Annotated in this window: 81 protein-coding genes and 3 pseudogenes; 38 read left to right on the plus strand and 46 right to left on the minus strand. The window is 72.5% G+C overall.

The window, feature by feature from the left end; genetic code table 11:
• The first annotated feature begins 66 nt into the window (after nt 1-66).
• Nucleotides 67-504, plus strand: coding sequence for a PPOX class F420-dependent oxidoreductase (locus AB0L21_RS18285; RefSeq protein ID WP_365704352.1), 438 nt, complete (start codon nt 67-69; stop codon nt 502-504).
• 19 nt (nt 505-523) lie between these two features.
• Here the strand turns inward: AB0L21_RS18285 and AB0L21_RS18290 are convergent.
• Nucleotides 524-1,401, minus strand: a pseudogene (locus AB0L21_RS18290) (NAD(P)-dependent oxidoreductase).
• 102 nt (nt 1,402-1,503) lie between these two features.
• Here AB0L21_RS18290 and AB0L21_RS18295 point away from each other — a divergent pair.
• Nucleotides 1,504-2,094, plus strand: coding sequence for a TetR/AcrR family transcriptional regulator (locus AB0L21_RS18295; RefSeq protein ID WP_365704356.1), 591 nt, complete (start codon nt 1,504-1,506; stop codon nt 2,092-2,094).
• 392 nt (nt 2,095-2,486) lie between these two features.
• Here the strand turns inward: AB0L21_RS18295 and AB0L21_RS18300 are convergent, their stop codons facing one another.
• Together AB0L21_RS18300 and AB0L21_RS18305 are read right to left on the minus strand one after the other, a co-directional pair.
• Entirely contained in the window at nt 2,487-3,851 is a 1,365-nt protein-coding gene (locus AB0L21_RS18300; protein ID WP_365785064.1) for an MFS transporter, read from the minus strand.
• A gap of 164 nt (nt 3,852-4,015) precedes the next feature.
• Complete coding sequence (locus AB0L21_RS18305) at nt 4,016-4,681, minus strand: TetR/AcrR family transcriptional regulator (protein WP_365785066.1); 666 nt, start codon at nt 4,679-4,681, stop codon at nt 4,016-4,018.
• Nucleotides 4,682-4,845: 164 nt separating this feature from the next.
• On the opposite strand from AB0L21_RS18305, the gene AB0L21_RS18310 reads away from it, so the two are divergent.
• Both AB0L21_RS18310 and AB0L21_RS18315 read left to right on the plus strand, forming a co-directional pair.
• Nucleotides 4,846-5,730 (plus strand): shikimate dehydrogenase, encoded by an 885-nt coding sequence (locus AB0L21_RS18310; protein WP_365785068.1) that lies wholly within the window; start codon nt 4,846-4,848, stop codon nt 5,728-5,730.
• A 100-nt stretch (nt 5,731-5,830) separates the two neighbouring features.
• A complete protein-coding gene (locus tag AB0L21_RS18315; protein WP_365785070.1) occupies nt 5,831-7,621 on the plus strand; it encodes a TIM barrel protein in 1,791 nt (596 codons plus the stop codon).
• Here the strand turns inward: AB0L21_RS18315 and AB0L21_RS18320 are convergent.
• The 8 genes from AB0L21_RS18320 to tkt form a co-directional block, all read right to left on the minus strand.
• Nucleotides 7,608-9,071: a membrane-associated oxidoreductase gene (locus AB0L21_RS18320; protein WP_365704366.1), complete on the minus strand. Its 1,464-nt coding sequence runs from the start codon at nt 9,069-9,071 to the stop codon at nt 7,608-7,610. The two genes, AB0L21_RS18315 and AB0L21_RS18320, sit on opposite strands and share 14 nt — an antisense overlap.
• A gap of 125 nt (nt 9,072-9,196) precedes the next feature.
• Nucleotides 9,197-9,790, minus strand: a complete 594-nt coding sequence (locus AB0L21_RS18325) for a histidine phosphatase family protein (RefSeq protein WP_365704368.1) — start codon at nt 9,788-9,790, stop codon at nt 9,197-9,199.
• A gap of 6 nt (nt 9,791-9,796) precedes the next feature.
• On the minus strand, nt 9,797-10,675 hold the full coding sequence (gene gnd / locus AB0L21_RS18330) for a phosphogluconate dehydrogenase (NAD(+)-dependent, decarboxylating) (protein ID WP_365785072.1): 879 nt from the start codon (nt 10,673-10,675) through the stop codon (nt 9,797-9,799).
• A 2-nt stretch (nt 10,676-10,677) separates the two neighbouring features.
• Entirely contained in the window at nt 10,678-12,330 is a 1,653-nt protein-coding gene (gene pgi, locus AB0L21_RS18335) for a glucose-6-phosphate isomerase (protein WP_365785074.1), read from the minus strand.
• A 1-nt stretch (nt 12,331) separates the two neighbouring features.
• A complete protein-coding gene (opcA, locus tag AB0L21_RS18340; protein ID WP_365704374.1) occupies nt 12,332-13,258 on the minus strand; it encodes a glucose-6-phosphate dehydrogenase assembly protein OpcA in 927 nt (308 codons plus the stop codon).
• Nucleotides 13,255-14,844: a glucose-6-phosphate dehydrogenase gene (zwf, locus tag AB0L21_RS18345; RefSeq protein ID WP_365704376.1), complete on the minus strand. Its 1,590-nt coding sequence runs from the start codon at nt 14,842-14,844 to the stop codon at nt 13,255-13,257. The genes opcA and zwf overlap by 4 nt, the downstream gene beginning before the upstream one ends.
• Nucleotides 14,841-15,986 (minus strand): transaldolase, encoded by a 1,146-nt coding sequence (gene tal, locus AB0L21_RS18350; RefSeq protein WP_365785076.1) that lies wholly within the window; start codon nt 15,984-15,986, stop codon nt 14,841-14,843. Before tal ends, zwf begins: the two co-directional genes overlap by 4 nt.
• A 51-nt stretch (nt 15,987-16,037) precedes the next feature.
• Nucleotides 16,038-18,113, minus strand: a complete 2,076-nt coding sequence (gene tkt / locus AB0L21_RS18355) for a transketolase (protein ID WP_365785078.1) — start codon at nt 18,111-18,113, stop codon at nt 16,038-16,040.
• A gap of 146 nt (nt 18,114-18,259) precedes the next feature.
• Between tkt and AB0L21_RS18360 the strand changes: the two genes are divergently transcribed.
• A complete protein-coding gene (locus AB0L21_RS18360; protein ID WP_365785080.1) occupies nt 18,260-19,150 on the plus strand; it encodes an AraC family transcriptional regulator in 891 nt (296 codons plus the stop codon).
• A 212-nt stretch (nt 19,151-19,362) separates the two neighbouring features.
• Here the strand turns inward: AB0L21_RS18360 and AB0L21_RS18365 are convergent, their stop codons facing one another.
• From AB0L21_RS18365 to AB0L21_RS18375, 3 genes are all read right to left on the minus strand, one after another.
• On the minus strand, nt 19,363-20,757 hold the full coding sequence (locus AB0L21_RS18365; protein ID WP_365785082.1) for a glycoside hydrolase family 16 protein: 1,395 nt from the start codon (nt 20,755-20,757) through the stop codon (nt 19,363-19,365).
• Nucleotides 20,758-21,113: 356 nt separating this feature from the next.
• A complete protein-coding gene (locus AB0L21_RS18370) occupies nt 21,114-22,799 on the minus strand; it encodes a carbohydrate binding domain-containing protein (protein ID WP_365785084.1) in 1,686 nt (561 codons plus the stop codon).
• A gap of 196 nt (nt 22,800-22,995) precedes the next feature.
• Complete coding sequence (locus AB0L21_RS18375; RefSeq protein WP_365785086.1) at nt 22,996-24,114, minus strand: ATP-grasp domain-containing protein; 1,119 nt, start codon at nt 24,112-24,114, stop codon at nt 22,996-22,998.
• 325 nt (nt 24,115-24,439) lie between these two features.
• On the opposite strand from AB0L21_RS18375, the gene AB0L21_RS18380 reads away from it, so the two are divergent.
• Both AB0L21_RS18380 and AB0L21_RS18385 read left to right on the plus strand, forming a co-directional pair.
• Entirely contained in the window at nt 24,440-25,345 is a 906-nt protein-coding gene (locus tag AB0L21_RS18380) for a metallophosphoesterase (protein WP_365704396.1), read from the plus strand.
• Nucleotides 25,293-25,973, plus strand: a complete 681-nt coding sequence (locus AB0L21_RS18385; protein ID WP_365785088.1) for a 4'-phosphopantetheinyl transferase superfamily protein — start codon at nt 25,293-25,295, stop codon at nt 25,971-25,973. Before AB0L21_RS18380 ends, AB0L21_RS18385 begins: the two co-directional genes overlap by 53 nt.
• A 79-nt stretch (nt 25,974-26,052) precedes the next feature.
• Here AB0L21_RS18385 and AB0L21_RS18390 read toward each other — a convergent pair whose 3' ends face one another.
• The 3 genes from AB0L21_RS18390 to AB0L21_RS18400 all read right to left on the minus strand — a co-directional run bounded on the left by AB0L21_RS18390 (nt 26,053) and on the right by AB0L21_RS18400 (nt 27,821).
• Nucleotides 26,053-26,280: a hypothetical protein gene (locus AB0L21_RS18390; protein ID WP_365704400.1), complete on the minus strand. Its 228-nt coding sequence runs from the start codon at nt 26,278-26,280 to the stop codon at nt 26,053-26,055.
• A 312-nt stretch (nt 26,281-26,592) separates the two neighbouring features.
• Nucleotides 26,593-27,150: a toxin-antitoxin system, toxin component gene (locus tag AB0L21_RS18395; protein ID WP_365704402.1), complete on the minus strand. Its 558-nt coding sequence runs from the start codon at nt 27,148-27,150 to the stop codon at nt 26,593-26,595.
• Between the two features lie 14 nt (nt 27,151-27,164).
• Nucleotides 27,165-27,821: a helix-turn-helix transcriptional regulator gene (locus AB0L21_RS18400; protein ID WP_030643317.1), complete on the minus strand. Its 657-nt coding sequence runs from the start codon at nt 27,819-27,821 to the stop codon at nt 27,165-27,167.
• 241 nt (nt 27,822-28,062) lie between these two features.
• Between AB0L21_RS18400 and AB0L21_RS18405 the strand changes: the two genes are divergently transcribed.
• The 9 genes from AB0L21_RS18405 (at nt 28,063) to AB0L21_RS18445 (ending at nt 40,355) form a co-directional block, all read left to right on the plus strand.
• On the plus strand, nt 28,063-28,734 hold the full coding sequence (locus tag AB0L21_RS18405; protein ID WP_365785090.1) for a hypothetical protein: 672 nt from the start codon (nt 28,063-28,065) through the stop codon (nt 28,732-28,734).
• Nucleotides 28,735-29,034: 300 nt separating this feature from the next.
• Nucleotides 29,035-30,033, plus strand: coding sequence for a LacI family DNA-binding transcriptional regulator (locus AB0L21_RS18410; protein ID WP_365785092.1), 999 nt, complete (start codon nt 29,035-29,037; stop codon nt 30,031-30,033).
• 128 nt (nt 30,034-30,161) lie between these two features.
• On the plus strand, nt 30,162-31,514 hold the full coding sequence (locus tag AB0L21_RS18415) for an extracellular solute-binding protein (RefSeq protein WP_365785094.1): 1,353 nt from the start codon (nt 30,162-30,164) through the stop codon (nt 31,512-31,514).
• Nucleotides 31,515-31,519: 5 nt separating this feature from the next.
• Nucleotides 31,520-32,473, plus strand: a complete 954-nt coding sequence (locus tag AB0L21_RS18420) for a sugar ABC transporter permease (protein ID WP_365704410.1) — start codon at nt 31,520-31,522, stop codon at nt 32,471-32,473.
• Nucleotides 32,470-33,351, plus strand: coding sequence for a carbohydrate ABC transporter permease (locus AB0L21_RS18425; RefSeq protein ID WP_365704412.1), 882 nt, complete (start codon nt 32,470-32,472; stop codon nt 33,349-33,351). The genes AB0L21_RS18420 and AB0L21_RS18425 overlap by 4 nt, the downstream gene beginning before the upstream one ends.
• 33 nt (nt 33,352-33,384) lie before the next feature.
• On the plus strand, nt 33,385-34,992 hold the full coding sequence (locus AB0L21_RS18430) for a glycoside hydrolase family 13 protein (protein WP_365785095.1): 1,608 nt from the start codon (nt 33,385-33,387) through the stop codon (nt 34,990-34,992).
• 57 nt (nt 34,993-35,049) lie between these two features.
• Nucleotides 35,050-37,227, plus strand: coding sequence for a discoidin domain-containing protein (locus AB0L21_RS18435; protein WP_365785097.1), 2,178 nt, complete (start codon nt 35,050-35,052; stop codon nt 37,225-37,227).
• 179 nt (nt 37,228-37,406) lie between these two features.
• Entirely contained in the window at nt 37,407-39,455 is a 2,049-nt protein-coding gene (locus AB0L21_RS18440; RefSeq protein WP_365785099.1) for a phosphocholine-specific phospholipase C, read from the plus strand.
• Nucleotides 39,456-39,521: 66 nt separating this feature from the next.
• A complete protein-coding gene (locus AB0L21_RS18445) occupies nt 39,522-40,355 on the plus strand; it encodes a phospholipid scramblase-related protein (protein WP_365704420.1) in 834 nt (277 codons plus the stop codon).
• 46 nt (nt 40,356-40,401) lie between these two features.
• Here the strand turns inward: AB0L21_RS18445 and AB0L21_RS18450 are convergent, their stop codons facing one another.
• Together AB0L21_RS18450 and AB0L21_RS18455 are read right to left on the minus strand one after the other, a co-directional pair.
• Nucleotides 40,402-41,355, minus strand: coding sequence for a hypothetical protein (locus AB0L21_RS18450; RefSeq protein WP_365785101.1), 954 nt, complete (start codon nt 41,353-41,355; stop codon nt 40,402-40,404).
• A complete protein-coding gene (locus tag AB0L21_RS18455; protein ID WP_365704424.1) occupies nt 41,352-42,152 on the minus strand; it encodes a phosphatase PAP2 family protein in 801 nt (266 codons plus the stop codon). The genes AB0L21_RS18450 and AB0L21_RS18455 overlap by 4 nt, the downstream gene beginning before the upstream one ends.
• 222 nt (nt 42,153-42,374) lie before the next feature.
• Here AB0L21_RS18455 and AB0L21_RS18460 point away from each other — a divergent pair, with 222 nt between their 5' ends.
• Complete coding sequence (locus AB0L21_RS18460) at nt 42,375-42,989, plus strand: TetR/AcrR family transcriptional regulator (RefSeq protein WP_365704426.1); 615 nt, start codon at nt 42,375-42,377, stop codon at nt 42,987-42,989.
• A gap of 136 nt (nt 42,990-43,125) precedes the next feature.
• Here the strand turns inward: AB0L21_RS18460 and AB0L21_RS18465 are convergent, their stop codons facing one another.
• The gene (locus AB0L21_RS18465) at nt 43,126-44,253 is read right to left on the minus strand and encodes a DUF2510 domain-containing protein (protein WP_365785103.1); all 1,128 of its coding nucleotides are present in this window, start codon (nt 44,251-44,253) and stop codon (nt 43,126-43,128) included.
• Between the two features lie 272 nt (nt 44,254-44,525).
• On the opposite strand from AB0L21_RS18465, the gene AB0L21_RS18470 reads away from it, so the two are divergent.
• Nucleotides 44,526-47,207, plus strand: a complete 2,682-nt coding sequence (locus AB0L21_RS18470) for an AAA family ATPase (protein WP_365785105.1) — start codon at nt 44,526-44,528, stop codon at nt 47,205-47,207.
• Between the two features lie 65 nt (nt 47,208-47,272).
• Here the strand turns inward: AB0L21_RS18470 and AB0L21_RS18475 are convergent.
• From AB0L21_RS18475 to AB0L21_RS18510, 8 genes and pseudogenes are all read right to left on the minus strand, one after another.
• Nucleotides 47,273-47,606 (minus strand): annotated as a pseudogene (locus AB0L21_RS18475) (3-oxoacyl-ACP reductase); the annotation flags it as partial.
• A 75-nt stretch (nt 47,607-47,681) separates the two neighbouring features.
• Complete coding sequence (gene pcaD / locus AB0L21_RS18480; protein ID WP_365785107.1) at nt 47,682-48,803, minus strand: 3-oxoadipate enol-lactonase; 1,122 nt, start codon at nt 48,801-48,803, stop codon at nt 47,682-47,684.
• The gene (gene pcaB, locus AB0L21_RS18485; protein WP_365785109.1) at nt 48,800-50,140 is read right to left on the minus strand and encodes a 3-carboxy-cis,cis-muconate cycloisomerase; all 1,341 of its coding nucleotides are present in this window, start codon (nt 50,138-50,140) and stop codon (nt 48,800-48,802) included. The genes pcaD and pcaB overlap by 4 nt, the downstream gene beginning before the upstream one ends.
• Nucleotides 50,137-50,739 (minus strand): protocatechuate 3,4-dioxygenase subunit alpha, encoded by a 603-nt coding sequence (gene pcaG, locus AB0L21_RS18490; protein ID WP_365704436.1) that lies wholly within the window; start codon nt 50,737-50,739, stop codon nt 50,137-50,139. Before pcaG ends, pcaB begins: the two co-directional genes overlap by 4 nt.
• Before the next feature lie 6 nt (nt 50,740-50,745).
• Complete coding sequence (pcaH, locus tag AB0L21_RS18495; protein ID WP_365704438.1) at nt 50,746-51,519, minus strand: protocatechuate 3,4-dioxygenase subunit beta; 774 nt, start codon at nt 51,517-51,519, stop codon at nt 50,746-50,748.
• A gap of 101 nt (nt 51,520-51,620) precedes the next feature.
• Nucleotides 51,621-52,841 carry a thiolase family protein gene (locus AB0L21_RS18500; protein ID WP_365785111.1) on the minus strand — a complete coding sequence of 407 codons (1,221 nt, stop codon included), beginning with the start codon at nt 52,839-52,841 and terminating at the stop codon, nt 51,621-51,623.
• A complete protein-coding gene (locus AB0L21_RS18505; protein ID WP_365704442.1) occupies nt 52,838-53,482 on the minus strand; it encodes a CoA transferase subunit B in 645 nt (214 codons plus the stop codon). The genes AB0L21_RS18500 and AB0L21_RS18505 overlap by 4 nt, the downstream gene beginning before the upstream one ends.
• Nucleotides 53,482-54,303, minus strand: a complete 822-nt coding sequence (locus AB0L21_RS18510; RefSeq protein WP_365785113.1) for a CoA transferase subunit A — start codon at nt 54,301-54,303, stop codon at nt 53,482-53,484. The genes AB0L21_RS18505 and AB0L21_RS18510 overlap by 1 nt, the downstream gene beginning before the upstream one ends.
• 197 nt (nt 54,304-54,500) lie before the next feature.
• On the opposite strand from AB0L21_RS18510, the gene AB0L21_RS18515 reads away from it, so the two are divergent.
• Nucleotides 54,501-54,965, plus strand: coding sequence for a MarR family transcriptional regulator (locus AB0L21_RS18515; RefSeq protein ID WP_365785115.1), 465 nt, complete (start codon nt 54,501-54,503; stop codon nt 54,963-54,965).
• A gap of 80 nt (nt 54,966-55,045) precedes the next feature.
• Here the strand turns inward: AB0L21_RS18515 and AB0L21_RS18520 are convergent.
• Nucleotides 55,046-55,639 (minus strand): annotated as a pseudogene (locus AB0L21_RS18520) (DUF3048 domain-containing protein); the annotation flags it as partial.
• A 160-nt stretch (nt 55,640-55,799) separates the two neighbouring features.
• On the opposite strand from AB0L21_RS18520, the gene AB0L21_RS18525 reads away from it, so the two are divergent.
• A complete protein-coding gene (locus AB0L21_RS18525; protein ID WP_365785117.1) occupies nt 55,800-56,990 on the plus strand; it encodes a zinc-dependent alcohol dehydrogenase in 1,191 nt (396 codons plus the stop codon).
• A gap of 106 nt (nt 56,991-57,096) precedes the next feature.
• On the opposite strand, the gene AB0L21_RS18530 is transcribed toward AB0L21_RS18525, so the two are convergent.
• A complete protein-coding gene (locus AB0L21_RS18530; protein WP_365704450.1) occupies nt 57,097-58,173 on the minus strand; it encodes an ATP-dependent DNA ligase in 1,077 nt (358 codons plus the stop codon).
• A gap of 94 nt (nt 58,174-58,267) precedes the next feature.
• On the opposite strand from AB0L21_RS18530, the gene ligD reads away from it, so the two are divergent.
• Nucleotides 58,268-59,287 (plus strand): non-homologous end-joining DNA ligase, encoded by a 1,020-nt coding sequence (ligD, locus tag AB0L21_RS18535; RefSeq protein ID WP_365704452.1) that lies wholly within the window; start codon nt 58,268-58,270, stop codon nt 59,285-59,287.
• 90 nt (nt 59,288-59,377) lie between these two features.
• Nucleotides 59,378-60,454 carry a LacI family DNA-binding transcriptional regulator gene (locus AB0L21_RS18540; RefSeq protein ID WP_365785119.1) on the plus strand — a complete coding sequence of 359 codons (1,077 nt, stop codon included), beginning with the start codon at nt 59,378-59,380 and terminating at the stop codon, nt 60,452-60,454.
• Nucleotides 60,455-60,505: 51 nt separating this feature from the next.
• On the opposite strand, the gene AB0L21_RS18545 is transcribed toward AB0L21_RS18540, so the two are convergent.
• Nucleotides 60,506-61,294, minus strand: a complete 789-nt coding sequence (locus AB0L21_RS18545; protein WP_365785121.1) for a VOC family protein — start codon at nt 61,292-61,294, stop codon at nt 60,506-60,508.
• Between the two features lie 270 nt (nt 61,295-61,564).
• Here AB0L21_RS18545 and AB0L21_RS18550 point away from each other — a divergent pair, with 270 nt between their 5' ends.
• Nucleotides 61,565-61,810, plus strand: coding sequence for a WhiB family transcriptional regulator (locus tag AB0L21_RS18550; protein ID WP_030643251.1), 246 nt, complete (start codon nt 61,565-61,567; stop codon nt 61,808-61,810).
• A 35-nt stretch (nt 61,811-61,845) separates the two neighbouring features.
• Here the strand turns inward: AB0L21_RS18550 and AB0L21_RS18555 are convergent, their stop codons facing one another.
• The 4 genes from AB0L21_RS18555 to AB0L21_RS18570 all read right to left on the minus strand — a co-directional run bounded on the left by AB0L21_RS18555 (nt 61,846) and on the right by AB0L21_RS18570 (nt 66,344).
• Complete coding sequence (locus AB0L21_RS18555) at nt 61,846-62,820, minus strand: acyl-ACP desaturase (protein ID WP_365704458.1); 975 nt, start codon at nt 62,818-62,820, stop codon at nt 61,846-61,848.
• A gap of 228 nt (nt 62,821-63,048) precedes the next feature.
• The gene (gene ddaH / locus AB0L21_RS18560; RefSeq protein WP_365704460.1) at nt 63,049-63,825 is read right to left on the minus strand and encodes a dimethylargininase; all 777 of its coding nucleotides are present in this window, start codon (nt 63,823-63,825) and stop codon (nt 63,049-63,051) included.
• A gap of 164 nt (nt 63,826-63,989) precedes the next feature.
• Nucleotides 63,990-65,615 carry an ABC-F family ATP-binding cassette domain-containing protein gene (locus AB0L21_RS18565; protein ID WP_365704462.1) on the minus strand — a complete coding sequence of 542 codons (1,626 nt, stop codon included), beginning with the start codon at nt 65,613-65,615 and terminating at the stop codon, nt 63,990-63,992.
• A 312-nt stretch (nt 65,616-65,927) separates the two neighbouring features.
• Entirely contained in the window at nt 65,928-66,344 is a 417-nt protein-coding gene (locus AB0L21_RS18570) for an SsgA family sporulation/cell division regulator (protein WP_365704464.1), read from the minus strand.
• 276 nt (nt 66,345-66,620) lie between these two features.
• Here AB0L21_RS18570 and AB0L21_RS18575 point away from each other — a divergent pair, with 276 nt between their 5' ends.
• Both AB0L21_RS18575 and AB0L21_RS18580 read left to right on the plus strand, forming a co-directional pair.
• On the plus strand, nt 66,621-67,742 hold the full coding sequence (locus tag AB0L21_RS18575; protein ID WP_365785155.1) for an oxidoreductase: 1,122 nt from the start codon (nt 66,621-66,623) through the stop codon (nt 67,740-67,742).
• Between the two features lie 75 nt (nt 67,743-67,817).
• Nucleotides 67,818-68,156: a hypothetical protein gene (locus AB0L21_RS18580; protein ID WP_031101268.1), complete on the plus strand. Its 339-nt coding sequence runs from the start codon at nt 67,818-67,820 to the stop codon at nt 68,154-68,156.
• A gap of 43 nt (nt 68,157-68,199) precedes the next feature.
• Here AB0L21_RS18580 and AB0L21_RS18585 read toward each other — a convergent pair whose 3' ends face one another.
• Nucleotides 68,200-68,496 (minus strand): YciI family protein, encoded by a 297-nt coding sequence (locus AB0L21_RS18585; RefSeq protein ID WP_365704466.1) that lies wholly within the window; start codon nt 68,494-68,496, stop codon nt 68,200-68,202.
• Between the two features lie 59 nt (nt 68,497-68,555).
• On the opposite strand from AB0L21_RS18585, the gene AB0L21_RS18590 reads away from it, so the two are divergent.
• Nucleotides 68,556-69,299 (plus strand): endonuclease V, encoded by a 744-nt coding sequence (locus tag AB0L21_RS18590; RefSeq protein ID WP_365785123.1) that lies wholly within the window; start codon nt 68,556-68,558, stop codon nt 69,297-69,299.
• Between the two features lie 64 nt (nt 69,300-69,363).
• Here the strand turns inward: AB0L21_RS18590 and AB0L21_RS18595 are convergent, their stop codons facing one another.
• Nucleotides 69,364-70,542: a saccharopine dehydrogenase NADP-binding domain-containing protein gene (locus AB0L21_RS18595; protein WP_365785125.1), complete on the minus strand. Its 1,179-nt coding sequence runs from the start codon at nt 70,540-70,542 to the stop codon at nt 69,364-69,366.
• 370 nt (nt 70,543-70,912) lie between these two features.
• Between AB0L21_RS18595 and AB0L21_RS18600 the strand changes: the two genes are divergently transcribed.
• The 3 genes from AB0L21_RS18600 to AB0L21_RS18610 are packed head-to-tail and all read left to right on the plus strand — an operon-like array spanning nt 70,913 to nt 75,562.
• Nucleotides 70,913-72,079, plus strand: a complete 1,167-nt coding sequence (locus tag AB0L21_RS18600) for a CaiB/BaiF CoA-transferase family protein (protein WP_365785127.1) — start codon at nt 70,913-70,915, stop codon at nt 72,077-72,079.
• A gap of 41 nt (nt 72,080-72,120) precedes the next feature.
• Nucleotides 72,121-73,335, plus strand: a complete 1,215-nt coding sequence (locus tag AB0L21_RS18605; protein WP_365704474.1) for an acetyl-CoA C-acetyltransferase — start codon at nt 72,121-72,123, stop codon at nt 73,333-73,335.
• A 49-nt stretch (nt 73,336-73,384) separates the two neighbouring features.
• Nucleotides 73,385-75,562, plus strand: coding sequence for a 3-hydroxyacyl-CoA dehydrogenase NAD-binding domain-containing protein (locus AB0L21_RS18610; RefSeq protein WP_365785129.1), 2,178 nt, complete (start codon nt 73,385-73,387; stop codon nt 75,560-75,562).
• Nucleotides 75,563-75,568: 6 nt separating this feature from the next.
• Here the strand turns inward: AB0L21_RS18610 and AB0L21_RS18615 are convergent, their stop codons facing one another.
• A complete protein-coding gene (locus AB0L21_RS18615; protein ID WP_365785131.1) occupies nt 75,569-76,333 on the minus strand; it encodes a MerR family transcriptional regulator in 765 nt (254 codons plus the stop codon).
• A 221-nt stretch (nt 76,334-76,554) separates the two neighbouring features.
• Between AB0L21_RS18615 and AB0L21_RS18620 the strand changes: the two genes are divergently transcribed.
• A complete protein-coding gene (locus AB0L21_RS18620) occupies nt 76,555-78,021 on the plus strand; it encodes an amino acid permease (protein WP_365785133.1) in 1,467 nt (488 codons plus the stop codon).
• A gap of 129 nt (nt 78,022-78,150) precedes the next feature.
• The gene (locus AB0L21_RS18625; RefSeq protein WP_365785135.1) at nt 78,151-79,068 is read left to right on the plus strand and encodes a PfkB family carbohydrate kinase; all 918 of its coding nucleotides are present in this window, start codon (nt 78,151-78,153) and stop codon (nt 79,066-79,068) included.
• A 60-nt stretch (nt 79,069-79,128) separates the two neighbouring features.
• Here AB0L21_RS18625 and AB0L21_RS18630 read toward each other — a convergent pair whose 3' ends face one another.
• A complete protein-coding gene (locus tag AB0L21_RS18630) occupies nt 79,129-80,616 on the minus strand; it encodes a M1 family metallopeptidase (RefSeq protein WP_365785137.1) in 1,488 nt (495 codons plus the stop codon).
• Nucleotides 80,617-80,790: 174 nt separating this feature from the next.
• Between AB0L21_RS18630 and AB0L21_RS18635 the strand changes: the two genes are divergently transcribed.
• Nucleotides 80,791-82,737 carry a Xaa-Pro dipeptidyl-peptidase gene (locus tag AB0L21_RS18635; protein ID WP_365785139.1) on the plus strand — a complete coding sequence of 649 codons (1,947 nt, stop codon included), beginning with the start codon at nt 80,791-80,793 and terminating at the stop codon, nt 82,735-82,737.
• Between the two features lie 172 nt (nt 82,738-82,909).
• Here the strand turns inward: AB0L21_RS18635 and AB0L21_RS18640 are convergent, their stop codons facing one another.
• A complete protein-coding gene (locus AB0L21_RS18640; protein WP_365785157.1) occupies nt 82,910-83,824 on the minus strand; it encodes an FAD-dependent oxidoreductase in 915 nt (304 codons plus the stop codon).
• Between the two features lie 136 nt (nt 83,825-83,960).
• Here AB0L21_RS18640 and AB0L21_RS18645 point away from each other — a divergent pair, with 136 nt between their 5' ends.
• The gene (locus tag AB0L21_RS18645; protein ID WP_365785141.1) at nt 83,961-85,601 is read left to right on the plus strand and encodes an ABC-F family ATP-binding cassette domain-containing protein; all 1,641 of its coding nucleotides are present in this window, start codon (nt 83,961-83,963) and stop codon (nt 85,599-85,601) included.
• Between the two features lie 232 nt (nt 85,602-85,833).
• Here the strand turns inward: AB0L21_RS18645 and AB0L21_RS18650 are convergent, their stop codons facing one another.
• Both AB0L21_RS18650 and AB0L21_RS18655 read right to left on the minus strand, forming a co-directional pair.
• A complete protein-coding gene (locus tag AB0L21_RS18650) occupies nt 85,834-88,215 on the minus strand; it encodes a Tex family protein (protein ID WP_365785143.1) in 2,382 nt (793 codons plus the stop codon).
• Between the two features lie 102 nt (nt 88,216-88,317).
• On the minus strand, nt 88,318-88,449 hold the full coding sequence (locus AB0L21_RS18655; protein WP_268252792.1) for an LPFR motif small protein: 132 nt from the start codon (nt 88,447-88,449) through the stop codon (nt 88,318-88,320).
• A 158-nt stretch (nt 88,450-88,607) separates the two neighbouring features.
• Between AB0L21_RS18655 and AB0L21_RS18660 the strand changes: the two genes are divergently transcribed.
• Both AB0L21_RS18660 and AB0L21_RS18665 read left to right on the plus strand, forming a co-directional pair.
• Nucleotides 88,608-89,567 (plus strand): GlxA family transcriptional regulator, encoded by a 960-nt coding sequence (locus tag AB0L21_RS18660; RefSeq protein ID WP_365785145.1) that lies wholly within the window; start codon nt 88,608-88,610, stop codon nt 89,565-89,567.
• 36 nt (nt 89,568-89,603) lie between these two features.
• Complete coding sequence (locus AB0L21_RS18665; protein WP_365711441.1) at nt 89,604-90,239, plus strand: DJ-1/PfpI family protein; 636 nt, start codon at nt 89,604-89,606, stop codon at nt 90,237-90,239.
• Here AB0L21_RS18665 and AB0L21_RS18670 read toward each other — a convergent pair.
• Nucleotides 90,226-90,981, minus strand: coding sequence for an enoyl-CoA hydratase/isomerase family protein (locus AB0L21_RS18670; RefSeq protein ID WP_365785147.1), 756 nt, complete (start codon nt 90,979-90,981; stop codon nt 90,226-90,228). The two genes, AB0L21_RS18665 and AB0L21_RS18670, sit on opposite strands and share 14 nt — an antisense overlap.
• Before the next feature lie 212 nt (nt 90,982-91,193).
• Between AB0L21_RS18670 and AB0L21_RS18675 the strand changes: the two genes are divergently transcribed.
• Nucleotides 91,194-91,688, plus strand: a complete 495-nt coding sequence (locus AB0L21_RS18675) for an ATP-binding protein (protein WP_365711451.1) — start codon at nt 91,194-91,196, stop codon at nt 91,686-91,688.
• Nucleotides 91,689-91,744: 56 nt separating this feature from the next.
• Here AB0L21_RS18675 and idi read toward each other — a convergent pair whose 3' ends face one another.
• From idi to galE, 3 genes are all read right to left on the minus strand, one after another.
• Nucleotides 91,745-92,338 carry an isopentenyl-diphosphate Delta-isomerase gene (gene idi, locus AB0L21_RS18680; protein ID WP_365711445.1) on the minus strand — a complete coding sequence of 198 codons (594 nt, stop codon included), beginning with the start codon at nt 92,336-92,338 and terminating at the stop codon, nt 91,745-91,747.
• A gap of 176 nt (nt 92,339-92,514) precedes the next feature.
• Entirely contained in the window at nt 92,515-93,456 is a 942-nt protein-coding gene (locus AB0L21_RS18685) for a cation diffusion facilitator family transporter (protein WP_365711447.1), read from the minus strand.
• Between the two features lie 138 nt (nt 93,457-93,594).
• The gene (galE, locus tag AB0L21_RS18690) at nt 93,595-94,566 is read right to left on the minus strand and encodes a UDP-glucose 4-epimerase GalE (RefSeq protein WP_365785149.1); all 972 of its coding nucleotides are present in this window, start codon (nt 94,564-94,566) and stop codon (nt 93,595-93,597) included.
• Between the two features lie 264 nt (nt 94,567-94,830).
• Here galE and AB0L21_RS18695 point away from each other — a divergent pair, with 264 nt between their 5' ends.
• On the plus strand, nt 94,831-96,663 hold the full coding sequence (locus AB0L21_RS18695) for a DUF5941 domain-containing protein (protein ID WP_365785151.1): 1,833 nt from the start codon (nt 94,831-94,833) through the stop codon (nt 96,661-96,663).
• On the plus strand, nt 96,660-96,826 hold a 167-nt coding region (locus AB0L21_RS18700), incomplete at its 3' end, for a sugar phosphate nucleotidyltransferase (RefSeq protein WP_365785159.1). The genes AB0L21_RS18695 and AB0L21_RS18700, both read left to right, overlap by 4 nt.

Genomic DNA, 96,826 nt, shown 5'->3' on the forward strand with positions numbered 1-96,826 from the left:
GTAGACACTGTCTACCGATCGCTGCCCCGGGGAATGCACGGGGCGCCACCGTCAGTTGACCCGGGTATGACCCATGACTCCCCGCAGGACGCGCTGCTCGGCCTCCTCTCCGCAGGACACGCCGGCGTACTGGTCACCCTCAGGCGCGACGGCCGCCCCCAGCTGTCCAACGTCAGCCACGCCTACTACCCCGACGAGCGGATCATCCGGATCTCGGTCACCGACGACCGCGCCAAGACCCGCAACCTCCGCCGGGACCCGCGCGCCTCGTACCACGTCACCAGCGACGACCGCTGGGCGTACACCGTCGCCGAGGGCACCGCCGAGCTGACGCCGGCCGCCGCCGACCCGCACGACGAGACCGTCGAGGAGCTGATCCGGCTCTACCGGGACGTCCTCGGCGAGCACCCGGACTGGGACGACTACCGGGCCGCGATGGTCCGCGACCGCCGCCTGGTGGTGCGACTGCACGTCGAGCGGGCGTACGGCATCCCGAAGAGCTGACCCACGCCCGGCCGCCCGCTCACGGCGCCTCGGCGGTCCGGGCCTCGATCGCCCGCAGGACGGCGACCATGTCCTCGCCGCCGTACCCCTGCGCCACCGTCTCCTCGAACAGGGTGTGGCAGACGTCGAGGAGCGGTGAGGCGAGGTGGGCCTTGCGCGCCGCCTCGGCGATCAGCCGGTTGTTCTTCAGCACGTCCAGCGCCGCCGCCTGCACCGCGAAGTCCCGCTCACGCAGCTTGGGCGCCTTCATCCGGGACACCCCGCTGGCCATCGGGCCCGCGTCCAGGACCTCCAGGAACAGCCGGCGGTCCAGACCCTGCCGCTCGGCGAAGTGGAACGCCTCCGTCAGCCCGGTCACCTGGGTGATCAGGAAGATGTTCACCGCCAGCTTCATCAGCAGCGCACCCGGCACCGCACCGCACACGAACGCCTCCCGGCACATCGGCGCGAGCAGCGGCCGTACGGCGCCACGGCGTCCTCCTCCCCGGCCAGCATGGACACCAGCTGCCCCTGCTCCGCCGGCACCCTGGACCCGGAGACGGGTGCCTCGACATACCGGCCGCCGGCGGCGCGGACCTCGGTCTCCAGGGCGTGGGAGTACTCCGGCGAGGTCGTGCCCATGTGGACGACGGTCCGGCCCGCGACCCGCGCGGCCATGTCGGGCGTGCCCCGGCCGAGGACCGCGTCCATCGCCGCCTCGTCGGCGAGCATCAGCAGCACCACCTCCGCCCGCGCGAACACCTCGCCGGCGTCCGCGGCGACCTCGGCGCCGGCAGCGCGCAGCGGCTCCGCGCGCTGGGGGGTCCGGTTCCAGACCACCAGGGGGGTGCCGGCCGACGCCAGGCGCAGCGCCATGGGCCGGCCCATCACTCCGAGACCGATGAATCCGACGTGCATGGCAGGCCGCCCTCCGCGCCACGGGTCGACTATGACACCGGTCATAGTAGCCGCCGCTATGACGGCGGTCATAGAGTGGCGGCGGAGGAACGGAGGTCGACGATGACGCAGGCGCGGCGCGGACCGCGGGAGCGGATGGTGTTCAGCGCGGCCCAGCTCATCCGGCGGCACGGGGTCACCGCCACCGGCATGCGCGAGGTCGCCGCGCACGCGGACGCACCGCGCGGCTCCCTCCAGCACTACTTCCCGGGCGGCAAGGAACAACTGGTCAACGAGGCGGTCGCGTGGGCCGGCCGGTACGCGGGCAAGCGGGTCGCCCGCTTCGTCGCGGGACTCGACCGGCCGACGCCGAGCGGCCTGTTCGCGGCGATGGCCGCGCAGTGGGCCGACGAGTACGCGGCGGACGGCTTCGCGGCGGGATGCCCGGTCGCCGCCGCCACCGTCGACTGCGCCACCTCCGGCGACTCGACCCGCCAGGCGGCGGCCACCGCGTTCGCGACCTGGCGGGGCCCGCTCGCCGAGGCGTTGACGGACATGGGTGTCCCGCCGTCCCGCGCCGAGTCCCTGGCCACCCTCATGATCAGCACGTTGGAGGGCGCCATCCTGATGGCACGCGCCGAGCGGGACGTACGGCCCCTCACGACGGTCGTGGAGGAACTGGGCCCGCTGCTGGACGCCGCCACGGGCCCTTGATCGCCCAGCCCTCAGCCCGCGCCCGCACACCACCCGTCCGGCCTGTCGCGCCCTCGACGTATGGCCGGGGAGCCGTGTCCCCGACCGCGTAGGTGCTCGCCGGGCTGGGCCGGAGCGGCGAGCGTGACGGTAAGCAGGGGGCCGGTGGCGCGGTCCGGCCGAGCAGCTCGGGTGGCCCGCTCCGGGCGGGACGCCTCCCGCGCGGTTCGTTCGCGGAGCGGGGGGCCGTGGCGCGGTCTGGCCTGCACCCTCCGGTGTCGGGCAGGCACCCTCCGGTGTCAGGCCGGCACCCGCTCCGGGCGGGACGCCTCCTGCGCGGTTCGTTCGCGGAGCGGGGGGCCGTGGCGCGGTCTGGCCTGCACCCTCCGGTGTCAGGCAGGCACCCTCCGGTGTCAGGCCGGCACCCGCTCCGGGCGGGACGCCTCCCGCGCGGCCCGCTCGCCGAGCAGTTCCGTCGGTACCCGGTGCGTCTCGCGGGCGGTCAGCGCGGCGAGCGTCGGCGGGACGCACAGCGCCGCCGTGAACAGGGCCACCGCCGCCCAGTCGTCGCCGCCCGGACCGGCGATCTCGGCGGCGAAGGTGACCGCGAACCCGGCCACCGCGAAACCGGTCTGCGTGCCGATGGCGAGGCCGGACAGCCGGACCCGGGTCGCGAACATCTCGCCGTAGAAGGCGGGCCACACGCCGTTCGCCGCGCTGTAGACGACGCCGAAGGCCACGACACCGAGCAGCAGCGTCAGCGGATAGGAGCCCGTGGAGATCGCCCACAGACAGCCGGTCATCGCCACCGCGCTGCCCACCGCACCGATCAGGAACACCGGGCGGCGCCCGATCCGGTCCGACAGCGCCGCCCACAGCGGGATCGCGCCGAGCGCCACCAGGTTGGCCAGCGCGCCCACCCACAGCATCGCGGTACGGGACATGCCGACCGCGTCGCTCGTGGCGTACGCCAGCGCCCACACCGTGAAGACCGTGCTGACCGACGCGATGAGCGCGCCCGCGATCACCCGCAGCACGTCCGCCCAGTGCTCGCGCAGCAGCACTACGAGGGGCAGCCGGGCCACGCCTCCGTCCGCCGCCTGCCGGGCGAAGGCCGGGGTCTCGTGGAGCCGGCGCCGGATGACCCAGCCGACGGCGGCGACGGCCACGCTCAGCCAGAACGGCACCCGCCACCCCCACGACAGCAGCTGGTCCTCGGGCAGTTGGGCGACCGGGATGAAGACGAGCGTGGCGATGAGCTGGCCGCCCTGGGTACCGCTGAGGGTGAAGCTGGTGAAGAATCCGCGCCGGTCCGGCGGCGCGTGCTCCAGACTCATCGAGCCGGCGCTCGCCTGTTCGCCGGCCGCCGAGACGCCCTGGAGGACGCGGCACAGCACCAGCAGGACGGGCGCGAGCGTGCCGACCTGTGCGCGGGTGGGCAGACAGCCGATCAGGAACGTCGACAGGCCCATCAGCATCAGCGTGAACACCATGATCTTCTTGCGGCCGAGCCGGTCGCCGACGTGTCCGAGGACCAGCGCGCCGAGTGGCCGGGCCGCGTAGGCGACCCCGAAGGTGGCGAGCGAGAGCAGGGTCGCGGTGGCCGGGTCGGAGGCGTCGAAGAAGACCTTCGGGAAGATCAGGGCGGCGGCGCTGCCGTAGAGGAAGAAGTCGTAGTACTCCAGGGCGCTGCCGATCCAGGCGGCCGTGGCGGCCTTCCAGGGCTGGCCGGGCGGGGCCGCTGAGCCGGGGGCGGGAGCAGGGGTGGGGACGGACACGGCGGTGCTCCTTCGGGGAGGACTCCACCCTGCGAGGAGAGGGGGAGTGAGCGGCGGGGCGCGGGCCGGATCGCGGCAGCTAATTAACCCACTGGATAGTTAGTCGAGGTGGGTGGGATGTTGCGCCCGCGTTTCCCCCGTGTCAAGAGCCCGTGCCGCAGCCGTCAGCCGACCGCCCGCTCCGCCGTCAGATAGGCGATCACCATGTCCCCGAGCATGGTCCGGTAGTGCTCCCGCTGCGCCGGGTCCACCAGGTCCCGGCCGAACAGGGCGCCGAACGTGTGCCGGTTGGCGACCCGGAAGAAGCAGAACGAGCTGATCATCGCGTGCAGGTCGACCGCGTCCACGTCGGCCGTGAACAGCCCGGACTCCTGCCCGGCGGCGAGGATGCGGCGGATCACGTCCAGCGCCGGGGAGCCGATCCGGCCCAGCTTCTCGGAGGCCGCGATGTGCTCGGCGCCGTGGATGTTCTCGATGCTGACCAGCCGGATGAAGTCCGGGTGCCGTTCGTGGTGGTCGAAGGTCAGCTCGGCCAGCCGCCGGATCGCGGCCACCGGGTCCAGGTGGTCGACGTCCAGTTGCTGCTCGGCGTCCCGGATCACCCCGTACGCCCGCTCCAGCACGGCCGTGAACAGCTGCTCCTTGCCGCCGAAGTAGTAGTAGATCATCCGCTTCGTGGTGCGGGTGCGCGCGGCGATCTCGTCCACGCGGGCGCCGTCGTAGCCGGCGCGGGCGAACTCCTGCGTGGCCACGTCGAGGATCTCGGCCTTGGTGCGGGCGGCGTCGCGCACTCGCCCGCCGGGTCGTACCGGTTCGTCGACGCTGGTCATCGCTGTCCTTCGGGCCGTGAGGCGCCGGGGCGGCGCGCTCGTTCGCGTGCCGGTGATTGTAGAAGCAGGGCTCCGGTGCGCGGCGGGGGTCTTCCGAACCACCCGTGCGACTGATATAGCTAACGTACTAGTTCGTACATTAGCTCCGCCTCGGGAGGTCCCGCGTGGCCAAGGACTCGTATCTCGTCGGACTGATCGGGGCCGGGATCGGGCCCTCGCTCAGCCCGGCCCTGCACCACCGCGAGGCGGACCGGCAGGGCCTGCGGTACCTGTACCGGCTCCTCGACACCGACGTCCTCGGCGTGCCGCCGGAGGCGGTCGGCGACCTGGTCCGCGCCGCCCGTGACCTCGGCTTCGACGGGCTCAACATCACCCACCCGTGCAAGCAGCTCGTCCTGCCCCACCTGGACGCGCTCGACCCACGGGCCGAGGCGCTCGGCGCGGTCAACACCGTCGTCTTCGACGGCGGCCGGGCCGTCGGCCACAACACCGACGTCACCGGCTTCGCCGCCTCCTTCGCCCGGGGTCTGCCGGACGCCCCCATGGAACGGGTCGTCCAGCTCGGCGCGGGCGGCGCCGGCGCGGCCGTCGCGCACGCCGTCCTCACCCTCGGCGCCGGCCGGGTCACCGTCGTCGACGCCCTGCCCGGCCGGGCCGCCGCCCTCGCGGACTCCCTCCAGCGGCACTTCGGCCCCGGCCGGGCGGGGGCGGCGACGGCGGACCGGCTGGGGGCGTTGCTGCGCGATGCCGACGGCCTCGTGCACGCCACGCCGACCGGTATGGCCGCCCATCCCGGTCTGCCGGTGCCGGCGGAGTCGCTGAGGCCCGCGCTGTGGGTCGCCGAAGTGGTGTACCGGCCGCTGGAGACGGAGCTGGTTCGGGCCGCGCGGTCGGTCGGCTGCGCCGTGCTGGGTGGGGGCGGGATGGCCGTCTTCCAGGCCGCGGACGCGTTCCGGCTGTTCACCAGGCGGGAGCCGGACAGCGCGCGGATGCTGGCCGACATCGAGGAACTGGCCGGGGCGGAGCGCTCGGGGAGCGCTGCCGGCTGACAGCCGCGGGCCCGTCGTGGCCGGTCGCGCCCACGCGGCGGAGCCGCATGCCGAACACAGCCACGCCCCTCAGGCACCCCGCACGTCAAGGAGCAGCGTCTTGCACACCTCCATCGCCACCGTCTCCCTCAGCGGACCCCTCACCGAGAAGCTCACCGCCGCCTCCCGCGCAGGGTTCGACGGGGTGGAGATCTTCGAGAACGATCTCCTCGCCGGCCCCCTCTCGCCCGAGGAGATCCGGGCCCGCTGTGCCGACCTCGGTCTCGCCATCGATCTCTATCAGCCGATGCGGGACATCGAGGCCGTGCCGGACGAGGTCTTCGCACGCAACCTCCGCCGTGCCCGGCACAAGTTCGAGCTGATGCGGCGGCTCGGCGCCGACACCGTGCTCGTCTGCTCCAGCGTCTCCCCGGACGCCCTGGACGACGACGCCCTCGCCGCCGAGCAGCTGAGCCGGCTCGCCGGTCTGGCAAGCGAGTTCGGCATCCGGGTGGCGTACGAGGCGCTCGCCTGGGGACGGCACGTCAGCACGTACGACCACGCGTGGCGCATCGTGGAGGCCGCGGGGCATCCGGCCCTCGGCACCTGCCTGGACAGCTTCCACATCCTGTCCCGGGGCAGCGACCCCAAGGGCATCGAGGACATCCCCGGCGAGAAGATCTTCTTCCTCCAGCTGGCGGACGCCCCGCTGCTCGCCATGGACGTCCTCCAGTGGAGCCGCCACCACCGCTGCTTCCCCGGCCAGGGCGGCTTCGACCTCCCGGGGCTCCTCGCCCACGTGCTGCGCACCGGCTACTCGGGCCCGCTCTCCCTGGAGGTGTTCAACGACGTCTTCCGGCAGGCCGACGCCGGTCCCACCGCCGTCGACGCCCACCGCTCCCTGCTGCTCCTCCAGGAGGCCGTCGGCGTGGCCGAGTTGCCCGCGCCCGTCGTCCCGGCCGGCGTCGCCTTCGCCGAACTCCTCACCCCGGACGCCGAACCCGTCACCGCGCTGCTCGGCGCCCTCGGCTTCACCCGGGCCGCCCGGCACCGCGGCAAACCCGTCGACCTGTGGCAGCGCGGCGCGGCCCGCGTCCTGGTCAACACCGGCCCGGCCGCGCGCCGCGCGGGCACCCGGCTCGCCGCGATCGGCCTGGAGTCCCCGGACCCGGCCGGCGCGGCCCGCCGGGCGGAGGCCCTGCTGGCCCCGGTGCTGCCCCGGCGCCGCGCCCCCGAAGACGTGCCGCTCGACGCTGTGGCCGCACCCGACGGCACGGAACTCTTCTTCTGCGCCACCGGCCATCCCGGACTCCCCGACTGGCGCGCCGACTTCGAGAAGCTGACGGACATTCCCGAGTCGACGGCCCGCATCGACCACCTCGCGCTCGCCCAGCCCTGGCACCACTTCGACGAGGCGACCCTCTTCCACCACAGCGTCCTCGGCCTGCGCGCCCAGGAGAGCGTCGACCTCGCCGACCCCTACGGGCTCCTGCGCAGCCGTGCCGTCACCAACGCCGACGGCAGCGTCCGGATCGCTCTCGCGGTCGGCGCGGCCCCCGGTGACGACACCGTGCCCGCGGCGCACATCGCGCTCGCCGTGGACGACGTGGTGTCCGCCGCCCGCGCCTTCCGTGCGGCGGGCGGACGGCTGCTGCCGGTACCGGCCAACTACCACGACGACCTGGCCGCCCGGTACGAGTTCACCGAAGGGGAGCTGGAGACGTACCGCGACCTCGGCATCCTCTACGACCGTGAGGCGGGCGGCTGCTTCCGGCACTGCTACACCGAGACCGTCGGCCGGGTCTTCTTCGAGCTGGTCCAGCGTGATCCGGGCTACCAGGGGTACGGCGCCGTGAACGCGCCGGTGCGGCTGGCGGCCCAGCACGCGGTGCGCGGCTTCACTGGCGGCTGACCGTGCGGGTGACGCCGGCGATCACCGTCGTCGCCAGGATCCAGCCGGTGAGGACGAGGACGTAGGCGAGCACCTGATAGCCGCCGCGCGGCGCGAACGCGGAGTCCTGCCCGAAGGAGATCACCGGCAGCAGCAGGTCGAGCGTGTAGAACACCGGGTGGAACGGCGGTGCCTCGCCCGCCTTCAGCGGCCGTGGGTGGTGCAGCGCGAAGGCGACGGAACCGAGCGCGAGCAGCGACAGCAGCCAGCCGGCGGCGCGCAGCGGCCGGAAGCCGTAGCCGACGGTGACGTCCTGGACCAGGCCCCACAGCCGGCCGTACCAGGGGAGCGTGTGACGGTGCCGGCGCTGCTTGGCGAGCTGCACCAGCCGGGCCGCGTGGTCGTCGCCGACGCGCCGGTAGGCGGCCGTCAACTGCTCGTAGGCGTGCGGGATGTAGCCGTCGCGGTCCCGTTCCAGCATGGGCAGGCGGCGCTCGGCGGGTTCGTGCGGGACGAGGGAGGTGTACGACAGGTGGTTGAGGAGCACCTCGCCGGGCGCCGACTCCGGTTCCAGGAACAGGACGTCGATCTGCGCGCGGCGCAGGTTGAGGGCGCCGTCCATGGGCGGCCCCTTGCGCAGCCACAGCTCGCCGATCGTCGTGCTGCTGGCCCGCAGCGCCGAACCCCCCGGATGGGAGAGGACGGTGTACGACAGGTCGAGCCGCCCGGTGATGCGGGCGCCGCGCAGGCCCATCGAACCGCGTACCTCCGCGTACCGCACCAGCATGTCGCCGTCGACGGTGAAGGTCTCCGCCTCCAGCGCGGCGTGCCCGGGGTTGCCGAGCCGCGCCTCGCTGAGGTTGACCGACCCGGCGACGGTGGCGCCGCTCAGCCGGGTCTGCCCGTGGGTGCGCAGCCCCGGCGCCCACAGGTCGGCGCCGACCGCGGCCTGGTTGAGCTGGAGCACCGGTTCCTCCGCGTCCGGCGCGGCCACCTCGGCGCCCTCCAGGTACAGGCTGCCGGCGATCCGGGCGCCGCCCAGCCGCACGATCCCCGTGCACCGGGCGCGGGTCAGCCGTACGACACCGTCGACCTGCACGGCGTGGGCGACCAGTCCGGGCAGGACGGACTCGCTGAGGTTGAGTTCGCGCAGCCGGGCGGCGTGGCACCGCGGGGCCTCGTCGAAGTGGCAGTGCCGCAGCCGCACCGGCTGGTCGATCGTCGCGTACTGCAGATCCAGCCGGCCCGTGATCCGGGCGCCCGCCAGACTGAGCGCGGCTGTCTCGCCGTCCTGCCGCGGCCCGCCGAGGAGCAGCGCCCGCAACACCTTGGCCCGCACGGTCCGTTCGGCGCCCCAGTCACCGGCGCCGGCGGGGTCCTCGCCGGGTGACTCCCGGAAGTCCACGGCCTCCCCGCGCGGAAACGCCCGCCACACCCGTTCCTCGGCCGCCGTCAGATCGTCGATCTCCACCAGCGGGACTCTCACCCGAAGGGGAAGCGCCTGTCAATCCGCCCCGGGTGCCGGGTCGTTGAACGCGTTGTGCCCCCGGTCCGCCGCTGTCTGCGGACCGGGGGCACAGGACTGTGCGGTGCCGGCTAGGGCCGGACGTTCCACTCCGCGATCACCGGGCGGTCGTGTTCCGTCGACAGCCGGCTGACCGTGCCCGTGGCCAGCTGGAACAGCCGGCCCTCGGCGGGCGGCAGGCCCAGGCGGCGGGCGGTGAGGACGCGCAGGAAGTGGGCGTGGGCGACGAGGACGACATCGCCGGTGCCCTCGGCGAGGGCCGCGTCGACGCGGGCCAGGACCCGGTCGGCGCGGGCGCCGATCTCCTCCGGCGACTCGCCCGGGTGTCCCTCGGGGCCGGGCGGCACACCGTCGGTCCACAGGTCCCAGTCGGGCCGGGTGCGGTGGATCTCGGCGGTGGTGATGCCCTCGTAGCCGCCGTAGTCCCACTCGTGCAGGTCGGGGTCGGGTACGACCCCGGGTATGCCCGCCAGGTCGGCGGTGCGCAGGGCGCGGCTCAGCGGGCTGGCCAGCGCCAGGGCGTAGGTCCGGCCGGTGAGGAGCGGGGCGAGGGACTTGGCCTGTTCCTCGCCGTGCTCCGTGAGGGGCAGGTCGGTCCAGCTGGTGTGCTGTCCCGACAGGCTCCACTCCGTCTCACCGTGGCGGACCAGCAGGAGGTCCCCCATGGCAGGTCAGTCCTTCTTCTCGACCGCGTGGCCGCCGAACTGGTTGCGCAGGGCGGCGATCATCTTCATCTGCGGGGAGTCGTCCTGCCGGGAGGCGAACCGGGCGAACAGGGAGGCGGTGATCGCGGGGAGCGGTACGGCGTTGTCGATGGCCGCCTCGACGGTCCAGCGGCCCTCGCCGGAGTCCTCCGCGTAGCCGCGCAGCTTCTCCAGGTGCTCGTCCTCGTCCAGGGCGTTGACCGCGAGGTCCAGCAGCCAGGAGCGGATGACCGTGCCCTCCTGCCAGGAGCGGAACACCTCGCGGACGTTCTCCACCGAGTGCACCTTCTCCAGCAGCTCCCAGCCCTCGGCGTAGGCCTGCATCATGGCGTACTCGATGCCGTTGTGGACCATCTTGGAGAAGTGCCCGGCACCGACCCGCCCGGCATGGACGTAGCCGTACGGGCCCTCCGGCTTGAGCGCGTCGAAGATCGGCTGCAGCGGTTCCACGTGCTGCTTGTCGCCGCCGACCATCAGGGCGTAGCCGTTTTCCAGGCCCCACACACCGCCGGAGACACCGGCGTCGACGAAGCCGATGCCCTTGATGCCGAGGGCGGCGGCGTGCTTCTCGTCGTCCGTCCAGCGGGAGTTGCCGCCGTCGATGACCGTATCGCCGGGGGAGAGCAGGTCCCCGAGTTCGTCGATGACCATCTGGGTGGCGGTGCCGGCCGGGACCATCGCCCACACGTGGCGGGGCGCGTCGAGCTTCTCGACCAGTTCGGCGAGGCTCTTGACGTCGGAGACCTCCGGGTTGCGGTCGTAGCCGATGACGGTGTGGCCGGCGCGGCGGATCCGCTCGCGCATGTTGCCGCCCATCTTGCCGAGACCGATGAGACCGAGCTGCATGATCAGTTCTCCGATGCGTTCTTGAGAGTGCGGTAGGCGGCGACGAGGGCCGTGGTGGACGGGTCGAGACCGGGCACGTCCGCGCCTTCGGTGAGGGCCGGTTCGACGCGCTTGGCGAGGACCTTGCCCAGCTCCACGCCCCACTGGTCGAAGGAGTCGATGTTCCACACCGCGCCCTGCACGAACACCTTGTGCTCGTAGAGGGCGATCAGCTGGCCGAGCACCGACGGGGTCAGCTCGGGGGCGAGGATCGTGGTGGTGGGGTGGTCGCCGCGGAAGGTGCGGTGCGCGACCTGCTCCTCGGCCACGCCCTCCGCGCGGACCTCCTCGGCGGTCTTGCCGAAGGCGAGCGCCTGGGTCTGGGCGAAGAAGTTGGCCATCAACAGGTCGTGCTGGGCCTTGAGTTCATCACTCAGTTCGCCGATGGGGCGGGCGAAGCCGATGAAGTCGGCCGGGATGAGCTTGGTGCCCTGGTGGATCAGCTGGTAGTAGGCGTGCTGGCCGTTGGTGCCGGGCGTGCCCCAGACGACCGGGCCGGTCTGCCACTCCACCGGGTTGCCGTCGCGCTGCACCGACTTGCCGTTGGACTCCATGTCCAGCTGCTGGAGGTAGGCGGTGAACTTCGACAGGTAGTGCGAGTACGGCAGCACCGCGTGGGTCTGGGCGTCGTAGAAGTTGTCGTACCAGATGCCCAGCAGGCCCAGCAGCAGCGGCGCGTTGGCCTCGGCGGGCGCGGTGCGGAAGTGGTCGTCGACGATCCGGAAGCCGTCGAGCATCTCGCGGAAGCGGTCCGGGCCGATGGCGATCATCAGGGACAGGCCGATCGCGGAGTCGTAGGAGTACCGGCCGCCGACCCAGTCCCAGAACTCGAACATGTTGTCCGGGTCGATACCGAACTCGGTGACTTTCCCGGCGTTCGTCGACAGCGCGACGAAGTGCTTGGCGACGGCCTTCTCGTCGCCCTCGAAGGCGTTCAGCAGCCACGAGCGGGCGGAGGTCGCGTTGGTGATCGTCTCGATCGTGGTGAACGTCTTGGACGCCACGATGAACAGAGTCTCGTCCGGGTCCAGGTCGCGGGTCGCCTCGTGCAGGTCGGAGCCGTCCACGTTCGACACGAACCGGAACGTCAACTCCCGTGCGGTGTACGGGCGCAGGGCCTCGTAGGCCATCGCGGGACCGAGGTCGGAGCCGCCGATGCCGATGTTGACGACGTTCTTGATGCGCTTGCCGGTGTGGCCGGTCCACTCGCCGGAGCGGACCCGGTCGGCGAAGCCGGCCATCTTGTCGAGCACGGCGTGCACCTGCGGCACGACGTTCTCGCCGTCGACCTCGACGACCGCGTCCCGGGGGGCGCGCAGCGCGGTGTGCAGCACCGCCCGGCGCTCGGTGAGGTTGATCTTCTCGCCGCGGAACATGGCGTCCCGCAGCGCGAACACACCGGTGGCGGTGGCGAGCTCCTGGAGCAGGGCCAGGGTCTCGTCGGTGATCAGCTGCTTGCTGTAGTCGATGTGCAGGTCGCCGACCCGCACGACGTACCGCTCGGCGCGGCCGGGGTCCGCCGCGAACAGCTCGCGCAGGTGCGGCTGGCCCTGGGCGCGGTGGTCGGCCAGCGCCGTCCACTCGGGCCGGTGGGTGAGCTTGGGGTACTCGGCCATCTCAGGCGTTCTCCTTGGAGCCTTCGCCCTGGAGGGCGATGGCGTACATCTCGTCGGCGTCGAGGCGGCGCAGTTCCTCGGCGATGAGTTCGGAGGTGGGGCGGACCTTCAGGGCGAGGGTGCGCGGCGGCTGGCCCGGCAGGGTCAGCGTGGCCAGCGGGCCCTCGGGGCGGTCGACGACGATCTCGCCGTTCGCGGTGCCGAGGCGGACGGCCGTCACGAACGGGCCGGCGCTGTGCACGCGGTCCACCGGGACGCCGAGGCGGGCCTGGAGCCAGCGGGCGAGCAGCTCGGCGCTGGGGTTGTCGGCCTCGGCCTCGACGGCCGCCGACGTCACCTTCCCACGGGCCTGGTCCAGGGCCGCGGCCAGCATCGACCGCCACAGGGTCAGCCGGGTCCAGGCCAGGTCGGTGTCACCGGGGGCGTAGGTGCGGGCCCGGGTGTCCAGGACCTCCAGCGGCCGCTCCACGGCGTACAGGTCGGTGATCCGGCGCTGGGCGAGCGCGCCCAGCGGGTCCTTGGACGGGGCCTCGGGCGCGTCCACCGGCCACCACACGACCACCGGGGCGTCCGGCAGCAGCAGCGGCAGCACCACCGAGTCGGCGTGGTCGGACACCTCGCCGTAGGTGCGCAGCACCACCGTCTCGCCGGTGCCGGCCTCGGAGCCGACCCGGACCTCGGCGTCGAGCCGCGAGTGGGTGCGGTCGCGCAGGGTGCGGGCCTGCCTCCGGATGACGACCAGGGTGCGCGAGGGGTGCTCGTGCGAGGCCTCCTCGGCCGCCTTGATCGAGTCGTAGGCGTTCTCCTCGTCCGTGACGATGACCATCGTCAGGACCATGCCCACGGCGGGCGTCCCGATGGCGCGGCGGCCCTGCACCAACGCCTTGTTGATCTTGCTTGCCGTGGTGTCGGTCAGGTCGATCTTCATGGCCTGCGCCAGCTCCGTCCGTCTCGTGCGAGCATCTCGTCGGCTTCCCTCGGTCCCCAGCTGCCCGACGCGTACTGCGCCGGCCTGCCGTGCGCCGCCCAGTACTCCTCGATCGGGTCGAGGATCTTCCAGGACTCCTCCACTTCCTGGTGACGGGGGAACAGGTTGGCGTCGCCGAGCAGTACGTCCAGGATGAGCCGCTCGTACGCCTCCGGGCTCGACTCGGTGAACGACTCGCCGTAGGCGAAGTCCATCGACACGTCCCGGATCTCCATCGACGTGCCCGGCACCTTCGAGCCGAACCGCACCGTCATGCCCTCGTCGGGCTGGACGCGGATGACGATCGCGTTCTGCCCCAGCTCCTCGGTGGCGGTGGAGTCGAACGGCGAGTGCGGGGCCCGCTTGAAGACCACCGCGATCTCGGTGACCCGGCGGCCGAGCCGCTTGCCGGTGCGCAGGTAGAAGGGGACGCCCGCCCAGCGGCGGTTGTCGATGCCCAGCTTGATCGCGGCGAAGGTGTCGGTCTTCGACTTGGGGTCGATGCCGTCCTCCTGGAGGTAGCCGACGACCTTCTCGCCGCCCTGCCAGCCGGCCGCGTACTGGCCGCGCACGGTGTGCCGGCCCAGGTCCTCCGGCAGCCGCACCGACTTGAGCACCTTCAGCTTCTCGGTGAGCAGCGCCTCCGCGTCGAACGCGATCGGCTCCTCCATCGCGGTCAGCGCCATCAGCTGGAGCAGGTGGTTCTGGATGACGTCCCGGGCGGCGCCGATGCCGTCGTAGTAGCCGGCCCGGCCGCCGATGCCGATGTCCTCCGCCATCGTGATCTGCACGTGGTCGACGTACGACCGGTTCCAGATCGGCTCGTACATCTGGTTGGCGAAGCGCAGCGCCAGGATGTTCTGGACGGTCTCCTTGCCGAGGTAGTGGTCGATGCGGAACACCTGGTCCGGCTCGAACACCTCGTGCACGATCGCGTTCAGCTCGCGCGCGCTGTCCAGGTCGTGCCCGAACGGCTTCTCGATGACCGCGCGCCGCCAGGAGCCCTTCGGCGGGTTCGCCAGCCCGTGCTTCTTCAGCTGCTGCACGACCTTCGGGAAGAACTTCGGCGGCACCGACAGGTAGAAGGCGAAGTTGCCGCCGGTGCCCCGGGAGGAGTCCAGCTCGTCGACGGCGTCCTTCAGCTGCTTGAACGCGGTGTCGTCGTCGAAGTCGCCGGGGATGAACCGCATGCCCTCGGCGAGCTGCTGCCACACCTCCTCCCGGAACGGGGTGCGGGCGTGCTCCTTCACGGCGTCGTGCACGACCTCGGCGAAGTCCTGGTCGGCCCAGTCCCGGCGGGCGAACCCGACGAGGGAGAAGCCCGGCGGCAGCAGACCGCGGTTGGCCAGGTCGTACACGGCCGGCATCAGCTTCTTGCGGGACAGGTCACCGGTCACTCCGAAGATGACCAGGCCCGACGGCCCGGCGATGCGGGGGAGCCGGCGGTCGCGGGCGTCCCGCAGCGGGTTCACCCAGTCGGCGGCCGGGGCCGCCGGCACGCGCACCTCCTGCGGTGCGGACGCCTGGGCGGGTGCGTTCTCGGTCATCGGGCGTCAACTCCCTTGCTCTTCAGGGACGTCGCTACGGCGTCCAGAAGGTCCTGCCAGGCCACCTCGAACTTGGCGACACCCTCGTTCTCCAGTTGCCGGACGACCTCGTCGTAGGAGATGCCGAGCCGCTCGACGGCGGCCAGGTCGGCGCGGGCCTGCGCATAGCCGCCGGTCACCGTGTCGCCGGTGATCTCGCCGTGGTCGGCGACCGCGTTCAGCGTGGCCTCCGGCATGGTGTTGACCGTGCCCGGCGCGACCAGCTCGTCCACGTACAGGGTGTCCTTGTACGCGGGGTCCTTCACACCGGTGGACGCCCACAGCGGGCGCTGCTTGTTCGCCTTGTCCCCGGCGAGCGCCAGCCAGCGACCGGACGCGAAGACCTCCTCGTACGCCTCGTAGGCGAGGCGGGCGTTGGCGAGGGCCGCGCGGCCCTTGAGGGCGAGGGCCTCGTCGGTGCCGAGGGCGGTCAGCCGCTTGTCGATCTCGCTGTCCACGCGGGAGACGAAGAAGGACGCCACCGAGTGGATCGTGGCCAGGTCGATGCCCCGCTCGCGGGCCTTCTCCAGGCCGGCCAGGTAGGCGGCCATGACCTCGCGGTAGCGCTCAAGGGAGAAGATCAGCGTCACGTTGACGCTGATGCCGAGGCCGATGACCTCGGTGATCGCCGGCAGGCCCGCCTTCGTCGCCGGTATCTTGATCATCACGTTGGGCCGGTCGACCAGCCAGGCCAGCTGCTTGGCCTCGGCGACCGTGGCCTCGGTGTCGTGGGCGAGGCGGGGGTCGACCTCGATGGAGACCCGGCCGTCACGGCCGCCCGAGGCGTCGTACACCGGACGCAGGACGTCGGCGGCGTCCCGCACATCGGCGGTCGTCATCATCCGTACGGCCTCGTCGACCGTCACACCGCGCACGGCGAGGTCGGCCAGCTGCTCCTCGTAGCCCTCACCGGAGCCGATGGCGGCCTGGAAGATGGACGGGTTGGTGGTGACACCGACGGCGCTTCCGCTCGCCACCAGCTCGGCGAGGCTGCCCGAGGTGATCCGCTTGCGGGACAGGTCGTCCAGCCAGATCGACACGCCCTCGTCGGCGAGGCGCTTGAGGGCTCCCGGGGTCGGGATTGCTTCGGTCACTGTGCTCATCTCTCTTTTTGTGCGTCTTGTGTGCGTCGGTGTGCTTGGTGTGCGTCGGTGTCAGGCGCGCGCGGCGGCGAGCGACTCGCGGGCCGCGGCGGCGACGTTCCCGGGGGTGAAGCCGAACTCGGCGAACAGGGTCTTGGCGTCGGCGGAGGCACCGAAGTGTTCGAGCGAGACGATGCGACCGGCGTCACCGACGAACCGGTACCAGGTCAGGCCGATGCCGGCCTCGACCGCGACCCGGGCCTTCACGGCCGGCGGCAGCACCCGCTCGCGGTACTCGCGCGGCTGCTCCTCGAACCACTCCACGGACGGCATGGACACCACCCGCGTGCCGATCCCCTCGGCCTCCAGCCGCTCCCTCGCGCCCACGGCCAGCTGCACCTCGGAGCCCGTCGCGATGATGATCACCTCCGGGACCTCCGTCGAGGACTCGCGCAGCACGTAGCCGCCCTTGGCCGCGTCCGCGTTCGGCGCGTACACCGGCACGCCCTGGCGGGTGAGCGCGAGCCCGTGCGGGGCGGGGTGCGTGGCGTGCCTCTTCAGGATCTCGGCCCAGACGATCGCGGTCTCGTTGGCGTCCGCCGGGCGGACGACGTTCAGGCCCGGGATCGCGCGCAGCGAGGCCAGGTGCTCGACCGGCTGGTGGGTGGGTCCGTCCTCGCCGAGGCCGATGGAGTCGTGCGTCCACACGTACGTCACCGGCAGCTGCATGAGCGCCGACATCCGGACGGCGTTGCGCATGTAGTCGGAGAACACCAGGAAGGTGCCGCCGTAGATCCGGGTGTTGCCGTGCAGGGCGATGCCGTTCATCTCCGCGGCCATGGAGAACTCGCGGATGCCGAAGTGCACGGTACGGCCGTACGGGTCGGCCCCGGGCAGCGGGTTGCCCTTCGGCAGGAAGGAGCTGGCCTTGTCGATGGTGGTGTTGTTCGAGCCGGCCAGGTCGGCGGAGCCGCCCCACATCTCGGGGAGCACCGGGCCGAGCGCCTGGAGCACCTTCCCGGAGGCGGCGCGGGTGGCGACCGACTTGCCCTCCTCGAAGACCGGGATGCTCTCCTCCCAGCCCTCCGGCAGCTCGCCCTTGCTGACGCGGTCGAACAGCTCGGCCCGCTCGGGGTTGGCGGCGCGCCACTCGGCGATCCGCTTGTCCCAGGCCGCGTGCGCCTCGGCACCCCGGTCCAGGGCCCGCCGGGTGTGCTTCAGGACCTCGTCGGCGACCTCGAAGGTCTGCTCCGGGTCGAAGCCGAGGAGGCGCTTGGTGGCGGCGATCTCCTCCTCGCCGAGCGCGGAGCCGTGGGAGGCCTCGGTGTTCCGCGCGTTCGGGGCGGGCCAGGCGATGATCGTGCGCATCGCGATGATCGACGGCCGCTCGGTCTCGGCCTGGGCGGCCTTCAGCGCGGCGTGCAGGGCGGGGACGTCGATGTCACCCTCCGCGGTGGGCTCGACGCGCTGGGTGTGCCAGCCGTAGGCCTCGTACCGCTTCAGCACGTCCTCGGAGAAGGCGGTCGCGGTGTCGCCCTCGATGGAGATGTGGTTGTCGTCGTAGAGGAAGACCAGGTTGCCGAGCTTCTGGTGGCCGGCCAGCGAGGAGGCCTCGGCGGAGACGCCCTCCTCCAGGTCGCCGTCGGAGACGATGGCCCAGACGGTGTGGTCGAAGGGGGAGGTGCCCGCGGGGGCCTCCGGGTCGAACAGGCCGCGCTCGTAGCGGGCGGCCATCGCCATGCCGACGGCGTTGGCGACGCCCTGGCCGAGCGGGCCGGTGGTGGTCTCCACGCCCGCCGTGTGGCCGTACTCGGGGTGGCCCGGCGTCTTCGAGCCGTGCGTGCGGAAGGCCTTGAGGTCGTCCAGCTCCAGCTCGTAGCCGGCGAGGAACAGCTGCGTGTAGAGCGTCAGCGAGGTGTGGCCGGGGGAGAGGACGAACCGGTCACGGCCGGTCCACTCCGGGTCGGCCGGGTCGTGTCGCATCACCTTCTGAAAGATCGTGTACGCGGCAGGCGCCAGGCTCATCGCGGTGCCCGGGTGCCCGTTGCCCACCTTCTGCACCGCGTCGGCCGCCAGAAGTCGGGCCGTGTCCACGGCGCGCCGGTCGAGGTCGGTCCACTCGAAGCTCTCGGAAGTCTGCGTAGTCATCTTCAAGAAGTCCTCGTTCAGTGCGGGATGGCTGGCCGGACGCGTTCAAACTTAAAAGTCTGACTTTTTCGAGGAAAGGTCGGGGTGTGTCAGCCTGTGGTGAATCTGGGACAGTGATCACGCGACAGAGAGAGGAACAACCGGGCATGGCGGGCATAAGACACCAAGCTGAGGGTGACGGGATCAGAACGTTCCCCTTCCCGGCCGACCTGGCCGTCGGCGGCGTCGGCATGCAGATCGGCCCGATGGGCACCGACCACCGCTGGCACGTCGACGCCCCCCTGCACCGCGTCCACCGTATCGACTTCCACGTCGTCATGCTCTTCACCGACGGCCCGGTACGGCACATGATCGACTTCGCCGAGTACGAGGTCACGGCCGGCGACCTCCTGTGGATCCGCCCCGGACAGGTCCACCGGTTCTCCCGCGAATCCGTGTACCGCGGAACCGTCCTGACCATGCAGCCCGGCTTCCTGCCCCGCGCCACCGTCGAGGCCGCCGGCCTGTACCGCTACGACCTGCCGCCGCTGCTGCACCCCGGCCCCGCGCAGCTCGCCGCACTCCAGGCCTCCTTCGACCAGCTGCGCCGCGAGTACGAGGACACCGAGACGCTGCCGCTCAGCCTGCACACGGCCGTCCTCAGGCACAGTCTGACCGCGTGCCTGCTGCGCCTCGCCCATCTCGCCGCCAGTTCGGCCGAGAGCTCCCGGCAGCACACCGACAGCACCTTCACCCGCTTCCGGGACGCCGTCGAACAGGGCTTCCCCACCAACCACAGCGTCAGCGCCTACGCCGACGCCCTCGGTTACTCCCGCCGCACCCTGGTCCGCGCCGTCCGCGCCGCCACCGGCGAGACACCCAAGGGCTTCATCGACAAACGCGTCATCCTGGAGGCCAAGCGCCTCCTCGCCCACACCGACCTGCCGATCGGCCGCGTCGGGGTGGCCGTGGGCTTCCCCGACGCGGCGAACTTCTCCAAGTTCTTCCACCTGCACACCGGCCAGACGCCGGTGGCGTTCCGGGCGGAGTTGCGTTAGGCCCTGTCGTCAAACTCCCGTCTGCCGCGCGACGCCATGCACGCACTCTCGCCGCACCGGGCCCCGACCCAAGTACATCGTGGTGGTCGAAGGCCGCGTCGGAGCCGAGCCGCCCGGTCAGACGCGCCACCTTCGCCGCCGAGCCCGCGCTGCCGAACGCCAGGGGCTGACGTATACGTGAAGGTCAACCCCCGCGCCGCGTGCGTCCCCGGTCAGTGACCGAAGTCGAACCAGTTCACGTTCACGAAGTCGGCCGGCTGGCCGCTGGTGAAGGTGAGATAGACGTCGTGCGTGCCGGTCACCGCGCCGATGTTGGCCGGGACCGTCCGCCAGGACTGCCAGCCGCCCGTGTTCGCCACGGCGAAACTGCCGACGGGCGCGTTGGTACGACTGTCCAGGCGCACCTCGACCAGACCGCTGACCCCGCCGGCCGCACCGCTCGCGACCCGCGCGTAGAACTGTTTCGCCGCGGTCGAACCGAAGGTGACGCCCTTGTACAGCGCCCAGTCGCCGTTCGCGAGGGCCCCGATGTCCTGGCCGCCGCCGCTGTCCGTGGTGGTCTCCGTGACGACGCCGGACTGACCGTCGTAGGACTCGGCCTGGATGGGGCTGTAGGCGTCCCGGTTGCCGGTCGGCGGGGGAGTGGTGCCGCCGCCGGAGGACCGCAGGACCTGTACGTAGTCGACGACCATCGGGTGGCCCGGCTGGGTCCCGCTGTCCGGGCCGCCGCCGAACGCGGCCGGGAAACCGCCGCCCATCGCGACGTCGAGGATGATGAAGTAGCCGTGGTTCGTGGCGTTCGCCCACGTCGTCGCGTCCACCTGGCTCGCCCTCACCGTGTGGAAGTTGACGCCGTCGAGGTAGAAGCGGATCTCCTCGGGGCTGGTCGAGCGGTCCCACTCCATCGCGTAGGTGTGGAAGCCCGCCTGACAGGTGGTGCCCGTGCAGGAGGTGGAGTTGCCGATGCCGGAGGTCTCGTTGCAGGGGCCGCCCGGGCTGGTGCCGCAGTGCATCGTGGCCCATGCGGTGTTCAGGCCCTGGACGTTCTCCATGATGTCCAGTTCGCCGATGCCCGGCCAGTTCCAGTAGTTGCCGCGGAACGGCGCGCCGAGCATCCAGAACGCCGGCCAGTAGCCCTTGGCGGCGGCGCCGGTGACGTTCGGCATCTGGATCCGCGCCTGGACGCGCAGCTTTCCGCCCGCCGGGGGCTGGAAGTCGGTGCGGGTGGTCTCGATCCGGCCGGAGGTCCAGTTGCCCGCGGTGTCGCGGCGCGGGGTGATGAGCAGGTTGCCGTTGCCGTCCAGTGCCACATTGCTGGTGCTCGACGTCATCGTCTCGACCTCGCCGGTGCCCCAGTTGGCGGCCCCGCCGGGGTAGGACGTCCCGGTGTCGTACTGCCAGTCGGCCGTGTTGACGCCGGAGCCGGCCGCGCCGTTGAAGTCGTCCACGAAGACCTGCGTCCAGCCCGGGGGCGGGGTGGGCGCGGACGCGTCGGCGGGCGCGGTGGCGGCCGTGGCGAGGGCCGCGGCCAGGCCGAGCGTGGCGACGGCGGCGGTGAACGCGCGCCGCAGCGGTCGGGGTCTGGGGATGCCGGAGGATGCGGTCATGGGGAGCCTCTCGGGTACGGGTGTGTGCGGGGGTTCCGTGAGAGCGCTCCCAAGCGTGCTCGGGTGCGCGTTGTTGAGAGCGCTCTCATGGTGCCGTCAATGTGCTCCCCGCCCCCACGACCGTCAAGACTTGAAGCAAGGAAACTCCTTGCCCCACAGGGAAGTTCAGGGGGTGAAGCCGCCCGTACCGGAAGGTCGCCCTCGCCCTGATGCCGCTGCCCGGCCACGCCGCCGGCCTGGTGTGCGCGGTCAACGCCGTCGAGCGCTACACCGAGGTCCACCCGGGCCTGGCGTACCTCACATGAGAACGGAGGGCCGCTCCGCCGAGCGGCCCTCCGCGTCACCTCACCGTCGCGTCAGCCGGTGAAGCCGGCCGTGATCGAGGTGAACTGCCAGTTGCTCTGGCTGATCCCGGAGCAGTTCTCGGCCACGCCGCCGCCCGGGCAGGGCCGGTCGCGGTTGACCGACCAGAAGGCCAGCCGTGCGATGTGGTGCGAGTTCGCCCAGTCCCGGATCTGCGTCCAGATCGCGGGAGTCGTCGTCTCCTGCTGGTCGGACAGGCCGTTCATGCCGGAGATGCCGATGTGGGCGTAGGCGGTGGCGTCGTCCCAGCCGAAGGTGGACTTCAGCTTGTTCTTCAGCCCCTCCGCCGCGTTCACCGTGTTGCCGTACATGTCCGAGCCGCCGCCGAAGTCGAACGGCATGATGGTGAACACGTCGATGTTCGCGCCCAGCGCCTGGGCCTGCTCGATGAGCCGGTTGCCGTAGTACGTCGGCCCGGTGGTGGACGTGCCGAAGGTGACGATGGTCTTCAGGCCGGGGTTGTTGGCCTTGACCGTCTTCAGCGCGGTGAGGATCTTCGCCTGGACGGCCTCGTTCTCGAACTCGTCGGTGTTCTCGATGTCGAAGTCGATGGCCTTCAGGCCGTAGGCGTCGACCACCTTCTGGATCGCCCCGGCGAGCGCGCTCGCGGAGGAGCAGTTGGCGCCGAGCTTGCTGCCGGACCAGCCGCCGAACGACGGCACGATGTCACCGCCGGCGGACCGGATCTGGTTGATCGCCGACTGGTCCACGCCGCCGGTCAGCGGCCGGCTGCCGTCCCAGGCCGGGGTGCAGCCGCCGGAGTCCAGCACGAACGCCATCGTGAACCACTTGGCCCCGGTCGCGTTCATCACCGTGGTCGGGTTCGGCGGATCGCCCCAGCCCTGGTACAGATACGGCGCCGCCTGCTTGAAGCCGGTGCCGCCGCCGGTGCCCGCGTCGGTCGTCACGGTCACGGAGTTGGAGGCCGGCGAGGTGTTCCCGGCCGCGTCCCGCGCCTTCACGGTGAAGGTGTAGCTGGTGCTCGGCGACAGCCCGCTGACCGTGGCCGAGGTGCCGGAGACGCTCAGGAGCCGGCCCGCTGCGCTGTAGATGTCGTACGCCGTCACGCCCGTGTTGTCCGTGGCCGCGTTCCACTTCAGCGACACGCTCGACGACGTCTTGCCGGTGGAGGTGAGCCCGCTCGGCGCGGTCGGCGCCTGGGTGTCACCGCCGCCCCCGCCGCCCGGACCGTCCAGGCCGATGTCGTCGGCGTAGTAGGTGCCCTGGCCGTACCAGCCGTGCACATAGATGGTGGCGCTGGTCTGCGAGGCGCCGGTGGTGAAGGAGACGCTGAGCTGGCTGTACGCCGACGGGGACGAGGTCCACGTGGACGCGCCGCCGTTGACGCCCAGGTACACGTAACTGCCGCGCACCCAGCCGCTGAGGCTGTACGTCGTGTTCGGCTGCACGGCGACCGTCTGGCTGCACTGCGCGGTGTCGCTGGACGTCACCGCGCCCTGCAGCGCCTTGGCGCCGCCGTGCACGGGGGAGGAGACGACCGAGCCGAGGTTGCCGGTGCAGGTCCAGGGGGAGAGGCCGCCGGACTCGAAACCGGGGTTGGTGAGGATGTTGGCCGCGTGGGCCGTGCCGGGGAGGGCGATGGCCCCGCCGACCGCGAGGGCGGCGGAACCGAGCAGAGCGAGAAGCCGGCGTCTGGAACGCCCGAGTGTGTCGCGCACGCGATCTCCCTGTCGGGGTGGGGTGTTCGGGAGTGCAGGGGAGTGCGGAAGCGTTGCGCCAATGAATTTGGTATGGACCAATCCGCGCTGTCAAGGAGAAGAACGGAATTGGTCCATACCGGTGAGCGTGAGCGCCCCGGAAGGAACGCGGGGAACCGCGGGACAAGCCACGACGGACCGCCCGTCGGCCGGCGGCCTAAAGGGGCAGCACCTCACCCGCCGAAGCGGCCCGCACGGGCGCCGGTACCGCGGGCAGCAGGACCTCGGACTCCATCCGTTGCCGCGGAAGCGCCGCGGGAGCCAGAGGACGGGGCCCCGACACCACCGTGTAGTCCTGCCCCAGGAACGGCGGCTCGATCACCCCGGGATCCTCACCCAGCGCCAACTGCACAGCCGCCCACGGCGCGTTCACCCCACAGAGCGACAGCTGGTGCAGGCCCCCGGCGGGCCTCGTGTTGACGTCCAGCAGCACCGGCCGGTCGCCGAGCATCCGGAACTGGATGTTGGACAGGTGGTGCAGCCCGAAGCCCTCCGCGATCAGCCGGGCCGGCGCCAGCCACCGCTCGTCCAGGGTGAAGCCCCGGCGGCGGCCGTTCTTGGTGCGGCCCACCGCGAGCCGCACCCGGTTGTCCGGCCCGGTCAGGCAGTCGACGGACACCTCGGGCTGCTCCAGACGCGGCATCACCAGCCAGTCCACGGGCTCCTCGGCCTGCCGCAGCGCCTCCACGACCAGGTCCAGCTGGACGTACGGGCCCGGGAAGCCGGTCAGATGCGTGAGCGAGAAGGGGGAGCGGGTGATCATCCGGAAGCCGGCCCCGCCCGCGCCGGCGGCCGGCTTGAAGCACGCCCGGTGCCCGGCCGCCTCCAACTCCTCGACGGCGGCGACGAGTTCGGCCGCCGTGCGGACCCGGCGCCACGGCGGTACCGGTACGCCCACCGAGCGGACCGCCTCGTACGCGACGCCCTTGTCCTCGAACACGGCGACCGCCTCGGGGGTCGGCGCCAGCAGCGCCGTACCGGCCGCCGCGAACTCGGCCCGGTGCGCCACGATCGCGGCCTGGTGCAGCCGGGGCACGAACACGTCGATGCCACGCCGGGCGCACTGGTCGAGGGCGTACTCGACGTACGCGGCCGGGGACAGGCCCTCCGGTTCCAGCTCGGCGGTGTCGGCGGCGGCCAGCACGGGGGAGTCCGGGTCGCCGTGCGTGGCGTGGATCTCGACCGCGCGGTCGCTGGGATTTCTCCGCAGCTGATCCATGAAGAACACGTTCTCCGCGTACGTGCGGTTGAGCCAGACGCGTACGCGAGAGAGCATGCAGGCCGCCTTTCGGGTGTGCGGGCAGGGCGGAGCGGCCCGTGCCCGGGCAGGAGGGAGGAAGGGTCACCGAACAGCCCCGGAAGGAAGGGGGGTTGAGGGCGCTGGTGTTGGGGCGATCATACGGCTTTCCAGGGGGCCCTCGTGCAACGCGGGTGTTACGGATTCACCGGCCGTCGGGTCACGGACGCGCGGGCCGTCCGGTCACGGACGCGCGCCAGGCGGGCCGGGCCCGGAGCGCGACACGCGGCGGGGGAACCTCTTGTCCGGTGCCCGGGGCATGTGTTCTCGTTGTGCCATCGGATGATCGGAAGGGGTGTGCGCGGTGGAGTCGACGGCCGGGGCCGGACAGCTGCTGGCCATCAGTGACCTGCACATCGGTTACCCGGACAACCGCGCCCTGATCGACGGCATGCGCCCCGACAGCGACGACGACTGGCTGATCGTCGCCGGTGACGTCGCGGAGACCGTCGCCGACATCCGCTGGGCCCTCGGCACGCTCGCGAGCCGCTTCAGCAAGGTGCTGTGGGCACCCGGGAACCACGAGCTGTGGACCCATCCGAGCGACCCGGTCACCCTGCGTGGCGCCGCCCGCTACGAGCACCTGGTCGAGGTCTGCCGCGAGCTGGGCGTCGTCACCCCCGAGGACCCCTACCCCGTGTGGCACGGCGCGGGCGGCCCGGTCGCCGTCGTCCCGCTCTTCCTGCTCTACGACTACTCGTACCTGCCGGCCGGCTCCGCCACCAAGGCGGAGGGCCTGGCCTACGCGGAGAGCACGGGCATCGTCTGCAACGACGAGTTCCTGCTGCACCCCGACCCCTACCCGACCCGGGAGGCGTGGTGCCGGGCGCGGGTCGCCGAGACCGAGCGCAGGCTGGCCGAGCTGCCCGCGGACCTGCCGACCGTACTGGCCGGGCACTGGCCGCTGGACCGGCACCCCACGGAGGTCCTGTGGCACCCCGAGTTCGCCATGTGGTGCGGCACCACACTGACCGCCGACTGGCACCGCCGGTTCCGGGTCGCCACCATGGTCTACGGCCATCTGCACATCCCCCGCACCACCTGGCACGACGGAGTCCGCTTCCTGGAGGTCTCCGTGGGATACCCCCGCGAGTGGCGCAAGCGCCCGGATCCGCCGGGAAGGCTGCGCCGTGTCCTGCCGATGGAGGTCGAAGCAGGTGATCGAGGAGCTGCTCCCGGAGTCGGTCGTGGCCGTGGAGGCGCGCGCTGACGACCCGCTGTGGGACTCCCCGCTCCACCCGGCGGAGGAGGCGCTGGTCGCGCGCTCGGTGGCCAAGCGGCGCCGTGAGTTCGCGGCCGTCCGGGGCTGTGCCCGGCGCGCCATGGAGAAGCTCGGCGTGCCGCCGCAGCCCGTGCTCACCGGCGAGCGGGGTGCCCCGCGCTGGCCGGACGGGCTGCTCGGCAGCATGACCCACTGCGACGGCTACTGCGCCGCCGCCCTGGTCCGCGCCACCGACCTCGTCTCCCTGGGCATCGACGCCGAACCGCACGGGGCGCTCCCCGAGGGCGTGGGCTCCTCCGTCTTCCTGCCCGCCGAGGCCGAGCGGCTCGGCCGGCTGGCCGCGCGGTGGCCCGCCGTGCACTGGGACCGGCTGCTGTTCAGCGCCAAGGAGTCCGTCTACAAGGCGTGGTTCCCGCTCACCCGCATGTGGCTGGACTTCTCCGAGGCCGACATCGCCGTGCGGCTGGACGCCGGCGGCGAACCGTCCGGCACCCTGCACGCCGAGCTCCTCGTCCCCGGCCCCGTGATCGGCGGCCACCGGCTCCAGTCCTTCGAGGGCCGGTGGACCGTACGGCACGGCGTGGTGGCCACGTCGGTCGTCATACCGCACCCCTGACGACGGTCCCACCCGGACCCCACCGCCGCCGTCGCCCTGTCGTTCGGGCGACGGCGGCGGCACCGAGCCGTCACGACGCTCAGACGGGCCGGCACCAGTCGCGCAGGAGCCGGAAGAACTCCGCCTCGTTGCCCGCGAGTCCGGCCCGGGCCAGTGCCTGTTCCGCCTCCGCGAGCACGACGGGCGGGACGACGGCGGGCCGGTCCTCGTCCGGTGGACCGTCGAAGGCGGCGCGCACCGTATGCAGCAGACGCAGGTAGGCCTGTACGGCGGTACGCTCGCGGTCGGTCAGTACGGCGGTGGGCATCGGTCGGCTCTCCCCGAGTAGGCGTCACGGTCACGCGCCCTGCGGCGCCGTGCACCGCGTCGTACGGCGCACACTCCCAGCTTGCCGCCCACCACTGACAACGCCGCCCGGCTCCGCGCCGGTTAGCCCGCTTAGCCGAGGCGGAACCGCCCCGATCGACCCGTACTGCGCTCCGTCCGATCCGGCGAAACGTTTCTCAACTTCCCCACGTCACATCCGGCTCCGGTGCGGCGAGGGACGGCTCCCCGCGCGTACGGCGTCGAGCCCGTCCCGAGTGCCACAGGGCCGCTCGGCCGGCGAGCCCGGTCCGGTTCAGCCCTGCGGGCCCGGGTACCCCAGCGACGCCTCGATGCGGCCGGCCACCCCGTCCCGCTGCACCGGCCCGCGCAACGCCGAACCGGCCAGCCACGTACGGCACTTGCTGGCCAGCAGCAGCCCGAACGTCTCGGCGTCCCGCTCCTCGGCCACGTCGAAGCGGGTGCGGGCCGCGACGCGGTGCACCGCCGCCTGGAGGGCCTCCTGATCGGTGTCGTCGCGCAGCAGCCGGGTCGCGGCGCCGACACCGTCCATGTGGAGCCCGCAGTGGTCGGCCTGCATGTGCCACAGCTCGTGGCCCAGGATCACCAACTGGTGGTCGGGCGCGGTGCGTTCCTCCACCACGACGACGTCCCGGTCGGTCAGGTCCAGCCACAGCCCGCTGGCCGTGCCGGGCGGGAAGGCGGCCGTACGGAAGTGCACCGGGCGTCCGCGCCGACGGCTCATCGCCTCGCACAGCGCGCGGTACAGCTCACCCGGAGGCGTGGGTACGGGCAGCGTGAGCCCGCCCACCAGTTCGTTGCACAGCCGGCGCATGTCCCTGCCGATGCCCACAGTCCTCCCCCGGCTCACGACTCGGGCCGCTTGACGCTCTCCAGGAGCATGTCGAGCCACTCGGCGACCTTGTCCCGGTGCTGGTCGGTGGGCAACTGCGCGGCCCGCCAGGCGATTCCGCGCACGCCGTGGTCCTGCAGCAGCCGCTCCAGCGGATCCTCCGGGTCCTCGGCGGCGGCCCGCTCCCGGTCCGCGAGCTTCTGCAGCAGCTCCTGCTCGGTGCGCTGCAGCGCGCCCGCCAGCGCCTCGGGGTCCTCTGCGGTGAGGAAGCCGGCGTGCACCCGGAAGAAACGCTGCAGGGCGTCGCAGTGCTCCATGGTGGGCCGCCGGTCGCCGTTGATGAGGGCGCCGGCCTGCTGCCGGGACATGCCCGCGCCGTCGGCGATCTCCTGCTGGGTGTACCGGCGTCCGCCCGGCTTCAGCCGGGTGCGGCGCAGCAGGTCCAGGCGCTGCAGGAAGCGGGCCTGGACGTCCGGCTCACCCGCGGGCCGACCGCTGAGCAGAGCCTTGACCACCGGCTCCGGCACCCCGCAGGCGATGGAGAGGCGCCCGACGTCGAAGACCTCGGCGTGCGGGACGCCGAGGCGGTCGGCGAGCGCGGTGACGCGGGCGACGACGGCCGGCAGCTGGGCGGTCGCCGAGGCGCCCGGATCCTCGTAGCCATCCGTCACCGACAGAACTCCTACGTCTCTAGAGGGCTTCAGATGCGTCCGTGCTTCTCACGAGCGATCGCCGTGAACTTCCCGGAGAGTAGCGGGTGTCTCGAACTCACATCCAGGTGTCGCCACAACTGTGGCGAATTTCAGCCGTCAACCGGCACGAAATGCCACGATAGTTGACATGGCTCTTGCCTGGGCACCAGGATCGCATCGCCGCGAGAAAGGCCGCAGAGGCAAGAGGGGTGACCTCCCGATGGCACATCAGGCAGGAGGGCAGCGGCCGGCACCGCGGCCCGTCCCCGACACCTGTGAGGTCCAGGCGTACCTCCAGGACTACGGAGCGCTGCTGGAGTCACAGTCCTGCCCGTCCCTGGTCGTCGACCACCACTGGAACGTGGTCATGGCCAACAGCGCGTTCGAGACACTTTTCCACGGTGTGCGCCCCCACCCCACGGCCATGCCGGGGGAGAACTTCCTCCGGTTCGTGCTCTTCCACCCCGATGCCGGCGAGGTCCTCGGCGAGCACGAGCCCGGCTGGTGCCTGCCGATGCTGGCCCAGCTCCGGACCGCGCTGGAGACCCACGGACACGACCACGAACTCCAGGCGGTCCGCCGGGAGATCGCCCAGGACCCGATCATGGAGGCCGCCTACCGGCAGGGCCTGCCGCACTGGATACGGGCCGTCGGCGAGGCCGCCACCCGCCTCGACGGCGCCGTACGCCTCCTGCACCACCCGGACCCGCGGCGCGGGCGCACCGAGTGCCGCATCGTCGAGGAGATCCCGCAGCCGCTGCGGGATCTCGGCTACCGGCGTCTGACGATGGTCCTGCGCGACCCCCGCCGGCCCGCCGTGCCGGTGCGCCGTCCGCGCCGACCGCGGGAGGCCGCCTCGCACCTGACGGTCGTGCCGTCCGCGGAGAACTGACCCGGCACCGCGGCGTTCAGGTCACCGACAGTGCCGGGCCGGCACGCGGCCCCGTACGCGGGCCGAGCGGTGCGGCCCTCGCTTCCTGGCGGGCGCCCCGGACTCTCGGCTCCCGTCCCAGACATCTTGTGCACGGCACCGATTCCTGGCGGACGCCCCGGACTCTCGGCGCGCGCCCCAGACTTCTTGCGCACGCCACCGACTCCCGCCGCATGCCACCGACTCCTCACGCGGACCCCCGACTCCTTGCGCACGCCACCGTCGCAAGCCGCTTGCGTGATTTGCGCTACGCTTGCGTTCATGACGCGACGACTTGCGGAAGTGGCGAAGAAGGTCGGGGTCAGCGAGGCCACGGTCAGCCGGGTCCTCAACGGCAAGCCCGGAGTCTCCGAAGCCACCCGGCAGGCGGTGCTGACGGCTCTCGACGTCCTCGGCTACGAGCGCCCCACCCAGCTGCGCGGCGAGCGCGCCCGGCTCGTCGGTCTCGTCCTGCCCGAACTGCAGAACCCTATCTTCCCGGCGTTCGCCGAGGTCATCGGCGGTGCCCTCGCCCAGCTGGGGCTGACCCCGGTGCTGTGCACCCAGACCAAGGGCGGCGTGTCGGAAGCGGACTATGTCGACCTGCTGCTCCAGCAGCAGGTCTCCGGCGTCGTCTTCGCCGGCGGCCTGTACGCCCAGGCGGAAGCGCCGCACGACCACTACCGGCTGCTCGCCGAGCGCAACATCCCGGTGGTGCTGGTCAACGCGGCCATCGACCACCTCGGCTTCCCGGGCGTGTCCTGCGACGACGCCGTCGCCGTCGAGCAGGCCTGGCGGCATCTGGCCTCCCTCGGCCATGAGCGCATCGGGCTGGTCCTCGGCCCCGGCGACCACGTGCCGTCGGCCCGCAAGCTGGCCGCCGCCCGGGCGCTCGCCGGCGATCTGCCGGAGGAGTTCGTCGCGCGGGCCATCTTCTCCCTCGAGGGCGGTCACGCAGCCGCCGCACGGCTGATCGACCGGGGCGTCACCGGCATCATCTGCGCCTCCGACCCGCTGGCGCTCGGCGCGGTCCGGGCGGCGCGCCGCAAGGGGTACGACGTCCCGGGCCGGATCTCGGTCGTCGGCTACGACGACTCGGCGTTCATGAACTGCACCGAGCCCCCGCTGACCACCGTCCGCCAGCCCATCGAGGCCATGGGGCGCGCGGCCGTGGAGCTGCTGAACGCGCTGATCGGGGGCACCGCCGTACCCGCCGAGGAGCTGCTGTTCGAGCCGGAGCTGGTGGTGCGCGGCTCCACCGCGCAAGCTCCCCGCGACTGAACTCCGGGAGATCCAGCCAGCTGTCAAACAATTGCATATTCCGCGCGACATCTTGCGATCAGATGTCGGCGGTGCTTGAGTGTGCGACGCCCACCGCTCCTGCCATGAGTGCCATGAGGGGTCCACCGATGAGACACACCGGGTTCCGCCGTGCCGTCCTCGCGATCGGCGTCTGTTCCTCCCTCGCCCTCGCCGCCACCGCCTGCGGGTCCGGTGACGACGGTTCGGCGAGCGGCAAGACCCGCATCACCGTCAACTGCGAGCCGCCGAGGAGCGCCAAGCTCGACCGCTCCTTCTTCGAGGCGGACATCGCGGCCTTCGAGGAGGCCAACCCGGACATCGACGTCGTCGCGCACGACGCCTTCCCCTGCCAGGACCCGAAGACCTTCGACGCCAAGCTCGCCGGCGGCCAGATGGAGGACGTGTTCTACACGTACTTCACGGACGCGCGGCACGTCGTCGACGTCCGCCAGGCCGCCGACCTCACCCCGTACCTCAAGGAACTCAAGAACTACGACAGCATCCAGAAGCAGCTGCGGGACATCTACACCGTCGACGGGAAGGTCTACGGCATCCCGCGCACCGGATACTCCATGGGGCTGATCTACAACCGCGCGCTCTTCGAGAAGGCCGGCCTGGATCCCGACAAGCCCCCGGCGACCTGGGACGAGGTCCGCGCCGCCGCGAAGAGGATCGCCGCCCTCGGCGACGGCACCGTCGGCTACGCCGACTACAGCGCGCAGAACCAGGGCGGCTGGCACTTCACCGCCGAGCTGTACTCCCAGGGCGGCGACGTCGTCAGCGCGGACGGCAAGAAGGCCACCATCGACACCCCCGAGGGCCGCGCCGTCCTGCGGAACCTGCACGACATGCGGTGGACCGACGACTCGATGGGCAGCAAACAGCTCCTCGTCATCAACGACGCGCAGCAGCTGATGGGTTCGGGCAAGCTCGGCATGTACCTCGCCGCCCCCGACAACATCCCGATCCTCGTCAAGGAGAAGGGCGGCAACTACAAGGACCTCGCCCTGGCCCCCATGCCGGGCGGCAAGGGCACCCTCATCGGCGGCGACGGCTACATGGTCAACAAGAAGGCCACGCCCGCCCAGATCCGGGCCGGCCTGAAGTGGCTCGACCACATGTTCCTCACCCCCGGCAAGGGCTTCCTGGGCGACTACGCGCGCGCCAAGAAGCACGACGCCCCCGTCGGCCTGCCCGAGCCGCGCCTGTTCACCGGTGCCGCCGACGCCACCGACCAGCGGGTGAAGAAGGCCAACGCCAACGTCCCGGTGGAGAACTACCAGGCGTTCCTCGACGGCAACCACAAGCTCCGGCTGAAGATCGAGCCGCCGCACGCCCAGCAGATCTACTCCGTGCTCGACGGCACCGTCTCCGCCGTCCTGACCAAGAAGGACGCCGACATCGACCAGCTCCTCAAGGAGGCGTCCGGCAAGATCGACAGCATTCTGGCCCGGAGCTGACCGCCATGACGAAGACGGCCGAGCGACGGCCCGCGGCGCGGGCCGCCGTCCCCCCGGTCCCGGCGCCGCCCCCGGCAGGGGACCGGAGGCGGCGCCGCCTGACCGACCAGGTCCGCGCCTACGGCTTCCTCCTCGGCGGCCTGCTCTGCTTCGCCCTGTTCTCCTGGTACCCGGCGATCCGCGCGGTCGTCATCGCCTTCCAGAAGTACACGCCGGGCTCACCGCCCGAGTGGGTCGGCACCGCCAACTTCACCCGGGTCCTGCACGACCCCGAGTTCACGGCCGCCTGGCGCAACACCCTCACCTTCACCCTGCTGGCCCTCCTGATCGGCTTCGCGATCCCCTTCGTCCTCGCCCTCGTGCTCAACGAGCTGCGGCACGCCAAGGCCTTCTTCCGGATCGCGGTCTACCTGCCGGTGATGATCCCGCCGGTGGTCAGCGCCCTGCTGTGGAAGTGGTTCTACGACCCCGGAGCCGGTCTCGCCAACGAGACGCTGCGCTTCCTGCACCTGCCCACCTCCAACTGGTCCAACGGCACCGACACCGCGCTGGTCTCCCTGGTCGTCGTCGCGACGTGGGCCAACATGGGCGGCACCGTCCTCATCTACCTGGCCGCCCTCCAGTCCGTCCCCGGCGAGCTGTACGAGGCGGCCGAACTGGACGGCGCGAACCTCCTGCAACGCGTCCGGCACGTCACCGTCCCGCAGACCCGGTTCGTGATCCTGATGCTGATGCTCCTTCAGGTCATCGCCACCATGCAGGTTTTCACGGAACCCTTCGTCATCACCGGCGGCGGCCCCGAGAACGCCACCGTCACCGTCCTCTACCTCATCTACAAATACGCCTTCCTCTACAACGACTTCGGCGGCGCCTGCGCCCTCAGCGTGATGCTCCTGCTGCTGCTCGGCGCCTTCTCCGCGGTCTATCTGCGGCTCACCCGCTCCGAGGGGGACGCATGACCACCGGCACCCGCACCCTGATCTCCCCGGCCACCCTCGCCCGCCCGCGCGGAAAGGCCCTCTACTGGACGGTGTTCACGGCCGTCGTCGTCCTCTTCGCGCTCGCCTTCCTCTTCCCCGTGTACTGGATGGTGACCGGTGCCCTGAAGTCCCCGGACGAGGTGGCCCGGACCCCGCCGACGCTCCTTCCCGAGCACTGGCACCTCAGCGGCTACACCGACGCCTGGGACCTCATGGAACTCCCGCGGCACCTGGGGAACACGCTCGTCCAGGCGGCCGGCGCCTGGGCCTTCCAGCTGGTGTTCTGCACGGCCGCCGCCTACTCCCTGTCCAGGCTGAAGCCCGCCTTCGGCAAGGTGGTCCTCGGCGGCATCCTCGCCACGCTCATGATCCCGGCGCAAGCGCTGGTCGTCCCGAAGTACCTGACCGTCGCCGACCTGCCGCTGATCCACACCAGCCTGCTCAACGACCCCCTCGCCGTCTGGTTGCCGGCCGTCGCCAACGCCTTCAACCTCTACCTGCTCAAACGGTTCTTCGATCAGCTGCCGCGCGATGTCCTGGAGGCCGCCGAGATCGACGGCGCCGGCAAGCTCCGCATCCTGTGGTCCGTCGTCCTGCCCATGTCCCGGCCGGTGCTCGGCGTGGTGTCGATCTTCGCGCTGGTCGCCGTCTGGCAGGACTTCCTGTGGCCGCTGATGGTCTTCTCCGACACCGGCGAACAGCCGGTCAGCGTCGCCCTGGTCCAGCTGTCGCAGAACATCCAGCTCACCGTGCTCATCGCCGCGATGGTGATCGCCAGCATCCCGATGGTGGCGCTGTTCCTCGTCTTCCAGCGGCACATCATCGCCGGGATCAGCGCGGGCAGCACCAAGGGCTGACGCCGCCGCCCCGTCTACAGAAAGGCAAGCTCAGTGGGACAGCCCAGCCATGCCCGGAAGGACCCTGACTGGTGGCGCTCGGCCGTCATCTACCAGGTGTACGTCCGCAGCTTCGCGGACGGCGACGGCGACGGCACCGGCGACCTCGCGGGCGTCCGCGCCCGGCTGCCGTACCTCGCCGAACTCGGCGTGGACGCCCTGTGGTTCACGCCGTGGTACGTGTCTCCGCTGAAGGACGGCGGCTACGACGTCGCCGACTACCGGGCCATCGACCCGGCCTTCGGCACCCTCGCCGAGGCCGAGAAACTCATCGCCGAGGCCCGTGAGCTGGGCATCCGGACCATCGTCGACATCGTGCCCAACCATGTCTCCGACCAGCACCCCTGGTTCCGGGCGGCGCTCGCCGCCGGGCCGGGCAGCCCCGAGCGCGAGCTGTTCCACTTCCGGCCCGGACGCGGAGCCCACGGCGAACTCCCGCCGAACGACTGGCCGTCCCAGTTCGCCGGCTCCACCGACCCGGTGTGGACCCGGCTGCCCGACGGCGACTGGTACCTGCACCTGTTCACCCCCGAACAGCCCGACCTCAACTGGGCGCACCCCGCGGTCCGCCAGGAACACGAGGACATCCTGCGCTTCTGGTTCGAGCGGGGCGTCGCCGGCGTCCGCATCGACTCGGCCGCCCTCCTCGCCAAGGACCCCGACCTCCCCGATCTCGCCACGCACCCGGAGCCGCACCCGTTCGTCGACCGTGACGAACTCCACGACATCTACCGCTCCTGGCGCCGGGTCGCCGACGAGTACGGCGGTGTGTTCGTCGGCGAGGTCTGGCTCCCCGACCCCGAACGCTTCGCCCGCTACCTGCGCCCCGACGAACTCCACACCGCCTTCAACTTCTCCTTCCTGTCCTGCCCCTGGGACGCCGACCGGCTGCGCGCCTCCATCGACACCACCCTCGCCGAGCACGCCCCCGTCGGCGCCCCGGCCACCTGGGTACTGTGCAACCACGACGTCACCCGCACGGTCACCCGGTACGGCCGCGAGGACACCGCCTTCGACTTCGCCACCAAGGCCTTCGGCACCCCGACCGACCTGGCGCTCGGCACCCGGCGGGCACGGGCCGCCGCCCTGCTGTCACTCGCGCTGCCCGGGTCGGTGTACCTCTACCAGGGGGAGGAGCTGGGCCTGCCGGAGGCCGAGATCCCGGCCGACCGCATCCAGGACCCGATGTACTTCCGCTCGCGGGGCGTCGACCCCGGCCGCGACGGCTGCCGGGTGCCGCTGCCGTGGGCCGCCGGTCTGCCGCACGCGGGCTTCGGTTCCCGCGAGGAGCCCTGGCTGCCGCAGCCGGCCGACTGGCCCTCGTACGCGGTCGACCGGCAGCAGCGGGACCCCCACTCCCTGCTGACCCTCTACCGCGAGGCCATCGCGCTGCGCCCGGAGTTCGGCGACGGCCCCCTGACCTGGCTGGCCGCCCCCGACGGCGTGCTCGCCTTCTCCCGCGCGGACGGAGGCCTGTGCGTGGTCAACCTCGCGGCCACGCCCGCCGATCTGCCCGCGCACTCCCGGCTCCTGCTCAGCAGCGGCCCGCTGGACGAGGCGGGCCGGCTGCCGCGGGACACGGCGGCCTGGCTGCGCGCCTGAGCCGCACCCGTACGCACCTTGCTATCCCCCGCACCCCCACCACGAAGGGATCAGCACATGCACAGCAGCACCGCCGGACACCTCCGGCGCATGCCGGCCATCGGGGCGGTCGTCGCCCTCGCCGCCGGCATGCTCGTCGCCGTCGCCCCGGCCGCCCACGCGGCGGCGGGCGCCACCCTGCCCTTCACCTCCGTGGAGGCCGAGTCGGCGACCGGCAACGGCACGAAGATCGGCCCGGACTACACGCAGGGCAGCCTCGCCTCGGAGGCCTCCGGCCGGCAGGCCGTCCGGCTGTCCCCCGGGCAGCGGGTGGAGTTCACCGTGCCGCGCGCCGCCAACGCGGTGAACGTCGCCTACAGCGTGCCGGACGGTCAGTCCGGAGCTCTGAACGTGTACGTCAACGGCACCAGGCTCACCAAGACCCTGCCGGTGACCTCCAAGTACTCCTACGTCGACACCGGCTGGATCCCCGGTGCCAGGACGCACCACTTCTTCGACAACACCCGGCTGCTGCTCGGGCAGAACGTCCAGGCCGGCGACAAGGTCGCCGTCGAGGCGGCCGGCGTCCAGGTCACCGTCGACGTCGCCGACTTCGAACAGGTCGCACCGGCCGCCGGCCAGCCCGCCGGATCGGTGTCCGTCGTCTCCAAGGGCGCCGACCCCAGCGGCACCGGCGACTCCACCCAGGCCTTCCGGGACGCCATCGCCGCCGCCCAGGGCGGCACGGTGTGGATACCGCCGGGCGACTACCGCATCACCGCCTCGCTCAGCGGCGTGCAGAACGTGACCCTGCAAGGCGCCGGCAGCTGGTACTCGGTCGTGCACACCTCCCGCTTCATCGACCAGGCCGGCTCGGCGGGCAACGTCCGCATCAAGGACTTCGCGGTCATCGGCGAGGTCACCGAACGCGTCGACTCCAGCCCGGACAACTTCGTCAACGGCTCGCTGGGGCCGAACAGTTCGGTCTCCGGCATGTGGATCCAGCACCTGAAGGTCGGCCTGTGGCTCACCGGCACCAACGACAACCTGGTGGTGGAGAACAACCGCATCCTCGACACCACCGCCGACGGCCTCAACCTCAACGGCACGGCGAAGGGCGTCCGCGTCCGCAACAACTTCCTGCGCAACCAGGGCGACGACTCCCTCGCCATGTGGTCGCTGTACTCCCCGGACACCGACTCCAGCTTCGAGAACAACACGATCTCGCAGCCCAACCTCGCCAACGGCATCGCCATCTACGGCGGAACCGACATCGCCGTACGCAACAACCTGATCTCCGACACGAACGCCCTCGGCAGCGGCATCGCCATCTCCAACCAGAAGTTCCTCGACCCCTTCCACCCCCTCGCCGGCACCATCACCGTCGACGGCAACACGCTGGTGCGCACCGGCGCGATGAACCCCAACTGGAACCACCCCATGGGCGCGTTGCGCGTCGACTCCTACGACAGCGCCGTCAACGCGACCGTCAACATCACCAACACGACGATCACCGACAGCCCGTACAGCGCCTTCGAGTTCGTCTCCGGCGGCGGGCAGGGCTACCCGGTGCGGAACGTCAACGTCACCGGCGCCACCGTGCGGAACACCGGCACGGTCGTGGTCCAGGCCGAGGCGCAGGGTGCTGCGACCTTCAAGAACGTCACCGCCACCCAGGTCGGCGCGGCCGGCGTCTACAACTGCCCCTACCCGGCGAACTCCGGCTCCTTCACCCTCACCGACGGCGGCGGCAACTCCGGCTGGTCCAGCACCTGGTCCGACTGCTCCACCTGGCCGCAGCCCGGACAGGGCAACCCGGAGCCCGACCCGAACCGCAACCTCGCCAAGGGCCGCCCGGCCACCGCGACCGGCTCCCAGGACGTCTACACCCCCGGCAAGGCGGTCGACGGTGACGCGAACTCGTACTGGGAATCCGCCAACAACGCCTTCCCGCAGTCCCTCACGGTCGACCTCGGCTCGTCCTACGCCGTGCGCCGCCTGGTGCTGAAGGTGCCGCCGTCCTCGGCCTGGGGCGCCCGCACGCAGACGGTCACGGTGCTCGGCAGCACCGACGGCTCCGGCTACTCGACCGTGCTGGGCGCGCAGGGCTACCGCTTCGACCCGGCCACCGGCAACACCGCGACCGTGACCCTGCCGAGCGGCACGAACCTGCGCTACCTGCGCCTGACCGTCACCGCCAACACGGGCTGGCCGGCCGGCCAGTTCAGCGAGGTGGAGGCGTACACGACGTCCTGAGCGCCGCCGCCGCGTCACCGGGTCAGGGGGCCCCGGTGACGCGGCACCACGCGTACCGCCGGGTTTCACACGGGCGCCACCGCACCCTTCCCTGACGTTTGCTGCTCTTGGAACACTCGCTCCGCGCGGATTCCGTCATCTGGCGGGTATCGCGTACGTCAGGACGAGAGGACCCTCACATGCCCGAAGTCAACCGGCGGCGCTTCCTCGGAATCGCCGGCGCCACCACGGCGTTCACGGCGCTGTCCAGCAGCATCCAGCGCGCTGCCGCCCTGCCCGCCCACCACCGCACCGGATCGGTGGACGATGTCGAGCACATCGTCGTCCTCATGCAGGAGAACCGTTCCTTCGACCACTACTTCGGCTCGCTCCGAGGAGTCCGCGGCTTCGGCGACCCCCGTCCGGTCACCCAGAACGGCAGGTCCGTCTGGAAGCAGTCCGACGGCACGCAGGACATCCTGCCCTTCCACCCGGACGCCGACGACCTGGGCCTGGCCTTCATCCAGGACCTCCCGCACGGCTGGAACGACGGCCACAGCGCGTTCAACGGCGGACGGTACGACAAGTGGGTACCCGCCAAGTCCGCCACGACGATGGCGTACCTGACACGCGACGACATCCCCTTCCACTACGCGCTCGCCGACGCCTTCACCATCTGCGACGCCTACCACTGCTCGTTCATCGGCTCCACCGACCCGAACCGCTACTACATGTGGACGGGCTACACCGGCAACGACGGCAAGGGCGGCGGCCCGGTCCTCGGCAACGAAGAGGCCGGCTACGGCTGGACCACGTACCCCGAGCGCCTGGAGGAGGCCGGGGTCTCCTGGAAGATCTACCAGGACGTCGGCGACGGCCTCGACGCGAACGGCGGCTGGGGCTGGATCGACGACGCCTACCGCGGCAACTACGGCGACAACTCGCTGCTGTACTTCAACCAGTACCGCGACGCCAAGCCCGGCGACCCGCTGTACGACAAGGCCCGCACCGGCACCGACGCCCGCAAGGGCGAGGGCTTCTTCGACCGGCTGAAGGCGGACGTGCAGGCCGGCACGCTGCCCCAGGTTTCCTGGATCGTCGCCCCCGAGGCCTTCACCGAGCACCCCAACTGGCCCGCCAACTACGGCGCCTGGTACGTCTCCCAGGTCCTGGACGCGCTCACCTCCGACCCCGATGTGTGGGGGAAGACGGCGCTGTTCGTCACCTACGACGAGAACGACGGGTTCTTCGACCACGTCATCCCGCCCTACCCGCCGGCCTCGGCCGCCCAGGGCAGGTCGACGGTCGACCCCGCGCCGGACCTGTTCAAGGGCGACGCCGGCCATGTCGCCGGCCCCTACGGGCTCGGCCAGCGGGTGCCGATGCTGGTGGTCTCCCCGTGGAGCAAGGGCGGATACGTCTGCTCCGAGACCCTCGACCACACCTCGATCATCCGGTTCATCGAGCGTCGTTTCGGTGTCCAGGAGCCGAACATCTCGCCCTGGCGGCGGGCCATATGCGGCGACCTGACCAGCGCCTTCGACTTCTCCCGCAAGGACACCGCGCGGGTCGTGCTGCCCTCCACGGCCGGTTACCGGCCCAAGGACCACGACCGCCACCCCGACTACGTGCCCAAGCCCCCCGCGGCCGGCGCCCTGCCCAGGCAGGAGCGGGGCAGCCGGCCCACCCGCCCGCTGAAGTACGCCCCCGTGGTGGACGGTTCGGCGGACACCACGGCCGGCAAGTTCACGCTCACGTTCGCCTCGGGGGCGCACGCGGGCGCGGTCTTCCTCGTCACGTCCGACCGCCGTACCGACGGCCCCTGGACGTACACCACGGAGGCCGGCAAGACGCTCTCGGACACCTGGAACTCGGCGTACTCCGGCGGCGACTACGACCTCGCCGTGCACGGCCCCAACGGCTTCCTGCGCGTCTTCAAGGGCCGTAACAAGGTCGCCGGTCCCGAGGTCACCGCCCGGTACCACGGCGACGACGTCGAACTCACCTTCACCAACAAGGGCTCCGGCACGGCGAAGCTGAAGCTGGCCAACGGCTACGGCGGCGGCCCGGTGACGGTGACGGTCCGCCCCGGGGCGACCGTGCGGCGCACCGTCGGGCTCGCGGCCAGCAAGCGCTGGTACGACCTGACGGTGACCTCGGACTCCGACCCGGCCTTCCTGCGCGGCTTCGCCGGGCATGTGGAGAACGGGCGGCCCGGCGTCAGCGACCCGGCGATCGTCACGGGGTGAACGGGCGATGAACACCGCTCCGTGCGGACTGGTCAGGTACCGGTCACATCAGGGTAGTGTGCCCCGGTGACCACGCAATCGAACACTCCTGCAGGCTGGTACCCGGATCCGCACGGAGCGGCGCAGACGCTCCGCTACTGGGACGGCGCGCAGTGGACCGAGCACACCAACCCGGCCCAGCAGGGCGCCGGGCAGGTCCCGCCGCAGCAGGCCGCCTTCCCGCAGCAGCAGACCGGCGACGCCAAGGTGCGGCGTCAGGTGCAGCAGCAGGCCGGTGTCGCGGCCGGCGGCCCCGGCGGCGGCACCCTCTTCACCGAGCCCGTCCTGGTCGTGAACCAGAAGGCCAAGCTGATCGAGCTGACCAACGAGTACAAGGTCATGGATCAGAACGGCCGGGAGATCGGCTCGGTCACCCAGGTCGGTCAGGGCGTGCTGCGCAAGATCCTGCGCTTCGTCTCCAGCCTGGACCAGTTCCTCACCCACAAGCTGGAGATCCGCGATGCCTTCGGCCAGCCGCAGCTGCTGCTGACCCGGCCCGCGAAGATCTTCAAGTCGCGGGTGATCGTGACCCGCCCGGACGGTTCGCCGGTCGGCGAGATCGTCCAGAAGAACATGATCGGGAAGATCAACTTCGCGATGGTGGCGAACGGCCAGCAGGTCGGCGCGATCAAGGCGGAGAACTGGCGCGCGTGGAACTTCGCGATCGTCGACCACGCCGACAACGAGGTCGCCCGGATCACCAAGACCTGGGAAGGCCTCGCCAAGACGCTGTTCACGACCGCGGACAACTACGTCCTGCAGATCCACTACCAGCTGCCCGAACCCCTGCTGAGCCTCGTGGTGGCCACGGCGCTGACGGTGGACACCGCGCTCAAGCAGGACGCGCGCGGCTGGGGCTGACCGGCACGCCCGGACAGCAGGAGGCGGCACGGCGGCGGCCGGGTGGTCACAGTGCCGTGAGATGTCCCGGCTGGTCCGGCTGCCGGGGCAGGAGTACCGGTTCCGCGGTCGCCGTACCCGGCTCCAGGGCCAGCACGGCCGCCACCGGATGCTCGTCGTCCGCCTCGTGGCCGCCGGGTTCGGGGACCACCCGGGTGAGCAGCACCACGCCCCACCCGGCCAGCCCCGCGCCGGCCAGGGCCAGCAGCACCCCGGTGGCACCGCCCTGGAGGCCCTGCCCCAGCAGGCTGAGGCCGATCACCGCGGCGGCCACCGGGTTGGCGAGGGTGACCACGGCCAGCGGGGCACCGAGGCCGCCGCGATAGGCCGTCTGGGACAGCAGCAGTCCGCCGACGGCGAACGCGGCGACGAGCACGGCGACCACGATCACCTCGGTGCTCAGCACCGGGACCGAGCGGTCCGTCGCCGCGACGGTCACCGTCTGGGTGAGCGCGGAGGCGACCCCGGAGGCGAAGCCGGACGCGGTGGCGTGCCTGAGGCCCGGCCGGGCGCCGGGCCAGGACAGCAGACCGATCGCCGTGGCCGTCGTACCCGCGACCACCAGGGCCTCGGTCAGCGACAGCACCCGGGCGGGCGCCGGACCGGAGGCGGTGACCAGCAGCGCGGCGAGCCCGAGCAGCGTGAGCGCCGTACCGCGCCACTCCACCGCGCTGACCCGCCGCCCGGCCGCCCGTGCGCCCAGCGGCACGGCGGCGACCAGGGTGAGCGCGCCCAGCGGCTGTACGACGGTCAGCGGGCCGTACTTGAGGGCGACGACGTGCAGAAGCGCGGCGGCGGCGTTCAGCCCGACCGCCGACCACCAGGCGCCGGTGCCCAGCAGCCGCAGCAGGCCGGTGCCGGCGCTGCGCGAGGCGAGGCGTTCCTGGGCGACGGCGGCCAGGGCGTAGGCGACGGCCGACACCAGCGACAGGCCGAGGGCGGCCAGGGCGGCGGCGCTCATCGGCCCGCTCCCGCCAGGACGGCCTCGCGCGGACTCAGCAGGCCGGTACCGCGCCCCGCCGTACTGGCCGTGCCCCGCGGCGGAGGGACGACCGCGAGCGCGAGGCCGAGCATGGCCGTGGCGACGATCGCGTCGAGCCAGTAGTGGTTCGCCGTGCCCACGATCACCAGCAGGGTGATCAGCGGATGCAGCAGCCACAGCCCGCGCCACCGGGAGCGGGTGGCGGCCATCAGGCCGGTCGCCACCATCAGCGCCCAGCCGAAGTGCAGCGAGGGCATCGCCGCGAACTGGTTGGAGAGGTGGTCGCTGGAGGGCGGGCCGTACACGGACGGGCCGTAGACCCGGGCGGTGTCGACCAGGCCCGTCCCGGTGAGCATGCGCGGCGGGGCCAGCGGGAACGTGAACGGCAGGACGAGGGCGGCCGTGGTGAGGACCGCGAGGACCCGGCGGGCCCAGACGTAGTGCGCGGGCCGCCGCAGATACAGCCAGACCAGGAAAGCGAGCGTGGCCGGGAAGTGGACGGTCGCGTAGTAGGTGTTCGCCAGGTGGACGAGGGTGTCGCCGTGCAGCAGTGCGGACTGCACGGCGGTCTCGTCGGGGAGCTGTGCGCTGCGCTCCAGGTGCCAGACGTGCCGGGCGTTGCGGAAGGCGTCCGCGGTGTGGCCGGTGGCCAGCTGGCGGCCGAGTTTGTAGACCAGGAAGAGCCCGGCGACCAGCAGGAACTCACGTATCAGAGACGGACGGGCCGGAGTCTCCGGTTCCGCGTCCGCCTCCGCAGGCTCGGTTCGGGCATTCATCCCCCGGCCCCTTCGCTGACGGTGGTGCGTGTCGTGGTGCGGACGAGCCCCGGTCCGCACCGGAACTCATCGATACGTTGCCGTACCGATACGCCAGTGTACCGATACGTCCGAGTACCGGTACACTGGCGTATCGATTGATGTGCGCCACACTGGGAACAGGCACGGGCACCAGCCACCGCACAGGCACGGGACACAGGCACGAGTGAGGGGAAGAACCGCATGACGTCGCAGGCCGCGGACGCACCGGACACGGTCGTCGCCTCGCGCCGCTCCAAGATCACGCCGGAGCGTGAGCGGGAGTTCTTCGACGCCGTGCTGGAACAGATCCGCGAGTGCGGCTACGACTCCGTCACCATGGAGGGCATCGCCGCCAGCACCCGGTGCAGCAAGTCCACGCTCTACCGGCAGTGGAAGACCAAACCGCAGTTCGTCGCGGCTGCGCTGCGCGCCAACCGCCAGGTGCGGTTCGCCGGCATCGACACCGGATCGCTCGCCGAAGACCTGCGCCAGGCCGCGCGGGCCGCGGGCGGCTGGTCCAGCAAGGACGCCCGGCTGCTCCAGGCGCTGGGGCACGCGGTGACGGCGGACCAGGAGCTGGCGCAGGCGCTGCGCGAGGCGCTGGTGGCCCCGGAGATCGCCGCGCTGGAGGAGATCCTGGCCCGGGGCGTGGCCCGGGGCGAGGTCCGGGCGGACCACCCGGCGCTGGAGTACATCCCGGCCATGATGTTCGGCGTCCTGCGCGTGCGCCCGGTCCTCGACGGCCACTACGCCGACTCCGACTACCTCGTCCGCTTCGTGGAGGCCGCCGTGCTGCCCTCGCTCGGACTGACATGAGACCCAGGCCGCCGTTCACGGGATGACTGGACGGTGACCTGCCCGCGCCGCACCGTGGGGACGGGGGCGGCGCGCACCCCCGGCCGGGTGGGGTTCCTCTTGAGCGGAGGGGAATCCCACCCGGCCGATCCGTCTCTCAGACGTCCTGGCCGCTCCCGCCGCCGGACGAGACCTTGATCCCCTGGAGGATCTCGTCGATCACGGACAGCTTCTGCCCGACGTCCACGCCGAAGCGGACCACCACGATCCGCCGGGCGTCGTCGGGGGAGGGGAAGGCGACCGACTCGACATAGCCGTCGGAACCCTTGCTCGTGACCGCCTTCCAGCGCACCAGATAGCCCTTCTGCCCGGCCACCGTCACCGCCTCGGAGGCCAGCACCTCGTGCGAGGTGATGCTGCCGTAGGTGGTGCCGCCGTACGACTGCTTGGCGTTGGCGGCGATGTCCGCCTTCGCGACCTCCTCGGCCGTGTCGTCCTCGATGCCCAGCGCCACCGCCGGAGCCGTGTAGGCGCCGCCCGCGGTGCACGTCTGGGCCGAGTTGCCCGGGCACTTGTAGGCGTCGTCGGAGATCACCTGCGCCCCGAGGCTGATCGTCTGTCCGGTCCAGCCCTTCGGCACCGGCAGGCTGATGCCGTTGACCGGGTCCGTCACCGAGCCGCCGCCCTTGACCTTCGGCGCCTCCGACTGACCCGGGGACGGCGAGGCCCCACCGGACCCGCCCGAGCCACCGGAACCGCCGCTCCCGCCCGAGCCGCCGCCGGGGCCGCCGAACGGCCCGCTCTGGCCGCCGTCCTGCCCCTGCTGCGACCCGGCGCGGTCGCCGCCGCCACCGCCGTCCTTGGTGAGGGCGTACACGCCGACCCCGATGCTCGCCAGTACCGCGGCCGTGACCGCGACGGCTATGCCCGTGCGCAGCCGGCGCCGGGAGGGGGCGGGCGGCGGGGCGGGATACGCCGGATGTCCCGGCTGTGCCGGATAGCCCTGCTGCGCCGGATAGCCCTGGCGGTCCGGATACCCCGGGTGGGCGCCGAACCCGGCGGGAGCCGGGGGAGCCGGACCGGCCGGGTGCGCCGGGTGGGGCGGCCCGGCCGGCTGCGGTCCGCCGTCCGCCGCCGGCCGGGCCGGGGGACCCCACGCGGCGGCCGTGCCGGCGGGGCGGGTCTGGTCCGTCCAGGCCTTGCCGTCCCACCAGCGCTCGGTGGGCGGACCGTCGTTCGTCTGCCCGGGGTCGGGGTACCACCCGGGAGGAGTCACCTGCGTCATGCCCCCACCGTATGAGGCGACCGTGAAAGCGGGATGAGAGGATCCGCCGCCAAGAGGGCAAACGGGAATATTTTGCCCCGGATTTCTCGGTGACGCCCTCCGGCAGGCGTCGTTGACACCGCGTCCACTGGTCGCGCGGGCGGTCGCGTCGCCCGCCCGCCCCCTGTTTCACCCGGCCGGGCAACAGCTGCCGCGAGCGGCCACCGGAGGCCCCGCCCGACGGCTACGCTCGGGTTCTGTACGTCATTCGGGCGACCTGGGGAGGTAACGGAATGACGGAGGGACGGCCGTCGGCGGCCGGCTCGGCTCCCCTGTGGGAGCGGGACGCCGAGCTCGCCACCGTCGCGCAGGCACTCGACGTCCTGTGCGCGGACCAGTCGTCCGGGGGCAGTCTGCTGGTCATCCGGGGTGAGGCGGGGCTCGGCAAGACCGCGCTGCTGGCCGAGACCCGGCGCATCGCCGAACGCCGCGGCTGCGCCGTCTGGTCCGCACGCGGCGCCGAGACGCTGAGATCCGTCCCGTTCCACGTCGTACGGCAGCTGCTCCAGCCGGCGCTGCTGTCCTTACTGCCCGAGGAGGCCCGCGAGTACCTCGGCGACTGGTACGCCATCGCCGGTCCCGCGCTCGGCATAGCGGAACCGCGAGCCGACAACGCCGACCCGCAGTACGTCTGCGACGGACTCGTGGCCGCGGTGCGCCGGCTCTCCCGCCGCCAGTGGCCGCTGGTCCTGCTCGTCGACGACGCGCACTGGGCCGACCAGGAGACCCTGCGCTGGCTCGCCGCCTTCGCCGAACGCCTGGACGACCTGTCCGTCCTCGTCGTGGTCGCCCGCCGGCCCGGCGAGGTCAGCGGGGACAGCGCCCGCCTGCTCGACGCGGTGGCCGCCGCGGGCCGCCCCGTCCACAACCTCAACGCCCTCACCCCGGACGCCACCGCCGGACTCACCCGCGCCACCGTCGGCCGGCACGCCGACGACGCGTTCTGCCGCGAGGTCTGGGCCGTCACCGGCGGCAACCCCTACGACACCGTCGAACTCCTCGCCAAGGTGCAGGACAGCGAACTCCAGCCGGTGGAGGCGCAGGCCGGAGAGCTGCGCGCCCTCAACCGCGCCGCCCGCGGCGGCGGACTGGTCGACCGGCTCAAGGGCCTCGGCCTGGAGGCCACCCGGTTCGCCTGGGCCGCCGCCATCCTCGGCACCGGCATCACCGTCGACATGGTCGCCCAACTCGCCACCATGAACGACGAACTGGCCCGGACGTGCGCGGCACTCCTGTGCGACGCCCGCATCCTCACCGAACCCGAGCCGCCCGCCGGCACCGAACGGACCGACGGCGAGCTGGAGTTCGTCCACCCCCTCATCGCCACCGCCGTCTACAACTCCATCCCGCCCGGCGTGCGCACCGCCATGCACGGCGTCGCCGCGCAGATGATCACCGAGCGTGGACGCGGCGCCGCCGAGGCCGCCCGGCACCTGCTGAAGGTGCACCCGGACGACGACGAGGAACTGGTCGAGCAGCTGCGCGAGGCCGCCCGCGAACACCTCGCCGTCGGCGCGCCCGACGCGGCCCGCCGCTGCCTGGAACGCGCGCTGGCGGAGCCGCCCCTCCCCGAGGTGCACGCGCACGTCCTCTACGAACTGGGCTGCGCCACGCTGCTGACCAACCCCGCGGTCACCATCGACCATCTGCAGAGCGCCCTCGGCATGCCCGGCCTCGACGGCGACGACCGGGTCGACGCCGTCGTGCGCCTCTCCCAGGCGCTGCTCCACAACGACCAGCTGGAAGAGGCCGTCCGCACGGTCGAGGCAGAGGTCGCCCGGCACGAGGCGGGCCCCGTCCGGATGCGGCTGCAGGCCTTCCAGTTCATGTGGGAGGGCATCCACGGCGAGACCGTCTCCCCGGCCCGCTCCCGGCGCCTGGCCGAGCTGGCGAGCACCTGTGCCGGCCGCGACAACGCCGAACGCGCCCTGCTGATCCTGCGCGGCTTCGACGCGATGACCCACGGCGAGAGCGCCGAGGAGGTCATCGACCTGTGCGACCGCGCCCTCGTCAACGGCCGCCTCGCGCCCGGCCTCGGCTGGACCGACCCCGAGTGGGGCATGGAACTGCTGATGATGCTCGGCAGCGCCTACACGTACGCCGACCGGCTCGACCGCGCCGAGAGCCTGTTCGCCGAAGCCCGGCGCGTCTACACCACGGCCGGCTGGCACGGCGGCCACCTCTCCCTGGCCAACGCCTTCCTCGGGCTCGCCTACCGCCGACAGGGCCGGCTGCGCGACGCCGAGTCCACCCTGCGCGAGGCCCTGGTCCTCGCCGAACGCGTCGGCCGCCGCCTGCCGCTGTACTGGTCGGCCACCTGCGGGCTGGTCGACACCCTGCTGGCCCGGGGCCGGGTCGAGGAGGCCTGGTCGGTCGCCGAGCGGTACGGCTTCGCGCCGCCGTACCCGTCCACCATCGTGCTGCCCGACATCCGCTCCGTGCGCGGCCGGCTGCTGCTCGCCGTCGGACGCACCGAGGACGGCATCAACGAACTGGAGGCCGCCGAGAAGACCGCCGCCTCCCGTGGCGGCCACAACCCGGTCCTCGCGCCCTGGTCCATCGACCTCGCCAAGGCGCTCGCCGGGCAGGACCCGGACCGCGCCGCCCAGCTCGCGGCCGACGCCCGCCGGCAGGCCGAGCGGTTCGGCACGGACACCGCCATCGGCGAGGCCCTGCGGTGCGCCGCCGCCCTGGCGACGGGACAGCGGGCGGTCCAGCTCGCCGCCCGGGCCGTCACCTACCTCGAGGCCTCACCCTGCCAGTACGAGCACGCGGCGGCCCGCGTCGAGTACGGCATCGCCGCCCGCTCGGTCGCGGAACTCAACCGGGGCCTGGACCTGGCGCGGGCGTGCGGCGCGGAGGGGCTCGTGGCCCAGGCACGGGAGGTGCTGGAGACGGGGCGGGGGCTGCACTGAGACGTGCCGGAGGCGAGGCGGGGGCCGCGGTGAGCCGGGTCTCACCCGGTCTCACATGCCCGGCACTGGCCGGCCGAGCCGGCCTTGACGATCCGGGCCGGCGGATTCCCCGCAGCACCGGCAGCAGGGCGCGCGTCAGCACCACCGGCGCGAGGCAGTTCACGGCGAGCCGCAGCTCGTGCCCGCCGGGGCTCGGTTCGCCCCCGGAGCCGGGTGTTCCGCCGCCGACGCCCGCGTCGATCAGCACGTCGAGGTCAGGATGCGCCTCGGCCACCCGCGCGCCCGGCTCCCGCACCTCGGCCAGCGGGGCACCAGGACGAGGTGACCGGAGCGGACCGGCTCGAAGGCGACGTACCGGCCGAGCCCGGAGGTGGCGCCGGTGAACAGAACAGTGGACATACCGCCGGCCCAGGCACGCCCGAGCGCCGGGAAGGAGCCGCTGCCGGGAGTACGACCGGCAGGGTCACCCGCCCCTCAGCCTGCCTCCTCCTCGGCGAGGACCCGCTGGGCCGTCGCGAACGCCGAGTTGGCGGCCGGCACCCCGCAGTACACGGCGGTCTGCAGCAGCACCGCGCCGATCTCCTCGGGCGTCAGCCCGTTGCGCCGCGCCGCCCGGACGTGCATCGCCAGCTCGTCGTGGTGGCCGTGCGCGACCAGCGCGGTCAGCGTGATCATGCTGCGCTCGCGGCGGGACAGCGTCGGGTCGGTCCAGATCTCCCCCCAGGCGTAGCGGGAGATGAAGTCCTGGAAGCGGGCCGTGAACGGGGTCTGCCGGGCCTGCGCGCGGTCCACATGGGCGTCGCCCAGCACCTCCCGGCGCACCGCCGTGCCGCTCGCCGGCGGCCCGTCGAGGTGGGTGCGCAGCGCGGTCAGCATGGCCCGCGGGCACTGTGCCGGCGCCAGATGGGAGGCCCCGGGCAGCTCCACCAGCGTCGCCCCCGGCACCGCGTCGGCGATCTCCCGCAGATGGGCGGGCGGGGTCGCGGGATCCTGCCGGCCCGCCACCAGGAGCGTGGGTACGGTGATGCCGCCGAGCCGGTCGCGCAGGTCGAACGCGGCGAGCGCGTCGCAGCAGGCGGCGTACGCCTCCGGATCGGCCTCCCGGTGGTCGCGGACCAGCCCCGGCACACTGAACCCGGGCGTGAACCAGCGCGCGTCGGCGCTCTGCGCCAGCCGGTCCAGGCCCTCGCGGCGCACCCGCTCCGCCCGCTCCCGCCAGGGTGCCTCCCCGCCGAAGTGGGCGGAGGAGCACAGCACCGCCAGCGAGGACAGCCGCTCGGGGTGGTGGACGGCCAGGTGCAGGCCGACGGCGCCGCCCAGGGACACGCCCGCGTACGCGAACCGGTCGATGCCCAGGGCGTCGGCCAGCTCCAGCACCAGCGCGGCGAGGTCACCGACGGTCGCGTCCGGCCCGATCAGGTCCGCCGCCGAGCCCCCGTGTCCGGGCAGGTCCCAGCGGACCACCCGGTGCGCGGCGGCCAGTTCGGGCGCGACCTGGTCCCACAGGGCGAGGGAGGTGCCGAGCGAGGGACCGAGCAGCAGCGGGGGAGCGGAAGCCGGGCCTTCTTCCAGGTGGTTGAGGAGTTTCACGGTCAAGGTCGCTCCAGGGCGCGGTCGGTGAGGGAGCCGGCGAAGCCGGTGTAGTGGGCGGGGTCGCCGAGGTCACCGAGGTCGACGTCTTTCAATTCGGCCACCTCTGCCAGAAGTTCGGGCAGCGGGCGGTCCTCCTCATGGGCACGGCGGGCCAGTTCGGTCAGCAGCTCCTTGGCGCGCGCACGGCCGAGCACGGGTGCGAGGGCGGCGGACAGCCGCTCGGAGACGATCAGACCCCGGGTGATGCCGAGGTTCCGGCGCATCGCGGCCGGGTGCACGCGCAGTCCCTGGGCCAGCTCCGCCGCGTGGGAGGCGGCGCCGCCCACCAGCCGCAGCAGGTCGCGCAGCGGCTCCCACTCGGCGTGCCAGGCGCCGGCCGGCCGCTCGTCCTCGGCGGCGAGGCAGCCGTACAGCGTGGCCGCGAGCTGCGGGGCGCGCCGGGCGGCGGCTGCCAGGAGTGTGGCGCGCACCGGGTTCGCCTTGTGCGGCATGGCCGACGAGCCGCCGCCGCTGCCCTCGCTCACCTCGCCGATCTCGGTGCGCGACAGCGTCAGGACGTCCACGGCGAGCTTGCCCAGCGCCCCCGCCGTGAACGCCAGGCACCCCGCCAGGTCCGCGACCGGAGTGCGCAGGGTGTGCCAGGGCAACACCGGTGCGGCGAGGCCGGCTTCCCGGGCGTACGCCCGGGTCAGGGCGGTCACGTCCTGCGTGCCGTACGCCCGGAAGGCCGCCAGCGTCCCCGCGGCGCCGCCGAGTTGGGCGGGGAGCGCGTCCTTGACCTGGGTGACGCGGTCGCGCGCGTCCAGGACCAGCGAGCGCCAGCCGGCCGCCTTCAGCCCGAACGTCGTCGGTACGGCGTGCTGGGTGAGCGTCCGTCCCGGCAGCACCGTGTCCCGGTGCGCGGCGGCGAGGGGGGCCAGTGCCCGTTCGGTGCGGCCGAGGTCGGCCAGGACCGGGCCGAGGGTGCGCACGGCGACCAGCATCGTCGCCGTGTCCATGATGTCCTGGCTGGTGGCGCCCCGGTGGACGTAGGGGCCGTACTCCTCGCCGACCGCCGCGGTCAGGTCGGCGACCAGCGGGATGACCGGGTTGCCGCCGGCCGCGGTCCGCGCCGCCAGGGAGCGGATGCCGAACCGGTCCGGGACGGCCGCCTCGGTCACCGCCGCCGCGGCCGCGGCCGGGGCGAGGCCCAGCGCGGCCTGCGCCCGGGTCAGCGCGGCCTCCGCGTCGAGCAGGGCCCGCAGATACGCGTGGTCGCTCGTCTCGGACGCGGCGCCCGACAGGCCCCACTCCGGGGCGAGCAGGCCGGTGTCGGCGTAGGGAGGGGACGCAGATGTCACTCGAACTCCAGGAAGACCGTCTCGCCTTCGCCCTGAAGGCGGATGTCGAAACGGTAGGTGCCGCCCGCCTCCTCGCTCGCGATCAGCGTGTCGCGCCGGTCGCCCACCCGGGTGAGCAGCGGGTCGGCGGCCAGCGCGGCCTCGTCGCCCGGCAGGTAGATCCGGGTGAACAGGTGCACGAGCAGTCCGCGCGCGAAGACGCAGACGCTGAGGTACGGCGCGTTCCGCCCGCGTCCGCCGGGCCGGAGCGTACGGGCGTACCAGTGGCCGTTCGCGTCGGTCTGGACGCGGCCCCAGCCGGTGAACTCCACGCCGTTGCGGCCCAGATGACCACCGGTGGCCGGGTCACGCCGCTGGGAGCCGTCCACGTGGGGGACGGTGCCGTCGGGGCGGGGGCCCCACAGCTCGATCAGCGCGTCGGGCAGCGGGTCGCCCTCGCCGTCGAGGACGTACCCGTGCACGGTGACCGTGTCCGGGTGGCCGAGCGGCGCGATCTCCTCTCCGCCACGGAACGGCAGCGCGTAGCCGTAGAACGGGCCGACGGTGTGGGACGGGGTGGGCAGCACCTGCTCCGGGCGGCTCGGGTCGATGATCGTCATGGCGGGTCAGCGTCCTTCTTCCGTCCAGGTGGCGGCCGGGCCGTCCAGCACGATGTCCCAGTGGTAGCCGAGGGAGAACTCCGGCACCGACAGGCTGTGGTCGTAGGTGGCGACCAGTCGCTGCCGGGCCGCGTCGTCGGTCACGGACTGCAGGATCGGGTCGTACGGGAAGAGCGGGTCGTTCGGGAAGTACATCTGCGTCACCAGCCGCTGGGTGAACGCCGTGCCGAACACCGAGAAGTGGATGTGGGCCGGGCGCCAGGCACCCACGTGGTTGCGCCACGGGTACGGGCCCGGCTGGATGGTGGTGAAGTGGTAGCGGCCCTCGGCGTCGGTGAGGGTGCGGCCGACGCCGGTGAAGTTCGGGTCCAGTGGGGCGTCGTGCTGCTCACGCCGGTGGGCGTAGCGGCCGGCCGAGTTGGCCTGCCAGATCTCGACCAGCTGGCCGCGGACCGGGCGCCCGTGCCGGTCCAGCAGCCGCCCGGAGACGGTGATCCGCTCGCCGACGGGCTCGCCGGTGTGCTGCCGGGTGAGGTCGTTGTCGATCTCGGTGAGGTCGCGCTCACCGAACGCGGGGGAGTGCAGTTCCACCAGTTCGGGGTCCTGGCCGGTGTCGATCGCCACCAGGGGCTGCTTCGGGTGGCGCAGCACGGAGGAACGGTACGGCGCGTAGTCGCGGCGCGGGTGGTGTTCGACGGGGGCGCCGTCGGCGACACGCTTGTCGTAGGCGGCGTGCGCGGCGGCGATTTCCTGGTCGATGTCGGCTTGGGTGAGAGGCATGGGAAACCTGACGCTTCCTTGGCGCTCGAGGAGGAAGTCTTCAGTGTTCGAGGACGAGGGGAGGGCGGGGCCCTGCCGTTCGAGGACGGAGGCGGGGAGCCCTACCGTTCGAGGACGAGGGCGAGGCCCTGGCCCACGCCGATGCAGAGGGTGGCCACGCCGGTGCCGGAGCCCCGGCGGGCGAGCTGGTGGGCGACGGTCCCGGCGAGCCGGGCACCGGAGGCGCCGAGCGGATGCCCCAGCGCGACGGCCCCGCCCTGCGGGTTGAGGACCGCCGGGTCGAACTCGGGCCATTCGGCGAGGCAGCCGAGCACCTGGGCGGCGAAGGCCTCGTTCAGCTCCAGCACGGACAGCTCGTCGAAGGACGCGCCCGCCTTGGCGAGCGCCCGGTTGACGGCCTCTACGGGGGCCAGTCCGAAGTAGTGAGGGTCGGTCGCGGAGACACCGGTCGCGGCGATCCGGGCCAGCGGTTCACGGCCGGTGGCCCGCAGGCCCTCCTCGTCGGTGAGGAGGAGGGCTGCCGCGCCGTCGTTCAGGGGAGACGCGTTGCCGGCGGTCACCGTGCCCCCCTCGGCGCGGAACGACGGCTTGAGCTTCGCCATCGCGGCGAGGGAGGCGTCCGGCCGTACGCACTCGTCGGCGCCGAAGAGGACCGGCTCGCCCTTGCGCTGCGGGACCGGTACGGGCGTCAACTCGGCGTCGAACAGGCCCTGTTCGCGCGCGGCGGCGGCCTTGCGGTGGGAGGCGAGAGCGAACTCGTCCTGCTGCTCACGGGTGATCTCGTGCTTGTCGGCGATCAGCTCGGCACTCTCGCCCAGCGGGACGGTCCACTGCGGGTCCATCCTGGGGTTGACCATGCGCCAGCCGAGCGTGGTCGAGTACAGCTCGGTGTGGGCGGCCGGGAACGGCTTGTCGGACTTGGGCAGGACATACGGCGCCCGGGTCATGGACTCCACCCCGCCGGCGACGGCGATGGAGGCGTCGCCGACCGCGATGGCGCGGGCCGCCTGGACGACCGCTTCCAGGCCGGAGGCGCACAGCCGGTTGACGGTGACGCCCGGCACGGAGGTGGGCAGTCCGGCGAGCAGGGCTGCCATGCGGGCGACGTTGCGGTTCTCCTCGCCGGCGCCGTTGGCGTTGCCGAAGTAGACGTCCTGGATCCGGGCGGGGTCCAGCTCCGGGGTGCGGGCGAGGAGTTCGCGGAGGGTGTGGGCGGCCAGGTCGTCGGGGCGGATGGGGGACAGACCGCCGTTGTAGCGGCCGATCGGGGTCCGGACGGCGTCCACGATGTACACGGGGTTCTGGGTGAAAGCCGAGTTCACAGCAGATCCTCCGCGACGCTCAGTTCCGCGTCGGTCTTGGCGACGACCTCGTCGACGCTCACGCCCGGCGCGGTCTCCACCAGCGTGAGTCCCTGGTCCGTGACGTCCAGGACGGCCAGATCGGTGATGACCCGGTTCACACACGCCCGGCCCGTGAGCGGCAGCGTGCACTCCTTGAGGATCTTCGCCGAGCCGTCCTTCGTGGTGTGCGTCATCACCACGATCACCTGACGGGCGCCGTGCACCAGGTCCATCGCGCCGCCGATCCCGGTGACCAGCTTCCCCGGCACCGCCCAGTTGGCCAGGTCACCGCCGGCGGACACCTGCATCGCGCCGAGCACGGCCACGTCGATGTGCCCGCCCCGGATCATCGCGAACGACAGCGCCGAGTCGAAGAAGGACGCTCCGGGCAGGACGGTCACCGTCTCCTTGCCCGCGTTGATCAGGTCCGGGTCGACCTGGTCCTCGGTGGGATACGGGCCCGTCCCCAGGATGCCGTTCTCCGACTCCAGCACCACCTCGACCCCCTCCGGGAGGTGGTTGGGGATCAGCGTCGGCAGGCCGATGCCCAGGTTGACGTACTGCCCGTCCCGCAGCTCACGGGCCGCGCGGGCGGCCATCTCCTCGCGTGTCCAGGCCATCAGCCGCTCACCGTCCCTCGTGCCGCGGACGCGGAAACCGTGCCCTGCCGGTTCCGTCGTGCCGCGGGCGGCGAAACCGTGCGCTGCTCGATCCGCTTGTCCGCCGCCTGCTCCGGGGTGAGCGCCACGACTCGCTGCACGAAGACGCCCGGCAGGTGCACCGCGTCCGGATCGATCGCACCCGGCTCCACCAGCTCCTCCACCTCGGCGATCGTGACCCGGCCGGCCGTCGCCGCCAGCGGGTTGAAGTTCCGGGCGGACCGGTTGAACACCAGATTCCCGTGCCGGTCCCCCTTCGCCGCCCTGACCAGCGCGAAGTCGGTGCGGATGCCCCGCTCCAGCACGTACTCCACGCCGTCGAACTCCCGCACCTCCTTCGGCGGCGAGGCCAGCGTCACCCCGCCGGAGCCGTCGTAGCGCCAGGGCAGTCCGCCCTCGGCGACCTGGGTGCCGACCCCGGCCGGGGTGTAGAAGGCGGGGATGCCGGCGCCGCCCGCGCGCAGCCGCTCGGCCAGCGTGCCCTGAGGGATCAGCTCCACCTCCAGCTCACCGGCCAGGTACTGACGGGCGAACTCCTTGTTGGCGCCGATGTAGGAGCCGGTCACCCGGGCGATCCGCCCCGCCGCCAGCAGCACCGCCAGCCCGGACTCCATCGCCCCGCAGTTGTTCGACACCACGCTCAGCCCGCCGACCCCGCGCTCGTACAGCGCCTGGATCAGCACGTTCGGCACACCGCTGAGCCCGAACCCGCCGACGGCGAGCGACGCGCCGTCCGGCACATCGGCCACCGCCTCCACGGCCGTGGCGACCACCTTGTCCATCCGTGAAGCTCCGTCTCTCCCGGTTCATCAGGAGCTGATAGTCAGGGCACTGACCATTTCAGCCGAGGTGCTGCTCACGCTGCCACCGGAGACTGTGGCCGTCAAGAGCTGGAATCCGTACGACCGTCGGGGCGAGACATGGGGGTCCGGCGCCAGGTATCGTTCAGTGCACCAACGAATCGACCAGGGGAGCGCACATGGCCGCGGTGGACCTCGCCACCCATCCCGGGCACCTGGCCCGGCGGCTCCAGCAGGCGCACTACCTGCTGTGGAACACGATGGTCTCCGAGGAGATCACCTCCCCGCAGTTCGCGGTCATGAACGCCCTCGTCGCCGAGCCCGGGCTCGACCAGCGGACCGTGGGGGAGCGGGTGGGCCTGGACCGCTCCACCATCGCCGAGGTCATCAGCCGGCTCGACCGCCGCGGGCTGCTGCACAAGGTGCGCGACCCCCAGGACGGCCGGCGCTTCCTGCTCCGCCTCACCGACGAGGGCCTGCGCACCCACCGCAAACTGACCGTGCGCACCGCCCGCATGAACCAGGTCTTCCTCGCTCCGCTGTCCGCCGGGGAACAGACCGTGTTCTTCGACCTGATCCGCCGGGTCGCGGACGCGGCCGAGGAACTGCGCAACCCGGCCGAGCCGCTGGCCGCGCAGAACTGACGGCGCCGGTACCGGCCCTGCCGGTACGCCTCTTGAGGCACCGGTCGCCTCACGAGGCCGGCACGAACACCACCCGCACCCTGCCCCGCCGCGAAGTCCAGCTCGCCGCCGTCCGCCGCCGTGAACTCCGTACCGTCCGCAGCGGTCGGCCGTGACCAGAAGCCGTCGAAGGGCCGGCCGTCCCGCAGCACCTCCGCCCGCCCGGAGCCGGTCGTCTCGGTGTACGGCGTGGGATTGCCGAGCACGTCGTGGTAGCGGGAGGTGCGGACCTTCACGTGCTGCACGACCACCGTCGGCGGTGCCAGCCGGCCGCCGTCGGTTGTCTGCAGTTCCAGGTCGGACTCGCGGGCGCTGCGCACCGGTCCCACGGTCTGCGGCAGCCGTGTCGCGTACACCGCCAGCAGCCGGCTCAGGCCGCCCCCCACCTGCTCCACGTACACCACGTCCGCCGCGCCGAGCCCGGTCTGCGGGTGGGCCGCGCGGACATTGTCGATCTTCACGGCGAGCGGTGAGCCGGCCACGGCCGAACGGCTCGGTGCCGGTGTCGGGGTCTGCCGCGGGGCGCGGTCGCCGTCGCCCTGGCCGGTGCAGCCCGTCGCGAGGGCGGCCGTCAGCGCGCCGGCCAGCAGTGTCGCCGTCAGTGCGGCGCGCCGCGTGCGCGCCCTGTGTCTCATGCCCACCGTCGCCCCCCGTCCGTGTGGTCCGATTGCGCGCTCATCCGGTCATCACCGGCCATACCGGGTCACGTCGGGTTCGGCGGCGGTGGGCGGGGGGTACCCGGGTGCCATCGCAGACACGGGACGCAGCCGTACGCGACCAAGGGAGCACCACCCCATGAAGGCAGTCATCTGGCACGGCAAGCGGGACGTCCGGGTCGAGGACGCGCCCGACCCGAGGATCGAGGAGCCCACGGACGCCGTCATCCGCGTCACGTCCACCGGGCTGTGCGGCTCCGACCTGCACCTGTATGAAGTGCTCACCCCGTTCATGGCCCCGGGCGACATCCTCGGCCACGAACCCATGGGCATCGTGGAGGAGGTCGGCTCCGAGGTGTCCGGCCTGCGGCCCGGCGACCGGGTCGTGGTGCCGTTCCAGATCGCCTGCGGGCACTGCTTCATGTGCGACACCGGGCTGCCCACCCAGTGCGAGACCACGCAGGTCACCGGCGAGGGCATGGGAGCCGCCATCTTCGGCTACAGCCGCCTGTACGGCTCCGTCCCCGGCGGCCAGGCCGAGTACCTGCGCGTCCCGCAGGCGCAGTTCGGCCCGATCAAGGTGCCCGAGGGCCCGCCGGACGACCGGTTCGTCTACCTCTCCGACGTGCTGCCGACCGCCTGGCAGGCCGTCGAGTACGCGGCCGTCCCGCCCGGCGGCACCCTCGCGGTCCTCGGCCTCGGCCCGATCGGCGACATGGCCTGCCGGATCGCCAAGGCCCGGGGCGCGGAGCGGGTGTTCGGCGTGGATCTGGTGCCCGAACGACTCGCCCGCGTGCAGCGGCGCGGGGTGGAGACGTACGACCTCCGGGCCTTCGACAACGAGAAGTCGCTGGTCCACGCGATCCAGGACGAGACCGGCGGCCGGGGCCCGGACGCCGTGATCGACGCCGTCGGCACCGAGGCCCACGGCAGCGCCGCCGCCAAGCTCGCCCAGCAGGCCACCGCGCTCATGCCCCGCAAGATCAGCGCGCCGCTCGCCGAGCGTTTCAGCATCGACCGGCTGGGCGCCCTCCACATGGCGATCGACCTCGTCCGCCGCGGCGGCACGATCTCGCTCAGCGGTGTCTACGGCGGCATGGCCGACCCGATGCCGATGCTGACCCTCTTCGACAAGCAGATCCAGCTCCGCATGGGCCAGGCCAACGTCCGCCGCTGGACCGACCAGATCATGCCCTACCTGACGGACGAGGACCCGCTCGGCGTGGAGGACTTCGCCACCCACCGGCTGCCGCTGGCGGAGGCGCCGCACGCGTACGAGATGTTCCAGCGCAAGCAGGACGGTGCGGTGAAGGTCCTCATGCAGCCGTAGCCGTAGCCGTAGCCGTGGGCCTGGGCCTGGGTGTGGCCGCGGCCGTGGCCGTGGCTTGGCGCCCCGGTGGCCGGCTGGGCGCCCCGGTGCTCGTGCCCCGCCCTCCTCAGCCTCCGTCCTTCTCGCCGAGGATCTCCGCGAGGTCGTACCGCACCGGTTCCTCCAGCTGGGCGTACGTGCAGCTCTCCGGCGTACGGTCCGGACGCCAGCGGCGGAAGCGGGCCGTGTGCCGGAACCGCTGGCCGTTCTCCATGTGGTCGTACGCCACCTCGGCCACCCGCTCCGGCCGCAGCGGCACCCAGGACAGGTCCTTCTTGCCCGACCAGCGGCTCGGTGCGCCCGGCAGCCGGGCCGTCTCGTGCGCGGTCTCGTCCGCCCAGGCGGCCCATGGGTGCCCGGACACGTCGTCCATGCGCAGCGGCTCCAGCTCCTCGACCAGCTCGGCACGCTTCTTCATGGAGAACGCGGCCGACACGCCCACGTGCTGGAGGCGGCCCTGCTCGTCGTACAGCCCCAGCAGCAGCGAGCCCACCACCGGGCCGCTCTTGTGGAAGCGGTACCCGGCGACGACGACGTCCGCCGTGCGCTCGTGCTTGATCTTGAACATGGCCCGCTCGTCCTGGAGGTAGTGCGAGGTGAGCGGCTTGGCGACGACCCCGTCGAGACCGGCGCCCTCGAACTGCTCGAACCACTGCCGGGCCACCTCGATGTCAGTCGTCGACGGCGCCACGTGCAGCGGCGGGGTCGCCCCGGCCAGGGCCCGGTCCAGCAGGGCGCGGCGGTCGGTGAGGGGCACGTCGAGCAGGGCGTGGTCGTCCAGGGCGAGCAGGTCGAAGGCGACGAAGGAGGCCGGGGTCCTCTCCGCCAGCGTCCGCACCCGGGAGGCGGCCGGGTGGATCCGCTCGGTCAGCGCGTCGAAGTCCAGCCGGCCGTTCCGCGCGATGACGATCTCGCCGTCCAGCACGCACCGCTCGGGCAGCCGCTCCTTCAGCGCCTCGACCAGCTCGGGAAAATACCTGGTCAGTGGCTTTCCGGTACGGCTGCCCAGCTCGACCTCGGCACCGTCCCGGAACACGATCGACCGGAAGCCGTCCCACTTGGCCTCGTAGTGCATCCCCGGCGGGATCTTCGCCACCGACTTGGCGAGCATCGGCTTCACGGGCGGCATGACGGGCAGATCCATGACTCCGATTCTGCTCGCACACATCCGTTTCCGCTCACATACGTACGGATCTGCCCGGTATGCGAGCCGTGCGGGGTGCGCCTACCGTGGCCGCATGGGTGATGCGGTGGAACTGGAGGTGGGCGGCCGGACCGTACGGCTGTCCAGCCCGGACAAGGTGTTCTTCCCGGAGCGGGGCTTCACCAAGCTGGACCTCGCCCGGTACTACGCCGCCGTCGGCCCCGGCATCCTGCGCGCCCTGCGCAACCGCCCCACCACCCTGGAGCGCTACCCGGACGGCGTAGGCGGCGAGTGGTTCTACCAGAAGCGGGCCCCGAAGGGCATGCCCGGCTGGATCCCGACCGCCCACATCACCTTTCCCAGCGGGCGCAGCGCCGACGAGATGTGCCCGACCGAGGAGGCCGCCGTGGTGTGGGCCGCCCAGTACGGCACCCTCACCTTCCATCCCTGGCCGGTCCGCGCCACCGACGTCGACCACCCCGACGAACTCCGCGTCGACCTCGACCCGCAGCCCGGCACCGACTACGCCGACGCGGCCCGCGCAGCCCAGGAACTGCGGGCCGTGCTGGACGAGTTCGGCGGGCTGCGCGGCTGGCCGAAGACCTCCGGCGGCCGGGGTCTGCACGTCTTCGTCCCCATCGAACCGCGCTGGACCTTCACCCAGGTGCGCCGCGCGGCCATCGCGGTCGGCCGGGAGATGGAGCGCCGGATGCCGGACCGGGTGACCATCAAGTGGTGGAAGGAGGAGCGCGGGAGCCGCATCTTCCTCGACTACAACCAGACAGCCAGGGACCGCACCATCGCCTCCGCCTATTCGGTACGCCCCCGCCCGCACGCCCCCGTCTCGGCGCCGCTGCGCTGGGAGGAGGTCGGTGTCGCCGAGCCCCGCGACTTCGACCTCGCCACCATGCCGGCCCGGTTCGCCGAACTCGGTGACGTGCACGCCGACATGGACGACCACGCCTACTCCCTGGACGCGCTGCTGGAACTGGCCCGCCAGGACGAACACGACCATGGTCTGGGTGACCTGCCGTACCCGCCGGAGTACCCGAAGATGCCCGGCGAACCGAAACGGGTCCAGCCGAGCCGCGCCCGCCGCGAGCCTTCGCCCTGACACCCGCTCGGTTCCGCGCCCCGTCCGGCACCGGCCGGTCCCGCGTCCCGCGGCTATCCTGATCGGCAGCCGCTGATGAGGAGTCCCGAAGTGACCGAGGCAGTGTCGCGCCCCACGCTGGAGGCCGTGGCCGCGCGGGCCGGGGTGTCCCGGGCCACCGTGTCCCGCGTGGTCAACGGCGGCGACGGAGTCCGCGAGCCCCTGGCCGAGCGGGTCCGGCAGGCCGTGGAGGAGCTGGGCTACGTCCCCAACCAGGCGGCGCGCAGCCTCGTCACCCGGCGGCACGACGCCGTCGCGGTCGTCATCGCCGAGCCCGAGACCCGGGTCTTCGCCGACCCCTTCTTCGCCCTCCAGCTGCGCGGCATCAGCAAGGAGCTGACCGCGCACGACAACCAGCTGGTGCTGCTGCTCACCGAGGGCCGCGCCGACCACGCGCGCGTGGCCCGCTATCTCGCCGGCGGCCATGTCGACGGCGCGCTCGTCTTCTCCCTGCACCTGGACGACCCGCTGCCCGGCCTCATCCACGACGCCGGCGTGCCCACCGTGTTCGGCGGACGCCCCGACTGGGGCGAGGACGCCCGGGCGGCGGACCCGGGCGTGGTGTACGTCGACTGCGACAACCGGGGCGGGGCCCGCGCGGCCGTCCGGCATCTGCTGGACCTCGGCCGCCGGCGCGTCGCCCACATCACCGGGGCGCTGGACCAGACCTCGGCGGTGGACCGGCTCGACGGCTACCGGGACGTCATGGCCGACGTCCTGGGCGGGTACGATCCCCGGCTCGTCGTGGAGAGCGACTTCACCCCGTCCGGCGGCGAACGCGCCATGCGGGAACTCCTCGACCGCTGCCCGGACGTCGACGCCGTGTTCGCCGCCAACGACCTCACCGCGCTCGGCGCCCTGCGGGTGCTGCGCGCGAGCGGCCGGCGCGTGCCCGAGGACGTGGCCGTGGTCGGCTTCGACGACATGGTGCCGGTCACCGAACAGGCCGACCCGCCGCTGACGACGGTCCGTCAGGACATCGAGGAGATGGGCCGGCTGATGGCCCGCCTGCTGCTGCGCGGCCTGTCCGGTACCCGGGAGGCGACGGACACGACGGCCGGCGCCCAGGAGGCACCGCCGTCGGAAGTGATCCTGCCGACCACCCTGATACGCCGCGCCTCCGCCTAGCCGCGCCGCACCGCCCCAGGGGCCATCGGCTGCCGGGCGCGCCGAGGAGGCTCAGCCCTGGGGCGGTTCGCTCCTGATCACCGCGAAGCGGACCCCGTACGGGTCGGCGAGCCTGGCCATGCGGCCCACGCCCTCCACGGTCGTCGCGGGCATCCGCACCGTCCCGCCCAGGCGCTGCGCCTGTTCCACCACGGCGTCGGTGTCCTCCACCTCGAAGTACGGCAGCCAGTACGGCCCGGCCTCCGCTTCGGTGGGATCGTCGGCCAGCGGCACCATCCCGCCGAACATCGCGTCCTCACCGGCACCGTCCGGGTTGAAACAGGTGTACGTCCCGCCCGGGAACGGCGCGGAGGTCTCCAGGCCCAGCACCCGGCGGTAGAACGCGGCGGCCGCCGCGATGTCCGGCGTGTACAGCTCCACCCAGCACAGGGAGCCCGGCTCGCCCGCGAGCTCCACGCCCTTGGTCCGGCCCGGCTGCCAGATCCCGAACGGCACGCCCGCCCGGTCGGCGAGGACCGCCATGCGGCCCTGGCCCATCACGTCCATCGGCTGGAACAGCACTCTGCCGTGGGCCTCTTCGGCGGCCTTGGCGGTGGCCTGCGCGTCCTCGCTCTGGAAGTACACCGTCCAGGCCGGAGGCCCCTGGTCGGGACCGGTCTGCATACCGCCCGCGACGGTCTTCCCGCCCAGCTGGAAGAAGCCGTAACCGCCGGCGTCCGGCCCCGCCGACTGGAACCGCCAGCCGAACAGAGCGCCGTAGAAGGAGGTGGCGCCGTCGATGTCGGGACTGCCGACGTCGATCCAGTTGGGCGCGCCGTTGACGAAACGGGTGGTGAGCATCTCGGCCCTCCTCGCAAGGGGTCCCGTCCTGTGCACTGCCGAGTGTGGCACCGCCCACTGACAATCGCCGCCGGAGCGCCGCGACGGGCCGGGACCGCCCCGCTCTCACCCAGCGTGACGGTGCGCGTTCTGCGGGTTTTCCCACGGCCGGGCGCGCCGCCGTGCGCGCGCCGGGCCGCGGGGAGCATCATCGGGGCGGCCTCAGGCCCCGAGCACGCCGTTTCGCCGGCGTTGATCGAACGTTTTTCGGCCTGGGGCAGGCTCCTGGCCATGCACTACGAAACCATCACCCCGGCCGACGACACCTGGCAGGCGCAGGCGCTGTGCGCGCAGACCGGGCCGGACTTCTTCTTCCCGGAGCCGGGCAGCTCGGTGCGCGAGGCGAAGCGCATCTGCGCCATGTGCGAGCTGCGCCCGGCCTGTCTGGACTACGCGCTGGCCAACGACGAGCGGTTCGGCGTCTGGGGCGGCCTGTCGGAGAAGGAGCGCCTCGCCCTCCGCCGCACCGCCCGCTGAGCCCTCCGGGGAGCGCCCGGCCCGCGCGCGGGGCGTCAGCCCCCGGCGCGCGCCGCCATCCGGGCCTTCCGCGCGGCCAGCTTCTCGTCGAACTTCGCGGCCTCCGCGTCCAGCCCGCCCATGAACAGGCCGAGTTCCTCCTGCGCCTGGCGCCCCTCGGGGCCGAGGCCGTCGATCTCCAGGACCTTCAGGAAGCGCAGCACCGGCTGCAGCACGTCGTCGTGGTGGATGCGCAGGTTGTAGACCTCGCCGATCGCCATCTGCGCGGCGGCCCGCTCGAAGCCGGGGATGCCGTGACCGGGCATCCGGAAGTTCACCACGACGTCCCGTACCGCCTGCATGGTCAGGTCGGGCGCCAGCTCGAACGCGGCCTTCAGCAGGTTGCGGTAGAAGACCATGTGCAGGTTCTCGTCGGTCGCGATGCGGGCCAGCATGCGGTCGCAGACCGGGTCCCCGGACTGGTGGCCGGTGTTGCGGTGCGAGATCCGCGTGGCCAGCTCCTGGAAGGCGACGTAGGCCACCGAGTGCAGCATCGAGTGCCGGTTGTCGGACTCGAAGCCCTCGCTCATGTGCGCCATACGGAAACGTTCCAGCTTGTCCGGGTCCACCGCGCGCGAGGTCAGCAGGTAGTCCCGCATCACGATGCCGTGCCGGCCCTCCTCGGCCGTCCAGCGGTGCACCCAGGTGCCCCAGGCCCCGTCGCGGCCGAAGAGCGAGGCGATCTCGTGGTGGTAGCTCGGCAGGTTGTCCTCGGTCAGCAGGTTCACCACGAGGGCGATCCGGCCGATCTCCGTCACCTGGGACTGGTCCTTGTCCCAGGCCTCCCCGTCCTCGAACAGGCCCGGGAAGTTGCGGCCGTCGCTCCACGGCACGTACTCGTGCGGCATCCAGTCCTTGGCGACCTTGAGATGCCGGTTCAACTCCGTCTCGACGACTTCCTCCAGTGCGTACAGCAGCCGCGCGTCGGTCCAGACGGACGGGCTGCCGAGGTGGGGGGAAGTGATCGTCACAGGAACTCCAGGGGGACGCCGAACAACGGGGGAGGAAGGGGACGGTCCGGCGAGCGGTGCCGGGAACCTACGTGATCGTAGGCTACGAATCCGTAGGTTACGAAGCCGTAGGTTAAGACGGCTGTAAAGAATCGCTGATCAGCCCGCCCGGACAGCCGTGCGCGCGTATGCCGGTCAGTCCGGGGACCCGCAGGTCCCCGGCCTGACCGGGGCGACGGGATCACCCGGTCAGGCGTACAGCTCCCGCAGGCGCACCGAGAGACAGGTCACACAGCCCTCCAGCTTCTCGAACTCGCTGATGTCGACCGTCACCACGTCGTGGCCCAGATCGGTCAGCAGCTCCGCGGTCTTCGGGGCGCTCGCCGCCATCAGCAGCTTGCCGCCGCCGAGCAGCACCACGTGCGCGCCGGACTCCTCCGGCACCGACAGGAAGCCCGGGAACAGCGAGGGCCGGTCGATCTTCGGGATGTGCCCGATCACCGTGCCGTCGGGCAGCGCGGTCACCGCGGACTTCAGGTGCAGCACCTTGCTCACGGGTACGGCCACCACCCGGGCGCCCAGCGGCTCGAAGGCCGCCCGCAGCTGCTGCACGCCCGCCGCGTTGGTCCGCCCGCCGCGGCCGACGTACACGGTGTCGCCGACCTTGAGGACGTCACCGCCGTCCAGCGTGCCCGGCTCCCATATCCAGTTCACCGAGCAGCCGAGGCGGGCCACCGCCTCCTCGACGCCGGCGGTCTCCGCCCGCCGCGACTCGGCGCCGGGCCGGGTGATCAACGCGACGTTCTTGTACATGACCACGGTGTCCTCGACGAACACCGAGTCCGGGCAGTCGTCGGCCGGTTCGACCTCGATGATCTCCCAGCCGTGCGCGCGCAGCGCCTCGACGTACGCCTCCCACTGCTCGCCGGCGAGCCCGACATCGACCTTCTCCCGCTGGATGTGCGTCACCAGGCCGTCGGCGAGGAGGGGGCTCGGGCGGCGGACGAGGGCCTTCTTGCTGGGCACGAGGGGCCTTTCGAATCGGTCGTGCGATGGTGCGGGTCCGGCGCCGCTCACACGGCGCCGGTCCGTCATCATGCAGGGCGCTCCGGCCACGGCCAAACCCCCCCGGTGTCCGGCGCGTCTCTCCTGACCCCGCCGGGTCGGCCGGGCAGGCCCTCGCCGGCCCGTCAGGCCGGATCCCAGAGCGCCTCGGGCGTCGTCTCCGTCAGCTCCCCTCCCTCCATCAGCAGCCACCGGGTGATCCCGATCGACTCCAGGAACGGCAGGTCGTGGCTGGCGACGATCAGCGCGCCCTCGTACGACTCCAGGGCCGTGGTCAGCTGCCGGACGCTGGCCATGTCGAGGTTGTTGGTCGGCTCGTCCAGCAGCAGCAGTTGGGGCGCGGGCTCGGCGAGCATCAGCGCGGCCAGGGCCGCCCGGAAACGCTCACCGCCCGACAGGGTGGCCGCCTTCTGGTCCGCCCGCGCGCCCCGGAACAGGAAGCGGGCGAGCCGCGCCCGGACCCGGTTGTTGGTGGCGCCCGGCGCGAACCGGGCGACGTTCTCCGCCACCGACAGGTCGTCGTCCAGCACGTCCAGCCGCTGGGGCAGGAAGCGCAGCGGGACATGGGCCGTCGCCGTGCCCGACACCGGTGCCAGTTCCCCGGCGACGGTCCGCAGCAGCGTCGTCTTGCCGGCGCCGTTGCGGCCGACGAGCGCGATCCGCTCCGGGCCGCGCAGATCGAGGATGCCCCGCACGCGCGCGTGGTAGGCCGTTTCCAGCTTCTCCAGGGTGAGCACCTGCCGGCCGGGCGGCACGGCCGTGTACGGCAGGTCGATACGGATCTCGTCGTCGTCCCGTACGGCCTCCACCGCCTCGTCCAGCCGTTCCCTGGCCTCGGCGAGCCGCTCCTCGTGCAGGATGCGGTGCTTGCCCGCCGACTCCTGGGCGGCCCGCTTGCGTGCCCCCATGACGATCTTCGGCTCGCGTTTCTGCTCGTACATCTTCTGCCCGTACCGCTTGCGGCGGGCCAGTTTGACCTGGGCGTCGGCCAGTTCGCGCTTCTGCTTGCGCACATCGGCCTCGGCGACGCGCAGCATCCGCTCGGCCGCCTCCTGCTCGACGGCCAGGGCCTCCTCGTAGGCCGAGAAGTTGCCGCCGAACCAGGCGACCTCTCCGGAGCGCAGCTCCGCGATCTGGTCGACCAGGTCGAGCAGTTCCCGGTCGTGGCTGACCACGACCAGCACGCCGGGCCAGGAGGCGACCGTCTGGTACAGCCGACGGCGCGCGTACAGGTCGAGATTGTTGGTGGGCTCGTCCAGCAGCAGGATGTCGGGGCGGCGCAGCAGCAGCGCCGCGAGCCGCAGCAGCACCGACTCGCCCCCGGACACCTCGCCGACGGTCCGGTCCAGGCCGATGTGGCCGAGGCCGAGTTCGCCGAGGGTGACCAGGGCGCGCTCCTCGACGTCCCAGTCGTCGCCGACGGTCTCGAAGTGCTCCTCGGCGACGTCGCCCGCCTCGATGGCGTGCAGGGCGGCCCGCTGGCCGGCGATGCCGAGGGCCTGGTCGACGCGGAGCGCGGTGTCGAGCGTGACGTTCTGCGGGAGGTAGCCGATCTCGCCGGCCGCCTTGAGGGTGCCGTCGGCCGGGGCGAGTTCCCCGGCCATCAGCTTGAGCAGGGTGGACTTGCCCGATCCGTTGACGCCGACGAGCCCGGTCCTGCCGGGGCCGAAGGCGATGTCCAGGCCGTCGAAGACGGCGGTGCCGTCGGGCCAGGTGAAGGACAGGGAAGTGCAGGTGAGGGAAGCAGACATGGGCGCCTCGCGAGGGACGGGTGCGTTCGGGTGGACGCGTGTCGAGACACCGCGAGGCGTGAAACCGAAAGGTCTGGGGCACTGAGGAGGCCACGCGAAAAGGCCTGTGCCGGAGGACGGCTCGGACGCCGAGGTCGTACGCCACGCACACCTCACCGGTGCGACGCGGTGCCTCAGGACCTCAGACGAGCAACGTCCTTCTCCAATCGACGGCAACAGAACCGCTGTACACCGTAGGAAGGGAGGAAAGACCTGTCAACGTGATTGATGGCCGCGCCGCCCCACGCGCGCGCGGCATTGATCGACCGGCACTCAGCAGGCGTCCCGCATCAGCTCGGCCAGGTCGTGGTCGAGATCCAGCTGGAGGTGTTCCAGGCCGACGGGGACCAGGTCGTCGGTCGCCTGCAGAAACCGCCGGATCTCACCCGAGCGCACATGCACGATCGCGGTGCCCTCCGGAGCGTGGAACTCCAGCACCGTGCGGTCGTACCCGTACGGCCGCACACGGACGTCACCGTGACCCTCGGGGCCCTGGAGACCGGCCGTGAGCAGCTCGCGGGAGAAGGTCCAGCACACGTCGACGCCCTCCAGCGTGGCCGGGGCCGGGAACGTCATGCGGACGGCGAACGGGTCGCGCCGGTCGTAGCGCAGCGTGGCGGGAATGCTCGGCATGCGCGGTGCGGCGGCGACGAGACGGGCCTCTACGGGCTGCTCGATGACGGTGGACAACGCCTTGCTCCCTCGTGACGGATGGACTGCGCCCGGGTGTGCGACCCGGCACTGGAAGAGACGACGGAAAGGGCCGGTGCGTGCACACGGGGAACGAGTGACCTCGGTCACCGCGTTCATGCACGAGGTACGTACGGCCGTTCCCACTGGTCGGCCGGCGCGGGGCACGGCAGGCCCTCTGGACGGGGCCGGGGGAAGCGGCTAGCTTCGCCCGCCATGAGGCGCTTGGGGAGCACGCGACGCAGGGGACGGACGAGCCGGCTGGTGGCGGTGGCAGTGGCGTGCGGGGCGGCGCTGGCCGCCCTGACGGTCCCGGCGGCCGAGGCCGGTCCGCTCGCACAGGGCACCGCCGGCCGGGCGAACGCGGGGCAGCCGGGCCCCGGCACGGATGCGAACCGGGCGGCCGAAGACTCCCGCACGACGAGCGCGCACTGGGCGGCGAAGGACCCCGGCACGCCGCGGATCCGTTTCCGGGGCCTCGCGGCCGTCGACCGGCGCACCGCCTGGCTGGCCGGCACCGAAGGCATGGTGCTGCGCACCACCGACGGCGGCGCGAGCTGGCGGAACGTCTCTCCGCCGGGGGCGGCCGGTCTGCAGTTCCGGGACGTGACGGCCTTCGACGCCCGCCGCGCGGTGGTGCTCGCCATCGGCGAGGGCGAGGCCTCCCGCGTCTACCGCACCGACGACGGCGGTACGACCTGGACGGAGTCCTTCCGCAACACCGACCCGAAGGCCTTCTACGACTGCCTCGCCTTTTTCGACCGCCGCCACGGCCTCGCCCTGAGCGACCCCGTGGACGGAAAGTTCCGCGTCCTGTCCACCGCCGACGGCGGACGCTCCTGGCGCGTGCTGCCCGCGGACGGCATGCCGCCGGCGCTGGACGGCGAGGCGGGCTTCGCCGCGAGCGGCCAGTGCCTCGTCACCGCCGGCCCGAAGGACGTCTGGCTGGCCACCGGCGGCGGCGCGCACGCGCGCGTGCTGCACTCCGCCGACCGCGGGCTCACCTGGACGGCCGCCGACACGCCCGTCCCCGCGGGCGATCCGGCCAAGGGCGTCTTCGCGCTGGCCTTCCGCGACCGCACCCACGGCATCGCGGTCGGCGGTGACTACCGCCCCGACCAGCCCTCCCCGCAGGCCGCCGCGTTCACCGCCGACGGCGGTCGCACCTGGCGGCCCGCCACCACCCCGCCGCCCGCGTACCGCTCGGGCGCCGCATGGCTCCCGCACAGCCGTACCGCCGCGCTGGCCGTCGGCCCGGCCGGCACCGACCTGACCACCGACGGCGGCCGCACCTGGCGGACGATCGACACCGGCTCGTACGACACCGTCGCCTGCACCCCCGACCTGAGCTGCTGGGCGGCGGGCGAACAGGGGCGGGTGGCACGGCTCGAACGCTGAGGCGCGGCCGGACCGGTGAGGTAACCGCGGCCGAACGCGGGTACTCGTTCCCCGCCGCAAAGGAAGGGAGCGATCATGCCAGCCGGTTCCAGCCCCAAGCGTGAGCGTCAGTACGAGCACATCAAGAAGAGCGCGCAGGACCGGGGCGAGAGCACCGGGCGCGCCAAGGAGATCGCCGCGCGGACGGTGAACAAGGAACGCGCCCGCTCCGGCGAGTCGAAGACCGCCAGCCGCAGCTCGACGCAGGACATGTCGTCCGGCAAGCGCGGCGGTCAGCGGTCGGGCAACCGGGTCGGCTCGCACGGCCCGACCCGCGACCAGCTGTACAACGAGGCGCGGCAGCGCGGCATCGAAGGCCGTTCGCACATGAACAAGGAAGAACTGCAGCGCGCGCTGAACGCCAAGAAGGGCTGACGGCCCGCCAGGCCCGACGCCCGAGGAGGTCGACAGGCTGACGTCAGTCGAGTGTCTGCCGGTGGCGCGCCAGCTCCGGGGCCGTCTTCGTGGCGATGAACTCCGTGACGCGGTAGGCGCACACACCGGCGACGGTGAACGGGTCGCCCGCGACGATCTCGTCGATGCGGGCGCGGTCCCCCGCGACAGCCAGGATCACCCCGCCGTCGCGGGGGTTCTTGCGTCCCGAGGCCAGGAAGAGGCCCTTCTCGTACTGCTCCTCCAGCCAGGCCACATGGTCCGGCAGGACGGCGTCCACGGCATCGAGCGGCGCGGTGTAGGTCAGCTCCAGGACGAACATGATCGCGAGCCTACCCCGCCCGGCCGGCGGCCCGCGGCAGGACCGTAGAGTCACGCGGCATGAGGATCGTCGGCGTACCCGCGGGCTGGCCCGCGACCGAGGACGAGGCCCGCGCCGTACAGGACGAGCTGCGCGGGCGGGTGGTGCTGGACGAGCCCGGACCGCCGCCCGGGACGGGCCGCGTCACGGGGGTCGACGTCGCCTACGACGACGACCTGGACCTGGTCGCGGCGGCGGCCGTCGTGCTGGACGCCGCAACCCTGGACGTCGTCGCGGAGACGACGGCGGTCGGCCGGGTCTCCTTCCCGTACGTGCCCGGGCTCCTCGCCTTCCGTGAGATCCCCACCGTGCGCGCCGCCCTGGACCGGCTGCCGTGCCCGCCCGGCCTGGTGGTGTGCGACGGCTACGGCCTGGCCCACCCGCGCCGCTTCGGCCTGGCGAGCCACCTGGGCGTGCTCATGGACCTGCCGTCCGTCGGGGTCGCCAAGAACCCGTTCACCTTCGCGTACGACGACCCGGAGCCGGCCCGGGGCGGTTGGGCACCGCTGCTCGCCGGGACCGAGGAGGTCGGGCGCGCCCTGCGTACCCGGGACGGCGTCAAGCCGGTGTTCGTCTCGGTCGGCCACCGGGTGAGCCTCGGCAACGCCGTGGCGCACACCCTGGCACTGACCCCGCGGTACCGGCTGCCGGAGACCACCCGCCGGGCGGACGCCCTGTGCCGGCGCGCGCTGCGCGAGGCGGCACAGGGCCTGACCGGCGGCGGGGATGAGGATTCGACGACGCCCCCGGCGCCGACCTCCTGATGAGATACAGGGCTGGTGCCCCCGCTGTGGGGGGCATGGCCGCGGGGGCGAGCGGCGGCTGCCGCTAGCGTTCCGCCGCCACCCGGAAGGCGATCCCCGCCGCGCGCAGCCGCTCGGTCAGGGCGTCGCCCATCGCCTGGGCCGTGGTCACCTGGCCGGCCGTCGGCGGCAGGTCGTCGAACGCCAGGCACAGGGCCGCCTCGGCGAACATCTTCGCCGTCTCGTCGTACCCGGGGTCGCCGCCCGCGACCTCGGTGAACACGCGACGGCCGCCGCCCTCGCCGACGAACCGCACCGAGAACCAGCTCTTGGCCCGCTTCTCCGCGCTCGGTCCGTCACCCGGCTTGAGCCGGTCCGACAGCCAGCGCCGGGCGGGCGGCAGCTGGGCCGCGGCGGTCACCGCGCCGAATGCCGCGACCCCGCCGAGGGCGACCGGCAGGCGCCGCACGGCCGCGTAGTGCCGGTAGCGGAAGTCCGGGCCGTACCGCTCCAGCGCCCGCGCCGAACGGCGCACGATCTGCGGGTCGATGGTGGGCAGCGGCAGCGCCCACGCGCCGACCTCCGCCGCGTACCTCGGCATGCCCGTCGGCGCCGTCACCCGGCGGCCCGGCAGCCGCGGCTCGTGGCGGGCCCGCTCGCGCGCGGCGGCCAGCATCCGCCGTCCGCGGGCCATCTGGTTCAGCGCCGAGGCGAGGGTGCCGCCGGAGAAGGCCGCGTCGGCGGTCACATAGCCGTCCACGGTCAGCGGCACGCCCTCGGGGAGCTGCCGGACCGTGAAGTACACGCCCAGGTCGTGCGGTACCGAGTCGAAACCGCAGGCGTGCACCAGACGCGCGCCCGTCTCCCGCGCGCGTGCGTCGTGCCGGACGTACACCAGGTCCACGAACTCGGGCTCGCCGGTGAGGTCCAGGTAGTCGGCACTGGTGTCGGCGCAGGCGGCGACGAGTTCCTCGCCGTGCAGCACGTACGGCCCCACGGTCGTGGCGACCACGCGCGCGTGCTCGGCGAGGGCGCGCAGGGTGGCCGGTTCGGCCGCATCGGCCCGCAGCACACCGACGTCCGCGCCGCCGGGCAGGTCCTCGCGCAGCCGCTCCAGCCGTCCCTCGTCGCGGCCGGCGACCGCCCAGCGCAGGTCCCGCGGCGCGTGCGCGGCGAGATAGTGGGCCGTGAGCGTGCCGACGAAGCCCGTGGCTCCGAAGAGCACGAGGTCGTACGGCCGGTCCGTCCTGCTCATCCTGCTCATGACACCCCTTGGTCCGTGCGGCCCGTCGCGCAGCCCGCGCCGCTGTCGGTGGCCGAGGCTAGCGTGAGGAGTGGGGAGCCCGACGACCAGCCCGGAGGCAGCGGTGGCCGTAGCCAGGAATGCCGTGAAGAAGCGGGAGAAACCGCCCCGGCCCGGGTCGGGGAACCGGGCACGCGGACCGGGTGACGGTCCCCGATGCCCGCGGCTCCGGGGGACCCGGGCGAGCGCCGGTCACTCTCCCGGGTGATGATCGGACCGGGCGGGCACTTGGCTAAGCGCTTGCTCGTTCAGGTCTTGTGTCCGGTGGAACGCGTTCCTAGCATCACCGGTGTTACATCAGTTGTGTCACACACGCCTGGGGGCTGGACGGATGACAACGGCAGGGACGCCGACGCCGGGTGACGGCCCGCTCTCCGGCGTGCGCGTGGTCGAGCTGGCCGGCATCGGCCCCGGCCCGTTCGCCGCCATGCTGCTGGCCGACCTGGGCGCCGACGTGGTCCGGGTGGACCGCCCGGACGGGCCGGGCCTCGCCATCGACCCGGCGTTCGACGTCACCAACCGCAACAAGCGCTCGATCGTGGTCGACCTGAAGGCACCGGACGGCCCCGCGCGCGTCCTGGACCTGGCCGAGCGGGCCGACATCCTCGTCGAGGGCTACCGCCCCGGCGTCGCCGAACGGCTCGGCATCGGCCCCGAGCACTGCCACGCCCGCAACCCCCGCCTGGTCTACGGCCGCATGACCGGCTGGGGACAGGACGGACCGCTCGCCCAGCGCGCCGGCCACGACATCGCCTACATCGCGCTCACCGGCACCCTCGGCATGATCGGCCGCCCGGACGAACCCCCGGCCGTGCCCGCCAACCTCCTCGGGGACTACGCGGGCGGCTCGCTCTACCTGGTCGTCGGCGTCCTCGCCGCCCTGCACCACGCGCGCGCCACGGGCACCGGCCAGGTGGTCGACGCGGCCATCGTGGACGGCACGGCCCACCTGTCCGCGATGATCCACGGCATGCTCGCCGCCGGCGGCTGGCAGGACCGCCGCGCCGCCAACCTCCTGGACGGCGGCTGCCCGTACTACGGCACCTATGAGACCGCCGACGGCCGGTACATGGCGGTGGGCGCCCTGGAAGGCAAGTTCTACGCGGAGTTCCTGCGCCTGCTCGGCCTGGACGACCTGGCGTCCGCCCGCAAGGACTGGACCCGTTGGGGCGAGCTGCGCGAACGGATCGCCGCCGCCTTCAAGTCCCGCACCCGGGCGGAGTGGACGGCCGTCTTCGCGGACTCCGACGCCTGTGTGGCGCCCGTGCTGAGCCTGCGCGAGGCCCCGGCCCACCCGCACCTGGCCGCCCGCGGCACCTTCACCGACCACGGCGGCATCACCCAGCCCGCCCCCGCCCCCCGCTTCTCCGCGACCCCCACCGCCGTCCGCACCGGCCCCGCCAGGCCCGGCGCGGACACGGCCGCGGTCGCCCGGGACTGGGGCATACCGGCACGCCCGACCGACGACCTCGACGACCTGGTCACCGACGGCGGCTGACCCCGCCCCCCGCTCGGCCCACCCTCCCGAAAGGCACACCAGTGAGCACCGAAGCGTACGTGTACGACGCGATCCGCACCCCGCGCGGCCGCGGCAAGGCGAACGGCGCCCTGCACGGCACGAAGCCCATCGACCTGGTCGTCGGCCTCATCCACGAGATCCGCGCCCGCTTCCCCGGCCTCGACCCGGCCGCGATCGACGACATCGTGCTCGGCGTCGTCGGCCCCGTCGGCGACCAGGGCTCCGACATCGCCCGGATCGCCGCCCTCGCCGCCGGACTGCCCGACACGGTCGCGGGCGTGCAGGAGAACCGCTTCTGTGCCTCCGGTCTGGAGGCCGTCAACCTGGCCGCCGCGAAGGTCCGCGCGGGCTGGGAGGACCTGGTCCTCGCGGGCGGTGTCGAGTCCATGTCCCGGGTCCCGATGGCCTCGGACGGCGGCGCCTGGTTCAACGACCCGATGACCAACCTCGCCGTCAACTTCGTCCCGCAGGGCATCGGCGCCGACCTCATCGCCACCATCGAGGGCTTCTCCCGCCGGGACGTCGACGAGTACGCGGCCCTGTCCCAGGAGCGCGCCGCCACCGCCTGGAAGGAGGGCCGCTTCGAGAAGTCCGTGGTCCCCGTCAAGGACCGCAACGGCCTGGTCGTCCTCGACCACGACGAGCACATGCGCCCCGGCACCACCGCCGACTCCCTCGCCAAGCTCAAGCCGTCCTTCGCGGACATCGGCGACCTGGGCGGCTTCGACGCCGTCGCCCTGCAGAGGTACCACTGGGTGGAGAAGATCGACCACGTCCACCACGCCGGCAACTCCTCCGGCATCGTGGACGGCGCCTCGCTCGTCGCGATCGGCTCCCAGGAGGTCGGCGAGCGTTACGGCCTCACCCCGCGCGCGCGGATCGTCGCCGCGGCCGTCTCCGGTTCCGAGCCGACCATCATGCTCACCGGCCCCGCACCCGCCACCCGCAAGGCCCTGGCGAAGGCCGGCCTCACCATCGACGACATCGACCTGGTCGAGATCAACGAGGCGTTCGCAGCGGTCGTGCTGCGCTTCGTGAAGGACATGGGCCTCACCCTGGACAAGGTCAACGTCAACGGCGGAGCCATCGCCCTCGGCCACCCGCTCGGCGCCACCGGCGCCATGATCCTCGGCTCGCTCATCGACGAACTGGAGCGCCAGGACAAGCGCTACGGCCTCGCCACGCTCTGCGTCGGCGGCGGCATGGGCATCGCCACCATCGTCGAGCGCCTCTGAACTCCCGGCGGAACCAAGCGCCCTGAAGACTTCTACGGAGACGACTGTCATGACCGAGAGCACCACCATCCGCTGGGAGCGGGACGACACCGGTGTCGTCACCCTCGTCCTGGACGACCCCAACCAGTCCGCGAACACCATGAACCAGGCGTTCCGCGACTCCCTCGCCGCGATCGCCGACCGGCTGGAGGCCGAACAGGAGAACATCCGCGGCATCATCTTCACCTCCGCCAAGAAGACCTTCTTCGCGGGCGGCGACCTGCGCGACCTGATCCGGGTCACGCCGGAGACCGCACAGGAGCTGTTCGACGGCGGCCTCGCCATCAAGCGGAACCTGCGCCGCATCGAGACCCTCGGCAAGCCGGTCGTCGCCGCCATCAACGGCGCGGCCCTCGGCGGCGGTTTCGAACTGGCCCTCGCCTGCCACCACCGGGTCGCCCTCGACACCCCCGGCACCAGGATCGGCTGCCCGGAGGTCACCCTCGGCCTGCTCCCCGGCGGCGGCGGAGTCGTCCGCACCGTACGGCTGCTGGGCATCGCGGACGCCCTGCTGAAGGTGCTCCTCCAGGGCCAGCAGTACAACGCGCGGCGCGCGCGGGACAACGGCCTCGTCCACGAGGTCGCCGCCACCCCCGAGGAACTGCTCGCCAAGGCCCGGGCCTTCATCGACGCGAACCCCGAGTCCCAGCAGCCCTGGGACAGGCCGGGCTACAAGATCCCCGGCGGCACCCCCGCCAACCCGAAGTTCGCCGCGAACCTGCCCGCCTTCCCGGCCACCCTGCGCAAGCAGACCGGCGGCGCCCCCTACCCGGCGCCCCGCAACATCCTCGCCGCCGCCGTCGAGGGCTCCCAGGTCGACTTCGAGACCGCCCAGGTCATCGAGGCCCGCTACTTCGTGGAACTGGCCGCCGGGCAGACCTCGAAGAACATGATCCAGGCGTTCTTCTTCGACCTCCAGGCGGTCAACTCCGGCGCCAACCGCCCGGGGGGCGTCGAGCCCCGCCAGGTCCGCAAGGTGGCCGTCCTCGGCGCCGGCATGATGGGCGCCGGCATCGCCTACGCATGCGCCCGCGCGGGCATCGACGTCGTCCTCAAGGACGTCTCCCTGGAAGCCGCCGTCAAGGGCAAGGGCTACTCCGAGAAGCTGTGCGCCAAGGCCGTAGCCAAGGGCCGTACCAGCCAGGAGAAGGCGGACGCGCTGCTCGCCCGGATCACCCCGACCGCCGAGGCGGCCGACCTCGCGGGCTGTGACGCGGTGATCGAGGCCGTGTTCGAGGACACCGCCCTCAAGCACAAGGTCTTCCAGGAGATCGAGGCCGTCGTCGCCCCCGACGCGCTGCTGTGCTCCAACACCTCCACGCTGCCCATCACCACCCTCGCCGAGGGCGTGCAGCGCCAGGCCGACTTCATCGGACTGCACTTCTTCTCGCCGGTCGACAAGATGCCGCTGGTCGAGATCATCAAGGGCGAGCGCACCGGCGAGGAGTCCCTCGCGCGCGCCTTCGACCTGGTCCGGCAGATCAACAAGACGCCGATCGTCGTCAACGACTCCCGCGGCTTCTTCACCTCCCGGGTGATCGGCCACTTCATCAACGAGGGCGTCGCCATGGTCGGCGAGGGCGTCGAGCCGGCCTCCGTGGAGCAGGCCGCCGCCCAGGCCGGCTACCCGGCCAAGGTGCTGTCCCTCATGGACGAGCTGACCCTCACCCTCCCGCGCAAGATCCGGGGCGAGACGAAGCGGGCCGTGGAGGAGGCCGGCGGCACCTGGACGGCGCACCCGGCGGAGGCGGTCATCGACCGCATGGTCGACGAGTTCGGCCGCACCGGCCGCAGCGGCGGCGCCGGCTTCTACGACTACACCGAGGACGGCAAGCGGGCCGGGCTCTGGCCGGGCCTGCGCGAGCACTTCACCAGGCCCGGGTACGAGATCCCGTTCCGGGACATGCAGGAGCGCATGCTCTTCGCCGAGGCGCTCGACACCGTACGCCTCCTGGAGGAGGGCGTCCTGACCTCCGTCGCCGACGCCAACATCGGATCGATCCTCGGCATCGGCTTCCCCGGCTGGACCGGCGGTGTGCTCCAGTACATCAACGGTTACGAAGGGGGCCTGCCCGGATTCGTGGCCCGCGCGCGCGAGCTGGCCGAGCGGTACGGCGAGCGGTTCACCCCGCCCGCGCTGCTCGTGACGAAGGCCGAGAACGGGGAGACGTTCACCGACGCCCGCTGACGCGCCTCAGCCGGACGGCGTGCCCCGGGACTCCCCTCCTGGGGCCGCCGTGCCCCCGGAGGGGGTCTCCCGGCCCGCCGCGCCGTCCAGCCACTGGCGGAGTTCCTCCTTCAGCGACCGCTGGAAGGTGGTGAGCAGCGCCTGCACCACGAGCGGGTGCATATGGGCCGACAGCGACTTCACGTCCCGCGTGTCGCGTTCGGCGACGGCCTCCCGCAGCAGGTCCGACAGCTCGTGCGCCGCCGCGCGCGCGTGATCGGTCAGGACGGTCCGGGCGGCCAGGATGGTCTCCTGCGACAGCGGTACGCCGAGGAGCCGCACCGCGAGCCGCAGCAGACCGCAGTCCACGCGGAAGGACTCCCCGTCCCGGGTCACCACGTTCATCGCGGCCAGCCGGTCCACGTCCTCCTCGGCCAGCCGGCGCCCCGCCCGCCGCTCCAGCTCCGCGCGGGACACGGTCTCGACGGTGTCCGGCGCCCAGGAGGCGACCACCGCCCGGTGGATCGCCAGATCGTGCGGACCGAGGTCGGCCGGAAGCTGCCGCAGGTGCCGTTCGATCGCCGCGAGGGTCATGCCCTGGTGCTGCATCTCCTCGATCAGCTCCAGCCGGGCCAGGTGGTCCCGGCCGTAGTGGCCCACCCGGCGCGGGCCGATCACCGGCGGTGGCAGCAGTCCCCTGGTGCCGTAGAAGCGGACCGTGCGCACCGTGACGCCCGCCCGCGCGGCCAGTTCGTCGATCGTCAGGGTGGGCTCCCCGGTGTCGGTCGTCATGTGCAGCAGTATCGCTGTCGCACCATTGGTGTGAAATCCGGGGCGAGCCCGTGACGGCCGTGTGAGAAGAACCGCTGTGTGACCTGGGCCATCGCATACCGGGCGGTCTCTCTGGGAAGCTGCTGCCTTGGTCTGTGCCGCGACACAAGGGTGGTGCGGGCCAAGACCTGCACGAACCCCGGGCCCATGAGGTCCGGGCGCACCAGGAAGTGGAACCACCCGTGAGCAAGGAAGCCGTGGAATCGGCACAGGCCACCACCCACCCCCAGGTGGCCCGGACGCCCGCGGACGCGGGCGACGCCGGCTACAGCAAGGACCTCAAGGCCCGCCACGTCAACATGATCGCCATCGGCGGCGCCATCGGCACCGGCCTCTTCCTCGGCGCCGGCGGACGCCTGCACAACGCGGGCCCGGCGCTCGCCCTGGCCTATCTGGTCTGCGGTGTCTTCGCGTTCTTCGTCGTCCGGGCCCTGGGCGAGCTGGTCCTGTACCGGCCGTCCTCCGGCTCCTTCGTGTCGTACGCGCGCGAGTTCCTCGGCGAGAAGGGCGCCTACGTCGCCGGCTGGATGTACTTCCTGAACTGGTCGACCACCGGCATCGCCGACATCACCGCGATCGCGCTCTACACGCACTACTGGAGCATGTTCACCTCCATCCCGCAGTGGGTGCTGGCGCTGATCGCCCTCGCGGTCGTCCTCGCCGTGAACCTGATCTCGGTGAAGATCTTCGGCGAGATGGAGTTCTGGTTCGCGATCATCAAGGTCGCCACCCTCGTGGGCTTCATGCTGATCGGCATCTTCCTGCTGGCGACCCAGCACGACGTCGGCGGCAGCAAGCCGGGCCTCGGCGTCATCACCGACAACGGCGGCGTCTTCCCGCACGGCCTGATGCCGGTCGTCCTCGTCATGCAGGGCGTGATCTTCGCGTACGCCGCCCTGGAGCTGGTCGGCGTGGCCGCCGGCGAGACCGCCGAGCCGGAGAAGGTCGTCCCGCGCGCGGTGAACTCGATCATGTGGCGCGTGGGCCTGTTCTACGTCGGCTCGGTCGTACTCCTCGCCCTGCTGCTGCCCGGTTCGGTGTACTCCGCCGACCAGAGCCCGTTCGTGACCGTGCTCTCCAAGATCGGCGTCCCGGCGGCCGGTGACGTGATGAACCTGGTCGTGCTGACCGCCGCCATGTCCTCGCTCAACTCCGGCCTGTACTCCACCGGCCGCATCCTGCGCTCGATGGCCATGGCCGGCTCGGCGCCGAAGTTCACCGCCCGCATGAACCGCAGCCAGGTGCCCTACGGCGGCATCCTGCTGACCTGCGCGGTCTGTGTGCTCGGTGTCGGCCTGAACTACCTGGTACCCAGCCAGGCCTTCGAGATCGTGCTCAACGTAGCCTCGCTCGGCATCATCAGCACCTGGGTGATCATCATGGTCTGCCACCTGATCTTCGTCCGCCGCGCCCGCGCGGGCCTGGTGGCCCGGCCGCACTTCCAGCTGAAGTTCAGCCCGGTCACGGAGATCGCCACCGTGGTGTTCCTGCTGGTCTGCCTCGGCATGATGTGGAACGACGCCGAGGTCGGCCGCAAGACCCTCCTCCTCATCCCGGTGATCGCCGTCATGCTGGTCGCGGGCTGGTTCGGCCTCCGCCGCCGGGTGGCGAAGAACACCGATCAGGAGCTGACCGAACTCTCCAAGTAGCGGCTCGGCGCCACTGTCAGTGGCATCGCGTACGGTGGCGTCATGCCGGAGATCATGGAGATCCGGCATGACGCCACCGTGCCATAGGGGGGCGTTCCGGAGGGGGCGCGCGCAGGGGGAGGACGCGGGATGACCGGGCCGACGGACACGACCGACGTGCTGGTGCTGGGCGGGGCCGGTGTGGACACGATCATCCCGGTCCCCGAGCTCCCCCTGCCGTACGCCGACAGCTACATGATCGACGCGGGGATCCGCACCCGCGCCGGGCAGACCGGCGACTTCGTCGCCCTCGGACTGGCCAGGCTCGGGCTGCGCACCCACCACCTCGACCTGCTCGGCGACGACCCCGAGGGCGACCTCGTGCGCGCCCTGCACCGTGAGCACGGCATCGCCCTCACCGCGCTCCCGCAGTCGGCCGGCACCAAGCGGGCGGTCAATCTCGTCGGCCCGGACGGCCGCCGGCTGTCCCTGTACGACACCAGCCGCGCCCACCCCGACGACCGCTTCCCCGAGGCCCGCCTGCGCGCGCTGGCCGCCGCGAGCCGGCATGTGCACGTGACCATCACCCAGCCCTGCGCCCACGCCCTGCCGGTCCTGCGCGAGACGGGCCTGCCGCTCTCCACCGACCTGCACGACTGGGACGGCGAGAACCCGTACCACGAGCCGTTCGCGTTCTCGGCCGACGTCGTCTTCCTGTCGGCCGCCGCCCTGACCGACCCCGAGCGGACCATGCGGCGCATCGCCGAACGCGGGCGGGCCGAGACCGTCGTGGCCACCGCCGGGGCGGAGGGCGCCCGTCTGCTGGCCGGCGGCGAGCTGACCCGGATACCGGCGGCGGCCCCGCCCGCGCCGGTGGTGGACTCCAACGGTGCGGGCGACGCCTTCGCCGCCGCGTTCCTCTACGGCCGGCTGAGCGGCGAGCCGCCCGAGCGATGCGCCTGGTACGGCGCCGTGGCGGGTGCCTACGCATGCACCGTCCCGGCCACCCGCGCGGACGCGATAGGCCGGGACGAGCTGCTACGACGGGCGTCCGGAGCGAGCCGCTGAGGCACCGGGGCGCTGGGCCCGCAGTCCGGTGAGGCGCCCGCGTACGGGGCGGTCCCGGGCTCAGTGCCCGTGCACGGCGTTCGTCGCCTCGATCTTCTTCCAGGACTTCGGCCGCTCCACCGCCGTACCCGTCTTCGCCAGGCCCCGGACCGTCGGCGATGCGGGCTTCTCCGGCTGGAACAGCCAGGTGTCGAACAGCGCGGCCAGCGGCTTGCCGGACACCCGCTCGGCGTACTTCTGGAAGTCGGCCACCGAGGCGTTGCCGTAGGCGTGCTCCTTCGGCCAGCCCTTCAGGATCGCGAAGAACGCGTCGTCACCGACCTCGTTGCGCAGTGCCTGGATGGCGAGGGCGCCCCGGTCGTAGACGGCACCGCTGAACTGCTCGTCGGGGCCCGGGTCGCCGGGCTTGACCGTCCAGAAGGGGTCGTCGGCCGGGTGCGAGGCGTACACGTAGTCGGCGAGTTCCTGCGTGGTGCCCTCGCCCTCGTGCTCGGACCACAGCCACTGCGCGTACCGGGCGAAGCCCTCGTTGATCCAGATGTCCTTCCAGCCCTTGATCGACACGTCGTCGCCGTACCACTGATGGGCCAGCTCGTGCACCACCACCGAGGTGTTGGAGCCGTTCGCGAACTGACGCGGGCTGTAGTAGACGCGGGTCTGCGTCTCCAGCGCGTAGCCGGTGGTGGTGTTCGGCACATAGCCGCCCGCCGAACTGAACGGATACGGCCCGAAGTAGTCGCTCAGCCAGTCCACGATCTCACCGGTGCGCTCCACGCTGGCCCGGGCGGCCCCGTCGTTGTCGCCCAGGTCCTTGCTGTAGGCGTTGATGACGGGCACTCCGCCGTCGGAGGTGCTGGTGGTGATGTCGAACCTGCCGACCGCGAGCGTGGCCAGATAGGTCGCCTGCGGCTTGTTCTGCCGCCAGTTGTAGCGGGTCCATCCCAGCTTCGAACTGGTCGACTGCAGCGTGCCGTTGGAGATGGCCTGGGTGCCGTCCGGCACGGCCACCGACACGTCGTAGGTGGCCTTGTCGCTCGGGTGGTCGTTGCTCGGGAACCACCACCAGGCGGCCTCGGGCTCGTCGGCGGCCACCGCGCCGTCCGGCGTGCGGTGCCAGGTGGAGAAGCCGTAGGCGCTCTTCGTCGACGGCACCCCGCTGTAACGGACCACGACCGTGATCGCGGTGCCCTTCGCCAGCGGCGTCTTCGGGGTGACGACCAGTTCGTGCTGGCCGGACGCCGAGAAGGACGCCTTGGCGCCGTTGACCCGCACCTCGCTGACGTCCAGCAGGAAGTCCAGGTCGAAACTGGACAGATCCTGCGTGGTCTTCGCCAGGATCGTCGCCGTACCCTGCAACTCGTCCGTCTTCGGCTGGTACTGCAGCCTCAGGTCGTAGTGCGAGACGTCGTAACCGCCGTTGCCGTAGTACGGGTAGTAGGGGTCGCCGATGCCCGGTGCGCCGGGGGAGTAACTCGCGGCCGATGCCGGGATCGCCAGCAGGAGGGAGGCCGCCGCGAGCGCGCCCGGTGCGATGATTCTGCGGTGCACGTCAGCTCCAAGTCGTAGGGACGTGAGTCCGTTCGGAGATCTGTCCGGAGCCTATTCAGTCCCTGTGGCCACTGACTTGTCCATGACCCCTCCTGTCACACGATCGCCATTCAGCCGTCACGCGCACCGGAAAGCCGTCTTCTGTACGGGCGTTGACCGGAGTACCGTCCGCGCATGCCGAAACGCACGCGCTCCACGACCTGGAGAACGCTCGTCACCGCTGCCGTCGCCGCCCTGACGGCCGCCTTCCTCACCCCGGCCGCCGCACAGGCCGCGCCCCGGGAGAGCAGACCCGTCTACTCCTACGCCGACGCCGTCCGCGAGTCCGTGTGGGTGGACACGGGCCTCGATGAGGACGGCGACGGACGGACCGACCGCGTCGCCGCCGACATCGTCCGGCCCGCCGAACCCGCCCGGCAGGGCCGCAAGGTACCCGTCATCATGGACGCCAGCCCGTACTACTCCTGCTGCGGGCGCGGCAACGAGAGCCAGCGCAAGACGTACGACGCCCAGGGCCGCGTCGTCCAGATGCCGCTGTTCTACGACAACTACTTCGTGCCCCGCGGCTACGCCTTCGTCGGCGTCGACCTCGCCGGCACCAACCGCTCCGACGGCTGCGTCGACGTCGGCGGCCGGTCCGACATCCTGTCCGCGAAGGCCGTGATCGACTGGCTGAACGGCCGCGCCCGAGCCTACACCAGCCGCACGGGCGGCACCCCGGTGACGGCCGGCTGGACCAACGGCAGAACCGGCATGATCGGCAAGAGCTGGGACGGCACCATCGCCAACGGCGTCGCCGCCACCGGCGTCAAGGGCCTGAAGACGATCGTGCCGATCAGCGCGATCTCCTCCTGGTACGACTACTACTTCGCCCAGGGCGCCCCGCTCTACGACGGCGGTCCCGACGAGCTGGCCGGCTACGTCGAGAGCGCCGACGCGCAGGCCCACTGCGCGGCCGTGCAGCAGAAGCTCGCCGACGGCAGCCCGCGCAGCGGCGACTGGACCCCGCTGTGGACCGAGCGGGACTACGTCAAGGACGCGGCGAAGGTACGCGCCAGCGTGTTCCTGGTGCACGGCATGCAGGACCTCAACGTCCGCACCAAGCACTTCGGCCAGTGGTGGGACGCCCTCGCCCGGCACGGCGTGGAGCGCAGGATCTGGCTCTCCCAGACGGGGCACGTCGACCCGTTCGACTACCGGCGCGGCGCCTGGGTCGACACCCTGCACCGCTGGTTCGACCACGAACTCCTCGGCTACGACAACGGGATCGACCGCGAACCGGTGGCCGACATCGAACGCCACCCCGACCAGTGGGTCACCTCCGCCGCCTGGCCCCCGCGCGGCACCCGCGCCGCGGTCCTGCACCCGGCCGCCGGCAGCCAGGCCGGCGTCGGCACCCTCGGCCTGCGCCCGGGCACCGGCGCCGAGACCTTCACGGACGACCCGGCGCTGAGCGAGACCGACTGGGCCGCGCACCTCACCACGGCCACACCCGAGAAGGCCGGCTTCCTCACGGCGCCGCTCACCCGGGACCTGCGCCTGTCCGGCTCCTCCACGGTGACGGTCACCGCGACCCCGACGACCGGCTCCGCCCATCTGTCCGCCGTGCTGGTCGACGTCGGCCCGGACACCATCCGTGACTACGCCGACCGCGCCGAGGGCATCACCACCCTCACCGAGCGCAGCTGCTGGGGCGAGAGCACGGCCGGGGACAGCTCCTGCTTCAAGGAGACCGCGGCGAAGACGGCCGCCGTCGACCACACCGTGGTCAGCCGGGGCTGGGCCGACCTCGGCCACCACGCCTGGCCGGCCCGGGGCGTCCCGCTGACGCCGGGCAGGGCGTACACCATCACCCTGGACCTCGCGGCCACCGACCACGTCCTCCCCGCGGGGCACCGGCTGGCGCTGATCGTCGCCGGTACGGACAAGGACCTCATCGACCCTCCGTCCACCCGGCCGACGCTCACCGTGGACCTGTCCCGTACGACGGCGACGGTGCCGCTGGTGGGCGGTGCGGGGGCGTTCGCCCGCGCCACGTCAGGCAGCGCCGGGGCGCCCGCGCCGACGGTTCTGGACGGCGTCGGGCCACCGCCTACCGTCCGGCACGTTCCGGCGAGCTGACGGGTCAGTGTGGGTTCGCCGCGCCGGTTCGGCGGTGGCCGGTCGTGGTCTCCCGCTCCGGGCGGTCGTGGGCTGGTCGCGCGGTTCCCCGCGCCCCTGGGGGAGTCGCGGTGCCGCGCGTTCGAACGCTCAGGGGCCGGGAACGCCACCCCGGCCCCTGCCCGCCGCTCGCTCAGGTCGTCGGGAACGCCAGGCCGGCCGCCTCCCGGGCGCAGCCCCACGCCACCGTGACACCGGCGCCGCCGTGGCCGTAGTCGTGCACCAGCACGCGGCCGTCCGGGAGGGGCCGCCGCTCCAGTCGTACCGCCTCCCGGGCCGGGCGTAGTCCCACCCGGTGCGTGAGGACGCGCGCGCCGGCGATCTCCGGCCGGACGGCCGCGCAGCGGGCGACGATCGCCTCGGCCGTGGCCGGCTCAGGCTCCAGGGACCAGTCGTCCTCCTCGGCCGTGCCGCCCAGGAGCAGCCCGCCCGGCTGCGGAATGAAGTAGGTGGACGCGGCCGAGGAGTGGTCCACGGAGGTGAACCAGCTGGTCACCCCCGGGTTCTCCACCACGACCAGCTGCCCGCGCACCGGCCGCACCGCCGGGTCCGGCACCAGGGAGCGGGCCCCGAGGCCCGCGCAGTTGATCACTACAGGGGCGGGCACGGCGGCCAGGTCGGTCACCTCGCGGACCTCCACCGTGCCTCCCGCTTTCTCCAGGCGCTGCCGCAGCCAGGCGAGATGCACCGGCATGTCGATCACCGGCAGCCGCGCCGCCAGCCCGTCGGCCGCCGCCCGCAGCCCCGGCACCCGGCCCGCCCACGCGCCCAGCCCGTCCAGCCGGGCCCCGTGGTGCACGCCGTCGACCAGCCGCACCCCCGTCTCCTCCGGCCGGCCCGCCAGCTCCTCGTACACCGCCAGGGATTCCAGCGCCCACGCGCCCGCCAGCGGCTCCGGTTCGATGCGGTACGGCCACCACAGACCGCCGGCGACCGCCGAGGTCGTCCGCTCGGCCGGCTCGCGCGCCCACACCCGCACCCGCCGCCCGGACTCGGCCAGCAGCACGGCCGTCGTCAGCCCGGCGATCCCGCTCCCGACCACGATCACTTCGTCACTCGGCCCACTGTCCACGTCAGGACGATAGGCCCCGCGTGGCCGGCTCCGTCAGCCCGGGCCCGCCACCGCTGACCGGCGGAGAACCTGGCCGAGACGCGCGCGTGCCGCCACTAGGATCGGCATCCTGATGACTGCCACCCTCGTTGCCAAGAACCTCGCCGCCGGACACGGCGACCGCTCCCTGTTCTCCGGGCTCGACCTGGTCGTCGCGCCCGGCGACGTGATCGGGCTGGTCGGGCCCAACGGCGCGGGAAAGTCGACCCTGCTGCGGATGCTCGCCGGACTCACCCCGCCCGAGCAGGGCGAACTGCGCCTGTCCCCGCCGGCCGCGACCGTCGGCCACCTGCCGCAGGAGCCGGAGCGCCGGCCGGAGGAGACCGTCCGGGAGTTCCTGGCCCGCCGCACCGGGGTCGCCGAGGCCCAGCGGGTCATGGACGAGGCCACCCAGGCGCTGGTCGACGGGGCGCCCGGCGCCGACGACGCCTACGCCGCCGCCCTGGAGCGCTGGCTCGGCCTGGGCGGCGCCGACCTGGAGGAGCGCGCGGAGGAGGTCGCCGACTCCCTCGGTCTCGCCGTGGACCTGGACCAGCCGATGACCGCCCTCTCCGGCGGCCAGGCGGCCCGCGCCGGCCTCGCCTCCCTGCTGCTCTCCCGCTACGACGTCTTCCTCCTGGACGAGCCCACCAACGACCTGGACCTCGACGGCCTGGAGCGTCTGGAACGGTTCGTCACCGGGCTGCGCGCGGGCACGGTCGTCGTCAGCCACGACCGCGAGTTCCTCGCCCGCACGGTCACCAAGGTGCTCGAACTCGACCTCGCCCAGCGGCAGATCAACCTCTACGGCGGCGGCTACGACGCCTACCTGGAGGAGCGCGAGGTGGCCCGCCGGCACGCCCGCGAGGAGTACGAGGAGTACGCCGACAAGAAGGCGGCTCTGCAGGACCGTGCCCAGACGCAGCGCGCCTGGATGGACAAGGGCGTGAAGAACGCCCGCCGCAAGGCCGGCAGCGACAACGACAAGATCGGCCGCAAGTTCCGCAGCGAGGCCAGCGAGAAGCAGGCCGCCAAGGCCCGGCAGACCCAGCGCATGATCGAGCGCCTGGACGTGGTGGAGGAGCCGCGCAAGGAGTGGGAGCTGCGGATGGAGATCGCCTCCGCGCCGCGCTCGGGCGCGGTCGTGGCGACGCTGCGGGACGCCGAGGTCCGGCGCGGCGACTTCACCTTCGGCCCGGTCTCCCTGCAGATCGACTGGGCGGACCGGATCGCGGTGACGGGGGCCAACGGATCCGGGAAGTCCACGCTGCTCGGCGCGCTGCTGGGCCGCGTCCCGCTCGACTCCGGGCACGCGGCCCTCGGCTCCGGGGTCCTGGTCGGCGAGGTCGACCAGGCCCGGGGGCTGTTCCACGGCCCCGAGACCCTGCTCGACGCCTTCTGCGCCGCCGTCCCCGACACCGAACCGGCGGAGGTCCGCACCCTGCTGGCCAAGTTCGGTCTGAAGGCCGGCCATGTGCTGCGCCCGGCCGCGACCCTCTCCCCGGGCGAACGCACCCGCGCCGCGCTCGCCCTGCTCCAGGGCCGGGGCGTCAACCTCCTCGTCCTGGACGAGCCGACGAACCACCTCGACCTGCCGGCCATCGAGCAGCTGGAGTCGGCCCTCGACGCCTACACGGGCACGCTCCTGCTGGTCACCCACGACCGGCGCATGCTGGACGCGGTCCGGGTGACCCGGCGCCTGGAGGTCGCCGCCGGCAAGGTGACGGAGCGCTAGGCCCTGTCGTCAAACTCCCGTCTGCCGCGCGACGCCATGCACGCACTCTCGCCGCACCGGGCCCCGACCCAAGTACATCCAGCACGCACCTGACGCCGCGCGGCCCGCCCTCCGGGCGGACGACGGGAGTTTGACGACAGGACCTACCGGCCCACGCGGTGGCGCGCGGCGCCGTCCATGGTTTCCGGGGCGGGACCGGGCCGGCTCACCTCGCCCGGTCCCGCCCCGCCCGTCAGCGCTTCTTCGGGTCCAGCAGGCCCGCGCGGCGCAGCGCGTCCGCCATCGCGCTGTTGGCCGGTGCCGGGGCCTGCCGGCCGCCGCGGTCACCGCCGCCGCGGCCCTGCCGCTGGCCGCCGCTCTGCCGCTGCTGCGGCGGACGGGCACCGCCACGCTGCTGCCGGCCACCGCCCTGGCCCTGCGGGGCGGCCTCGTCGTCCAGGCGCAGCGTCAGCGCGATCCGCTTGCGCGGGATGTCGACGTCCAGGACCTTCACCTTGACGATGTCGCCGGGCTTCACGACATCGCGCGGGTCCTTGACGAACGACTTCGACATCGCCGACACGTGCACCAGACCGTCCTGGTGGACACCGACGTCCACGAACGCTCCGAAGGCGGCCACGTTGGTGACCACGCCCTCCAGGACCATTCCGGCGGACAGGTCGGAGATCTTCTCCACGCCCTCCTTGAAGGTGGCCGTCCGGAACGCGGGACGCGGGTCGCGGCCCGGCTTCTCCAGCTCCTTGAGGATGTCGGTGACGGTCGGCAGACCGAAGGTGTCGTCCACGAAGTCGGCCGGCCGCAGCGAGCGCAGCACCCCCGTGTTGCCGATGAGGGACGCCACCTCCTGGCCCGTGGTCTTCACCATGCGGCGCACCACCGGGTACGCCTCGGGGTGCACGCTGGAGGCGTCCAGCGGATCGGTGCCGCCGCGGATGCGCAGGAAGCCCGCGCACTGCTCGTACGCCTTCGGGCCGAGCCGCGCCACCTTCTTCAGCTCGGAACGGGACGTGAAGGGACCGTTCTGGTCCCGGTGGGCGACGATGTTCTCGGCGAGTCCGGCCGAGATGCCCGACACGCGCGCGAGGAGCGGCACGGACGCCGTGTTGACGTCCACGCCGACGCCGTTCACACAGTCCTCCACGACCGCGTCCAGCGAGCGGGACAGCTTCACCTCGGACAGGTCGTGCTGGTACTGGCCGACGCCGATCGACTTCGGGTCGATCTTCACCAGCTCGGCCAGCGGGTCCTGCAGGCGCCGGGCGATGGAGACCGCGCCGCGCAGCGACACGTCCATGTCCGGCAGCTCCTGCGAGGCGTACTGCGACGCGGAGTACACCGACGCGCCCGCCTCGGACACCACCACCTTGGTGAGCTTCAGCTCCGGGTGGCCGGCGATGAGTTCACCGGCGAGCTTGTCGGTCTCACGGGACGCCGTGCCGTTGCCGATCGCGATCAGCTCGACCGCGTGCTCCTTCGCGAGCCGCGCCAGCTTGGCGAGCGCCTCGTCCCACTTGTTGGCCGGGACGTGCGGGTAGATGACGTCCGTGGCGACGACCTTGCCGGTCGCGTCGACCACGGCGACCTTCACGCCCGTGCGGAAACCGGGGTCCAGGCCGAGCGTCGCGCGGGTGCCGGCCGGGGCGGCCAGCAGCAGGTCCCGCAGGTTCGCCGCGAACACGTTGACCGCCTCGTCCTCCGCGGCCGTCCGCAGCCTCAGGCGCAGGTCGATCCCGAGGTGGACCAGGATGCGGGTGCGCCAGGCCCAGCGGACCGTGTCCGTCAGCCACTTGTCGGCCGGGCGGCCCCGGTGGGCGATCCCGAACTTCGACGCGATGATTCCCTCGTACGAGGACGGGCCCTCCGTGGCCTCCTCCGGCTCCAGGACGAGGTCCAGCACCTCCTCCTTCTCCCCGCGCAGCATCGCCAGGATCCGGTGCGAGGGCAGCTCGGTGAACGGCTCGGCGAAGTCGAAGTAGTCGGCGAACTTGGCGCCCGCCTCCTCCTTGCCCTCGCGCACCTTCGCGGCCAGCCGCCCGCGCACCCACATGCGCTCGCGCAGCTCGCCGATCAGGTCGGCGTCCTCGGAGAACCGCTCGGTGAGGATCGCCCGCGCGCCCTCCAGCGCGGCCTGCGGATCGGCGACGCCCCTGTCGGCGTCCACGAACGCGGCGGCGGCCGCCAGCGGTTCGACCGTGGGGTCGCCGAGCAGTCCCTCCGCGAGCGGCTCCAGGCCCGCCTCGCGCGCGATCTGCGCCTTGGTGCGCCGCTTGGGCTTGTAGGGGAGGTAGATGTCCTCCAGACGCGCCTTCGTCTCCGCGCCGCGGATGCGCGCCTGAAGCTCCTCGGTGAGCTTGCCCTGCTCCCGCACCGACTCCAGGATCGCGGTCCGCCGCTCCTCCAGCTCCCGCAGATAGCGCAGCCGCTCCTCGATGGTGCGCAGCTGCGCGTCGTCGAGCATCTCGGTCGCTTCCTTGCGGTAGCGAGCGATGAAGGGCACGGTCGAACCGCCGTCGAGCAGTTCCACCGCGGCCTTCACCTGCCGCTCCCGTACGCCGAGCTCCTCGGCGATCCTGCCTTCGATGGACCCTGCTCCGAGGGACCCGGGTGTCGTCACGATCCCGTACCGCCTTCTCCACTGAGGTTGCGCGGCAATTGTGGCAGGTGACACCGACAACCGGGGATCAGGGCGGCACCCGGCGGGGCGCCGGGCCCGGCGTCAGGCCCGGCTCCCGCGCGCGGAGGACGACGCTCCGCCGAACAACCGGGCGAGCGCCCGGAACGGGAGCGTGACCACCGTGGCGACGGCGCCGCCGATCTGCCGCAGTACGTCTGCGAGGGCACGGAACACGGAACGATCTCCTTTCGTCGTGGGCTCTCGTCACCCCGGGTACCTCCGGACGGCGCGGGAAACCCGGGGCAGCACCCGGGAACTCCAGAACCCCCGTGGCAGAAAAGGTGGGAAATCCGTCGTTGCTGCCGCGCGCGGGGCCGCCCAGAATCGAGGCCATGACGCAGCGAACCGTCCTCGTCACCGTCTTCGACGGCGTGCAGAGTCTCGATGTCACCGGCCCCATGGAGGTCTTCGCCGGCGCGGAGAAGCACACCCCGGGCTCGTACCGGGTCCGCACGGCCTCCGTGGACGGCGGGCCGGTGCGCACCTCCAGCGGGCTGACCGTCGTACCGGACGGATCGCTGGCGGACACGGCGGATCCGCACACCCTGCTGGTCCCCGGCGGGGAGGGCACCCGCGACCCCGATCCGCGGCTGGTGGAGTGGCTGCGCGCGCACGGCCCGCGGGCCGCGCGCCTGGTCTCCGTGTGCACCGGTGCGATCCCGCTGGCGCGGGCCGGGCTCCTGGACGGCCGGCGCGTCACGACGCACTGGGCGTACTGCGACAAGCTTGCCCGGGACCACCCCGCCGTCCGGGTCGACCCAGACCCGATCTTCGTGCGGGACGGACACGTGGCCACCTCCGCCGGGGTCACCGCGGGCATCGACCTCGCCCTCGCGCTGGTGGAGGAGGACCTGGGCCGGCAGGTGGCGCTGACCATCGCCCGCCATCTCGTGGTGTTCCTGCGCAGGCCGGGCAACCAGGCCCAGTTCAGCGCCCAGCTGGCCGTCCAGGCGGCCCGCCGGGAACCCCTCCGGGACGTCCAGCAGTGGATCACCGAACACCCGGACGGCGACCTCGGTGTCGAGGCGCTGGCCGCCCGCGCGGCCCTCTCCCCGCGCCACTTCGCCCGCGCCTTCCAGGCGGAGACCGGCATGACACCGGGCCGGTACGTCGACCGGGTCCGCCTCGAACACGCGCGCCGCCTGCTGGAGGACACCACCGACGGCATCGAACAGGTCGCCCGCGCCAGCGGCTACGGCACACCGGAGGCCATGCGCCGCGCCTTCCTGCGCACCCTGGGCGCGTCCCCGGCCGAGTACCGCCGCCGCTTCCGCCCCGCCCCCGTCGTCTGACGGATGCTCACCCACCATACGAGTCAAGGGAATTCCATGCAGATCGCCATCGTGCTCTACGACCGCTTCACCGCCCTCGACGCCATCGGCCCCTACGAGACCCTCGGCCGGCTCCCCGGCTCCGAGACCGTCTTCATCGCCGAGCGCACCGGAGGCGTCCGTACCGACACCGGGAACCTGGCGCTCATCGCCGACCGGACCCTCGCCGACGTGCCGTCCCCGGACATCGTGATCGTCCCGGGCGGTCCCGGGCAGAGCGAGCAGATGGAGAACACCGTCCTGCTGGACTGGCTTCGCGCGGCGGACGCCACCAGCACCTGGACCACCTCGGTGTGCACCGGCTCGCTGCTGCTGGCCGCCGCCGGGCTGCTGCGCGGCCGCCGCGCCACCTCGCACTGGCTCGCGCTGGACCAGCTGCGCGGCTTCGGGGCCGAACCGACGGGGGAGCGGGTGGTCGTGGACGGCAAGTACGTCACCTCGGCGGGCGTGTCGTCCGGCATCGACATGGGCTTGACCCTCCTCGGCACCGTCGCCGGCGACGAGCACGCCCAGTCCGTCCAGCTGCTGACCGAGTACGACCCCCAGCCGCCGTACGACGCCGGTTCACCGGAGAAGGCGCCCGCGCACCTCGTCGAGAAGTGGCGTGCCGCGAGCCGTTTCATCCTGACGTAGACACGCTCCAGGTGAAGCGCGGCTGCCGGCGCTCCAGGAACGCGGCGACTCCCTCCTCGACGTCGCCGCTGCCGCGCGCCTGGGCGGCCCAGTGGGCGTCACGGTCGGTGCGGCCGGCGGCGAACTCCTTGGCGGCGGCCTGGGTGAGCTGCGAACGGGACACCAGGACCCGGGTCAGGTCCGCGACCCGCTTGTCCAGTTCCCCCTCCGGCAGCACCTCGTCCACCAGGCCGGTGCGCAGCGCCCGCCCGGTGTCGATCAACTCGGCCGTGAACAGCAGGTACTTGGCCGTGGCCGCGCCGACCAGGGACACCAGCCGGCGGGTCGAGGAGGCCGGATAGACGACACCGAGCCGGGCCGGTGTCACCCCGAACAGCGCTCCCTCCTCCGCCAGCCGCAGGTCACAGGCCGCCGCGAGCTGCGCCCCGCCGCCCACGCAGTGGCCGCGCACCGCGGCGAGGGTCGGCTTGGGGAACGCGGCCAGGGCCTCCTCGGCGGCCACCGCCAGGGCCGGTGCCTCCTCCGGTGCGTCCTGGAGCGTGGAGATGTCGGCACCCGCGCAGAAGGTCCCGCCCTCACCGGTGAGCACCAGAGCCCGGACCCGGGGGTCACGGGCCAGCGCGTCCAGCAGCGGGGGGAGGGCCCGCCACATCGCTGTCGTCATGGCGTTGCGCTTGGCGGGATGACGGATCACCACGGTGGCGACGGAGTCGGTGACCTGGTGGGACAGCTGGGGCTCCATGCGGGGATCGTAGCGTCGGCCTCGTACAACCCGACTAGTTCGCGAACCGGCGCCGAGGAAACAGGAACAGTCCCGCCCGCGACGAGGTCATACGGAGTCGGTCAGAAACCGTTCGATACCCGCCTACTTGTGTTCAGGCATCCGGACCCGAGCGGATCGTTACCAACACTCGACGTGTGGTGACAATCGAGCGCGAGGGTGGCGACCGGACGATGGACAACCACGGGCGCGAGGACGGTCCGCGCCCAGCGGGGGGCGGCGACAGGCCGCCGGATCCACTGCCGTACGAAGGCGTCTGGCGGTTCACCGCGGCCGCGGTGGACGCCTCGGTCCCGCAGGCCCGGCACGCGGTGCGGGACCTGCTGCTGCGCCAGGGTGTGCCGGTCTCCGACGACCTGGTGCACGGGCTGCTGCTGATCGTCTCCGAGCTGGTCACCAACGCGGTCCGGCACGCGGCGCTGCTGTCGCCGGTGCTGGCCGTGGAGGTGGCCGTCGGCGCCGAGTGGGTGCGGGTGTCCGTGGAGGACAACCACCCCTACCGCCCGACGGCCCTGGAGGCCGACCACGGCCGGACCGGCGGCCGGGGCCTCCTCCTGGTCCGCGAGGTGGCGCGGGAGGCGGGCGGGGTGGTCGACGTGGAGCACACCGCGAGCGGCGGCAAGGTGATCTGGGCCGCCCTCCCGCTCAAGCCCCCCTCACTGCCGTAGCGCCCGCCGGCCGACGGCCCGCCCCTGGCCGGTGACGGCACCGCCGGCCGTGGCGGCTACCAGCCGGCGGACGGGCCCGTCAGTTCCCTGATGGCCGGGCGGGCGGCGTCCAGGACGGTCATGAACCAGGCCGAGAACGGGTCCCGGGCATGCCGCTCGGCCAGCTCGGCCGCCGTCACGAAAGCGGCCTGGGCGACCTCCTCCGGGTCCGGCCCGAGCGGCGCCTGCACCAGACCGACGAACAGATGGTTGAACTCCTGCTCCACCAGGCCCGAGGCGGGGTCCGGGTGGTTGTAACGGACCGTGCCGGCCTCCGCGAGCAGCGACGGCGACACGCCCAGCTCCTCGTACGTGCGCCGGGCCGCCGCCGCGAACGGCGCCTCGCCCGGGTACGGGTGACCGCAGCAGGTGTTGGACCACACACCGGGGGAGTGGTACTTGCCGAGCGCCCGCTGCTGGAGCAGCAGCCGGCCCTGCTCGTCGAAGAGGAACACCGAGAACGCGCGGTGCAGCTGCCCCGGCGGCTGATGGGCGGCGAGCTTCTCCGCCGTACCGATCGTCACACCCTTCTCGTCGACCAGTTCCAGCAAAATCGCCTCTGCGGTGCCCTTCGACGAGCTGTGCGTCGCGGTGGCAGGTGTGATCGGCATACCCATCCTTCGCCTCGGTCTTCGCACCCCAAGTCTGCCGTACGAATCCGGCACTCCCGGCACGTCGCGCACGTCGGCGCGCGGCGCGGCAGCGGGAGCCGGACCCGGTAGATCATCGTGCCCGGAGCCGGCCGCGGGGAACCGTCCGGGGGTGCGCCGAACGGCAGTGCGCGCGGTCAGTGGCACAGCCGCGCTTCGTGCTCCGCGTGCCCGCCCGGCTCCAGCTGGAAGGTGCAGTGCTCCACGTCGAAGTGATCGCCCAGGCAGCCCTGCAGTTCGTGCAGCACCTTCTCGTGCCCGATGGCGGTCAGCACCTCGGAGCTGACCACCACGTGCGCCGACAGCACCGGCATGCCCGAGGTGATCGTCCAGGCGTGCAGGTCGTGGACGTCCTCCACGCCGTCCAGCGCCAGGATGTGCGCCCGGACGTCCGCCATGTCGACGCCCTTGGGGGCCGCCTCCAGCAGCACGTCCAGCGTCTCGCGCAGCAGCTTCAGCGTCCGCGGCACGATCATCAGCCCGATGACCAGCGAGGCGACCGGGTCCGCCGCCTGCCAGCCGGTGGCCAGGATCACCGCCGCCGAGATCAGCACCGCCACCGAGCCCAGCGCGTCCGCGGCCACCTCCAGGAAGGCGCCGCGCACGTTCAGGCTCTCCTTCTGCCCGCGCATCAGCAGCACCAGCGAGACGGAGTTGGCCACCAGGCCGATCAGACCGAACACGACCATCAGGCCGCCCCGGGTCTGCGCCGGCTCCGTGAACCGCTGGACCGCCTCGTACAGGACGTATCCGCCGACCCCGAGCAGCAGCAGACAGTTGGCCAGGGCCGCGAGGATCTCGGCGCGGGCGTAGCCGTAGGTGCGGTTGGTGCTCGCCGGGCGGTTCGCGAAGTGCACGGCGAGCAGGGCCATGCCGAGGCCCACCGCGTCCGTCGCCATGTGCGCCGCGTCCGCGATCAGCGCGAGCGAGTCCGCGAGCAGGCCGCCGGCGATCTCGACGACCATGACCGTGAGCGTGATGCCCAGCGCGATCCTCAGCCGGCCCCGGTACGCGGCCGTGGCCGTACCCGTGGCCGGCGCGTGGGAGTGCGCGTGCCCGTGGTCGTGCCCTGCCCCCATGACTACCGCCTTCCGTGTGGCTGCCCGGAAGCCAGTGAACTACGGGGCGGGGGTAGGGGGCAACGCGGCACTGAACACCGTTGTCATGTGCCGTGACCTGCGGAAACGTTACGCAGGTCACGGCGCCGGAGGGCTGTCTCAGCTGCCGTGGTGCAGCCGCCAGCCCGCCCATGCCGACTCGATCATCTCCCGCACCCCGCGCCGGGCCCGCCAGCCCAGTGCTTCGGCGGCCCGCTCGGCCGAGGCCACCGCGCGCGGCGCGTCACCGGGGCGGCGGCCCTCCATCACGGGCGCCCGGCGGTCCCCGGTGACCTCCCCGATGACCGTGATCAGCTCGCGCACCGAGACGCCCTCGCCCCGGCCGATGTTCAGCGTCAGATCACCGGTGAGGTCCCCGGCGGCCAGCCGGCGCGCCGCCGCCAGGTGGGCCTCCGCGAGGTCGGCGACGTGGATGTAGTCCCTGACGCAGGTGCCGTCCGGCGTCGGATAGTCGTCGCCGAAGACGCGCGGGGCCTCGTCCCGGGTGAGCCGGTCGAAGACCATCGGCACGATGTTGAACACACCCGTGTCCGCCAGCTCCGGCGCCGCGGCGCCGGCCACGTTGAAATAGCGCAGACACACGGTGGAGATGCCGTGCGCGCGGCCCGCCGCCCGCACCAGCCACTCGCCGGCCAGCTTGGTCTCGCCGTACGGGTTCACCGGGACGCACGGGGTGTCCTCGGTGATCAGGTCCACGTCGGGGTTGCCGTACACGGCCGCCGACGACGAGAACAGCAGGCGGTCGATGCCCGCCTCGGCGACCGCGTCCAGGAGCGTGGCCAGACCGCCCACGTTCTCCCGGTAGTAGCGGGTGGGCTGGGCCACCGACTCCGCGACCTGCTTGCGCGCCGCGAGATGGACGACGCCCGTCACGCCGTACTCCGCGAAGACCCGCTTCAGCAGCGCCCCGTCCAGCGTCGAACCCTGGACCAGCGGCACCTCGGCCGGCAGCCGCGCGGGCACGGCCGCCGACAGGTCGTCCAGCGCCACGACGTTCTCCCCGGCGCCCGCCATGGCCCGTGCCACATGCGCCCCGATGTATCCGGCTCCGCCGGTGATCAGCCATGTCATGGTCGCCCACCCTATGCCGAACGGCCCGGTGTCCCGGTTGCCCGGGTCTGCCCCATGGGTTTGTGGGCCGGGCCCCGGATCCCCGATGATGATCGCGGCAAAGGCCGGGGCAGCCCCCGTGGGCCGGACCGTGAACGGCCGGTGAACACCGGCTCCGGACCATCCGATAGCCTCTGCCGACATGCCGCCCGGGTGCCGCAGGCAGGGCGCCCCACCATGCAAGAGACCGGCGCCCGCGCGCCGGCACCCAGGGAGTGAGTTCGGTTGTCGACCGCCATCGTCACCGGTCAGCCGGTCCCCGGATCGTCGCTGGAGAACGATCTGCGGTCCCTCGGCTTCGATGTGCGCGTGGCCGCCGACGCCGCCGAGACGGAGTCCCTGCTCGCCTCCGTGCCGGCCGACCGGCGCGTGGCCCTGGTCGACGCCCGCTTCGTCGGCCACCTCCACGCGCTGCGCCTCGGCCTGACCGACCCGCGCTTCCCGCTCGCCGCCGTGCCCGGCGCCGTCACCGCCCAGCCCGCCGCCCGGCAGGCACTCACCCGGGCCGTGGCCCGCGAGACCTCCGCGGACGGCGGTACGGCCACCGCCCGCGCGGCCGAGGGCGGCGCCCCCGCGCTCGCCCTGGACAGCCTCGCCGACCGCGTCGCCGGCGCCCTCGACGCCGACGGCGGCGCCGTGCACCGGCCCGAGCTGGGCAGCCTGGTCGCCACGGTGCCGGCCGACCCGCAGACCCGCAACGAGGCCCGGCAGGCCGTCGCCGCCGTCGACGACGAGGCCGTCCGCCTGAAGTCGGCCGTGAAGTCCCGGGACGGCTTCTTCACCACGTTCCTCATCAGCCCCTACTCGCGCTACATCGCCCGCTGGTGCGCCCGCCGCGGCCTGACCCCGAACCAGGTCACCACGGCCTCGCTGCTCACCGCCCTGATAGCGGCCGGCTGCGCGGCGACCGGCACCCGCGGCGGCTTCGTCGCGGCCGGAGTGCTGCTGATCGCCTCCTTCGTCCTGGACTGCACCGACGGCCAGCTCGCCCGCTACGCCCTGAAGTACTCCACCCTCGGCGCCTGGCTCGACGCCACCTTCGACCGGGCCAAGGAGTACGCCTACTACGCCGGCCTCGCCCTCGGCGCGGCCCGCGGCGGCGACGACGTGTGGGCCCTCGCCCTCGGCGCCATGATCCTCCAGACCTGCCGGCACGTGGTCGACTTCTCCTTCAACGAGGCCAACCACGACGCCACCGCCAACACCAGCCCCACCGCCGCCCTCTCCGACAAGCTCGACAGCGTCGGCTGGACCGTCTGGCTGCGGCGGATGATCGTGCTGCCGATCGGCGAGCGCTGGGCGATGATCGCGGTCCTCACCGCGGTCACCACCCCCCGGATCACCTTCTACGCCCTGCTCGCCGGCTGCGCCTTCGCGGCGACGTACACCACGGCGGGCCGGGTGCTGCGCTCGGTGACCCGCAAGGCGCGGCGCACCGACCGGGCGGCGCAGGCCCTCGCCGACCTCGCCGACTCCGGACCGCTCGCCGCGTCCCTGCGGCGCGTGGCGGGGAAGGGCCTGCCCGGGCTCGCCGTGCCCGCCGTCGCCCTGCTCGGCGGCGCCGCGGCCGTGGCCTGCTCGGCCCTCACGGACTTCGGCGGGCCGCTGCCGGTCGCCGGCGCCGTGGTGTACGTCCTCACCTCGGCCCTCGCCGTCGCCCGCCCCCTCAAGGGCGCCCTCGACTGGCTCGTCCCGCCCTTCTTCCGGGCCGCCGAGTACGGCACGGTCCTCGCCCTGGCCGGCAAAGCGGGCGTGAACGGGGCCCTTCCAGCGGCTTTCGGCCTGGTGGCGGCCGTCGCCTACCATCACTACGACACGGTGTACCGCATCCGCGGCGACGCCGGAGCGTCCCCGGCCTGGCTGGTGCGCGTCATCGGGGGGCACGAGGGGCGGACGCTGCTCGTCGCCGTTCTGGCCGCGGTGCTCACCGCCGCGCAGTTCAAGGTCGCGCTCACCGTCCTCGCCGTGGCCGTCGCCCTGGTGGTGCTCGTCGAGAGCATCCGCTTCTGGGTGTCCGCCGGGGCGCCCGCCGTACACGACGAAGGAGAACCCGCATGATCGGCCTCGTGCTGGCGGCCGGCGCCGGACGGCGTCTGCGCCCCTACACCGACACCCTCCCCAAGGCCCTGGTGCCGGTGGGTCCCGAGGGAGCGGAGGAGTCGCTGACGGTCCTGGACCTGACCCTGGGGAACTTCGCCGAGGTGGGGCTGACCGAGGTCGC

The sequence above is a fragment of the Streptomyces sp. NPDC052721 genome (assembly GCF_040678315.1).
Classification (GTDB): domain Bacteria; phylum Actinomycetota; class Actinomycetes; order Streptomycetales; family Streptomycetaceae; genus Streptomyces.

Excerpts from the sequence above, each read along its gene's own strand:
- AB0L21_RS18285 (WP_365704352.1), top strand. The coding sequence starts at position 67 with ATGACCCATGACTCCCCGCAGGACGCGCTGCTCGGCCTCCTCTCCGCA.
- AB0L21_RS18295 (WP_365704356.1), top strand. The coding sequence starts at position 1,504 with ATGACGCAGGCGCGGCGCGGACCGCGGGAGCGGATGGTGTTCAGCGCG.
- AB0L21_RS18305 (WP_365785066.1), bottom strand. The coding sequence starts at position 4,681 with ATGACCAGCGTCGACGAACCGGTACGACCCGGCGGGCGAGTGCGCGAC.
- AB0L21_RS18325 (WP_365704368.1), bottom strand. The coding sequence starts at position 9,790 with ATGGGGGACCTCCTGCTGGTCCGCCACGGTGAGACGGAGTGGAGCCTG.
- gnd (WP_365785072.1), bottom strand. The coding sequence starts at position 10,675 with ATGCAGCTCGGTCTCATCGGTCTCGGCAAGATGGGCGGCAACATGCGC.
- pgi (WP_365785074.1), bottom strand. The coding sequence starts at position 12,330 with ATGGCCGAGTACCCCAAGCTCACCCACCGGCCCGAGTGGACGGCGCTG.
- opcA (WP_365704374.1), bottom strand. The coding sequence starts at position 13,258 with ATGAAGATCGACCTGACCGACACCACGGCAAGCAAGATCAACAAGGCG.
- zwf (WP_365704376.1), bottom strand. The coding sequence starts at position 14,844 with ATGACCGAGAACGCACCCGCCCAGGCGTCCGCACCGCAGGAGGTGCGC.
- tal (WP_365785076.1), bottom strand. The coding sequence starts at position 15,986 with ATGAGCACAGTGACCGAAGCAATCCCGACCCCGGGAGCCCTCAAGCGC.
- tkt (WP_365785078.1), bottom strand. The coding sequence starts at position 18,113 with ATGACTACGCAGACTTCCGAGAGCTTCGAGTGGACCGACCTCGACCGG.
- AB0L21_RS18360 (WP_365785080.1), top strand. The coding sequence starts at position 18,260 with ATGGCGGGCATAAGACACCAAGCTGAGGGTGACGGGATCAGAACGTTC.
- AB0L21_RS18365 (WP_365785082.1), bottom strand. The coding sequence starts at position 20,757 with ATGACCGCATCCTCCGGCATCCCCAGACCCCGACCGCTGCGGCGCGCG.
- AB0L21_RS18375 (WP_365785086.1), bottom strand. The coding sequence starts at position 24,114 with ATGCTCTCTCGCGTACGCGTCTGGCTCAACCGCACGTACGCGGAGAAC.
- AB0L21_RS18390 (WP_365704400.1), bottom strand. The coding sequence starts at position 26,280 with ATGCCCACCGCCGTACTGACCGACCGCGAGCGTACCGCCGTACAGGCC.
- AB0L21_RS18405 (WP_365785090.1), top strand. The coding sequence starts at position 28,063 with ATGGCACATCAGGCAGGAGGGCAGCGGCCGGCACCGCGGCCCGTCCCC.
- AB0L21_RS18410 (WP_365785092.1), top strand. The coding sequence starts at position 29,035 with ATGACGCGACGACTTGCGGAAGTGGCGAAGAAGGTCGGGGTCAGCGAG.
- AB0L21_RS18415 (WP_365785094.1), top strand. The coding sequence starts at position 30,162 with ATGAGACACACCGGGTTCCGCCGTGCCGTCCTCGCGATCGGCGTCTGT.
- AB0L21_RS18420 (WP_365704410.1), top strand. The coding sequence starts at position 31,520 with ATGACGAAGACGGCCGAGCGACGGCCCGCGGCGCGGGCCGCCGTCCCC.
- AB0L21_RS18425 (WP_365704412.1), top strand. The coding sequence starts at position 32,470 with ATGACCACCGGCACCCGCACCCTGATCTCCCCGGCCACCCTCGCCCGC.
- AB0L21_RS18435 (WP_365785097.1), top strand. The coding sequence starts at position 35,050 with ATGCACAGCAGCACCGCCGGACACCTCCGGCGCATGCCGGCCATCGGG.
- AB0L21_RS18440 (WP_365785099.1), top strand. The coding sequence starts at position 37,407 with ATGCCCGAAGTCAACCGGCGGCGCTTCCTCGGAATCGCCGGCGCCACC.
- AB0L21_RS18450 (WP_365785101.1), bottom strand. The coding sequence starts at position 41,355 with ATGAGCGCCGCCGCCCTGGCCGCCCTCGGCCTGTCGCTGGTGTCGGCC.
- AB0L21_RS18455 (WP_365704424.1), bottom strand. The coding sequence starts at position 42,152 with ATGAATGCCCGAACCGAGCCTGCGGAGGCGGACGCGGAACCGGAGACT.
- AB0L21_RS18460 (WP_365704426.1), top strand. The coding sequence starts at position 42,375 with ATGACGTCGCAGGCCGCGGACGCACCGGACACGGTCGTCGCCTCGCGC.
- AB0L21_RS18465 (WP_365785103.1), bottom strand. The coding sequence starts at position 44,253 with ATGACGCAGGTGACTCCTCCCGGGTGGTACCCCGACCCCGGGCAGACG.
- AB0L21_RS18470 (WP_365785105.1), top strand. The coding sequence starts at position 44,526 with ATGACGGAGGGACGGCCGTCGGCGGCCGGCTCGGCTCCCCTGTGGGAG.
- pcaG (WP_365704436.1), bottom strand. The coding sequence starts at position 50,739 with ATGACGATCATCGACCCGAGCCGCCCGGAGCAGGTGCTGCCCACCCCG.
- pcaH (WP_365704438.1), bottom strand. The coding sequence starts at position 51,519 with ATGCCTCTCACCCAAGCCGACATCGACCAGGAAATCGCCGCCGCGCAC.
- AB0L21_RS18505 (WP_365704442.1), bottom strand. The coding sequence starts at position 53,482 with ATGGCCTGGACACGCGAGGAGATGGCCGCCCGCGCGGCCCGTGAGCTG.
- AB0L21_RS18510 (WP_365785113.1), bottom strand. The coding sequence starts at position 54,303 with ATGGACAAGGTGGTCGCCACGGCCGTGGAGGCGGTGGCCGATGTGCCG.
- AB0L21_RS18515 (WP_365785115.1), top strand. The coding sequence starts at position 54,501 with ATGGCCGCGGTGGACCTCGCCACCCATCCCGGGCACCTGGCCCGGCGG.
- AB0L21_RS18525 (WP_365785117.1), top strand. The coding sequence starts at position 55,800 with ATGAAGGCAGTCATCTGGCACGGCAAGCGGGACGTCCGGGTCGAGGAC.
- AB0L21_RS18530 (WP_365704450.1), bottom strand. The coding sequence starts at position 58,173 with ATGGATCTGCCCGTCATGCCGCCCGTGAAGCCGATGCTCGCCAAGTCG.
- ligD (WP_365704452.1), top strand. The coding sequence starts at position 58,268 with ATGGGTGATGCGGTGGAACTGGAGGTGGGCGGCCGGACCGTACGGCTG.
- AB0L21_RS18545 (WP_365785121.1), bottom strand. The coding sequence starts at position 61,294 with ATGCTCACCACCCGTTTCGTCAACGGCGCGCCCAACTGGATCGACGTC.
- AB0L21_RS18550 (WP_030643251.1), top strand. The coding sequence starts at position 61,565 with ATGCACTACGAAACCATCACCCCGGCCGACGACACCTGGCAGGCGCAG.
- AB0L21_RS18565 (WP_365704462.1), bottom strand. The coding sequence starts at position 65,615 with ATGTCTGCTTCCCTCACCTGCACTTCCCTGTCCTTCACCTGGCCCGAC.
- AB0L21_RS18580 (WP_031101268.1), top strand. The coding sequence starts at position 67,818 with ATGCCAGCCGGTTCCAGCCCCAAGCGTGAGCGTCAGTACGAGCACATC.
- AB0L21_RS18585 (WP_365704466.1), bottom strand. The coding sequence starts at position 68,496 with ATGTTCGTCCTGGAGCTGACCTACACCGCGCCGCTCGATGCCGTGGAC.
- AB0L21_RS18590 (WP_365785123.1), top strand. The coding sequence starts at position 68,556 with ATGAGGATCGTCGGCGTACCCGCGGGCTGGCCCGCGACCGAGGACGAG.
- AB0L21_RS18595 (WP_365785125.1), bottom strand. The coding sequence starts at position 70,542 with ATGAGCAGGATGAGCAGGACGGACCGGCCGTACGACCTCGTGCTCTTC.
- AB0L21_RS18600 (WP_365785127.1), top strand. The coding sequence starts at position 70,913 with ATGACAACGGCAGGGACGCCGACGCCGGGTGACGGCCCGCTCTCCGGC.
- AB0L21_RS18610 (WP_365785129.1), top strand. The coding sequence starts at position 73,385 with ATGACCGAGAGCACCACCATCCGCTGGGAGCGGGACGACACCGGTGTC.
- AB0L21_RS18615 (WP_365785131.1), bottom strand. The coding sequence starts at position 76,333 with ATGACGACCGACACCGGGGAGCCCACCCTGACGATCGACGAACTGGCC.
- AB0L21_RS18625 (WP_365785135.1), top strand. The coding sequence starts at position 78,151 with ATGACCGGGCCGACGGACACGACCGACGTGCTGGTGCTGGGCGGGGCC.
- AB0L21_RS18635 (WP_365785139.1), top strand. The coding sequence starts at position 80,791 with ATGCCGAAACGCACGCGCTCCACGACCTGGAGAACGCTCGTCACCGCT.
- AB0L21_RS18645 (WP_365785141.1), top strand. The coding sequence starts at position 83,961 with ATGACTGCCACCCTCGTTGCCAAGAACCTCGCCGCCGGACACGGCGAC.
- AB0L21_RS18660 (WP_365785145.1), top strand. The coding sequence starts at position 88,608 with ATGACGCAGCGAACCGTCCTCGTCACCGTCTTCGACGGCGTGCAGAGT.
- AB0L21_RS18665 (WP_365711441.1), top strand. The coding sequence starts at position 89,604 with ATGCAGATCGCCATCGTGCTCTACGACCGCTTCACCGCCCTCGACGCC.
- AB0L21_RS18670 (WP_365785147.1), bottom strand. The coding sequence starts at position 90,981 with ATGGAGCCCCAGCTGTCCCACCAGGTCACCGACTCCGTCGCCACCGTG.
- AB0L21_RS18675 (WP_365711451.1), top strand. The coding sequence starts at position 91,194 with ATGGACAACCACGGGCGCGAGGACGGTCCGCGCCCAGCGGGGGGCGGC.
- idi (WP_365711445.1), bottom strand. The coding sequence starts at position 92,338 with ATGCCGATCACACCTGCCACCGCGACGCACAGCTCGTCGAAGGGCACC.
- AB0L21_RS18685 (WP_365711447.1), bottom strand. The coding sequence starts at position 93,456 with ATGGGGGCAGGGCACGACCACGGGCACGCGCACTCCCACGCGCCGGCC.
- galE (WP_365785149.1), bottom strand. The coding sequence starts at position 94,566 with ATGACATGGCTGATCACCGGCGGAGCCGGATACATCGGGGCGCATGTG.